Origin of the sequence: Paenibacillus sp. FSL L8-0638, from assembly GCF_038593075.1 — a bacterium.
GTDB classification, from domain to species: Bacteria; Bacillota; Bacilli; order Paenibacillales; family Paenibacillaceae; genus Paenibacillus; species Paenibacillus polymyxa_D.
On record NZ_CP151960.1, the window covers coordinates 4,153,707 to 4,269,049 of the forward strand.

Here is a 115,343-nt window from a genome sequence, read left to right on the forward strand (position 1 = left end):
GTGAAGGGTCGACATGCTGGAGAGACTGCTCATAAGCAAAGTATCTTTCCTCGATTTTGTCCTTCGCAGCACCTGCATAGGCAATTCTTGTTCTGCCGATTTTAAGCAAATGCTCCATCACGAGTCTTCCCTCTTGCCGGGCCAGACTGACGATATCCGCTTTGACATCTTCGCCCAGCTTCTTGCCATAGTTAATAATGGACACGGGAACGCTAGCTTTGTTAATCAGATCTACCAACATTTTCGGATACGCCAGCGGCATAATGATGAGCCCGTCGACATGCAGCTTCTTGACCTCACGAACTGTTTCAAGCTCCATTCTGGCATTCCCGGCGGTATTGATTTGCACGACACGGTAACCATGCTGCTTGGCGGCCTGCTCTACGGACCAAGCGATTTCCGGAATAATCGCGTTGCGAATGTCCGGCACGGCCAGCGCGATTTGTCGTGTCTGACGCACTTTCAAGCTTTGAGCCGAGGTGTTGGGCGTAAACCCCATCTCTTCAATCACTTGCAAAATCAAGGCTTTCGTTCTCGGGCTGATGCCCTCACTATCATTAATAGCTCTGGAGACAGTCGCAATACCGACTCCTGCCCGCTTGGCTACATCCTCTATAGTTACTTTCTTTTGATCTGTCACGCCCAAAATCCTTTCAAGAACGGAATCGTTTTCTGACTTTCTAAAATAAAGTCTTAATACTGATATTATACCACAGAATGAGTGTCTAAAAATTGAAGTCGTTTTCTTCTTGTCTTTGCTTCACCTGAAAAATCCACAAAATCTCTTTGTATAAAAGAAACGAGCCGAATATAGCACTGTAGTCACAAGTGATTATATTCACAAAAAAATCAAGTGCTTTTTGTATGAATTTGGTTTGACAATGTGTAAAATTTGTGACATATTATTTTTCGGAAACGTTTCCTAATTCATTCACTTTTATAGAGGCAATGATCATATATTCTTCAAGGAGATGACAAACATGCAAGCATTGAGATGGCATGGAGTAAAAGACTTACGATTGGAAAACATTGAGCAGCCCGCCGCTCTGGCAGGAAAAGTAAAAATCAAAGTAGAATGGTGTGGCATTTGCGGAAGTGATCTTCACGAATATGTAGCAGGACCAATCTTTATTCCCCAAGATGCTCAGCATCCATTGACTGGCGAAAAAGCACCGATCGTAATGGGACATGAATTCTCTGGACAAGTCGTCGAAATCGGCGAAGGTGTAACCAAGATTCAGGTTGGCGACCGTGTCGTTGTAGAACCGGTTTTTGCATGTGGAGAATGTGATGCATGTAAACAAGGCAAATATAATCTTTGCGATAAAATGGGCTTCCTCGGTCTGGCAGGCGGCGGCGGTGGATTTTCTGAATATGTCGCAGCTGACGAGCACATGGTTCACAAAATTCCAGAAAGCGTATCTTTTGAGCAAGGCGCATTGGTAGAGCCTTCGGCCGTTGCTTTGTATGCTGTTCGTCAAAGCCAACTGAAAGTCGGCGATAAAGCTGTAGTATTTGGCGCTGGTCCTATCGGATTGCTGGTTATTGAAGCGTTGAAAGCTTCGGGCGCATCTGAGATTTATGCAGTAGAGCTTTCTGAGGAGCGTAAAGCTAAAGCTGAAGAGTTGGGTGCTATTGTGCTTGATCCTAAGACTTATGATGTGGTGCAAGAGCTGCACAAACGGACTAACGGTGGCGTAGATGTAGCCTATGAAGTCACTGGAGTACCTCCTGTGCTGACTCAAGCTATTGAATCCACTAAGATCAGCGGACAAATCATGATCGTCAGCATTTTTGAAAAAGAAGCTCCGATCAAGCCTAACAATATCGTTATGAAGGAACGCAATCTGACGGGTATTATCGGCTACCGTGATGTATTCCCGGCTGTTATCAGCCTGATGGAAAAAGGATATTTCCCAGCCGACAAGCTGGTTACCAAACGCATTAAGCTCGAAGAAGTGATTGAGCAAGGTTTTGAAGGTCTCCTGAAAGAGAAAAATCAGGTTAAAATCCTGGTATCTCCGCAAGCTTAATTTAGAAAATAAACCAGATGTCTGCTCTATGCAGACATCTTTTATTATAAAACCGGGTTGCACGGCAAGAGTCCATACGGAATTAAAAAGACAAAACAGCGCTCTCCTACTGTGGCCTCTGCCGTTAAGTGAGAATAGCGCTGTTTTATTATAATCTAGTTTATTAAGTTACATTACTTAATTACATTACTTAATTACATTACTTAATTACATTTTTCAGAACATCGTCAATCATTTGACTATTTGCAATTGTACCTGTATACAACCAGCTGGAATCCTTGCCAAAATCGTATACATGGCCTTCTTTAACGGCTGGAATTCCCGCCCATACAGGATCTTTTACAATATCTTCTTTACTTACGTTTTTGCTGTTCACGATAAAGACATAATCCGCATCCAGCTCGGCCAGCTTCTCCAGCGATAAATTACTCCAGTTCGCCTTAGCCGTTTTGGAAATCTCCTGTACGACTTGTGGAATCTTGAATCCCAAATCCTTATACAATACATCACCGCTGGATAGATTCTGGTTTACGACATACACGTTTTTATCCGTTACCCACAATGCCGCCGCAGTTTTTTGTCCCACTGTCTGACTCAGCTTGGCTTTAGCCTCTGCTGCTTTTTTGTCGTAGTTGCTCAATGCCTGCTTCGCTTCATTGCTCTTATTTAGCACCTCACCCACGGTCAGCAGCTCTTGACGCCAATCATTGTTCATATTACTGCCTACCACGTAGGTTGGAGCAATTTTAGAGTATTGATTATATTTGTCGCCTTCCACCATGCTCGCACTGTCCATAATGATCAAATCAGGCTTGAAGTTCAGAACCGCCTCAAACGGAAGATCAGAAGCGATGGTAGGAACGTCCTTCAGTTCTTTTTGCAGGTAAGCTTGAACTGAATTTTTACCTACCGACCATTGAGCTATGGGTTTAACACCTAGGGCAACCAGATGATCCTCCAGATAAGAAGCGATCACTCGCTGAGGCTGAGCCGGAATCTTCACCTCATGCCCAAGTGCATCCTTCAGCACCCTTTCCTGTGATGTTGGTTCCGTCGATGTATTATTAGTCCCTTGGGAAGCGCCATCGGTTGCCGTAGGACTGGATGCGCCTGAGCACGCGCTGAGCAGCAGGGTAAAACTAAGTAATAAAATAAATGCCATGGAATGCTTTGCGTTTCTATTCATTTGTAAAATCCCTTCATCATAATTTTGATAATGATTATTATCCTCAATAACAGTATGCAGGGCGCCACTTATCGAATCAATGGAAAATTCGGACATGCTTAATGGATTATCCAGACGAGTTTCTCTCACAAAAGCAGATGAATACAGGCTGTCCCGGTAATGCACCGGGGATACACCCGTATATTTTTTGAATGCCCGGCTAAAGAAATAGACATCCGGGTACCCCACACTGGTAGCGATATCCTGTAAAGTCGCATCCGTTTTCCGCAAAAGCTCCTTCGCCTTGTCCATTCGCAGTTGAATTAAGTACATAATCGGGCTACAATCCGTTTGTTTTTTAAATAACCGGGTCAAATGTCTCGGACTGCATTCCAACAATCCGGCCAAACGTTCCAGCGTTATGGACTCCGCGTAATGATCCTGCATAAATCGAATGGCCTGTGTCACGATATCCCGCGCAGAAGTTCGAGCCTTCGGTTCCTGCAATTGCCGTATACATTCATATGCAAAATCATAGAACCGACCCTGAGCCTGAATCTTGGATAGCGCCTCTTGATCCTGCCATGCGTACTCCAGTAGTTGCAGCTTTTGATACAGTATAACCGGATAAGGCGGTACAAAACCATGCGCTATCGAAGGATGATTATACACCGTATGTCCTGATAGAGAAGTCGCTTTATATAGTACAAGGATATATTCAATCCCACATTGCGAGGGTTTCATATTCAGTTCAAAGCCTTTGCTGCCATGCAGTACGTACCCTGAATGTGGCGTATCCTTCCAATCACCATCCAAACGCACGCTACCCTGCAATACAAATACAAAAGCCTGCGCTGGAAGACGATACGGTTGAAGCAACTCTTCTGCTTCCAGTCGAATATGCCGGACATCCATGACACGGATCGACGAATGGAGCCATAGGGATAGAAGTTTGTTTAACTCATCAGCTTCATATTCCTTGCTCATACCGATATAGGAACCTACCTGCTTTTGCCGATCCTGCTTCACGTATCAAATCCTCCACTTCATAAATATCATACTTTTTTCCCAAACCAACCTCATTATATATCATAAAGACAGAATGATATCGATAATAAAACAATCATCAACGATATCATTCTGCCTCTGTTTCTACATTTTGTCCTCTATCGATTTCAATCTCCCTACCAGATCCTATTTCTTTCATTTCCTAATTGGATATTTTCATGTAGTATAAGTCTAATTGAAGTAAGCCTGTTTGGGCCATGCTGAAGCTATACACTATATGAAGGAGGATTTCATATTGAAATCAAATGAAGCAACTTTGCACAAAAAGCTGCTCCCACGGCATATTACCTTTATGGCTATGGGTGGAGTCATCGGGACGGGTATTTTTAAAGGAAGCACCGAAACGATTAGCTTGGCGGGACCAGGTGTTATTCTATCCTATGCCTTCGCTGGACTCCTGCTCTTGGTCGTTATGGGCGCAATTGCCGAGATGGCTACCGTCTATCCCAACATGAATATGAAGGATTTTATTCGCAAAGCTTTTGGAGAACGACTGTCCTTTATTATCGGCTGGTTGTATTGCTTCATGTGGCTGGCCGTCTGTATCATTGAGGTCATTGCTGCGGGAAGTTTCCTGCAATATTGGTTGCCAGATGTCCCTCTATGGGTACTCAGTCTAGTGAGTGCGGCTTTCATTATTGTCGTCAACATGCTGAGTGTCGGCGGTTTAGGGGAGCTGGAATTTTGGCTTGCGGGTATTAAGATAGCCATGATTATTATCTTCATCGCCTTGGGTGGCTGTATACTGTTCGGGATTATTCACACTGAAACTCCACCTTATCTAAGCAACTATGTGCAGCACGGCGGATTTCTACCCAATGGCTGGTTGGCTATCTTTTCAGCGCTGCTGGTCGTTACCTTTTCATACGGAGGGTCCGAGCTGATTGGACTGACGTTGACGGAGACAGAAAACCCGGAAAAGGTGCTGCCTAAAGTGGTTAAAAGCTTCATTCTTCGCGTTGTTCTGTTCTACACGTTGCCCATTCTCATTATTTGTGGCTTGATTCCCTGGAACCAACTGGATGCGAATACCAGTCCGTTTGTACAGGTATTGTCTTCTGTAGGGCTTCAAGGCTCGGCTCATGTCATGAACTTTATTCTGATCACTGCTGTACTGTCTGCCGCCAATTCGGGGATTTACGGGGCTACACGTATGCTGCATTCGTTGGCGGTCAATGGAGAAGGTCCTAAATCACTCGCTCGCGTATCTTCTAATGGGGTTCCAGTGAATAGTCTCAAATTCTGCGCTGTAGTCCTGATTGTCGGTTCCATGGTTGCTTATATCGCTCAGGACGGGCTGTTCCGTATTTTGATGGCTGTACCTGGCTTTGTCGTGCTGCTCGTCTGGAGCTGCATTTGTCTGTCCCAATTGAAATTGCGCAAATCCTATCCAGTGGAGCCTACTTTCAAGATATGGGGATTCCCTTATGTAACGGCGCTTACAGTAGGATGTCTATGGGTCATTGCGTTCCTGTTCTTGCTTGACCCGCAAAATCGCATCAGCATTAGCGTGTGCGTGGCGTTCATGGCATTTCTGATCATCTGGTCGTTAGTGAAGTTCCGGAGAAAGCAGGCTTAAACAGGTCATGATTCAATCTTATCTGTTTCCAGTTTCATATGCTTTTCTGGCCTTCCCTGTTGCTGCGTTACTGTTTACACTACCATTCCTTATCGTGCAATATCGCAGACATGGCTATATTCACAAGGCTAGAGCGTGGTTGCTTTACTTGATGCTGTTATACTTGATGAACGCCTTCTTTCTGGTCATACTCCCGCTCCCGGCATCACGTCATAATGCAGCCTTGGCTGGGGGAGCGTTGCAGTTGATGCCCTTGCAATTCGTGCAAGACATTATAAGGGAAACATCCGTCTCACCTGCTCATCCCTCCAGTTATGTTCATTTGCTGAAGGAGCGTGCTTTTCTGCAAGTGGTTTTTAACGTGATGATGACCCTGCCTTTCGGTATGTTCTTACGTTATTATTTCCGTGCACGATGGGGATGGTGTCTGATTCTGTCCTTCATCCTGTCCCTCTTCTTTGAGGTGACACAGTTGACAGGACTGTATGGATTTTTTGACCATGCGTATCGCGTGTTCGATGTGGACGATCTGCTGGCTAATACATTGGGCGGTATGCTGGGCTTTCTGCTCGGCGAATGGTTCTCACGCTTCCTTCCCCGTTTGGAACATCTGGACAAGCACTTGGACATTACGACCAAACGGGTGTCCTATACGAGACGAGGAGTAGCCTATTTAGTGGATACTATCCTTTGGGCAGGGTTGCTCAGCATTATGGAGTCCATGCATGTATCTGCTGCTTTCTGGGTTTCCAGTGGAATTTACTTTATGGTGGTTCCTTACCTGACGAATGGACGAACTCCGGGGAAGTGGCTGGTACGCATTCATCTGACAGGGAGAGGAAAAAGAGTTTCCCTGTGGGAGCTCATTAAGCGCTACAGTCTCTTGTATTGGTTGTATTTTGGACTTAATTACGTACTAGGTGGATCTGTACTGGGATCTCATCTGTCTCCTTGGATAAATGTTATGATCAGCCTTGTGCTGTTGGTGATGAACGGATGGTTCTTTTTCCATCTAGTCATACGCCTATTCAAGAAAGCACCGTTATTTTATGAGGAGCTTAGCCATACTTCGCACCAGATTATATGGCCCAAGCGCTACCATCCTACTCAGAATGACCCCGCTGACCCAACACAGACGTCGGGAGCGAATATAGTACAAAAATAACCAGAGGATCGACACGTCATCAAGCCCCGGATCTTCATTGCATCCTGGCGAATAAAAAAACAGGCGAAGCAAAGGGATGTGCCCTTGCTCCGCCTGTTTTTATTTTGCGTATATTTTTATGTTGCATATAGATATAACTTAACTTATTTCCATTGTGCAATTTGATCAATCGGTAAACGTGTGGAAGGATGACCATCGTTGATTCCTTTACCCATGGAAATGAGCATAACAGGGACATAACGATCTTTGTCCAGACCAAAGGCTTCAGCAATTTGATCCTTTTCATAACCGCCAATAGCGTTAGTATCATAACCATGAGCGCGCGCTACCAGCATAAGCTGCATGGATACCAAACCACCGTCGATCAGGACCGTTTCTTTGTTCACAACGGGATCAAGCGCTGCAAAATGGGCTGCTACTTTTTCCTGTTGCATTTCTTTAATGTCTTTGGGCATATAGCCCAATTCTACAGCTTCTCCGAAAATTTGTTCGAAATTATCAAAGTTGTTCAAATCCCCGAACACAGCGATCACTGCCGAAGATGTTTCTACTTGACGTTGGTTGAAACGGGCCAATGGTGCCAGTGTAGCTTTACCTTCAGGGCTGTCAATGACGAGGAAACGCCAAGGTTGCAGGTTAATGGAAGATGGTGCGCGTGTAGCTTCTGTCAAAATCTCAGTCATTTCCTCGCGGCTGATCTTCACGGACGGATCGTATACTTTTACCGAACGGCGTCCCAGGGCGATTTCTTTAAAATCATTCGTTTTTACCGTACTGGATGTGTTCGTATTATTCATTCCAATCTCTCCTTATCCCTCTGTGGGTATAGTAATGTTAAAAAAATGTTGTCAGTCCATATCGGATATATGACTATTCATCACTTGCAGCATATCAGCTAGCTGGTGCCGCTGGGTCTCGTCGAAGCTCTGTAGCAGCTGAGCTACAAACTGTGAGCGCTCCTGCTTAAAGATGACAATGCGTGCACGTCCATAATCGGTCAGGCTTACCAAGGTAACCCTGTTGTCCTCTGGCTTCGTGCGTCGTGTGACCATTTCTGTTGCTTCCAGTTGTTTCAAATGGCGCGTTACGGCTGCAGCATCAATGCCAACCTCTTTTTGCAGCAGAGTTTGACTAATCTCCTGCACTTGATACAACTTGCACAATAGCTGCAATCTGGATGCGCTGACTCCTGCACAACGCTCAAACTTGGAGCTAATCTGCTTGTTCAGCAACAATAGCATGTCAAAAATATACTCAGGCTCGGATGGTGTCTGGGTGATATCAATCTCTCCTCCCTTAAGCATATCGCTGGGCTTCGTGATCCGACCATTGATCTATCAATTATTGATCTATCAAGTAATATACATCCTCATTAAAAATAAATCAAGTCCCTGAGAAAAATAAAGTGCTCTTTGCAAATAAAAGCTGAGCGACTCGCACAAGAGCCGCTCAGCTTCAATTCAACTTTATTATGTTCCGTTGTGCTAAATAATCCCGTGAGACAGCATTGCGTCAGCCACACGTACAAATCCTGCAATATTGGCTCCGACAACCAAATTGCCCGGCACGCCGTATTCCTCAGCCGCCTTCACGCTGTTAGCATAGATATTTTTCATAATATCATGCAGCTTGGCATCTACTTCCTCAAAGGTCCAAGATAGACGCATGCTGTTTTGTGACATTTCGAGCGCCGACACGGCTACTCCACCTGCATTGGCAGCTTTGGCTGGCCCAAACAGAACTCCATTGTCCAAAAACACTTCAATGGCCTGTAACGAGGATGGCATATTGGCACCTTCACCTATAGCTTTTACGCCATTGCTTACCAGTAACTGGGCTGCTTGCTCGTCAATTTCATTTTGTGTGGCGCATGGCAGTGCGATGTCGCATGGGATCGACCAGATCCCCGAACAGCCCTCTGTATAGATTGCGCCTGGACGCTCTTGAGTGTACTCGCTAATCCGCAGACGGTTTACTTCTTTCAGCTGCTTCACCAACTGCAGATCGATACCGTCTGGATCATAGATGTAGCCATTCGAGTCACTACATGCCACGACTGTAGCGCCAAGCTGCTGTGCTTTTTCAATCGCATAAATGGATACGTTACCCGATCCGGACACGACGACGCGTTTTCCTTCGAAAGACGATCCCTGAGCCTGCAACATCTCGTTTACAAAGTACACACAACCGTAGCCGGTCGCTTCTGTACGCGTGAGACTGCCTCCGTAATGAATCCCTTTGCCCGTCAGGACGCCGCCTTCATGTCCTCCGCGAATCCGCTTGTACTGCCCGAACATGTAACCGATCTCGCGACCACCTACACCAATATCCCCTGCCGGAACGTCGGCATCTGGGCCGATATATTTATACAACTCGGTCATGAAGCTTTGTGTAAAACGCATCACTTCGTTATCCGACTTCCCTTTGGGGTCAAAATCCGAGCCGCCTTTACCACCACCGATGGGAAGACCCGTCAATGCATTTTTGAAAATTTGCTCAAAACCCAAAAATTTGACGATACCGAGATATACAGACGGATGGAAGCGAAGTCCACCTTTATAAGGCCCTATCGCACTGTTAAACTGCACACGGAAGCCACGGTTGACCTGTACAACCCCCGCATCGTCCACCCAAGGTACACGGAAGGTAATGACTCGCTCCGGCTCCACTAGCCGTTCCAGAAGCCCCTGCTGCATATACTTAGGATGCTTAGCCAATACCGGAATTAGCGAATCCAATATTTCCTTGACGGCCTGATGGAATTCATTCTCATGAGGATTGCGCGCGATAACCTTCTCAAAAACGGACTGCACATATTCGGCTGCTGCTTGTTGACTCTGCTCTGGACGGATCATGGTCATGATTTAATACACCCCTTTTATAATTAGCCCCTCTGTTAAATGACGGAACGACTTATTCTGCACCTTCGAGAGTGGAACTTTATGTATTCATAAAATTTAGTTAACTATACATGATTTTTTATAATAATACAGCTAATTCGCCTATAAAAAATTTTTGTATCCTTCATTAAATAACTCTATGAACCTCTCATTGCCTGTTAGTTTATTAAAGCTAAATCCCTTGATTTACGGGCTTTTTTCAAGATTTCCAAGGCCCTAACACCTTACTCTATATGGCATTATAATGTGAACAAATTGAAACTAAAACATACAGCACATCTGGAAAATATGGAAATAAAAAAGAGGCTAGCGCGCAGAGCGTAGCCTCTTTTCCCATTCTTTTACACATAAAAGGCTTCAAGCTGACGCACAATTTCTGCTTCGTCATGCTCTACCACCTGCTGATGCTGCGGCTTGGAGAACAATTGTTCAATTGGCGCCGGGAACTCCTGCTTGATGTCCACCAAACGGATCGCTTCATCGAATTTGGCCGGATGTGCTGTTGCAAAGGTCACACATACTTCGTCTGCGCCATTATACGCCTCATACGCGGCAATACCACAAGCTGTATGCGGGTCGAGCAAATAATCGTACTCGGCTTTGTATTTTTTGATCAGCTCCAGACACTGCTCATTCGAAGCACCGAGCGCTTCAAAATCCTGCTGCACCCGTTTTAAATCCTCTGCACCGATCACAATCCGTTCCTCGGTTTTGAGGTTATCCATGTATTCAGATACCTTGGCTGCATCCTCACCGAGGAAGTAATACAGGTATCTTTCGAAGTTGCTCGCCACCTGAATGTCCATCGAAGGACTGTATGTGCTTTTAAAGTCGCCTGGCTTGTATTCGCCTGTCTTCACGAAGCGCTCCAAAATATTATTTTCATTGGTTGCAATGATTAGCTTATGGATCGGCAGACCCATTTTCTTCGCAAGAAAGCCCGAAAAGATATTACCAAAGTTGCCGGATGGCACGCTGATATTGATCTTCTTTGTACCCGCAGACTCCTGCGCCCGGAAATAAGCATAGAAGTAATATACCGTCTGCGCCAAAATACGCACAAAGTTAATCGAGTTAATTGCCCGCAAATGATGTTTACCTTTGAAATCCAGATCGGCAAACAGGTCCTTAATAACTTTTTGACAATCGTCAAAGTTCCCTTTTACAGATAGATTCAGCACGTTCTCATCGTCTACCGTCGTCATTTGCAGTTCTTGTACCTTGCTCACCTTTTGGTGTGGGTGCAAAATACAGATTTTAATGCCTTCCTTGCCACGCACGCCCTGAATCGCTGCCGCCCCGGTATCGCCCGAGGTTGCACCCAAAATGTGAATGATCTCATTCTGCTTTTTGGACACATAGGAATAAAACTCACCCATAAATTGCAGCGCCACATCCTTGAACGCGAACGTAGGCCCGTGGAACAGCTCCAAAATAGACAGGGAATCGTTGATCTTCTTCACTGGCGTAACTTCCGGATGACGGAAGCTCGCATAGCTGCGCTCCACCAGCTGCTCCAAATCCTCACGAGGAATCTCATCATTGATATACAGCGCAAAAACTTCCAGCAGCAGCTCTCTGTAGCTCAATGTAGCCCACTGCTCCAGCGTAGCTGCCGACACGGTCGGAATCTGCTCCGGTACCATTAGTCCTCCGTCGTCAGCTAACCCCATGAGCACGGTATCAATAAATCCCTTGGCTTCTACTCGACCTCTAGTGCTTATATATCTCATATACATCCCCCAATAAAAATTCAATTCGAACCTTTTTTCGAATATATTATTGTCTATAATACCCTGTCGCGGTGCTGTAACCAAGCCTTTTTTTCATATTTCAAAGACTTTCTCCTACTTTACCATACCCTGATGCATCAGGCATCTGTAATCACTAGGCAATCGGAACGTCAGGAACAGGCCGTAAGTGTGAAAAAAGAAGGCTGCTCCAGTGATTAGGAGCCTGAAATCGAGAGTGCAGCCAGCTTGAGCGAAGGGGATGTGCAGCTTCCCGTAAAACGCAAATCGTTGCCAACTTCCTCTACCTGCTGTAGTACGTCAAAGAAGTTGCCCGATACCGTGATCTGATTGACCGCTCTGACCACTTGCCCCTGCTCAATCCAGTAGCCCAGACAAGCCAGCGAAAAATTACCGGACGCCGTATTCGTACCCGCATGCAGCCCTTGCAATTCGACGATCATCACCCCGCGATCCGTCTTGCGAATCATGTCCTCCAACGTAGAGGTGCCTGGTTCCACATATAGATTATGATACGACACGCCAATTTTACCGTTATAGCTGCCTTTGGAAGCATGAGAGGTACTCTGTACCCCTGCCTTGCGGGCCGTCTTGCGGTTATGGAAATACGTCCGCAGTTCTCCATCCTTGATAATCTCGTTGCGGCGTGTCGCACTGCCTTCAGCATCAAACGTACTGCCTGCCGGAACATTCTCCATCAGCGGATCATCAATCAGTGTGATATGTTCGCTTGCCACCTTTTGTCCCAGTTTCCCAGCCAAGCGTGAAAAGCCTTTATCCACCGACTCCGCAGAAAATACCGACGTATACGCAGCCAGCAATTGCGCTGCTGCATCATGACGGAAAATGACTGGATAGTTATCCGATTGGATCGTGTGCGCACCCAGCTTGGAAACGGCCTCTTGTACGGCTTTATGCGCCACATCCGCAATATCGATCTCCTCCACGCTCCGCAGCGAATAATCATGCCAGCCCCCGGTAACGGTCTCGCCATGTTCTGCTGCAATCACATACACATAAGCGGTCGCCAGACTTTTGCGACGATGGCAGTGTAGTCCTTTGGTATTCATAATCAGTACCTCATTCTCACGAACGCTGGCCGAGCAATGTCGAGCCATCACAATCCGTGGGTCTGCGGCAAGCGCTGTACGCTCCATTTCTAGTGCCGCTTCGATCAGAATCTCAGGAGTTGTGTCAGCAAGCGTTGAGGCATAAGCAGGCTGCTCAGGGTAGCTCTCAGAGCCTGCAAACAGCTCATCCTGCTCCTCGCTCTCCAATATGTCCGCGTTACTGCGAGCTTCTTCCAATAAAAAGTCGATCACATCCGGTTCCAGCTTTTCTGTAGAGGCATAGCCCATTTTCCCGTTAATGACACCACGGAAGGAAAGTCCGCCATTCTCAACGATGGTATATTGATCAATTTCTCCCTTCAGTACCTTTACCGAGGTAGAACGTCCATTTACATAGTAGATTTCCATATCCGCATAGCCCATTTCCCGGCCTTTGGCGAACAACGCTTCCTGAAATTGCTGAATATTCATCGCCTATTCCCCCTTTCGTCCACCGACGGTCATCTCGGACACACGAATTGTCGGCTGTCCGCAATTAACCGGAAGACTTCCACTGACCGAGCCGCACATCCCCTGACCATGATCCAGATTGTTGCCGACCATATCAATATTTTGCAGGGTTTCAATCCCTTTGCCGATTAGCGTTGCGCCTTTGACCGGCTCGGCAATTTTGCCGTTGCGAATCATGTATGCCTCTTCGACTGCAAAATTAAACTCGCTCGTCGAGGTATTCACCGAACCACCGCCCAGCGATTTGGCATAGATCCCGTACTCTGTATTCGCAATGATCTCTTCACGGGTAGACTCGCCATTCGCAATAAACGTATTGTTCATACGGGATGCAGGCGCAAATTTATAGGACTGTCTTCGTCCCGATCCTGTCGCAGGTACATCCATCTGGCGCGAACCCATGCGGTCGATCAGATATCCTTTTAAAATGCCGTTCTCAATCAGTACGTTACGCTGTGTCGGCGCTCCCTCGTCATCGATATTGAGCGAGCCCCACGCGTTCTGAATCGTTCCATCATCTATAGCTGTGACCAGCGGTGAAGCCACCTGCTGCCCGATTTTATTGGCAAACACGGAGGTTCCATGCGCCACCGCCGTAGATTCCAGCCCGTGCCCACACGCCTCGTGGAAAAGAACGCCGCCGAAGCCATTTTCAATCACGACAGGCAGTCTGCCGCTAGGCGCATATCCCGCTTTCACCATCGTGGACGCAATCCGGGCGGCGTGTCTGGCATTTTCTTCGATATTCAGATTTTCCAGAAATTCAGTTCCTGCATACGCTCCCGGCCCACGGAATCCGGATTGTCTATGCTCCCCATCCGTCGCAATCGCGCTTATTCTCATGCGTGTATACGTACGGGTATCCTCCACCAGCAGCCCGTTGCTATTGGCGATTAAGACGTTCTGGATCGAATTGCTAATCCCAACAGAGGTTTGCGTGATGGAAGGATCGTATTGGCTTGCCGCCTCATGCGCCCGTCTCATCATGTCGATCTTGGATCGTTTCTGTGAACCGTCAGGAATGATCGCAATCGGATGTTGGTTAGGGATCGCATGAGGATGAAGTGTAATCGTGTGTGCACCTGGTGCTCCACCGCCGCGAATAGCCTTGGCAGCCGATTTGGCCAGTCGGATCAGGCTTTGTTCGCTCATATCACTGGTGTAGGCGTATACCGAAAAATGCTCCTTCATGATCCGAATACCAATCCCAAAATCCCGGCCTGACAGCGCCGTATCCACGACGCCCCCAGTCATGCCCAGTTGTCCATTGGTACGGTCCTCGACGAACACCTCTGCAAAATCCCCGCCCGTCTCCAGCGCGGCTTGCAGCATATCCTGAATCTGTGTTGGATGTATCATCACGTTCCTCCTCGTTTTTGCCATGTTTCATATTGTACGTCTAAGCGATCAAGAACATATGCGGGTTCATGTTTATTTCCCATAACTTTACTATACATGATGTGGGAGTGGGTGTAACTATCTGGGTGGCAGTGTTGGAGGGGCGAGAAGATATGTGCACGGGGATAGAGGGATTGAAATGAGAAAACCCGATCAGACCGTGAAGGGTCATGTCGGGTTAGCTTGAGTTGCTTGATTACTGGTTGGATTGAGCAAGTATGTGCATCTTAGGTCGCTACGTGGACGGATCATTCTTCCGATCGCTGTTGCCCCCAGATTTTTTTGATTATATTTTAACGGTAAAAATCCGGTGAAGGTTATACTTACGAAGCAGCTTTCCTACGGAAAGCTTTCAGCCGAACGCTCCGCTTCTTCAGAACGATTCCGTCCCCTTCGCTGCTACGCTTGGGTTTGCTTCATTTTGTTTGCCAATATACTTTTTTTCAAACGAACTTTAAACAGTTCTCTTCGTAAATCCAGTTCCATGATATGAAGATGATCGGCTGCTTCTTTGACGGTTTCCATGTGAAGTACACTTGCCTTTTGAGAAATAATAGCTAGCGCATCCCAAATAAGCTTTGTACATGTTTTAAGTCTCTCTATGTGTTCGTCTTCCTGCTGTACCAAACTTTCATATTCTTCAGCTGTATTTCCAGATGAGCTTGTATGTTCCACGCTCTTTAGTATCTTGGGTTGGGTGTCCAAGTTATCATCTCCTTTTTATTCAAAGTGTAGCAAAGGATGATGACGGATGTGGTACGTGGATACGTAATAATGGGAGAATAGTAGATAAGGTTATTATGACAACTTAGTGTGCAAGATAAAATAAGACTCTTTGACATTCCAAGATAAGGATTATATCAAACTTAGAAGCTATAAAAGTACAACTAAATGAATAGATATTATTTCAACACCTTAAACCTCATATTTTCAATTACATAAGTATCATTTTTATTAAAAAACATTAGTTCCGTGAGATAATATTATCTGATCTTTCTCGCCAAATGGCTGTACCTTAAAAAAATACCTTCTTCACAAAATAAGCTTCAATTGTAACAATTGAAAAAAGAGCTGCCGAAACAGCTCAAGGGATACATCATAATCACACGCATTATTTTACTTTTTCAAGATTGGTATCCATATTTCACTTTTGAAATTCGGTGAGGTTATATCCTTATTCTCATTCCACAAGATTTCCGGGCCTTCTATTTGTTCATAGTTTGAGGATGGAAACCATTCGGAATAAATACGTCCCCACACATCTTGTAGCGCATCAGGAAATGATCCGATTGCTTCGAATACTGCCCATGTTGAGGCAGCAACTTTAAGTTGTGTTAGGTTATCCGGACACTCCTTTGTTGTTGCAACGCCAATATAGTGATCAAGCTCCCCTTTTTCCTCCATTCTACCTTCAGAAAAGTTCGTGGATGCACTAAGCAACCCCATAGGCTCGATATTAGAAATTCTTTTAAGATTATTGATCGTTTCACCATCTAAACTTTCCCACATCGCAGCAATCTCTGGATTGACTCCGTTGAAAATAATGGGAACTCTTTTTTGGATACCAACGATGCGAAATGCCCCTTTTTCTTCAATTCGATAGTTCATTTCACTTCCCCCTTTAATTGATAACTGGAAAGCCATTCGTGGATATGCTTTAAGTGAACGGCCATTAATTCTGGCTTCAGACGGCGTTAAGCCATGTAAATTTTGAAAAGCTCTTGCAAAAGAATCTGGTGAATTGTACCCGTATTTAATCGCGATATCTATGACCTTTACGTTGCTATCTTTAAGCTCAAATGCTGCAAGAGTGAGGCGTCTGCGGCGGATGTATTCTGATAACGTAGCACCTGCAAGAAAAGAAAACATCCTTTTAAAATGAAATTCAGAGCAGTAAGCCAGCCTTGCTACCTCTTTAAAGTCAATTTCGTTAGTCAGGTTTTCTTCAATATACTTGATTGCTTCATTCATGCTCTTAAGCAAATCCACTATATGACCTCCTTCATCAATAGAATAACAGTAGTTGAATGTATCCATCCGATAATTCCTGCACGATTATGTAGGGTCTATTCTTATTCATAAATTTAGTGCGAAAACATATATAACAGAGCCTATTCACCATATGTATCAGTTTAACCCCCAAAATTTTCCTCGTAAAAAACTTGATATCCTCAATTACATTTGAATCAGCATGTAGCCGATGAAACCATTGAGCTTCACATTCTGGCGTTTGAGTTACTTATCAGTAATAGATGGCTGCAAGCCCTTTTCCAGCAAGCGTTTGGCTGTCACGGAATTTTAAATCTGAAGTATTTTAATTTGTTATGTAATGGTAATATATGTAAAATTAGGTTTCTGTTGTGAGTAAGAAATGTTAGGGCAATTTCATTAAGGGGAACCTGTATAGCTAGCCCTCTAAACTGTAATTATTGGAGTAAAATATCTAGTGCAGTATAAATGAATGGAGGGCAATGTTATATGAAATTATGTAAAAGTATTGTTTTATTTTCTTTGATGTCCTTATTATTGTTTTCGTTAAACATGGGCAACGTAGATGCAAAAGCAACTGTCATTAAGGCTCCGGTGATTCTTAAAATAAACCAATATTACATCTTGTACACATCACCTGACGCGCCATACATCGACGGACAACAACGTTTTATGATTCCATTACGTGCAGTAAGCGAGTTACTTGGGGCGACAGTAAATTACGATGCGCCTAAAAAAACAGCCACAATTTCTTGGGATCACAAGAATATAGAAGTTACAATTAACTCTAACAATGTAACGTATAATGGAAAAAACACAAAAATTGATACTGTACCTGTTTTTAAATAAAAACAAGTTTTTATTCGATTAAAGATAATAAATTCAAAAAAAGTAAAGTGATTCCTATTTAGAGGGCGGCTACGATCCAAATACAATCCCCTTAAGCACGGACATGGATACCAATAAAATTCGCCCACTATCTTATGAGCTAACCTTACCGGGAGCTGGTAGCAGTTCAAAAATGGCAACATTATCTATAACCGCTCGAAATATATCTGGTAAGGATTTGAAATTAGGTAACGAAGACCTTCGACCCACTTTCATTACAGATATAAGCTACCAATATGATAAACAGGATAGAGATCGACCTGCAGTGCAAGTAGGAGCAACTTTTACGCGTACCTGGAACAAAATAGATCTTTCGTCTACAAGTTCTTCCAACAATTTTCAATCCAACCCTCTTAAATATATTGTAGCTGTCGGGAATACTAAAGATTAAATTAGGGGATCTAGAAGACCCTAGACATGTTTAGAACTATAGGAACATCAATTTCCAATAACTTCTCAAGCAAGGCATGCTGATATATTAAAATAAACGATTTTAAATCTATATAAAGGATTATTTAAGCAAAAGCACCCATACTTTACTGGGCGCTACTTGTAGCCCTCTTTGCCTTTGAGAATTATTTTGCGTAATAGAGAAGAACCTAAAGTTTAAACATAATGATGAAATCAGTGAATCTCACAATATGACAACACTACAGAACATGAGATAAGGAATATACTTCAGCTTTTATCGAATATAGCAAGATCATTGAATGAGATAAAAGCTTTTTATGATGAAAAATCTTGAAATAAAATGCTACACTTTCTAAAAATATTCAGCATCTCGCAATTAAGAGGGGCACGCCGCCCCTCTTTACTGTTTTCCCAGACATCTTCCAAGTTATTTGTCATTGTGCAATGCAGTGACAACCCTAAAACAATTTTTTGAATGCAGGAATATTCAAATTACTTTTCAACCCTCGTGCATCAATACTTCCTATCTCGATATATCACTACCACGCACTCTACATGTGTCGAGACGATGGAAAGAATATACTCCCTCTTACCACCTATTATATGCTTTTTTCTACTCTACATTTCCCTCCCGCATCACCTGCTTCCAAAAATACACATAGTAAATACCACAACGAATGGGTCATTCTGTAAACTAAATCTCTCTTTTAACCGATAAATACATATGCTGGATTTAATGATAACATTATATGCTAGCTGGGAATTTCAAAATGAGATTTACCAAAAACAACTACAAGAAGGAGACACACATGGAAAACACCGTGACTTATGGTCATATTGAAGTAATGCCATATGAATTCGTTCGCCTTCACGAACTTAAAATCCTGAAGACATTTAATGATCATGCCCGCATGATTTGCACAGGTATCATTTCGGAAGATAAACGAGAAATGTATGTACGGGCTTCCGATGAAGAAACTCAGGTCAAAGCTTTTGTCACGGATAAAAATGGAAATCGACAACCCTTGTTTCGAGGTATTGCCTTAGATGTGGAGGAAAAAGTCGTTCACGGGGTTCATTACCTAACCGTCGAAGCCATATCTCATACCTACGAGTTAGATATTAAGCGGCATCAACGCTCTTTCCAGAACCCCAAGCTCACCTATACGGGTCTGATCGAAAGTATTGTGTCGGATTACTCCAAAGCCGAAGCTATGGATGTGGTATCCCATAAGAAGCCTATCGGCACCTTTATCATGCAATACGATGAAACCGATTGGCAATTTCTGAAAAGGATGGCTTCCCACTTCTACTCCCCACTCATTCCTGCGGTGGGCTATGGAGTGCCGAAGTTTTATTTTGGCCTGCCTATGGGACTCAGCAAAGGAGAAATACAATCTACCAATTATAAAGTCACTAAACGGGTAGCGGATTATCAAACGGCCTCGGAGAACCATATCCCCGGTGTGCGTGATGCGGATTTTATCCAGTATGAAGTTGAAACGAAAAAGTTGCTAGAGCCTGGCTATGAAGTGACTTTTAAAGGCCACCTTTTGCTGGTCGCTGAGGTGCTAACGGAGATGAAAGACGGAGTGCTGACCCATACCGCCAAGCTGTCACCACGAAGCGGCTTACGTCCTATTAAAGATTACAATCGCTCTATTATCGGCGCTTCCATTCAGGGAAAAGTGCTGAGCGTTCGTCGGGACAAAATCCGTGCCAAGCTCGATATGGATGACCAGCAGGACCCAAATACCGATTACTGGTTCCCCTACTCTACGATTTATGCATCTGCGGATAACACAGGCTGGTATTGTATGCCTGAAGACGGAGACAGCATTCGTATTTATTTTCCAAGCTATAAAGAGGAAGAAGGGTATGCGATCAGCTCGGTTAAAAGAGAACCGCCACATTCGGCAGGGAAATCATCTGGAGCTGCGTCAGCAACCTCAGCGCATTCGACTGTATCTTCTTCGGCTCTGTCCGCAGCAACCCCTGCACCAGATCGAATGGCTGACCCTGCTATTAAGACGTTGCGGACGAAATATGGCAAAGAAATCATGCTAGCCCCGGATCAAATCGTCATCTCAGGTAATGGGATGTCCATTGTAATTAACGATAAAACCGGCATTGATATCGTAAGCGGAAAAAATGTAAACATCAGCGCAGGCTCTGATATCGTACTGGCATCTAGCAGTATCCAGCTTTCCGCTGGAAAAATCGAGTTATCCGGTAAAGGCAACACCATCACGCTGGAGGATACCACTACCTTATCCGGCACGGAAATCAAAATGAATTAATGAAAGGAGGGAATCAGGGAAGTGGATAAACAAGCGGCGCTAAAACAGATTTATGAACATGATTTTGTACCTCTTTTGGAAGAGAACTTACAGGCTCTTGAGTCTGAATTTCAACAAAATAAAACCATCCTCACAGCAGACCTAGTGTCCGCGTTTCGTGAAATGTGTCAGCTCATTAAGAACATGCAGGATAGAAATGAAAAAGCGCCACTCGGTTATATTCATTTCTCTATGTTGCGTACATCTATTTTAGATCAGATGTATCTCTATGTTATCGAAGCTTATTCGGACGAATGGTATTTCGATCAAGTCAACTGCACAGTAACATACGATGCCTCATGGGCCTTCCGTTCTCTAGTTTCCATCATCGATGTACTTGACCAGAAACGAAAACCCTATATCGGTCTACTGAATCGCTCGGATGTAGAACGAATGGTATTGAGCGCATCTCACTATTTTCATCAGTTTGTTGCCACTCTCTTGCGCTTAGCCGTTCACCAGATGATTGAAATGCCAGAGTATCAGTCCATCCAAAAGGCGAAGTGCTTATTCATCAGAACCGGTGAATTCAAGGATCAAAGTGAGCAGGTTTACGTCGAAGACCTCACACCGATACATGAGAATGACCTCAGACAACGATTACTGGACGAAGGCCAGACAGAGCACCCTTTTGAAAATGTAAAAGGCGTTACACTTCGGGATCTGCGAGTTGTGGAGAAAGATCTGCGCTACAGCGATTTTAGTATGGGAGATTTTTCAGGCAGCCAGTTTGTGAACTGCGTATTACTGGGGACATCGTGGAGAAGCACCAAGTTCAGGGGAGCCGACTTTAGTGGATCAATCCTGAGCGATGCAGACTTTTCGGGCAGTGACCTACAGCATGCACGGTTTGACGGAGCTAACGGTAACATTTTTCGGGAAGGCGGCTATCGAACGGGACTATTAGGGGTTCGCTTTACGAACGCCAATCTAGATGGCGCCAACTTGGCAGGAGTTGATTTCGGGGCTCAAGTCAACTTTGAGGGAGCCTCTATGCAAGGAACGATACTTTCTAAAGCAGATCAAGAACATTTCAGACTCAGCCCGTTGCAATTACAGACGGTTCAGTGGGTCGACTAACCCAGGAGGAGACATATTTGCAACGCTATTATGTACTGCTGGAGGATACCCGAATTCTTCATAAAATACAACCTTCCTCCTTACCCAGAAACACGTCCTTTGAAGAATTTCCTCCGGTACAAGTATTAGACATGACCATTCCTGTACATGGGGAGTTTTCGGATTGGTTGTCTGTATCTACAACTTTATTGTCCAACCCAATGAAACGTATCCTGGAGAAATATAATGTGCAAGCCCGCTTCAAACGAGTCTATTTGATCAACCGAAAAGACAACCAATCGGCACTATATTGGATGCCTCATGCCCCGGCCATGGATGTACTTTCCTCTTACGCTGAGTTCGACATACAGGGGCAATATATCAAGCGGCTCGTGTTAGACCATGAGAAAGTTAAAGGAAACCATTTTTTTACGGTGCAAGGCATCAGGGAACCCTTCTTTATCATCAGTATCGAGGTAGCTGAAAGTCTGCTTCGCCGTAATTTGAGTGGATTTAGGCTCCAACCCGTGGAGCTTGCTTAGGAGGAATATGGATGACAACAACGTATTGGGACGAAATCTTTCTAGATCAATTTAACGAACGCAAGTTACAAGAACAGTTACAGGCTGCGGGAGAAGAAGATTGGATGCTGTTATCGGTAGACGAATGCATCAAGGGAATATCTCAGGGAAGCTTGGTGCTACATAACGATCAAAAGATACCAATACAGGCCAGAGCAGCTTTTGCCGATCAAATGACGTTTCCCCTCCCCTACTCTTTCACAGAAACAACAGGATTCGACAAACAAGGAGGTCGGAATCCTCATCGGGTCATCTACCGAGACCAGGCACAAGGAGTTAGTTTGGGCTTACATTGGCGGGAAGAGCCGCTTCATCAGGAGCAAGTGTTATGGATGCAGCAACAACTGGCCCATAGAGCCAAAAAGCTTCAGCCAGACATGCAACTGATTGAAGAAAACCTGTTAGAACTGGAACAGGGACTTATCGCCTGTTATGAAGCTTTATTTATCGTCGATCCTCATCCCTACTATCAAATCGTATTTGTTCGTTCATGGCAAGGACGTGCATTCACAGGAAGTATTCAATTCAAGCTGGAGGACGCTCCGTTATGGCATCCCCTATCATATGCGATCATCCGCTTGATACATTTTGTAGAGCATAATCATGAAATGAGTTAGATAAGGAGGAAAGTCTATGTTTCTGCCGATCATTCTCCAAGCGCTAGTCTCTGGTATGTTAAGTGGCGAATATTCCTTTGTTACACGGGGTGCAACGCTGAAATGCACTCAAGGAACCGATCCTGGTGTCCTCAACATGATGATCGACCATGGCATATACAGTCAAAATGAACCGTTATTGAATGTTGCCGATGCCGTCTGTGGTGCCAATATCAGTAAAGAAGGAGCCTTTGGCTTTTGTAAAGTGACAGGAGACGTTTGTAAACCAACGATTCCGTTTGGTTCCAAATGGAGTGATGGCAAGGAAGATGTCCTCATCGAAGGAGAGCATGCACTGTTAAGTAAATCTACGCTGGTATGCTCTTGTGGGGGCATGATTTCCATTGAGCAAGACGGCCAGGAAGGATAGCTATTTTGTCGTAGAAAGGAATCATTTATGGGAGAAATATCAACAGGTTTACTCACCTATCAGGATATTCGATTCAGTTGGCCTTACGGTTCTGTACGCCTGAAACAAGTGAAGGTAAACCAGCAATTGGGTGATCACGCCAGACTCATCGTGACGGGGCAAATGAACCCCGAGCAGGAAGACACCATCATCCAAAAAAGCAGCAGTGACGATCCCGTTGAATTGTTATTTAAAGATGAAAACGGAAAAAAGCAACCCTTATTCAGAGGACAACTATATCATGTGGAAGTTCAACACGTACATCAAGACATGTATGTCACGATTGAAGCCATATCCCATACCTTTACTTTAGATACACAATTGAAGAATCGCTCCTTTCAGCAAGTCAATCGCAACTATACAGATATCGCACAAGAGGTGCTTTCTGATTATCAAGGTTCGGATATGCTGGATGAAGCTTTTGGCAAGAAGCCAACGGGGCAATTCATCATGCAGTATCAGGAGACGGATTGGACTTTTTTGAAACGTCTGGCTTCTCATGCTGGGGCTGTACTTGTCCCGAATATAACCGCTCATCGCATTCAAGTTTGGATCGGTATTCCTCAAGGACGTCGACAGATTGTTTTAAGAGATGTACCTTTTCGCATGCGACGACAGATTGCCCCGTATTTAAACAATGCCGCGAACGGAAGAGCAAATACTTCCGCAGAAGACTATACCAGCTATACCTTCGAATGGCCTGAAATGCTTCAACTGGGCGATGAAGTCAAGCGTTCTGGTCTTACCTATGTGGTTACCAAGAGAACAGGCATCATGACAAACGGCTTAATGACCTGGTCCTACGAATGTGTCTTGCCACAGGGTATAACCATCGCCAAAACGTATAATGAAACTATTATCGGCGCAGCGATTGAAGGAAAAATTCTAGATGTCAGCCGGAATCAAGTTCGCCTTCATTTGGATATGGATAAGCACCAGAATCCCAAAGATGCCCAGTGGTTTCCCTATTCCGCAGAAGGCAATCAGGTCTGGTATCTGATGCCGGAAAAAGACGCTCAGGTAAAACTGTATTTCCCAAGCGCAAATGAAGACGATGCTATGGTAGTACAGTCCGTACGACTTGACCCTCCATCCGCTCACTCGGCATCTGTTGCTTCTCCCAAAGGAGTAGATTCAGGCTCCATGCAACAGCACCATGAACAGACTATGGCAGATCCGGGAGTCAAATCCTTCCGTAACCCCCAAGGCAAATCTTTTACGCTGGGGGATTCCGAGCTGAATATGAGTGCCAAGGAAGGCATGCTGTATATCTCCATGAATGCTTCCCATGGCGTAAGTCTAAGCAGCACGCAGAGTGTACAGATTCAGGCCAGCGGCCATCTAGGATTAAATGCACAATCCATTACGTTAAAGGGGACAAAAGGATTATATGTAAACACATCATCGGATGCGATTGAGTTAAAGGAGAATGTCAATGCACTCAGCTCCAAAATTGAATTAAAAGCCTCTACACATAAGATGCATTCCCCACTGGCTTCAGCATTTGAAGCACAGGTAGCCGAACACGGATTGGAGCAAGTGAAGCAGAACAGAATGGACGCAAATAGTGATTCTCGCTGGAAGGGTGTAAGAGATGCAGTAACCTTATCCTTTATAGAATTGTTAATAGATGATGTTTTGGGAGAAGGCACTGCCGATAGATTTAAATATGGTGCCGATTACCCTGAAGAACAGAAACGACACCAAATTCAATATACAAAAGATCTTATCCAATTCAATAAATCTTGGGATACTGTTATAGATGATGCAAAGCAAGTTGGACAAAGTTATGTTGATCCTATGGTTAAAGGCGCAGAGACCCTTAGTATGGATAAGCTTACTACCTCAGCCGATGAAAATTATTATGCAGGTGTTTCTCAATATCATGGTGTTACACGCGTAGGGGAAACCATTATCCATATTGCAGAACTAGTTGAAGGAGTTAAAACACTCAAAAATATTGGAAATATAGTCAAGTCTAAAAAAATACCCATTACCGAATTTTCAAGTCAGTCTTCCAAACAATCGAGTATTTCCTCTGCCCCTATAAGTGCTGGGAAGTTTAAGACGAATTCGAGTATTGTCCCTAAACCGATTCAGCCCTTAGGGGGTTGGATAGCACAAATGGGCAAAAAAATGGACAGACAAGGTGCAAGAAAGAGTCCATTCAAGTTTGCACATGATGGTCCAGACCAAAGTCGACTTGATGTTCGTAAATCTACGAATGGACCACATGAGCCAGTAACACCTGAGAGACAAAAACAGATTGATGCGTTAAAATCAGGAGAGTACTCTGGTAAGAGTACTACGCTAGCAGGTGAAGTTAAAAGCTTCACTAAAGAGATACTTGCAACAAAACCTAAAAATTCGCGTGATCCAGCTAAGTGGCTAAAAAAAGGCGGAAAGATTACAATTGATAAGAATGGAACTTGGACCTATATAAATAAAAAAGGGCAAGCTGTAAGTTATCCTGGAGGTTATCCAGATTTCACACCTTATGCACATCCTAAAGTAGAACCTGTTAAGATTGAGATTGCATCACCAACAAATCGTCCAGCAGATTACAAGGCAGCAAACACCGAAGCCCGTTTGAGTAAAGATTCCGATCCGCCAATCTCAGCACAGAATAAGCCTCCTGAGGGTTACACATGGCATCATCATGAAGACGGAAAGACAATGATTCTAGTTGAGGAGAAAATACATGCAGAATTTACTCATAGTGGAGGAGTATCTAAAATAAACGGAAGAAATAGTAAATAAAAATTATAGGAGGATATAAACATGGCACAAATGGAAGGTTCACACCCCCCCCTCACATTAGAGGAAATTGAAAAATTTGAGATAGAGCATGATGTAAAATTTACTGAACAGTATAAGAAGTTCTTACAAGAGTCTAACGGAGGTTATCCCGTACCAAACATGTTTAAAATTTCAGATGAGCAAGGTGAAGATGTTTTAAATGTATTCTATGGTATAGGAGATATGTATAGTAACTTAGAGGATTATTTAGATATATATGAAGACAGACTACCACAAGGATTTATTCCAATTGGAAATGATCCTGGGGGAAATGTGATTTGTTTAGGAACAAATACAGAGTACTATGAGAAAATTTACTTTTGGGATCACGAAGAAGAGTCTGAAGATCCTGATGATATGAGTAATATGTATTTTCTTGCGAATACAATTTACGATTTTCTAGATTTAATGCACGAGGATTCTGAGCAATGATATGATAAGTCGTTTATTGTGGCCAACATAGCAAACACAAATTTATTTATAACATTTAAGAAACGCAAAGGCTTATTCCAACTTGATCTAATGAGTAGGAATAAGCCTTTACATGTTCAAAAACAGTAACTAAGTAACATAGCAAGCCACTTACTTTACAAAACAATGACTTGCCATCCCTCCCCATCAGAGTTAACATACACACACTTCAACCACGGGAGGGAAAACAAGCTATGTCAAATTGGCCAGAATGGTTTCTGGAAGCATTACGCCAGCGGTTTTATCAATTAGAACTCGCCAGTGAACAACAAGTTTCATGTTCATCAGAAGATGTGCATTTATTCACTCAAATGGATCAATTCAAAATGAATCAAAACGAGGATATCCAACGTCTACTATCTGAATGGGAAGAAGCTATAGGTTATCAACTAAGCCAGGATAAGCAATCCATCTACATGGAAGGAGTAAAAGACGGGATTCGATTGATCCTTCCCGTCATACAACCCACAGCTTTTGATCACTTTAGCCTATGATTCTGTTAGTCTAATATTTCATCTATGCTCATTCCACTTTTCAAGGTAAAAACAAAATGCGCTGGTGAGAGAATCGTGATCTTCTCCACCAACGCATTGAATAGGTTATCGTCAAATTGTTCCAGTATATCTTGCCGCGAGCTTAGTACCTGAATGATTTCATCGACTCGTTCCTTGATTTTTGCTTTCTGATCCTCTTCCTCCTCTAATATCAGCATCTGTTGTCGTAGCTTGTTTAGCTCGCTGGAAAGTCTGTTCGTCTCTTCATCATATACAATCTCATCAATCTGATTCCGCAGCTTGAGATTCACTAATTCCTTCAAGTCGGATTTCAATTGCTGCATCTGTCCTTCGATGTTCAATAGTGTTTCTTGCCCTACTTTTCTGGAAAGTACCGATTCAATATTGGCTTTCAGCGTTTTAATGAATCCTTTCTTATTCTTATACATCCGGTTGAACAATCGTACAAATGCAGAATGTAAAACTTGCTCATCAACCGATTTGGCATCACATGCTGCCCTACCTTCATTGACATACGTTTTGCATTGCCATACCACTTTTTTGGATGGATTATTGCTGTTCCAGGTTCGGCGTTTAAAAATGGCCCCACAGCATCCACAATATACTTTGCTACTGAGTGCATATTTACTGGAGTATCTTTTACTCTCCCCCATCACGCTCCCTTTCAGCTTGGCTCTCCGTTCCTTTTCCTTTTGTACCGCTTCAAATAGTTCCTTGGATACAATCGGTTCATGGTTGTCCTCTATAAAATATTGCTGCTCCTGTCCTTTATTTCTTATTCGTTTGTGGGTTAGAAAATCTACCGTTACCGTCTTTTGCTGAAGCAAAGCTCCGTAATATTTCTCATTGGTCAGAATTAAGGTAATGGAGGAATCCCACCAAGTATCCCCACCCGTGACTGTTTTAATGTGATCTCGCATCAATCCTCTAGCTATCGCCTGATAGCTTTTCCCATCCAAATATTCCTCGTATATACGCCGCACAATCTCGGCTTCCTTCTCATTAATGACCAGTTCACCATGTTCATCCTTATCATAGCCGAGGAAGCGGTTCGTGTTACAGAAGACTTTGCCGTTTTGGAATCCACGCAATATTCCCCAACGGCTGTTTTCCGAAATATTCCGACTCTCATCTTGTGCAAGGGAACTCAGGATGGTCAGTAATACTTCACCTGTTGTATCCAGTGTATTAATGTTCTCTCGTTCAAAGAATACAGCCACTCCGAGACTTTTAAGTTCCCGTACATATTTCAATAAATCCAGTGTATTCCTAGCAAATCTCGAAATCGACTTAACCAGAATCAGATCCAGTTTACCGTTTCGAGCATCCTGTATCATCCGATTAAAGTGCGTTCTATTTTTAGTGCTAGTTCCGGTGATCCCTTCATCTGCATAAATATCAGCCATTTCCCATTCCAAGTTGTTTTGAATGTACTTTGTATAATGATTGACTTGATTGGTATAGCTCTCCTTTTGCTCCTCGGAATCTGTACTGACCCGGCAATAGGCAGCGACTTTCTTCTTTTGAATCGATTGAATTCCCTCTACGATATCCAACGTTTTAATGGGAACGATCACGACTTTTTTGGCGGTTGCGGCTTGTGACATAGGTGTTTCTCCTTTCGATATCTTCTTTATACGGTCACATGGTATAATGCTTACGGCACATCATCAAGTCCATTTCTGCCCATGTTATAGCTATTTGAAAGACTTTTTATTCAGCTCATCAATCGCTATAAACTCTTCTTCTGTAATGACATGTTGTAATCTCAATTGCTTCAATAGGCTTAGACTCAGTAGATAATCAATAGATTTTCGTTGCATATGTATGTGCTCCTTTGAAATAAAAATGGCTCACCACGAAGGCAAGCCGATAGATACAAAGCTTAGAATAAACTCTTAAGACTAATGTTCTTTTCTGTGGTAATGCTAGGATCGCTTACTAAAGTGGCAGTCAGTACAAGGGCTTTATTGTCCGCTCCACTACTGCTTCCAGCTTTCACCGTCACACTATTTCCTGTACTCGCTGTTATGCTTCCCATGATCGGAGTTGAACCATCTTGATTCCGTAGGCTCCATTCTACCGACTGGTCGAACACTTCAGTACCATGGTCATAAATATGACTAACGTATGAGGAGCTTTGGCCTGTTTTGAGGATGGGAATACCAGTAATGGCTATCGAATAGATATGCGTTCCCGTTTCGACAACTCTCATTTCAATCGTACTCAGTATCGTAGGGTGATATGTTAATTTTACGGTGATACTTACTTGGCCCAAAGCGATGCCCATAACCCGACCTTGCTGATCTACACTAATCACATTCGGATCACTGGATATATAGGTAATCGCCGGATTGGCTATCTCATTTCCATTATCCGTAGCAGTCACATTCAACTGTATTGTTTCGTTTAGAGGTACATGAGCTATCGTTCCCTGGTGTATATGTAATGCGTATGTATGAGCAATTTCGTACTTCCATCGGTCTGCAATGTTATTTTCCACGTCATCATAAGCTGTATTTATGCTATCTAATGTGCAGCTTAACTGGATGATGCCATTCATCGTGCGATCCATTCCAACTATTTTAAACGGCTGATGAGTCATATAAAATCGTTGACTTAACCTAATACCCCTCGTATCTGCGTTGTCCTGTACAGTAACCATAATGTTTCCATCTGGCATGGAGATAACTTTACCTGTTTCCGTTGAAAACGTTCTGGCTTCTACCACAGCATCAAACCATTTCACTTGTCCATCACAGTTTAAAGCTAGCCGTTGATTACACTTTCTCATTCTGCCTCGACAAGACTGTTCATTTCGATCCACCTGACTAGTAATTAAATAACGTTCATAACGATAATCCACGATATCACCTGTATGTAATGGTGTTGCTGCACGAATAATTTTTTCATCAGTCATTTGAATGATATCCGTCGCATCCCGGATCAGAGCAAGCTGCTTTACACTGTTGATATGCACAAGTTTGCCTTTCTCTCGTAGGAAGAAATCAAGCATCGGCTCTAAGCTCCGTGTCATTTCTCTACCTCTAATGCAAAATCTGCCTTACAGCGATACAGGTACAACTCCACATAATCACTCCATTCCTTCTTATCCAAAATAATAAAGACATCCTTGCCAATTCGAACATAGCCGTTTAATTGCGATAAAGATTCTAATGGACAGAAAGCTCGATATGTCGTCTCTAGTATGTAACCATCTTCAAATGAAAAACTTTTGCGATAAGGTTGTACATCTGCCATCACTGACAGAACAGGGTTGAAATGAGTATCATCCAAAATTTCCAGCTTCGTATCATAGAACATTAATCTGTCCCGACCTTGATTTTAGGTGAAGGAAGAGCAAGCCGGATACTTGTCGGAATGCCTGTTTCATAGGTAGCTGAGCGTTCACCTTCCTGCTTATCTATTAGACCAACCGAATCCCTATTTTTAAATAGATATACAGCATAATCGACCATAACGTCATCATATTCCACTGGTAGTGTTACCACGTTACAATAACCCAGAATATTTCCTCTAGCTTTATTCAAATAGTGGATCAGGATATCATCCTTGGATATATCTATTAGCTCTATGCCCAAAAACCGTTTAAGTAAAATCAATGAATCATTCATGTGCTGTCTCCTGTTCCTCCTTTACCTGCTCCTTCCCGGTACGCTTCATGCTCTTGGTAGCTTGTACTTTCGTTTGGGCTGCTTCTTGCTTAGTCTCATTTGGTTGAGATTCCTCCACTTGCTCATAATGCCCACTAGCCTGTAACCGCAGCATTAACTCCTGATCTGTGACTTCCCATGTGCAGCCTGTCTCTTGATTCAAAAACCACATCTTATCACCCTCCAAAAATGAAATTAAGGGTATCCAAAACGGACACCCTAAACGTGTTTCTTCTATTATAATGTGTTCTCATATCATCCACTTGCAATTAAGATTTATTGGCTGTGAGTACAGTGAGAGCTTCCGGCTTGATACATTTAGCACCGAATACCTGCAAACCTTTCACCGCATCTGAAAATTGCTTCTCTGGTCTGAAGGCTTCCACTGAATCCACTTGACCCGCAAACGATATGGCGCTCTTATGACCCGCAATAATTTTATACTTGGCTCCTCCAGTATTCGGCACATTGTTGGATTTGTAAACCGTCATGCCATCGATATCTCCGACATAGCCTGTGCGAATAACATTCGGGTCTTTCGTGAAACGAGCATCCTTCAAAAGCAAGCCATAGTACCATGCAGGAACCACCACAAATCGTTCCGTTTCAGGCACATTGTTCTCATCCAATAGTACGCCTAAATCAATCAGTAAATCATAGGCTGTATCTTTCGTTGGAATTATAGGCGTTGTATCATTACCGATTGTATTCTCAGCTTTAACCTCCGTATAAAATCCAGCAAGATACTGATCCACCACATTGGCGAGTCCATAGGAGGCTTCCACGATTCCACCATCTAGTAGATTTACATTCGCTTGTGCAGCATCGACATCATCCACCTGAAAATTAAAATACTTCGCCTGGTCGATCACCAACGTTTTTTGCGTAGCATCTAGTTCCTGTGGATTTCCGATACCTGCCGCTTTATCATAATTGCCAATCGTTACCGCTCCAATCGAATTGATTTTCACTGTGGAACCTTGACCTTTAATCTCACCTTCATAATCAGTGTTGACCACATTACCGTACACCAGGTTCTTTTTCAAACTTTCATTTAAACGTGCGCTCCAAATCGTAGGAATAAAATTCTGTACTGACATATCTATTCACCCTATCCTTTTCGTTTATTATTGTTTGTTTTGTAATGCTTCTTTGACTTGATCCCAATGCTGATTAATCTCAGTTGGCGACATGCCTTTGATTGAATCCAATGTAAATGTTCTACCTGTTGAATTCGCAGGAGGTGTATAGCCATCTCCTTTAAGTCGTTGCTCGACTTGCTGTTGAATTGCACCTTCGAGTGATTGTTCCAACACAGCTAAATTTGCTGTCGTCGCTTCTTCATCTGCACCAATAAAAAAATCCACTAACGGGAGTGGAAGTTTCTTTTCGGATGCAATTTTAATCGCTTGGCTGGTTAACCGTTCACGCTGCTTCTCCAGCTTCATATTTTCGACTTCAGTACGTAGTTTTTCAACCTCGATATCTTTCTCATCCTTAGCCGGGAATCGCTTCTTGATCTCAGCATCCACTGCACTTTCCAAATGGTTGGCTTTCCACGTTTCAAGCGATTTAGCTGATCGTTTGTCCACTGTGCTATCGAACCAACTTTTTGCTTGCTGATTAGATTGGATGTATTGCTCTACCCCTTCCACGCTATACGGATTCAAACCCTGAAGATACGTTTGCCATTCCTCATTCGTTTGGTTTTCTTCAATCAACTGCTTCATTTGTTCTAAATTCATTTTCATTAATCTCCTTTATTGCCCATTCGACTCACAGAACCGAACACGCTTATGTATGTATTGAATTGAGCCGTTTAATGTCATGCTCAGGACAGGGATGTAACGCTTTAGAAATCACAAAAACGAGGAAAAGGTACAAACATACCAACTCCCCACTTTTACCTATTTTTCATCCTTTGTTTACATGGCTTTTTGACAGCCTAAAGCGTTACATCAAGCCTATTGTTTGCTTAAACTTCTGAAACGTATATGTATGCTGGAACCGTATAATATTGAATATCATGCTCAGTACAATAATGTAACGTATTAGAAAACGCAAAAGTGATGAAAAGGTACAAGCATGCCAACTTCTCATTTTTGCCTATTTTTAACCCTTTGTTTATAGGGATTTTTCCACCTCTAAAGCGTTACATCAAGCCGTCTTTTTGTCTGAACTTCCGAACACGTATCCTAGTACTTTCTTTTCTCGTTTTACCTCTGCATTTATCACAATATTTCTGACGATTCGAATTTGCCAAAAATGTTCCTCCACAACGTGTACAGCTCACTTTCAGCTTCGCTGTTTTAAATTCAGATTCTACATTCCGCTCAGACTCATATTCTTGCTCCAGCTTCTCATCTATTGGTAGCACTCCATGTTCAAAATAGGTACAACGGGACAAAGAATCATCTTGAGCGAAAAATACACATGGACCATCCTGTAAACAGCAATAGTTTTGAATACCGTGCTTTGCTCCAAGATAGCATGCACAATTATTCTTAACCAACCGCTTGATACTATTTTTATTCCGCATTCGATTTCTCCTTACTCACATCTGCTAATCGTTGCTGCTCCGAATGAAATTTATTGAATTCCAGCTTCGGATTCTCCACAAACGGTAACAGTGTCAGCAATGTTTCCTGTGAGACCACTTCTTTCAGCTTCACAATCATATCAGCCATCCCAACCAAATCTGTCGGCAAATTACGAGTAAACTTCACCGCAATGTCTCGGTAATCATATTGAACGCCTTCTTTAATTTTCAAAAAAGTGAAGAAATTTCGTAAACGTTGCTTGATCGCCTTTTCCATTAACGCTTCACGCATTGCTACTCGATTCTCCAAATTCAATAGCTTATTTCGCAGTGCCAAGGAAGAGGTATTACTGGCCCAGTTTTCATTAAAGTTGACCTGATCCATCATGTCGAAGATTTTGCGTTCAATGTTATCCAACTCATTCTTCACAAAAGAATCGTTTATCTCCTTCGTAAGCCAGCTTACCTTCCCTCCAGCCGGAACTTGAATAATGCCCATCTTCTTCATGTTTAATAGATCTTCAGCTTCCAGCTTTGCATTCTCAATCACAAGATAGGCGTTGCGATGATCTGCGATCTCATTGACCAAATCGGAATTCAGCGCATTATAGGCATCAAATAAAGAAATCACATCCTGGAACCCGCTTTTCCTCTCCGTATTAGCTGGACAGGAGATAAGTGGGACTCTTCCAAAGATATGATTATGTTTGCCGATATATTTTAATTCAGGTGCTTGGTTTTGCTTACTCTGATTGTTTTTATCATCACTGCCGATTGTATAGTGTAGAATTTCATGATCAGTATACACGTCCAAATACACTTGCTTATCAAAACGTTTCGTAAATTTATGTAGTCCTAGTAGTACATTTCGTTCTGCTGTTCCATCTTCCTGTACATAGGCATTCAAAGGGGATAATACGGTGGCTGAAAATTGACCATCGGAGTCGATATAGTTCAACTCAAAGCTCTCGCCAAAAATTTCGGATTGTTTCCGAAGTTGCAAATTATGCTCCTTGTCCCAATGGCTCATATGTACATCTATATTATGTATAGCTTCATCCTGATCCGACTTGGACACATAGTTTACTGGCTTACCGAGCAGATAGCCGACTTCGTTATCTACAAATTTACGTGGGAAATTGAAGATAAGCTTTTGATTGCTTCGACTTTCTTGCATCGCATAGTTCTTAAGAATAGCATGCTGACCATTGTAGTAGTCTGCATATTTCTGTTTGGCTAATGCAATCGAGTGAATTTCATTTAGACATTCTATAATGATTTGTTCGGTTATTTGCATTGTATAGTTCCCCTTAAGATTGGTATAAAAATAACCTCCAAAGGAGGCTATCAGTCTAATCTATATAACTGCATTTCATAATTTGGAGGATTATCTGTAATATACATACTTAAATGCGCTGGATTATATACTTTCTTACGTTTATCTATGAATTTCACGCTATACACTCTATCATCTGTAATTCCTGCGTTTCTAATTATTTGTTTTACTGCATTAATTCTATTTTGATACTGATTCTTAATCCCCCAGGCTATTATCAACCGATAGGCATTCTTTACTTCCTCAAAAATATATTGATCATTCTCCACGAGGTATGCGTTTTTTAAATTAATCTCCAACATTTGGGTATCTTTAGTTATTAAAGAAAATAAGTTGAGTATTACAACCTCGTTACATTCATCTCTAACACCAATATTAGATGCAAGTCGATTTGTCTTGTCAAATAATAACTCATCAGAATAAGTTGGATTTATCATAATAAACACTAATTTTCGTTTGCTTAATTTTGTTCGAGTGGTTGAATATTTTCTTCTTAATACAAATCTATGGAGCTCATCATCTGAAAAAATACTCTCAACTGAAATATTACCGTTATAAGTTTTCATACTAATTTCCTCCTCCAACTGCTAACTCCGGTTGAATATAAAACTTGTTTCTACTACCTTGGATCTCAATGTAATTTTCCCAAACGAATAGTTTCCAATGCTCTCCAATATTTGGCGTGTATACTATAAGATCGGGTGTCATTTTTTCTCTTAGATCTTTAAAATCGCAATAATAAACTTTTCTTCCTTCTAGTCTAACAGCCAAAACGGGTATATCTGCTTCGTCCAATAATTCAACTTGAGCCATCCTCAAATCAAACCATCCACTACCTTTAACATGGATTTTTGAACTTGGAGTGCATACAACAATTCGTTTTCCATTACTCATACCTTCAAACATAATCTGTTTCCTTGTAATATTAGTTAGTTTGCAGTTATATTTAATACTAAGAGTTTCTATAATATTATCTTTATCAGGAACCGTCATATTCAATCCCCCATATACCGTTTTTTTCATCATAACATAGAAACATGCAGACAAAACTTAACAAAAATTTATAACTTATAACTATCTTGAAATTAATCACGATCAAGTGTCGATTGCAGTCATTAAAACAACAAACTCCTATCATAAAATTTCAGACTCTTCACAGACTGAATTAATTGAACAGCCCCATATAAACTATCTGGCGCGTCATCATATGTACAATTTCGATTGTAGTCCTTCACCTGATGATTGTACCTGAGGTTATCTGTATTAAATAGAATATGACCCTTCTTCACTTCCGGCTCCAAGCTCATAATACGTTCATGCTTCTGCCCCTTGGAATGCACACTTTCTACGGGTGTATGTATCTTCGCCTTCCATAGCTCTTCTTCAAACTTTTGCTTCATATAGCTTTGCGCTTGATTGACTTCAAATCCCAGATTATCTACAGGATAAAGCTTCAATTTTTCAATAGCCACTTGGAACAAATCATCCGGCAACAGTTTATAGATATTCCCGTCAATCACATACATTTGCTTCGTCTTTCGGTGCTGACCAATAATTGAAATAGCCGAATAGTCATTTTTCTTCCCTGCTTTAATGGCTGGATCAATATACATCGCCATTTCCATGTCCTCAAACTCAGGCAACCTGTCCCAATACATGAGATTCTGAAATGTGTATTCGTCTGTTGAACGCGGATCGTTTTGTAACTCTTTAAAAAATGATTTTTCACCCATAGCTTGCTTCTTGCACATCAAATAATAATAGTCCAAATACTCGCTCCACAGGATTTTCGTACCCTCTAGCATTTCTTCTTCGTGGGCCATAAAGAAAGACAAAGCCGTATTGATTCTGTCCTCGTCTTGCAAGTTATTATATTGTCGTTCCCACTCTGACCACAGATCATCCCGTTCTGAAAATTGAAGCACGGCTGCTTTACGGACACTTCGCACACCAGGGATTTTACCTTTGAGCAGATCGGCCATAATATCTTCTTCGTTCAAAATCGTTCCACAGATTAGAATATTCGTATCCCTTGTGCCAATAGGCAGAATGACATCCGTAAACGTATTTTTAATTTGTTCTCGCTTGGCTTCGGATCGTGCGGTATCTTCCTTGAGCAAATCATCCATTAAAACTAGCGTAGGACGATGATGCTTATAGTGAATACCTCTTAAGCTACCATCTATGCCACGAATCATAATGCAGGAATCCAGTCCTCCTTTACTCTTTAGCCATATTTCATTGTTGTTCCAGCGGCTCCCTTTACGAATCCCAAAATCCTCAATCAGCATCTGATTGGTTTCCAGCTCATCTTTGATCATATCGAGGAATGGAAGAGCAATTTGTTCTGTCGCAGATATAATCAATGTAAACTGTGATTTATCATATAAAGTAGCATACAACGGAAATAAAAAAGAACTGATCGTTGACTTTCCATGCTCCCTTGGGAGTCCGAAAGCTGTGATCAGTCCTGTATTCGCAAGCATATGTCTTAATTCCGTGAATAGCTCTTTGTGAAACTTGCCAAATACTCGATCAAAATATTTAGGGAAATAGGCCAATGCAAAAAATTCAATGTCCATCTCACCGATAAGCTTTCTTAGTTCAGAGAAAGAGAACGTTTCGATCAGTTGTTTCATTTTGGGCGGCTTGAAATGCTTCTCCATATACTGCTTAAGCAATTCGGTTTGGCGTTGTTGTTCATGGTTTATCGTTTCAATGGTTGCGACTCCTTTTTATTGATTTGATGTATTCATTTCATTGTAAAACTTTAAAAATCACACTCATCTATCGTACTGGTCAACTCAGCCCATCTGGCCGATAGCAACTTCGCATAGTCCAAAGAAAACAATCCATAATGTCCTAAGGAATAACCGTCATTAACTTCTACTAATAATGTTTCTCCTTTATCTGTTAATCCAAAATCCACCGCATACCCTTTAGGAGCAGCTTGGAATTGTGAGACCACATTTTCAACTACCTTATAGTCAAAGTGTGCTCTCCAGTTTCCTTTATACCTTCGAATGTCTAATATCTTCCCATACCGAACAAAGCATCTCCACTCTGCCACAAAATTCACAATGTCTGCACATAATATTTCCGGATCTTCACCATATGTACTGCAGCCGATTAAATCCTTCGTGCTTCTAACGACAACGCCAGTAAACTTTTTATCCTCGACAGGCTTAATAAAAATATTCCAGTTCTCAGGGTTATTTGCTATGACACTTAGTTTAGACTTCCAAATCTTTCTGCCCAAGTAAGCTGTTAACTCTTTCGGATAATCAATTTCAGATGCAACAATGTCATGTATATGGAGTGCTGTTCGTACATCATCCACATAGCTAATTACGATATCTTCTTTGTTATGATCAGTTAGCTTATTTATATTTTCAAAATAACGTATTTCAAATCCCATCTGCTTAAATCCATCAAAAGCTGCATAAAAATTGTGATTTGCAATTTCATGATCAAAACCCTTTCTAATATATACCTTCATAAAGACCTCCTACGCATACATTTCCGATGTGAATCTCTTACTCTTATTCAAACAATACAGTCAGCCCTAAAATAATTTCACCACAAATTCATCGCAAAAACTTCTTCACTCTTTGCTGGCGGCTCCGTTTTCACCGTTGGAAGCCCCCCCCTGCTAAGCAACGATAAGAAGAGTGGCTCATTACCACTCAATATTCGACAAAGCCATTTCCATATCCTGCTGTGTTGTTAGGGTATAGATATTGGTCGTTGCTACATGATCATGTCCAAGGATTTGCTGGATGGTCGTCAATGGAGTCGTCTTTACCAGCTTATAGCCAAGCGTATGCCTCAGCATATGGGGTGTGACCTTCACATTGATCCGATTCCCATACTTGTTCAGAATCAAATTTATCGCATTTCGTTCTAATGCTCCACGCTGCCCCATACATAGATATTCTGATTCTACTTGTGGCCTGACTTCGAGATACCTGCTAATCGCTTTTCGCACATCTTTATTGATCGGTATGGTTCGGAAGGAGTTTCCCTTGCCAAGTACCTTCAATAATCCTTTGCGTTCACTTATTTCAATATTCTTCAGCTTGATACCAATCAATTCGCTTACCCGTATCCCTGTTCCCAGCAACAATTCAATCATACAGATATGCATCCGATTGCCCATACGGTGAATTTCATTCCGTAGCTTCCACAAATCCTTTTCTGCTAACCCTTTGTATTGCCGAACAACCTTGTTCCTGACCGCTTCGATATGTATCTCTTCCTTAATATAGCCTTGTTGGTTCATCCACTGGGCAAATACGTTGATACTGGCGATCTTACGATTGATGGTCAGTATAGCTTGATTGGTGCTTTGCAGATATTTTTTGTATTCCACGCCGTCCAATTCAATCCACTGATCCAGTCCATATTCCGTTTTCCTTTGATACCAGGTTATAAACAGCAATACGTCCCTAATATAACAGGAAACCGTATTTTCGCTTCGATCCTTGCTCCGTAAATGCGCTTCAAACCCTTGAATATACTCCATATTCGCCCCCACCCTTCGCTTTGTGTGTCACATCATACCGTTGATGTGGGGCAAAGTCCACTCCATACATAACTTATCTTATGCACTGAGTTTGGGCAATTTTGGGGCTGATTCAGGGCTGAAACTGGCGTTTATCTATACAAATACTGACGGCATAACGTTATGACTGTGAATCATCCGGTTCTACGTATCCGTCCTCAATCTCGACTGATTCCTCGATAGCTTCATAGTCTGCATCTACTACATCGGCTTCAATCATATCCAAAAATAGCTGCTTCCGTTCTTGTTCCAGTGCCTTCGTATTCACCACCAACTCACGGCGATCATTCCATTCGTTAGGTGCACGGTTCTTTAAGTAGAAGATCATCGCTGTCGGATTGGGAGGCTGATATCGTTTCACTTTCTCGATGCGTGTCTTCTTTTTTCCATTTTTGTCCTCTTCAATAATCGTTTTAATTTCTTCATATTCATATCCCGTAGCAGCTTTCAATAGTGAATTTTCCACGTGGGATATAGGGACAGATCTGCTCCATTTGACTAGTTCAGCCAGCATCGGATGCTTATCTATATACTCGTACCAAGTCGTTTTACCTATATCGAGTTTCTTGATAATGTCCTCCGCATTCACGCCTTCTTCGAACCATTGCTGAATCTCCGCTAATCTAGGATATACATGTGTTTCCCATTTAGTTGGACGCTCCAATGCTTCAGCAAATTTAGGGTGTTTCCTTCTATAATCGCCTAATGTCCAAATATGAATATTTAGCCGTTTCGCAATCTGCTCATCTGTGGCTCCTTCACGTACCCAAACGGGAATATCCTTCAATCTTGGCACAACAAATTGATCATACTTGGTCAGTATCTTTGGTTTATTTCTTTTGGGCTTGTCATTGTTTTTGCTCATTAACTCACCTCCATCACGAAAAAAGGGAACAAGCCATAATAGCCCATTCCCCATATGTATCAGCTTACCCTTCCAATTCAGCCTCGTAGAACAACTCGATATCCTCAATCACCTTCTGAATCAACTCATTGTCCTCCGTAGCTTCCTCAGTTCCCAGCACATTTACCTTTTCGGCTTGCATGCCCTTCAGGAATCGAACCACCATATTCACTTTTACCTTACCCAATTCAATCACCCTTTCGGTTTAGTCAGCACATGATACCTCTGACCTTACCGACTCAGCAACAACTTCTTGGTAGCTCACCTTCACTCCATCTCGAATCAAATATCCATCGCTATTATCGCCAACGTGGGCAATATATCGACTTACAATCACATCTACATATTTGGGATCAAGCTCACTCGTATAGCAAATCCGATCTGTTTCCTCACAAGCAATCAACGTTGAACCTGAACCACCAAATGGATCAAATACGATATCACCAAGTTTACTTGAGTTTTTAATCGGATAGCTAATCAAGGGAATCGGCTTCATCGTGGGATGATACTCATTGCGGAAAGGACGATCAAATTGCCATAATGTCGTCTGCTTACGATCACTATTCCAGTAGTGTCCACCTGTCGGCTTCCAACCATATAATACAGGTTCGTGCATCCAGTGATAATCGGCATGTCCCATTACCATTGCTTGCTTTGCCCATATACAACATTGAGACAGTTTGAATCCGGCTTCAATAAATGCCTTCCTAAAATTCAAACCTTCACTATCTGCGTGGAACACATAAATACTTGCTCCGTCATCAGCTATTTCATACATTCGAGTATAGGCGGCCAATAGGAAATTATAAAACTGGTGATTGTCCATTTTATCGTTCTCTATTTTCAATGCATCCTTGGTTTTACCTGTATAATCCACGTTATAAGGTGGATCAGTTACAATAAGCTGAGCCTTCTTACCATCCATCAATGTTGCGATATCCTGCGGATTAGTCGAGTCACCGCATATGAGCCTATGCTTACCAAGTAGCCAAATGTCACCTTTACGAGTGATCGGATGTTCAGGTAATGCTTCATCTAAATCAAAATCATCTTCCTCATCCACCATTTCTTCATGTAATGTATCCAGCAACTTCTCACACTCGCTCATATCAAATCCAGTTAGAGAAAGATCATAATCAGCTAGTTTTAACTCTTCCAGTTCCTGCGCTAACAATTCAAAATTCCAATCTGCATACTCAGCCGTTTTGTTATCGGCTATTCTGAAAGCTTTGACCTGTTCTGGTGTTAAGTCATCGACTAATATAGTTGGTACTTCCTTTAGTCCAAGCTTCTTAGCTGCTAACAAACGAGTATGACCTGCTATGATTTCATGATTACTGTCAATCAGAATGGGATTTTTAAAACCATAACTCTGAATACTCGTTGCTACATATTCTACAGCTTTCTCATTATTTCTAGCGTTTTTTATGTACGGATTTAACTTTTCTACGTTTACGAATTTGATTTCCAATCCACTTGATCCCCCTTTCTAAACTCGTTTTTAAAAAGACTGCAATCCACATCCAGGTGTAAACCACACCAACTACAGTAATAAATCGTAATATTTCTATGATTATTGCTTGTAACATTAATAGCATTCATATTTCTCCTCTCTAAATGAAAAAGGAACCCTAGCCAGTAGCCAGAGTTCCCGTGTAGCCTAAATTGTAAATCTGCTCAATGTGTCACGTGACACATTTTACTCTTTGTAAGTTCAAGTCCTCAATTCGTGTGGTTTAAAATTTTGAAAATATCAGCCTACATTCAGCAAGATTAATTTCTATATGTAAATCAAAAATTTTAAAACGATATTCCTAGCCAGTTAATAATATGACTTGATTATGTGTATGAATTCTGCTGAATGTATATATAATCTATTTGTGGGATAGGGGAAACTCTCCAAATATTTTCCTTCGTTTCGCTTGAGCTGCACTTCGGACAAATATTTGCTGCCGCTGTTTCCCCTCCCACACCCAACCCCATTGCGGCTTATTAAGTTCACTTTCGCAACTCCAATCATCCCTTTACTCTAAAATTCATGGCTGATGAACAAATATATTCAATCCCATCATAGCCTCCCTACGGGCTGACAAGCCCATGATATAAACCTCATTATTAGGCTGATGTTTCCTATTCTCCGTCAGTTTGTTTCCAACCTTATGACGATCAATTCCTATCTTCACTTCAATTTCTCCAATATAATAGCAGATTTTTAAAAGCTGTTTCCATGTTTCCAGTTTTGAGCACTCCTTATCATATATACACTCCTCACCAGCACATAATATTCGATCAAATATTATTATATGTATTCTCTCAAGAGTTAAAAAAACAGGAAACATGGAAACAAACTCATGATTCTCTATGTAAACAAACTATTTTTCCGTTTCCAATTGTATGCAAAACAGAAAACGAACAGGAAACAGATGCTGCAAACAGGAAACATTATATTTTGATACCAAACCAAAAGGGAACTGAGCTGCCACTTATTGTTTTGGCCTTCTTCCGGTAAATCTTATCCTTAAGTTTTGCATCGAGATGCTTATTAAATTTAGTCGTCGTTTCAAGTTTAAATCCACCTTGTTTACACCATGCAGCATACTTGGCATACAACCTTTTGCATTCAATTCGGCTTTCATCCTGTTTTGAAGCTTCACTTTCAATTTCACATTCTTCATCTATGAACAGCATAATGGTATCCGACTCCATTTGATACGTTTTAACTTGATCCTTAATCGTTTGTGAATACGAAAATCCACCTTGTTGTTCGAGTCGTCTTAAGCCCTCAAGTGCATAATTTAATAGTGTCGATAAAGCGGATGGAGTCGTCAGTTTATAAATTAGTTTCGTATCCTTTTGTTGATCTGTAAATTTACGAGTAAAAGGAAACACCGTCAGCCTTCTAAAAAATCCGTCACTGTTATCACTACTTTTCGGCAACTCATTGGCGCTGAACAACAATTTACAAAACGGCTCAAAGTTAAAGGGATCTTTCCCCTTTTTTTCTGCGTTTAATCCTTCACCACTGGCAAGCACCTTGAGGTTCCCTGTTGAGTTCAATGCATCCGCAGGGATATCTGTAAAGCAATTCAGCACTTTTCCATACAACTCGGCAATCTTAAACCGTGATCTGTCTCCTTCTAAATCCTGAATTTTAACTTTGGATATATTCGCCTTGCCTATCATTGCTTCAATCGTTTTAATCAATACCGATTTCCCGTTGCTTCCCGTACCTGTGAATAAAAATATTTTTTCATATTCCAAGGTGGGAATCAGGAAATAGCCAATCATTTCAAATAAAGTTGCATGCGTATCCTTTTCCAGTACAGATTCGATAAACTGAAGCATGACAGGGTCATTGGCCGTAGGATCATATAGGACAGGAAATTGAATAGTACTCCGTCTATCAGGCGTATGCTCCCTTAACTCTCCCGTTTTCCAATTCAACAAACCGTTTTTCACATTAATATAGTCGTCCAACAGATTCATTTGGGTTCCTGCAATATAACTTTGGGCCTCTATGTAATAACGTGCTTCCTTAATCCGACTATGGCGAAATTCATTATCCAGCAGGGTAACGGATAATTGCTCCAGGTGACGCTCACCATCATTGACATATACGCCCTGATCATATCGATACAAAAACGTACCATCAGAAAAACATTTCATATGCTGATCTAAAATATCTTTGGCATACCAAACAGGTTGAAATTTCTTATGCGTTCCGTGAATCTCAAAGTATTCCATATAATTATGCTCAATTGATTTGGGAGAATTCTCTCCTGCTGACTCATCATCGCGTTTGAACACATCTGGAAAATCCACATAAGATGTAAGCTTAGAATTGCTTTGACTCTGGTAATACTCTTCCTCATGAGCTAACCATTCTTCATATTGTTCGGCAAGCCACTCTTGATATTCAGGATCATTCGCTTTCCGTTCTTCCTCTGCAATCCGTTGTTCAAGTTCCCAATTCTCAAAAAACGCGATCTCCTTCTTGAAATACGCTCGTTCCGAATCGGTCATATATTTTTCGTCCGTGTATGTCCACCACGTTTTGCCACCATTATACGAAAACTCCAACTCATATGGAGAATAATCAAACTGTATCCGATACTGTTTATCGATATCTTCCTTGGTAATCGGCTTCCACATACCATCTATCCAAGCCTCTACTTGTTTGCTATTGCTATTTTTTCGTACAGCCACCCGTTTTCCATTAATGGTGAATTGGTCGGTATAATATTTGTGTTTATCATCGTGTTTTTGTAAAGCTATTGTCATATTGTTATGATCCCCCTTATTAATAGATGTTATCGACTACCTGTTTAAATTCGTTATATTGTTCCATGGCCTTCCTTAATGGAAGTGAATCCTTGAATATAAATACTTTCCGATTGGAATCCTTTAAATCTACTTTTTCATCCATTTTATGAAACCGATTAAACATCAACCATCCTGCCATTCGAGACTGGGTAATGACAATGGTATAGCTATCCATATTTGACCTCCTCACATAAATAAGTGTTTGGAATGTGAAAGGTAAATCTCTTCCACATCCCTCTCTACCGGCTGACAAGCCGCATGGTTATGCTCGAAAGTCTGCCTGGAAAATGATAGAAGCGTTCGTTGTCTTTATAATCTGTTTAATGGTTATCGACTTGTACATATAGCAATTGAGGATGGAATCTCCTGCTTTGCGAGCAATACTCAATCCTTCAGCTACGCCAAGCCAGCCACGGTCATCGAACAGGGTGTATGTCTGACCCACCATTTTCTCAGCTACTTCTTTGGGATTCCATGTCCTCTTTTCGCTGCTTACAAGGAAATTTTATAGTCGATGAGATCACCGAGCTTCGCATCCTGTCGTTTGAGGTACTTGTCAGGGATGCTCATATCCTTGCCTTCAGGCCATTGTAACGTGTAAGCTTCTCGTTTCATCACCGTGGCATAGTTATGGCCTAACCATTCAAAGGTATGTTCATCACTTTCTTTTGCCTGCTGGATATATACTTTATCTTTGTCCTCATAATGAAGCTGTACATTTTGCAGCATTCCTTCACTGGCGACCACCCAACAAAAGGAATAATTTTTATTCGATTTTTTCGCTTTGGAGTCCACGTAAGTCTTCCGCACAGCAGCCGTAGCAAGTAGAGAAGGACAATCGCATATGCTTTCTGCTGCTGCCTTCGTTTCCCGATATAGCTCCGCAAATTTGGCATCCACTTCTTTTCGCAATCGCTTCTGCTTCTCGTCTGATGCGAATGGATTCAGGCTTTGCTTCTCTTGCGTTAGCTCTCTATTTATTTGCAGGAACGTATCATAAGTTGTCTTTAACGCATTGATGGTTTGATCCACATACACTGTATCCAAGTCAGGATTTTGAAAATACTGATAGATATTCTCAAACTGATGTTTCCGAATTTTCCGATCCGTATCGTCTATCATGATTCGATTTATATATTTCTTAAATGAAAACATGGACTCGGCAAGCAGATCTAAAGCCGAGATGTACTGACGATCCTTGTTGTAGGTTTTTCCGTCTTTGAAAAATGTAAATTGTGGCTTCAACGTTCCAAACCGATATTGAATTACATCTGGAATGACAACTTGGTCGAACAGACCCGATTTGGAAGCATCTATACATAGGGCCTGCAAATGCTTCATGATCGCAATCGGAAACTTGTATTGCAATAGCCTACCCTTCGCGTTAGCGATATTTTCAATCGTCGTATTAATATCGGTAATTTCTCCCGTTTTATCTTCAGAGCGAATAATAAAATCAATAACATTTGCCTTGTTCCAATCCTGTGAAGGAGCGGTGGATTTATCTGCATCGTTGACTTGTACCAGTGAATCGATCACATAGTCTGCCACTGATACTTTAGCCTGAGCGGGAAAACGTTCCGCAAAATGCTGCTGAATATTCTCATTCAACAGGTCAATCCGATTTTTACCGTGGTGTTCACTTTTTTCGTTATTAACCTTAAAATTGTACTGCTGAAGGTATTCAATCTGAGTTTCGACCAAATTTAATTCTGTAGACAAAACCAGTAGTTCATCGCCGTCCCTGTCTGCGCCGCCAAGACGATCTGGCTCGGTTCCTAAAGGAAGCTGCACAATATTGTCGATATGACGAATAAACTCAGCATCCTCACCTTCATAACCCACGAATGTGGTTCGCGTGATTTCACTGAAGGACATGATCGGATTTCTCGCAAACAGATTCTGACCTAATATCGCACCGCCACAGTAACTCTGCTTGGCAGACAAAAACCCTGTATATTTCCAAGTATGATGATCCGCTGCCGCAGCGTAAGACAAGAACGCTAAAATATCTTGTGTCACATACAGATACTTGGCTTCAACATAAAACTTCCCCAAGCCCATTTCATCTATTTTATGATCGATTACTTCCTTGATCGTTTGCCTAACTTTACGGTCGAATGCCAATTTTTTATTAAGGTGTAGAGCATGAAGGGTATCACTACACTGTTTACCAATTCCATTATCTGAATTTTCCCGATACACCAAGTGCAAAAATGCTTGCAAGTAGCGGAGATCTCCCCAATCCAGCTTCTCTTTGCGATAGATACTTAATGCCTGATATATGAGATCACCCTGCACATGGGATAAGCAAACGATATCTCTGGCTTGAAAATCCAGTGCCAGCAATAACTGATACGATGATTTTCGGTATTGTTCATGCACTGGCTTGGCAATATTGGAGATGCCAATCGCATCATAGCCATACTCGATCAATTTAGACTGGTATGCGGATATTGAGGTAAATAACCAGGCTTTCTCCTCTGAACCGTCTGGCTTTTCTCCGATCACTTGCAGCTTCGCTTTAAAAGTAGACTCGGTAGTTAAAATATCGATCTTGTCTGTATCATGCCATGTTCCGAATATATCCTGAATTCGATTTACGTTATGCTTATGGAAATATCCATGAAAATCTACACAAGGAAAAAAACCTTTGATTGCTGGCAAGCGTAATTGATAACCTGTAATCGTATAGTCTACCTGTAGAAAACGCTCCATCTGCTGGCCTAACTCTTTTGAAACCAAACCCATACCATCAAACACATTTTCCATGACCATATGATTTTTTACTTCAGCTAATTGCAATCCCGTTGACCATGGTGTGATGGGGAATTCTTTTTTCTCATACGGCTCAGTCTGGTCGATAGTCCATACGGGAACCGAAACGCCATCTTTCTTTTCAACTTTCCATGCAGGTTTACTTAGGTGCTCTAAAGACACTCGTCTGCTATTCTCTTTTTCCCAGCGACCAGTCGTTTTGTATTTGTCTCTATCGTTAGGTGCGATAGGAAGTTCGATTTTATGCTCTTTGACCTTTTGGCTGATTTTTTTGCGCTGCTTTTCATAGTGCTTTTCTTCTTCCATATAGGCTTGGAGCTTAGTGTACATGTCCTCTTCTTCAGGTGTACGATGATATGGAAGAATCATCTCTACGCCTTCCGTTACGGGTACTTCTTTATCAGGGAGGATGCAGATGGTTAATTGCTTCATATCTACAGGATAAAGATACACGTCTGTTGTCATTAGGGCATTGCGCGTCAAGTTTTTTGATACGGTACACTTGGTCGGTTCGGTTCCAAGGGAAACATGTGCCTTCAATGCTTCAGCGTATTTCTCCAATACAAATAGCTGACGACATTCTTTGTTTTGAGCACCGGAAAGGACATTATCCAAAAATACATAGGTATGCCGAGCAATCTCTTGACCGTTTGTATTTGAATAGATGGCGGTGAAGCCCTTTTCCAGCAAACGTTTGAGTTTGTCATTGTCCTCATCGCTACGTCCACGTCCCGTTTCGATGGTCATGATAGGGAGAATATTCTTCATTTTTCTGATCGGCTCGCTGTTATTGGATTTTGGATCGGTAGTATTTTGATTGGTTATGTACCCTGGAGTAGCATCGAATTGCTTATTCATTATTTTCTCGTGCAAAATGTAATACATGAAATTTTCACTTGTTTGCTTGGCATCTGCTAAAGTGTAGGCCACCGAAAATTCGCCATTTTGCTCTGTTACATCACCAAGTTGATATTGCCATATGTAGTACTGTCTTTTTTTGATCATACGTTATCCTCCATAACCTTTTTAAAAAACAGAACAAACGTTCTCTTCCATTATATCGAGTATCCGCTCGCTTTAAAAGAGCTTACTTTGAAAAAAAAATCGTTCATGGAGCGAAAGGTAACTCATATTTTAAAAATAATATAATGGGCAAGACAAAAAGACCCAGCTATCAGTTGGCTGGGCCTTACCACTTATTTAGAATTATGACTATCAAGATAATTTATACAATTAAAACGATATCTCATCCATTTCATTTATTCTAAAATCAAAGCAAGGGTTCGATTACTGAACTCTTATATATTTTGTCTAAGGAAGAAAGGCTTGTTCCACAAGATATTTAAGTATCATGGACCCTCAGAAAGGTACCTCTTTAATCTCTAAATTTCAAACGCTGTTATATCTAATATCTTTTCAATTTCATTTATCTTAAATAATATTTTTTTGTGTACCTTTGTCGTATCTTCAGGCATAACACCCACACTATCAAAGGGGAGTAATCCCAGTAAAAATGATCGATATCCGGCTAGATAATTATGGAGCCAAAGCATATTTATTTTCTCTTTAGGATCCATCTTAAAATGTTTTCTTATCTCGTATAAAAAGTTATGGGTATTTTTTTCCTTTGAGTGCTGATAGCAATAAATAATTGAGGAAAGAAAAGCTGTTTTCTTTCTTGACAATCGTATATCAGTTCCAACTACAAATCCGTTTAAAGAAATTTCTTTTTTAGTTTTTATGTTTTTCTTATTATTTAAACGCAGTCCATAAGAATTTAGAATTTTTGTGATTCCATTAGTAAAAATTATCTTATGAACGAATAAATTATTTGAAGAAAAAAGCATATCATCAACATAGCGGCTATACTCAACCCCAAATTTTCTACAATATCTTGAAATTCTAATATCTAGAAATCTGAATAATATATTAGACAGAACAGGTGATGTTACAGCGCCTTGTGGGAGGCTACCACTTAGAGTAACTACTTTTAATATAAAATCAATAAGTGTTAGGTCATCACTAATTTTAATATCATCAATATAATATTCCAGAACTTCTCTTAGCTTATTTTCTTTAATAGATTCAAAGAAGCTCTTAATATCCAATCTTAGATAGAAACTATTATTTAAATGAGGTTTAAGATAATCATAATATGATTTCCCCTTCACATAGCCGTATGCATGGTTTGAAAGTGGAATAAAATCAAAAAAATTATTTTTCAAATGCTTTTGAATTTTAAATACAACATGTTTATTATCAATACATTGTAAAACTCGCTCGGAATCGTCTTTCTTTTTTATAGTTTTCGTGTAATAGGCACCTGATACTGAATCTACAGTTAAAGAGCCTATATAATCAGCTACGCTACCACGGAGTACTTTTTTTTCAAATTTGTCTAAACTCTCAATACGCATTTAATTTCTCCTAGAAGTGTAAGGGTAAGTACATCCTAGATCCTCGAATTAATAAGAGTAGGCCCAATTAGCGTAAATAGATGAGCGCGACAATTAGCAGGCCTAAAACCATGGATTTTCCCTATAACCGCTAATGAAACGTTACAAGAAATTTGGAGTTTCTTGAGATACAAGGGATAAAACAGCTTTTCTTCATGGCATCTATAGTTAAATAATAACTATTTCAGAATTTACTACTTACCCTTCACTTTACATTTATCTTACAGCATTCCATCTAAACAAACAATCACTCTTCCTAATTCCGGAAAACTTTCTTGAAACAAATTTCTATTTAGAAATATGTTTTCAGGTTTTTGTAAATCTAATTTTTTTTCAAAAAACCAATTGAGATATAAAGTTATCCAACCACTGGTCTTATCATCAAAGTCTAGATTAGATTTTTTCAAATCATTACGTATCTCTTTAATAATTTTAAATTTTTTTGCAAATTCTGAGATTTGATTAGCTTTTCTGTCTTCTTTCTCACCACTTAACCAATCTGTTTTACCGAAGAAAATCACCCTAAGTAAGCTGGTTTTCTGATTATCAGTTTGTAAGGAGGAATATAAGCTTTCAAACTTTGAATCCTCCCAATTATACTCTTTAATCCACTCGTAAAACAGTTGATAGTTTGCACTATTAATAATAGCCCCTTCAATAGTTGTTTCAAGTGGCATAAAGTTGTATTGAGCGTAATATTTTTTCATTAAATCAACCAGTTCAACTCTTTCCTCATTTTGTTTAATACAAAGTCCGGTTGAATCTATTTCGAATGTAGTTAATTTCAGCTTATCACTAATTCTGTTTCTAACTCTGAAAGTATCATTAAACTTTTTAGTATAATGATACTTTTCACGATTTACTAAACATTTGTTCTTAATTACATTTAAATAAGCGTTACCTGCTATACTGAATTTTTTTGCTTTTGGAGAGTAATTTAATATCTTATCCATGTCAATTAAAACAAGATATTTAATTTTGGATTTCCTATCATTAGGATTAACTAGTTTAAGCTTATCGTCTTTTCCATCAAAAGAGTATATATCAATCGTCAAAAGTTCGGGAAATAAAGTACACAAATACTCATTTTTAAAAATTTCCAATTCAGTTTCACCTTCTACAAATAAACAAGCTTCCGAGAAAAATAGCTTAGCTTCATTATCTGATAGAAGTTTGTATTTTTTTTGTTTAAAACCGTTAATTCTATTAATCTGAGTTCTATTAAAGATTGGAGTATTTGTGACATGAAATATTTCATATTTCTCGTTTTCAAGTATAATATTTTTTGCAAACGATGGTGAATGAGTAGCAAATATCCATTTTGTTGTTGTATACCTTTTGTATTGCTTTATCCCTCTTACAAATTCTTCTATCCTTTTTAAATGAAGATGTAATTCAGGTTCATCTAACATAATTAACGGATTAGAAAGATATTTATTTTCAAATAATTTTAATATTAAATTAATATACAAACTCATAAATGTGTAAGAATTCATACCATAGGAGCCAATTTTTAATTCGTGAGAATCATAATTAAAATGACTCCCCCCTATTTGAAGTTGTATTATCTGACTTATTTTTTCATAAATATTTGTTTTACGAACTTTTATATTTGATTTTTCAAACTCATTGAGAATGTCCTCAATAACAGTCTGATAGTTATCCTGCTCTGATTCTTCTAAATCAAAGATACCTTTGATGTTATCACTTATAGTAACTTTCTGTCTAAATGGCGCAATCGTCCCAATAACTTTCCATATCAAATCCCAATTGTAAAGATCTATATTTCTTGACTCCAGCAAAAATATAGGAAATCTAACTGAAATGAACGCCCTAAAATCATAATCTTTATTATTCCAAGTTATAGTATTATTATTTCTATTGTATTTTAAAGATAACGTAACTCTATTGTTTATTGAATATTTCTTTGTGTAGCTGCTTATTTTCTCAAATATCTCATTTGTTGGGTCTAAAAAACCAAAAGCAGTATTGACATTCATTTTATAAATTAATTCACTTAAATCATACTCAACAGTAATTTCGATTTCATCATTATATGGATTACTTGTACTAAACATTGACTCATCAAAAAACTCTTTTGTAAGGTTGATATAGAAAAAATTCAATATTCTCATTATATTAGATTTTCCAACATTATTAGTTCCAATAAAACAACTTATGTTTTCTTTTAAATTTAATTCCATAAACTCAATAGACTTACAATTTTTTATTGTCAATTTTGATATAGACATAGATAATCATCCTTTTTCCTCATCAAAAGAGGCATTGAGTTAAATTCGTATCTAAAATATTTTTCTCATTTTCTTCTTTTAAGATATCAACATAACTTACCCAACCTTGTACTTTTAATTTGTATTCGTTTTGTTTAAATATGCTTTCATCCATTGTTATACAAAGGAGCTTTTCAGGTCTTGTCATAGCAACATAAGCTATTTTCAAATGCTTTTCAATTCTCTTCCCTCTCTTTCGTTTAGAATTATTAACGAGGTAATCAATTATATTTTCTACTGTTTTTTCATAATACATTGTTTCAAGATAAAGAGTTGCAGTATGAGTTTGTCCTTTTACTCCATGGACCGTGTCTATTTGTATTTCAATTTCTTTGTTTTTATAAATATTATTTTTTAATGATTTAGCAGAATCTACCTGCTTATCAATACTTGTTTTCGAGTGAAATATTTCTTTTAAGTCCACATTGACACTATAATATCTTCGAATTATGATTAATATTAATTGAGAAAAATACTTTTTAATCTCTTTTTCTTTTTCAATCAGAGTTATAAATTTCACGAAAATACGATGCATTCTATCAAAGAATTGTTGATCTGTCTCTGAAACATGATTTAAGAATGCATTTTTGGAATAGTATCTTCCTTCATTTGTTTTTATGTTAGCGAACCTCATTACTTTTAAAATAACATTTAAAAATCTGTCGTAATAGGCTTTTATTCCATTTTTAGATAAAATTACATCATCTAGTTTTGAAAAATATGACTCTATATTTAAATAATCATTTTTATAATTACGGAAATCATTATTCTTGTCAAAACTCGGATAATAGTCTCTAATCCCAAGTTTATCTTTACCTTTAACCATACCAATAGCCTTGAAAACTGCATTTTTTTCATTCTGCAAACTGTACTTTTTTATTAACTCAGAAAAAATTTGAAGCACACTTTCTACATTATTATCTTTGTAGGTAATAATAATTGGAGGTATATTAGAAGCTTCTTTTCCACGCATACCATATGGGGCGATGGAAACCAAATCTGAAACAGTAGCAATATTATGACTAAATCTTTTGCTGTTTGTGATATAGTATGGCTTATTTGGAATCCAAGCTCCATTATTCTCAATTGAATTGTATATTGCCTGTTGTGGATCACCAAAACATTGAAAAATAGTCTGATCTCTATCAAAAATCCTGGTTAGAATTTGCATCTGTTTATCATTTGTATCCTGCATCTCATCAACAAAAGCATAGGCAAATCGTTCGGTGAAGAGAGTCCTCAATTCGTTCTCATATTGTTCTAAATATTTCAAAGCAAGTTCCATAGCAATTTCGTATCTTAAAATCCCTCTTTCAGTGATCAAAGTATTGAAGGCTCTTATTAATTTTGTTTCGTATTTTTTATCAACTTCTTTATCAAATAAAAAAAGCTTTTGACCTTTGTAAATCAGTTTATCTTCTAAAGAAAATCTCAGATCTGCTATACTCGTTTTATTTCTGTTGCAGAATGCCTCAAGCCCGTTTCTCATATTAATGAAATCAAACATTTTTTCAATCTGAATATTAAATTTATCAGTGTCAATAGTAACTGGCCTTCTTCCGTAAAACTTTATACTAGCAGGAACCGCCAGATATTTATCTATAAAGGATTGAATCGTACCGACAAAATTGGGATAGGACAATAAAGCACTTGCCTTGTCCCCTAACCTTTTTTTTATTTCATCAATTGCAACATTAGTGTGAGTAATAATACATATGCCTTTATTATTTTTTAAAGGTAACTGCCTTGCTAATATAATTAACTTAGCGAGTAAAACTGTAGTTTTTCCACTACCTGGACAAGCAACTATATCTCTACTTTCCATGCATTTAATAACATCAACTCTTTGTGCATCAAAACCACTCGCTATATTCAAAACTTCCGCTGCATGTTCAATGTCTTCATTTGTCACATTTAACTTATTCATTAAGCTAGACTCCTGTCACGTAATCTATAGCATCAACTAAATACTTTAGATAGATATCACTTCTAATAACTTGAATTTCCTCAGTTGTGAAACTACGTTCTTTCAAAATCTCAGAGAAACATTGAGCTACCGCTGCCTTTGAAACATTCTTCTTGAGCACTACATCTCTGACTATATTTGAGGCTAGCATAAAAGGCTCTTTAACATCCCATTCACTTATCTTTTCTTCAGCGTCTGTTAAATATTCGCTTATATCTTTAACTTTTTTTGCTTTTCTTTTCTCTGCTAGAGCCTTATCTTCTGCGATATAATCTATTGCCATCAGAATAGCAGCAAATAATTCTTTTTTTAAACAACTACAAGCTACATCAAATTCAAGAGTCCACTCTTGAGAAACGAAAGTCCTAACATTACCATCACTATATTTAAGTTCTTTATCATTTCTTGTTAATTCGGGCTTTCTATTCGAAAGCAGAATAATAGTATCGGACTCTTTATCGATCTTAGAGACCTTCTCATCACAATCAGTAATAATCGCGACAGGCAGTAACAATTTAGGTTCAGATTCTCTCACAAATATTTTTGAATATCTTATCATTGCGGTACTTCCTACATTAACTATTGAAACTCCATTTTTAGCGAAGGATTTCCCGAGTTTATCTGCGAATGTAGGCAGTAATAAATTTTCTGCGTCTCCCTCGACGATAATAATTCCCTTTGCAAAAAATAAATTTGCTTTAGTAGAGTCTAAGAATCTCTCTAAAAATCTATAGTCTCCACTATGTAATTTAGTATTACCTCTAGCTAAAGAGTAAGCTTGGCCTTCAGCAAAAATAATTAAATTATTCAGCTTTATACTTGAAGCTAATGTAACACTGTGTGTTGTTAGGAGTATCTGCATAGGAGACTTACTATCCTCGGTTAGTTCTTGCAAGTAATCAATGACCCTTATCTGCGCCTGAGGATGTAAATGTGCTTCTATTTCTTCAATCAGTGCAAGATTAATCCCTTCCGTTTTCTCGATTTGTAAAAGCAATAACTCTGCCGCTATATACAATTGATTAAGTGAACCTAAACCTGATTTCGTATTGACAAGTAGAAGATCAATTTTTTCTAGTATCATTTTAAGGTTAACTGCTGCTAACTCAATATTTGATTTTAACAAGTTTTTATTATCAGAAAATTTCAATAAATATGTGTTAATAGATTTCAATATTTTCTTTTCGTCACTAGTCATTTCGTCATAATCGAAGTACTCTTTTATTTTCTGATTAGCATCTTTAATAATCTCAACTAATCTATGTTCATCACCTACCGAGAATTCTGGATGTGCATGCAAAATTTGAGACAATCGTGAATTCCTTCTTGCAGCAAGTTCATTTTCCGCATCTCTTAGGGGCTTAAGATAAATAGTTCTGAGTAAGTCACGTGCCTTGCTATGTAAAATCTGCCCTTCACTATCATTTCCTGCACGTATATCATCAATTAGTACTTTCCCTCTAACATCTCTTTTAGCGCTTAAAAAAACGCGAAGTGTGTATTCTTTATCAATATCAATTGCAATCCATTCCAAAAAATCCTTTGCCTGGTTTATAGTAAAACCTTTAAAAATACATTCAATTTTCAGTTCATTAGATGTACCATGGAAATCCTCTTTTTCTAATCTCGAGTACTCTCTACTTTGAGTTAATAAAACGAACTTGATTGCATCAATTACTGTAGTTTTACCAGCATCATTTTCACCAATGAAAACATTTAGACCTTTATTCAATTTTAGAACTAATCCAGGTTCCCCATTGATTCCTTGACCAAATTTTCTAAAGTTTGCAATTCTCACTTCTGAAAGAAACATATTAAGCTCTCCTCTGCAGTAGATTTATAAAATAATTACCAAAAAGATTCGATTATCTTCAGATATTTTTTCCGAACTACAAACTTGAGTCAATAAGCCTATTGAAATCTGACTAAATATTCTTTATATCTTAAATAATAGCATATTCAAGGAGATATATGGAACCTAAAAAAGGCCCTGCGTAATGCTAAGGGCCTAATTTTTCCTGAGTGTAGAGTTTCACTGAAGATATTATAATTTCGAGTTTTATAAAAGTAGTTTATTGACCTTACCTAACTTATCCTCCCATAGTATCAATTCCACTCACTTCTCTCGTACCTTATGTATGTAAATAAAATATATTCCTGCACTCAACCCTAAAGCAATTTTTTGAATGCAGGAACATATTCAATTTGCTCTTAATCCCTCGTGTATTAATGCTTTTCCTCTCGATATATTACTACCACGCACTCCACATGCCTTGAGTGTACAAAAATGATGACCCTAAGGTCTGGTCGCCCCTTGGCGGAAAATCTATCGTTTTTAGATTAGAGTCTTTATGTCTTTCTTTTTTTATTTTCTACTGAAAGTGTCCCTCCTGATCCATCTGCCCCAAGGCAGTCTTGGTTTTTCTGACTTTCTGACAATCCTGTCAAACATAAAACCAGTAAAATAATTATTGCTCAACTACCCCAAAATCATCCACATAAACATATGCTGTACCAGGATTCTTGTAAGCATACACTGTTGCCCTGGTAGCGCCTGCTCCGGTTGTAAAAGGAATGTTTACCATTGTCCAGGATGTACTGTCAGATGTTGCGGATGCATCCGTTCCTTCAAAGCCATTAACGCCAATCTGAATCCGCTCGCCTATGTCTGCCTTAACCCAGGCGGTACACATATAGCTGGTATTAGGACTTAGCCCCGTAAGTACCTGCTCGATACCATCTTCTCCGGGTCCCAATCTAACACTCTTAGAGCCGCTTCTTGGTACCGATACACTTGCAGCAGTATCTGAATATGTTGCTGCCCATGGTGAGATTATCCCTTTCTCGAAATCAGATTGCCTTACGTTATTAACATAAAGTAAGCTGACACTCTCAAAAACCGGGTCCGGAGGTGAAGAAAAATCATGCCCGGCAGTCCAGTCAGTTCCACCGAACTCATATGCTCCAATATCCGGTGCCGCACCAACATAATCATTCGTGATTCCAGATATTACAACCCCTGCATTAATAGCTGGAGAAGTAGACTGCAACCTGAAATCATATGCTGTGGGATTCACAAATAACGGATTGGTTTCTGAGGTAATATTATTTCCCTCTATATGAGTACCAGGCAGTGTAAAGGCTGTAGTAAAGATATTGTTGAAAATTCTGTCGCCGTACATATCTGACTGAAAATTACTTCCCCAATATCCTACATTTCCGTTACTGTAGGTGGTATTGTTATAAATCAGGTTAAAATTACTGGGTGTATTCAATCTTATCCCTGTGTAGTTTCCCCATACAACATTATGATGCACAGTATAGCCCTTGCTACCGTTATCCAGATAGATACCAGTGCCGGAATAATTCTTTGCCAGATTATCATGGATGTAATTATGATGAATTACCGTCCCTTGCCCATCCCAGGCAAATTCATAGAGTATTCCGCAGTCTTTTGTCAGCTTTCCTGCATTGTACAGATTATTATATTGTATCTGGCTGTTTTGGGTAGGCATAAATATCAGATGACGCCCAGCGTTATATACCGTATTATGACTGATTAGATGGTTTGCCCCCAATAGATAGATTGCCGGAATATCCGCTGCCGAATAATTTGCTTCATGAATAAGATTATTAATTACCTTATTTCCTGTTCCCTCTATACTCACCAGATTACCGGAACTGTAGGTCAAAGTACTGTCTCTAAGCTCATTATTGGTACCGGACATAAATATCCCTGTACTGTATTGTCTGGTAACATCCGAATCATGACTGACATATTCCGCAATCATATTAGAAACTTTACAGTAATTAGAATTAGACATTTTAATGCTGGAGGCAAAGATATTAATTCCGGTAATATTTATGTAAGAGCGGGAACTTAAATCAAATGCATAAGTCCGCTTCTTTGCTTCTACTGTCAAAGTATTCGGATCAACTCCACCAGGTGCCCATAAATAAAGTCTGCCAGTAGTGCTGTCATAATACCATTCTCCCGCACTGTCAAGATCTTTAAGGTTACCAGTAATATAATAGCTGTTACCGCCTGTCGCTGCAGTATCTATTTGATCAAAGGTAATGGAGCCGTCACTTGAGCTGGTAATGGTACTTTTATAAGATTTGTAGCCTGTTCCCGGAACACTCCAAACCGTTTTGCCAACCCAGTATCCAGGTGCCTGAGTTAAGTCTCCATCCTTGATGGTTGTAGTGGAACCGGAATCAACTGTTGCATATGTTAAATTTAAGGGATCAAGTGTTGGTGAATTGGGCCATCTGGCTTCAAATTGCATTTGCTTATTAACAAATATCTGATTTTTTGTTCCAAGGGAACCCTTCATTTCCGCATAATAGATGGATCCGGAGTAATTTTTCCAGCCAGTAACCGGATCGGCACCGGATACCGTTACGTTCTCTCCTGTATAAGCCTCAAAGTTTATGGGTTTTGCAGAAGTTCCGGAAGTATGAAGTGTTACTGTTTCTCGGTATGTACCACCTCGTATGATGCAGGTATCTCCGGCTTTCATGGTATCTGCTGCCTTTTGTATGGTTTTCCATGGATTTGATAGTGTACCGGTTCCAGTGATGTCATTCCCCGTTGTAGAAACATAATATACGGAATTTGCCTTTACAGTTTCCACACCCAGATTAAAAGTAAATACATAAATCATCATAATTACAACTAAAAATCTAAAGCCTGTTCTCTTATTCATAGCTTACCTCCTGGAATGAATTCTATTTTTAGATACGGCTTCTGCGCCTGGGCTTAAGTTCACTGCTAGGTATGTTCTAATATAGAAATTTGTGTATATATAAGCCCTTAATTATTTAATCGACTTATACCGACTTAAAGTTTATGATTCTTTCGGCGAAGCTTCTCCGATACTGAACCCATCCAGCCATTTCATTGACCATGCATGGTATTATTTTCTTTCCGAAATGGGTGCATGTGCATCCAGAGATTAAAGTACGCTATCAAAATGATTTCATCCCTCTGATGGAAGAATCGCGTGAAAAGTATGAGACTTATCCGAAGCATGTAGTTCCTGAATTCGCATATATTACTTTCATTGAAAATGCAGGTGTGAACAACGAGAAGTTGATTGCCCAAGCACCTTACGCGGGCATGACAGATGATATTCGTGCGGGTAAGTTGCAAGCATAGTCAATCAAACGAATTGAACTAAAAAGCCTGAGCCTGTGTCCCATAACGTAAGACAAATTAAAACACCTACCAATCTGGTCATACCCTGTCTACTTGACAGGGGTATGACCAGGTTGGTAGGTGCCCAGCATCTTTTTTAATATTCTCTATAACCATCTAATCTCCATTGGCTATTCTTCTTTCTCTTTTTTATCATGAAGCATCATCTCTAATACAACATATACAAACTGTGCTCCGTCCTTCATGCCCTGCCAGTACAAAGCTTCATTCTCCAATGCTTGCTTGTAATGATGCTTATCCTCCCATTCCGAGAATTCAGGTCTGTTCACAATATCCATCTCAGAAAGTCTCTTCGATTCCTCTGGGCAAGGCATCAGGATCAATATTTACGCTAATTCCCAGTCGGGTCAACAACCAGGTTCTGAATCGCACTTTTACCGCTTCCATTATTCCCCGCAAATACATACATCATTGGTATATGTTTATGCATGAGAACATCCGTATCCGCAACAGGAACAATGTCTCCATTGTTGTATTCTTTTATAATTTGGCCATCCGGCGTTTTATATACAATATAGGTATCGTTCGCTTTCGCATCCAACTTGGCGCGATCTCCTGTAAGTTTAATCAATTTCTCCAGATCTTTAAATTTATCCAAGGTGTTCACCTTCCCTGCATCCGTATTTATTTAAAGTTACCACAGCAAGTTGATTGCACGTCACAGAAGGGAATAACCTTATTGCTTGAGGAATTCTTACAGGTAGCGTACAAAGAAAAGAACACCAAACTAAGGACGCTCTCTTGAATACTCACATTTTCAGTTAAATACATCGGATGTGTCCAACCCCTTTAAATCCAAAAAAAATCGAAACATTTATTTTGTTGTGCCATACCTTATTTCTATAAACTTTTCCCCAGTCGTAAAGGACATAGGAAGCTACAATTAAGCACCTCTATATATCGACTCGACATAGCTTTACTACGGCCTCAACGTGTGTCGAGAGGATGGAACGGATTTACTTGAAATTAACTCGTTCCATTTTAAAAATAATAGTTCAATTTTCTTCTATTTCTTTTTCAGCTAAGCTAGCATGCTCTCTTTTTAGCAAAGAATAATGATATTGATCGCATATCGAACCATCACTAAACCAATAATGCTCTCGATAAGTTCCCTCCAGCTTAAAATGGAATTTTTCAATAATTTTATAGAAGCTTGATTACATGCTGCAACCGTTGCATAAATTTTGTTCAACTCCAAATCCTTACGTTCAAAAATGGTATCTATAAATAGCTCTAGCAATACATTCGCATATCCTTGTTTTCTATGTTTTAGAGGCACATAGTATCCGATCTCTGCACTTTTATTTCGAGAATTATAGTCAAAAAGCTGTATCTTTCCTATCCGCTTATTACTGTTACTTTTATCAACCAAGATATATATTAATTGCCCATTTGCAAGCCTTTTCAGTACATTCTCTTTATAATTGTTATATGGAGGAAGTTCGATTATGGGTCGGCAAGTATGTTGCTCTTTTTCGGTTTCAGTATGACTCCACTCATATAAGTCTGGTAAGTAATCTTCAATATTCCCACCAGTTAAAAGTACAAGTCCTCTTATCATTCTATCACTCCATTATTTTTAAATTTAGATCGTTTGGACAGGCTACCATTTAGGTTTTAGGTAACTGATTTGCCAACACGAAAATGCATCATAATGGCAAACCATGTGGCGTATCACTATATTTCCATATTAACTCATGTTACACTTCCCTCCCGTATCAACTGCTTCCAAAAATACACATAGCAAATCCCCCAACCGATGGGTCATTCTGTAAACTAAATCTCTCTTTTAACCTATAAATACATATGTTGGGTTGTTTATTAAATATCGCCTCTCGTCCCTTTTTAGCGTACAAACCTTGTTATACATATTTATATTGACTCACTGTTATACTCATCTGCGGCTTCTTTAATCAAAAGCAATTTCAAGAAGACGTGCTTTACTTAGAAATACCCATCGCATCTAGAAAGGAGACATGAACTCACTTGAGCGTATTATCAGATGGGATCGGATATGAAAGCCTACGCTTTTATGGTCCCTTTCAGCCATTACACATCGAACAACTTCAAATAACACGCGCCATTAATGATCATGCCTTTTTACATATCAGTGGGATGCTCTCCGAAGAACAGGGAGCGGCTTGTATTGATCAAAATATGGAGCAAGAGCCGATAGTGATTCGTCAGTTGAATGATCAGGGACAATCGCTGAGAAGGCTGTTCCATGGAATTGTTACACGTATGTCCGTACACTGTGTGCGAGGCGTGTATACATTTGAACTGGAGGCCGCTTCCCATTCATACCAGATGGATATTAAACGTAAAAGACGCTCCTATCAAGATATTCACCGCACCTATGATGATCTGGTCACTGCACTGGTTCCAAAATATCAATACGGAGATGCCATTGATACGGTAAGCAACTATGCCAAACTAGAGACATTTGTTTTACAATATGAGGAAACGGATTGGGCGTTTTTAAAACGCCTCGCTTCTCGCTTTGGTTCCGTACTCGTGCCAGAGGTAACCGCAGCCTCACCCAAGGTTTTCTTCGGGATGCCAGAAGGCAAGCAGCATAAGGTGGAGCGAGATGTATTTTATCGAGTACGAAAAACGTTTCATGAGCTGGATGGGAAAAAGCCAGGCGAACGGGCTGGCTCGTATGTCACCTATATGATTGAAAGTCTGCAATACTATGCGCTGGGCGACCTTATCACGTTACCTATCGGGCAAGGAAAAGAACTGGTCGTGGTTCGGGCAGTGACAACCTTAGCAGATGGCTTACTGCGTACCCGTTACGATCTTCAAGCCGAACAGGATATCCGCTATGCCCGGTATGAAAACAATCAGGCCACCGGAATTTCACTGACAGGAACAGTGCTCAAGGTACAGAAGGATTTTGTACAGCTTCAACTGGACATTGACCCGAAGCAAGATCCTGCTAAAGCGTGCTGGTTTCCCGTAGCCACTCGTTATGTCGCGGAAGAACATAGTGGCTGGTACGATATGCCTGAGATCGGGGAACTGGTGGAATTGTATCTGCCTACCCACCGCGAACAGGATGCCTATGTCACGGACTCGCTACGACAACAACGTACGCAAATGGACAGCCAAATGTGAAGGTATGGCAACATGTGCATGGTAGCGGCGTAGAAATGTCTGAGCATGATCTGACCCTATCCACTTCCGATGAATTTTCCATTACACTGCATGAAAGTAGCGGCATTACGATCGACAGTCCGGGGAATGTGCAGATTCAGGGTGGTCACGTGAAACTCGATGCTAGCGAGGAACTTTCACTGGAAGCTGGAACGGCGCTGTATCTAAAAGGCGGAGCCAGCAGCATGGTACTGGATGGTGAGACGGATACCAAAGCTCCAGTGATTTATCAGGAAGGTACGGTGAAAGCTCCTGTTTTCGTGGCTGACCTCCCTCCTGTGCCTGAGCCGCCACTCATGAGCATCAAAGCCTATGAAGCAGCCCAGTCAGCAGCCAAGGATTCATCTAGCAGCCAAGCCTCCACCCCTAAAGCAAAAGTCACCAGTCCAGCAGAGCTTCAACAGGCGAATGCCTTGATGGGTACGGTGTCCAAGCTATTAGGCTCCATTCCTGTGATGGGAAAAGTGGCTGGCGTTGTTGCGGGAGCTTTAGGTGGGCCTGTAACGGGTGTCATTCTGAAAGCAACCGCAATGATCCCCGTTCGGAGCAAGGGAACTCCTACAATTGGAGGCAGTAGCAAGGGGAGCGAAGTTCACCCAATAAAATACTTGGCTGGTTTGGCCATGCAAGGGTTGATTAGTATACACGAGCATGAGAAAGCTAAACAAGCCTATTATAACAAGTGGATTCTAGGAAAAGTGTATACGAGCGCACGTCATATAGCTCATTCCGGCAGCACATTGGAACTGGTACAGAACCTACTTAAAGAATCGAATGCCATGGTTCATGCGTATCAGCAGGTTCCGGAAGAAGTAAGAAAACGCTGGAGAGCCAATTACGACAGCCGCATGGCACAACAGCAGCCTAAACAACAAGTTGAGAAGCCTAAGTCTTGGTGGGATCGTTACCTGGGTTATACGGGTAGTAGTGCGATGATAAAAAGTCAAATAGCCATGGAGCAGGCACATGCATCTGAAAAAGCAGCAAACAGCCTAGTTGAATTATACAAAGGCATAGAGCAGGCTAATAACGAAAGGTATCAAAATGCAGGAAACTCCATTGGTGAATTTTTAGATTATTGGTCATTTGGTATACCTAAAGGATTGTATCAAGCCTACATGGAGCGCGCACGTAATCAAGGTAACTCTGGTAGTGACGCTATCAATTTTGCTACATTTGGAATAACAGAGGCTATACGTGGAGCTGTGACACCTGAAGATCCTTTGTCACCAGACCATTTGTCTAATATCATTAGTGTAGCAGGGTTCCTTGAGGGAGTCGGTTCATTTCTCAAGCCGAAAACTATACTAAATTCACCAGTCAAAGAACCTGTTCATCCAGGTCCTAAAATCATAAATGAAAAAACAGAGTCACCCCGCCCTTCAAATTCAAAACCTAATAAAGCTGAGAAGCCAGGCGAGGCTGCTCAGGGAACGGTAAACAGATTTCCAACTAGTCGAATCGATTCTGTAATGGATCAACATGTTATTGATGAGGTTGCGAAGGCCAGAGGTCGATTGTCCAACAAATACAAAGAAACAGGTAATTTCGCTTATGCAGAAGTGAAGGTATCAGGAGTTGAGAAGCAAGACTTTTATGCCCATAGTAAAATTCATAGCTCTGCTAAAAAGATACCTGGAACTGAAGAGTTCTCTTTCAAACCCGACAATCCAAAATTCAAGGCAACCGAAGCTCCAGATGCAGAAGGAAATATATATATGAGAGATGGGGATACAGAATATAAAATTTTAAATGATGTAGCAGATCAATTAGGTGATAATCACAATGCATCAGGAAATATCAAACTCTTCACTGAAAAAGATACATGTGGAAGCTGTAATGAAATCATCCAACAATTTGACAAAGAATATCCTAACGTTAGAATTGAGGTTATCCATAATGGTGGTGTGACTATTAACCCTAAATAATTGAATAAGGTGGTTCAAAAATGGCTTGGAGTTATGATGAGTTAATTGATAGTATCCTTGAGAATTACCAAGATTATAAAAATGAAGAAATGATGAGTAGTAAAGAAGCAATTGCAAGAACATTCTATGATTTTGAAGGATTGATGAATAGAAGTGAAACAGACAAAGCTTTAATTAATGTCGTTTACGGGGAAATATTATTAACTCTTCCAAGAGTTTTGTATACCGTTAAAAACAATTTAAGCAAAAGATTGTCTGAACTAGATTTTAATTTAATTGAGCAAGAACAAAAATTAACCTTTGAGCAATACAGTGACTTATTTAATCGTAAGAATTTTGTATTACACGAGTTGGAAAATAAGATATTAGACTATTATCCGAGAGTATGTTGGTATTACGATGAATTGACAAATGAAGTTAATGTTTTCTTTAAACAAGTTAACGAAGAAAATGTCTTGGCGGATGAAGTTATTTCTAGTGTATTTCAGCGATTTGAACGTGATTGTAAAAATACATTAAGTGAAAAAATAATTGTGTACACAACACTTGCTGAAAACATATTAGACCAAGGACTATCAAAGATCGATGGGCTACAGCTAATTAAACAAGAATTACAGCAGTTTAACATATCAGATATTTTTGAAGAACAATTGTTAGAAAAAGAAAGACTGGAATTAGAAAAGAGAATTAAAAACGTATTAAGACAATTTTCCTAATAATAGTTTTATAACTCTACTGTTAAGCTACTACAAAATTACCCATAAACTAAACGAAATTTTCCAAAGCTTATTCCAACTTGAAACTATAAGTAGGGATGAGCTTTTTCCTATACCAAAGCAAAGATTCACCCTCTCTATCAGAGTTAACATACACACTCAAACCACAGAGGGGAAATCAAATTGACCAGATTGGTTTAAGGAAGCACTACGCCAGCGAACAACAAGATTCATGTTCATCAATAGATGAGCATCTATTCACCAAAATGAATCTATTCAAACCTATTGATCGCATTATCCTAAAGATTGTTTAGGTTTACATTTTAAAAGCAAGATCGTATAGTTCAACAAGCTAGACACAAAATATCTTAACAAACACTTAAAGCGACTAAAGGAAGGTTTCAAAAATATATTACTACTGAACACAATAGAAGGCTTTAGTAGCGTAGTGTTAAATAGTGAGGAAGAGAATATGAATGAGAAAATTAATTTACTATATAAAATGCGTTTTATGGAAAACGAGGGGGACAATATAGAGGTATTTGAGAATATACTGAATGAAATGTCCCTTGAAGGAACGAATGATATAATTCTCGATCTTTGTACAATCTTCGAAGATGAAGTTGCTGAGCCGTCAGCTAATGATTATCTTATTGAAACTATATTTTATATTGCAAAACGTAATGATTTAGAAGAGGGCTTATACAAATTGGCTTTGGGCACTTCCAAAATGTTGCCCCATGCAGAATTTTGGGCAGAGAGAATCCATCGGACACTTTTAAATTCAAAAGAATTAGTAATTTCTTACGGTAAAGCTTTGGAGAAACTAGAAAATTCAACTAAACAGACAATTAAAGAAATTTTAATGGTGATTAAGAATGATGATCCAGATTTATATTTAGATAAGGTTAATTCTCTATTAGAAAAAATAAGTTGAAAATGGGGATCTAGCTGATTTTACACACGCAGTTAGCCCTATAATAGATTTTTCAAAATAATGTCGTGATCACGATCACGGTTTAGACTGTAAATTTAAGTTAAAATATAAATAATTTAAATTTTATTTCAGCTAAAACCAAAGATACCGTGATGGATCACAAAGAAAAAACAAGGAAGTGTACAAAGATGAAAAGAACTGATTTACCTCTTGTCTATTCTTGTTCTGGATGTTCCTCCGCAGCACAAACCGCTAACATGATCGCTATACAAATGGATCGAGAAAAAGTCGCCGAAATGTCCTGCATCGCTGGTGTTGGTGGTGATGTCAAACCACTTGTCAGAACAGCAAAATCGGGACGTGACATCATTGCAATTGACGGCTGTCCCTTGTCCTGTTGCAAGAGTTGCTTAGCAAGGCATGAAGTTCAACCCAAACACCATTTCCTGCTGTCTGACTTTGACGTACCCAAGATAATAGGAGAAGATCCTAACCCCGATCATTATAGGAATGCTTACACACAAATCTTAGAACAAATTGGACAATAATTCTTAATCAAAATAAAAGTGTGTATCGAATTTTTACTGGTGGCTCCTAACACATCTTTAAGGGCCACCAGTATTATTTTTGTACAAGAAAACATCTTTTTAATAAGGAAAATAATTATCGAATGTTTAAATGAATTTGTCTCACAATTTAAAATACCTGGTACACAAATTCTCAAACCGTCGTTCTAAAGGAGTGGATGTAAGGTATGAAATACTAAATAAAATACAAATAAATACTTGATATATCGCTAATAAACCATAAAGAGACACGAAATACGGTTTTAAATGGAAAGTAAGCCATGATACAGTAAAGTATAAGCGGAATCAGCAGCATTTTTACAAAATAAAAAACATTCAATTTCTTTCCTTATCATATGATAATTTGCTTCTTACCTCTTCCTGAAATGCAGTATCCGTTAATAATTTGTAAAAAAACAAATCCAGCTTCTGCTTGAGCCATATATGATCCACCCCAGAATCATCTTGAATAAACATGGCTAGTTGAATGTCATTTCCTTCCCGATCCGTACAATATAAAGCCTCTGTTAGAACAGAAATGGTAGATCCACCTTTGTTTCCAAACTCTATTAACTTGGAGTTATCTACTTGTCGCTGAATTAGCATTTTTAGATATGGATTTATAGTAGAAGGAACCAACTCCTCCTTGTGTATAAGCTTCATGAGGTAAGCATATTCTTTAGTCGTTGAACGAGGAAGCTTGCGCGATTCCAGCACTTGAAGCTTTCGTACATAATTCTGCCTGGTGTTCCATTTCTGAATACATTCTATTCCCTGATCACGATTTAAAATCTGATGAATTTCAATAGATTTTTTCATATATTCCTCGTAGCTCATCTCACTTATCTTTTGTATCGACTCTTTAAAGCCTATGTTTTCGGTCTCTTGGATATAAGGAGACATGAATCCCGCAGATGAAAAAGGAAAGATTTTATCATGGGAAGAAAGTGAGAGTTTGATAATATTCTCATTTATCTTATCCAAACCCATTTTCGCCATCAGAAATTCTGTATTGGCATTGGAACTATATGCTAACATACCGTGAGTAATATCCCATAACGTAATTTTCCCTTGAACCTCTTTATGGTTTGCGCGAATGGATTTGATCCAGTTATGATGAGCGTTACCATCGGAACCAGGGATATAAAATTTATTTAATTCCTCTAAAGGAACAAGTTCCTGCTCGTCTAATATTTTCGCCACAACTTGGCGAGCAAATTCGATAGCAATGATCACTTTGGCCGTGCTGGCAAGAGGCATTTTAACTTCTGAGTTATAGCTGATTTTCTCCACACCATTTTTGATCATATACAAAGATGCTTTACTCGGATTCTCCTTCAAAAAACTTAGAACATCCATTTCTGTTTTATTATTATTTTGGCGCTTCGCAATGAACAAAAACAGGATACCTATGAACACAAATATTAAAATTATAGCTACTATTAATAAAATTATTTTCATACTTTGCTCCTTAATGGACACGCTTAGACTGAAGTTCACATAAGTCGTCACAGTTCCCCACGGGAATCACTTTTCTTTTAGAAGCTATATAATCATACAAATAACCACCTATACCCATTTTTTGAAAATATTATAAAGGGAACCGCCCACCAAAGATACGGTATCCCTGTACAAATTTGTGCAATAGAGTCATTATCAACTAGAACCTCATTGAAGAACAAATTACCAATGCATTCTATCTTCAATCTTTCCTTAACATCATTTCAGCAGACCGTCACTCTTAATACTTTTAAAAAGTGATTGCCTTTATTCTTCACTAAAGCTTTTGGCCCATTCAGCAACCCTACGACTACTTTCTTCTTCTGACAAATCCTCGATCCTGGTCATAATAGACCATCTTACTCCACAAGGATCCAGTATACTTCCGAATCGATCACCTGATACAAAGTTTGCAACTGGTTCCCTTACTTTTGCTCCTCTTGCTATCGCATTTTCAATGACCTGATCAACATTTATAACGTAAATACCAAAAGAATAACACGCATTGTCTCCATCTGGCGGCAAGACCAATTGATATGTCGGATTCGCTACTCCCAATTGCAAAAAACCATTTCCAAAATCTAATTCAGCATGAACAATAATTTTATTGCCATTCTCATTAGGAAATTCAGTAATATCCTTAACTCTTGCATTGAAAACAGTTGTATAAAACTCTATTGCTTCCGAAGGATTCTTCACTGTAATAAAAGGGGTAATAGATGTAAAGCCGTTGGGTATCCCCTTCTTTGTATATTTACCTGACACTCCCGTATATTCTCTGCTTTCAGTCATTTTGACTCCTCCTTTAAATGATCGTAATAGTTCAGTTTTATGCTTATACCTTCATTGGATTGAATTCATCAACTCATAGTAATATTTGGATGCACGAGTCTTATTTAAACTATACCAGGCTTCTAATGTCTTAGAAGAAAACACACCCAGAGCTTTCAAGACGTGTACGGAGAATTCCAACGGAGCCGTTCCCGATGCAGTGATTAGTTTTCCATCGGTTACAGCAGACTCCATTTTGTAATACTTTTCGCCCGTGTAGGTGGGACAGATCATTTTGAGGTATTCCAGATCATTGCTTGTATGCCAACGTGAATTCAGCAATCCTGCCTGGGCAAGTCCCATGGTAGCACCACAAATCGCCGCAACCCATATCCCTTCCTCTAAACACCTCTCAGCGATTTTTAAAATCGGTTGATGAATGGTTTCTGTCCATGTATCTCCACCGGGTAAAATCAATGTATCTGTGCTTTCAATGCTGCACTCATCCAGTTTGATGTCAGGCAGGATTGTCAATCCGCCCATGGTAGTGACAGGAGTCTTTTCCATTCCCATGATAACTATTTTGGATGGGGCCAGCCCCTTTTTATAATATCTCCCCGAGTTCAGTTCGGCAGTTAAGTAACCAATCTCCCAGTCTGCCATAGTGTCAAACACATACAGATATACCGTACTATTCATTCACAGGTTCTCCTTATTTTATAATTTATCAAGTGATACCAACCCTCGGTAATCCGTGATTATCCTCATTATAAAAAAGCTTCACTGACATCTGCTGTCAGTGAAGCTTTTAACGCTGATAATATTCCATTAACTCCGACGCAACAGCGACAAGCTTTTTCTTCAAACTCTGTGGTTCGATGACTTGAATGGATTTCCCGTAGGTTAGGAGCAAATAAGGGACATATGTATGAAGTGATTTTTCCTCAAGCAAAAAGATGGCTTGATTGGATGTGCGCTCTTTCAGATGATGCCCCAAAAACCAATGCAGACATAAGTCTTCCAATGCCTCTGACCTGCCTTCGATCATTAAAGAAATTAAACCGTCTTTGCCTACTAAATCAGGCAACAGATTTTGCATAAAAAATTCACGAGCCGAAAAAGCCTCAGGACGCTTAAATAGGATTGGAGTACGCTTGATTTGTAGAATCCGATCTGCCCGAAAGCTACGGATCTCATTCCGTAGGTGACAAAAAGCAACAGTATACCATTTACTGTTCCAGTAAACCATTCCATAGGGGTCTATCACCCTATTCTTGGGTTGTTCTTCATGGCTTGTGCGATAATCCATTTCTACAGAAAATTCGTTGGCTACAGCCTGCTCCAATTCTGCCAATATCGGCTGAAGAGAAGGTTCTCCCATGCGATTTATCACTTCAAATCCGGCTAAATGACGGCTAAGTATACTTTCCTGCTCTTGATTCGAATACATTTTCAATTTTGACGTCGCACTGCTTAATGCCTCACTCAAAGGGTATCCAGCTTCTTTTGCAAAAACAGCAGCATGAAGGAGTGCCTTTTTCTCCTCCATATTAAATAGTAAAGGTGCTCTAATAAAATTATTCAGCAAGCTATACCCGCCATTATGGCCCGTGTCGGATATTATAGGCACTCCACTGGCACATAAAGCATCAATATACCGATAAACTGTCCTTATATTCATTTCTAACTTTTCGGATATTTGTTTTGCAGTCATTTTCACACCCGAATTCAGCATCCATAGAATGGCCAGCATATTATCGTTTTTTGGCATAACATGAACCCTCCTCTCTCATTAAAACTCAATCTTTATAAATAACTCTTTGTACTCTTCTTACCACCTATTATATGCTTTTTTCTACTCACAACTCCCCTCCGATATCTCCTGCTTCCAATAATACACATAGTAAATACCACAACGAATGGGGCATTCTGTAAACTAACTCTCTCTTTTAACCGATAAATACATATGCTGGATTTATCATTAACAACATATCTAGCTGAGAATCTCATAATAACATTTACCAAAAACAACTATAGAAGGAGACATCTATGGAAAACACCGTGACGTACGGTCATATCGAAATCATGCCTTACGAATTTGTACGCCTTCATGAACTTAAAATCCTAAAAACAGTCAATGATCATGCCCGAATGATCTGTACAGGTATCATCTCGGAGAAAAAGCGCGAGCTGTATGTGCGTGCTTCGGATGAGGAAACCCAGGTCAAAGCTTTTGTTACAGACAAAAATGGCAATCGACAGCCCCTTTTTCGAGGCATTGCCTTGGATGTGGAGGAAAAAGTCGTTCACGGGGTCCATTACCTAACCGTCGAAGCCATATCTCATACCTACGAGTTAGATATTAAGCGCCATCAGCGCTCTTTCCAGAATCCTAAACTTACCTATACGGGTCTAATCGAAAGTATTGTATCGGGCTATTCCAAAGCCGAAGCCATGGATGTTGTGTCCCATAAGAAGCCCATCGGTACCTTTATCATGCAATATGATGAAACCGATTGGCAATTTCTGAAACGAATGGCCTCCCACTTCTACTCTCCGCTCATTCCTGCGGTGGGCTATGGGGTTCCCAAGTTTTATTTTGGCCTGCCTATGGGACTCAGCAAAGGAGAAATACAATCTACCAATTATAAAGTCACCAAACGGGTTGCGGATTTTCAAACCGCCTCAGAGAACCATATCCCTGGCGTACGTGATGCTGATTTTATCCAATATGAGGTCGAGACGGAGAAATTACTGGAACCTGGCTACGAAGTGACCTTTCAAGGTCATAAGCTGATCGTAGCTGAGGTGCTAACAGAGATGAAAGACGGGGTGCTGACCCATACCGCCAAGCTGTCACCACGAAGCGGCTTACGTCCAATTAAAGACTACAATCGCTCCATTATCGGCGCTTCCATTCATGGCAAGGTACTGAGCGTTCGTCGGGACAAAGTACGCGCCCAGCTCGATATGGACGATCAGCAAGACCCGAACACGGATTACTGGTTTCCCTACTCTACCATTTATGCATCTGCGGATAACACGGGCTGGTATTGTATGCCTGAGGACGGGGATAGTATCCGTATCTATTTCCCTAGTTATAAGGAAGAAGAAGGGTACGCGATTAGCTCAGTTAAAAGAGAACCGCAGCCTTCCGCGGGAAAATCTTCTGCGACTTCTGGACATGCCACAGCTTCTGCTTTGTCTGCCGGATCAAAGTCTTCTTCAGCCTTGTCCGCAGCAGCTCCTGCCCCAGATCGAATGGCTGACCCTGCCATTAAGACGCTGCGAACCAAATACGGCAAAGAAATCATGCTCGCTCCGGATCAAATCGTTATTTCCGGGAATGGCATGTCTATTGTCATTAACGATAAAACAGGCATTGATATTGTAAGCGGAAAAAATGTGAGCATTAGTGCGGCTTCAGATATTGTTATGAGTTCCGGTAACATCCAGCTTTCCGCCGGAAAAATTGAGCTGTCTGGTAGAGGCAACACGATTACGCTGGATGACAAAACCACCTTCTCCGGCACGGAAATTAAGATGAACTAACGGAAGGTGAGAACTAGCAGATGGATAAACAAGCGGCGTTACACCATTTTAAAGAGCATCATTTTACACCTTTGCTGGACATTCAGTTGGATATGCTGGAAGCCAAGTTTCAGCGCTGCCAAGCTCAACTGATCTTCGACTTCAAAGAATCGTTCAGGGATTTGTGTATACACATTCTGAGCATGCAGCAACAAGGTCAAAAACAACCCATTGGATATATTCACTACTCGTTCTTGCGCACTCAGATGCTGGAGCAATCCTACCTGTATATGGTCGAGGCTTACTCTGCTGAATGGTACGAAGATGATTCCGATTGCAAGTTAACCTATGACGCATCATGGGCTTACGCAGCAATGAATACCATGTTGGAAACCTTGGAGCAGGAACGAAAAATATATATGGGGACGATCACTTCAGTGGACGTTGAACGACTGATGTTGGAATCCGCTCCTTTTTTTCACCAGTTTGTGAACTCCCTCCTGCGCTTAGGGATGGCAGAAGTGGTTCAAATGCCTGAGTATCTCGCCATTTATAAAGCTGATCGTTTAGCTATCCGAACGGGCGAGTACAAGGATATCAGCGAGAATCTATATGTCGAAGATCAGGAAGCACTTCTTGCAGATCATGTGAAAGAGCAATTGATACATTCCAGTGAAGAAGAACCCTATGTTTACGAAAACCTAAAGCGGCTTTCTCTTCCCCACCTTCACCTGATGCAAAAGGATTTGCGCTATAACGATTTTAGCCACAGTGACTTACGGGGAAGCCAGTTTCTCAGCTGCATATTGATCGGAAGCATCTGGCAACGAGCGAATCTGGAAGGAGGCAGCTTTGGGGGATGTCTACTGACCGATACGGATTTTAGATATAGCGATTTGAGAGGTGCTAACTTCAATAGTGCCAGCGGACAGCCGTATCGGGAACATGGAGTTCGGGTGCCAGGGCTATGTGGACTTCGTTTTGAACATGCCAACCTGGATGGGGCCGATTTTACGGATGTACATTCGTTTGAACATGCATATTTTGAGGGGGCTTCGATGCAAGGAACTCTTGTCCCACGAAAGTACCAACAGCATTGGAAACTAAGCGAAGCACAGCTTCAATCTATTGTGTGGACGGAATAAGGAGGAATGTGTATGCGCCATTATTATGTGCTGGTCGATGATCATCGTATTTCCCGAAACATTAAACCGATGAATTTAGACCTTTTTAAAACGCCATTTGTTGGCATGCCTCCGGCTCAGGTTTTAGATGTTCATGCGACAGAAGATGCCGAGTACACGGACTGGCTACCGTTTTCACCCTCACAACCGCTATTTTCCGATTCTATGAAACGGATTCTAGAACTATACAATACACAAGCTCGTTTTAAACAGGTGTATATCGTGAACCGGGAACCTAGCCGTCAAGAATTATATTGGATTTCATCCGTTCCCTCTGTGGATGGCATTTCAGAACAGACTGAATTTTATGCGCACGACCAAACCTTAAAACGACTTGTGCTGGATAGTCAAAAGGTGAATGGACACCATTTTTTTCGACTGTCTAACGTGAGGGAACCTTATTTCATTGTTAGCTTGGAGGCTGCTGAAAGCTTACTGCGGCGGAGTTTGAGTGGTTTTCGGCTACAAAAGTTAGAACTCTTATGAGGAGGTTCAACCTTGACGGAGCATTGGGATGAATTTTTTTTGAAACTGCATCACCAACAAATATTGAAAGAGCAATTAAGTACAGCGGAAAACGATGAAAGCTGGATGATGCTAACTATTGAAGAAGCGATGGAGGGAATTTCAAAAGGCTCGCTAACCCTATCGGATCAACAGGAAATCCGTTTTCAAACCCTTCCTGTCTTTGAAAATCAACTCACCATTTCCCTACCTGACTCTCTTATTCCAGAAGTTCGGGCGGGACAGACAGTAGATCCGTCAAAAAGCTTCGTCGTTCAGGACAAGCTGGACGGAATCCTGTTCGGTCTGCACCAAAGTGGGCAAGAACTGGACCCTTCGCAAATAGAAATCTATCAACAACAAATGATTGAGCAAACGAGTTGTGCTCAACCAAGTATGAAGCTCGTAGATAAAAAGGCCCTTTCTATTCAAGATACCATCATTGGCTGCTATGAAGCTATTTTTCTAGTTTCCCCCTTTCCCTATTATCAGATTGTCTTTGTTCGTTCCTGGCATGGCAAGGCTGTGATCGGAAGTTGCCAATTTAAGCTGGAGGATGCTCCCCTCTGGGTTCCGTTAACCTATGCCATGCTGCACACCGCAACATGGTCGGAGCTTTCTTGATTCTATACCTTTTATTCAAGGAGGTACTTATATGTTTTTACCTTTACTTATTAAAGCTCTGGCTCAAGGTGCACTCAGCGGAGAACATTCTTATGTGGTGAGAGGAGCCAAGTTACAGTGCAGTCAAGGTACAGATCCTGGTGTGCTCAATATGATGTACAGCCACGGTGTCTTCATTAAAGATAAGCCTGTTCTGAACGTAGACGATGCCATCTGTGGAGCCAATATTAGCAAAATCAATGCTTTTGGTCTGTGTAAATTGAAGCAAGGTCTTCCCTGTGAACCGGAGATTGCGTTTGGGTCCAAGTGGACAGGTGGGAAAGAAGACGTATTGGTTGAGGGGGCACCCGCCCTACTCAACAATTCGACCTTAATGTGTAGCTGCCAAGGTGTACAAGAGGCGATATCCTCCTTTTTTGGTGCAGACAGCACGGGATCGGGTGGTGGAGGCATTATCTCCATTACAGATGACGGACAAGATGGCTGATTTTAACAGGCAAGGAGATTAAGGATGAACATCGTAGCGAAAGACCGCTTTACCTATCAGCACTTACATGTCACTTGGCCCTATGGCAAGCTGCGTCTTAATAACGTTCATATGAGTCACGAGCTGGGAGAACATGCTAGACTGGTGATCACGGGTAGTCTAGAAGCCGATCAAGCACACACAATCATTACCAAAGCAAGCAGCGACGACAAAGTCGAACTTTGGTATTCCATTGCTAAAGACCAGAAGCATCCCTTATTCATGGGACAACTGTACTGCATAGATGTTCAACACTTGCATCAAGAGGTCGTGGTGACTCTCGACGTCATTTCTCATAGTTTCAAACTGGATACGCAGCTCAAAAACCGCTCCTTTCAACACATCAATCAAAAGTATGTGGAGATTGTAGATGCGGTGCTGGCCGATTACAAAGGCTCAGATAAGATTGATGAAGCTTTTGGGAAAAAAGCAACAGGTCAATTCATCATGCAGTATCAGGAGACAGATTGGACTTTTTTAAAACGGCTGGCTTCACATGTGGGAGCCCTTCTCGTCCCAAATATCGTTTCACACCATGCGCAAATTTGGATCGGTATTCCGCAAGCCAGACAGCATATTCAATTGAAAGAGGTTCCTTTTACGCTACAACGCAAGATTGCTCCCTATCTGGATCAGGAGGCAAACGGCTGGAGATCTGCCCATATTGCAGACTACACTCGGTATACCTTTGAGTGGGATCAAATGCTGCAACTGGGAGATGAAGTGGAGCGCAATCACGAAACCTACGTCATCACCAAACGTGAAGGACAGTTGATTCGCGGTTTAATGACCTGGTCGTATGAATGCGCATTGTCACAAGGCTTGAAGGTCCCTAAAATCTATAATCGTACCATCATTGGCGCGGCTATTGAAGGAAAAATACTAGATGTCAGCCGGAATCAGGTTCGGCTGCATTTGGATATAGACGATCAGCAGAATCCCAAGGATGCTCAATGGTTCCCCTATTCTGCTGAAGGGAATCAGGTGTGGTATCTAATGCCGGAAAAAGGTGCGCAGGTGAAGCTGTATTTTCCAAGTGCAGACGAAGACGATGCGATGGTCATACAATCGGTTCGAACAAAACCATCCAGCGTTGCTGTCCCTTCATCTCACACAGCTCAAGGCGCCATGGTCGAATCGCCTGCAGAACGCCACCAGCGTAAAACAGCCGATCCAGGGGTCAAATCCTTTGCGAATCCACAGGGAAAAGAAATTTCCTTAGGGAACTCTGAACTGTCGATGAGTGCGCAGGAAGGGTCACTGTACATTTCCATGAATACCCATAACGGTGTCAGCCTGAACAGCACCCAACGTATACAAATTCAAGCCACAGGCAGTCTTAGTCTTTCGGCAGGTAGCATCCTGCTGCAAGGAACCAACGGCTTACACTTGAATACAACAACCGATACACTGGATTTGGAGCAGGAAGTCAACAGCGTGAGTTCTGAGATTCAACTTCAAGCTTCCCTCCATCAATACTACCCAGAACCGATTTTGTCTGACTTTGAGAAGCAAGTCGCTGAAAAGGGAATCCAAGGCGTAATGGGAGCACGCGCCAAGGAAAACGTAGGCGCCACCCTCAAAGGAGAATGGGATGCGGGTTGGGAGTTTGCAAAAGGAATGTGGAATTCGTTTGTCGATATTGCGGATCTTGTAACAGTTCCTCTTGCTTTTCGTTTTATCTTGCCAGAAGGAATCTTGAGACGTAATGAAACCTTCGAAGGTATTCAGCATGGTATAGAATTGGGCGTTGAGAAAGGTACCAAGTATGTGGAAGTTATTAAAAATTCGTCCAGTGTAGGACAGGGATTTAAAGACGTTGGAAATGAAGTAAAAAAAGATGCTAACTTTGTATGGGACGGCATCACAGAACCTATCGTAAAAAAATTGGATAACTTCTTCCCCAACCCCTATACCGATACCAAACAGGAAAGTTACGATGCAGGATATGATAGTATAAAAGCTGCGGAACGTGCAGCAGACATTTATACAGTTCTTAAAGGCGGCACAAAGTTAGTTAAAAATCTTGGAAAGCTGGGTAAAGAAGAAGCCACCTTATCTAAAGGGGCCAAGGAAACCGGAGAAAAGAATGCTGGTAAAGGTGACGCGCCGGGATTATTCGGAGATACAGCAAAAGCCGAATCTGCCCTTGCCAAGGCTGGAGATGGAAAATTCAAAACGAATGCCATCCGTTTTCCTAATAATTTTGAATCATTAGGTAGTTACTTGCAAAGTGTAGCTAGAAAAATGAATATCCGTATAACTAAAAGATCACCGATCCTCGCAACAGATAGAGGTCATTATCGGTTTCATGATCCTGGTCCTGACGTCCCACATTCTAAAGGTTCCGGTGCAAAGATTTCGCCTGAGAGACAAAAACAAATTGATGCGTTAGAATCAGGGGAGTATACGGGTAAGAGTACTAAGGGGCCGGGGAAAGGAGCTGATATTCCGCCTGCCTTCAAACAAACTGAATTCTCCAGTTCTTATGAAGCAAGAATTAGCCAAACCCCTGCGCCAGATAATCCAAAAATCGGTTTCGAAGGAGCACGGGGGGAATCTCAATGCACGTTAAAGCCACCACCAGATCCTCAAATAAAAAAGATATTAGATGAAGCTGGTATTGATGGTATACAATATAAAAATGCTGTTCCCGATCTTTCACCAGTGGCAAAAGCACAAGTAGAAATCGACTATATGCTTGGTGGAAAGAAGACTTATGGAGGGAAAGCTAGACGAGCCAACTTTATTCAATCAGACCAAAAACTAGCTGAACAATTAAATAATTCTCCTGAATCAGCACGCCAATTTGGGATGGAATCTGGTAAGATCAGTGCAAAAGATATAAAGACTTACCGAGAAAAAAACAAATTAACATGGCACGAATTAAATGACGTCAAAACAATGCAACTTGTACCAACAAAAATAAATAGTGCATTTGGGCACCTTGGCGGTGTAGGGGAGATTAACGCAGGAGCATTTGAACCTGGACAATTTGCCACTAAACAAAAGGAGATTTTAAAATGACAGTAAACGATCCAATCTTTGGTGAACTCGAATATAACTATAGTTGGGCTAAGGATACCAGTATTCATTTTTTTGGAAAAGAAACTGAGATTGCATTGATGATAGATGGTGAAGAAGATGGCGAGTTTGATGAAGCTCAATATACGGCATATCAATCTTTAATGCAAAACTGGGAGCAATTGCAGCAAAGCTTCTTGCAACCAATTTTAGACTATTACCAACAAAAGCGACATGAACTTGGTTATGATACTGAACTTAATGAGAATTATCCCTTAGTTGATACAACCGACCAACTTCTTAAAATGATTACTTTGGATGGAATTGTTGTTCCATATGCAGGTATTTATGAAGGTCGAGATATCGGAATACTTTTTGATTGTACATGGGATGTAGAGAATGGATTGGGAATTCGTTTATTAAATGAAAAAGTAACTGAAGTAGGTTACCAGGATGTTGCGATTTGAATAATTGGAGAGGGGCCAACTGGTGCCGAATTAAACACTTAATCATACCATCATTTTCAATGTAACCTTTGTTTTATCTGAGGAAGTTTCGTGAATTGAGAGTTGAACTGTACACACGAAAGTGCTAAAAAAGAATATCCTATTTAACAATACACTGAACAGGTCATTATGGTTAGATACTACCATAATTGGCTTGTTTTTTGTTATTGTCTTAGCACTAGTCCCGTTAGATATTCATAACATCACCAAGCATAATGGGGAAGAACAAAAGGAAACTGGGCAGACGATCCGCGACATTAATTTGAGAGGTGAAATATTTTGAAAATACAGAATGAAAGTATAATTTCCCCTCTTCCAGATAGCAATTTAATTATGCGTGTGGAAGAGAATTTCGAAATTAAGTTTCCTAAAGATTTCAAAGAATTTATATCAAAAAAGAATGGTGCTATTCCAATAACTAGATGCTTTGAGTATAAATCTAATAGTTATGTAGTTGATCGTTTTCTTTGTTTATTGGACAATCCAGGCGAGCATGACAAAGGGATGTATGACATCAGGGTTATTTTCAGTCAGTTAGATGAAAGGATACTTTCCGATGGAGACATAGCATCATAAAACACAACTCTCTTGTAGTTTGATTCATCAACCCAGACCCGCACACAAAAATACACCCCCTAGCATTTGGTCAAGACCCCATTTTATAGACACTGAAAAAAGACCCTAGGCTATAAGCTGCTTCCGATACTCTTTCGGAGGCAGCTTATTTAACTTTCGTTGTGGTCGACATTGGTTGTAAAATCGAATATATTCTTCTATTCTCCTTTGTGCCTCGTCCATATTTCGGATATCATATGGGTAGAGCCCTTCCGTTTTGAGATGCGAGAAGAAGCTCTCCATCGAGGCATTATCATAACAATTGCCTCGGCGAGACATGCTGATCCGGGCGCCAACCTTTGGTAGCATGTCATGGTACGCATGGGACGTGTACTGGAATCCCTGGTCGCTGTGAACGATGAGGCCAGTCACGTCTTTTTGCTGTTTAAAGGCTTGTCGAAACGTCTGTAAAACCAGTTCGTTATCATTTCTATGGCTCATCTGGTACGCGATAATTTCGTTATTGAACAAGTCTTTAATCGCAGACAGATATAGCCAGCAATCCCCCACACGATATTGCGTGATATCTGTGACCCATTTTTGATTAGGCTTGTCCGCCTTGAAATCCTGTTTTAGCAGATTTTTCGCCACACGACCTTTCGTAGAGGAAGCATAGTTGCAGCGATGTTTCTGGCGAATTTGTGAGCGGATTCCCAAGACCTGCATGAGCCGGAGTACCTTTTTATGGTTCATCCAGACTCCATGATCGTGCTGCAAAAATAGTTGAATTTGGCGATAGCCGTAGACCCCGTTATACTGCTCATACACTTTCTTCACAAGTGCTTTCGCGTCCCGATCTCGATCTGCTCCTCTACGCTTTAAGAAGGCGTAATATCCACTTCTGGAGACTTTGAAAAGCGTACACAGTTTGCTAATAGGATAGTCTTTCGCAGCTTTCTCAATGGTTATATATTTGTGTGCTTCATCTCCTGTATCCAGATTTCCAAACACTTTTTTAGCATGTCATTTTCCCGTCTCAGCTTCTGTACATACCTATCCTGGTCGATATACTCCTTACGCCGTCCTCGCTGGTCCATGAGCCCGAATTCACCGAGTTGCTTGTATTTGCGCATCCATTCTTTTAATCGATGTCGATCTGCGATCCCAAACTTCTCCATGAGTCTACGATACGTCCAACCTTCTTCAATATGGAGTCGTATGGCCTCTACCTTGGTTTCAAACGTATACTCGTTAAACTTTGTTCCCTTTTTCGCCGGCATAAAAAATGCACCCCTTAGATTTCATCGGATAAACCAGGGGTTTATTCCAATGTCTATTCTAATGGGTGCACTTCAATTCACCGGACAAACCAAAAGGTTTGTTCCAATGTCTACACTAGGGGGTACTCTTCTAACCTGGGGAATTTGTTTTACCCCTTAACCGACCCGGCTGCGATCCCTTCCACAATCCGGTCACTCATGATGAGGAACACGAGCAAAATGGGCAAAATGCTGATCATCAACGTAGCCCCAATAGCTCCCCAGTCGGTCGTATATTGTCCGATAAAGTTCTGAACGCCAACGGTCAGTGTTTTGTTTTCGTCTGAGCTGATGAACGTATTGACGAAAATAAACTCATTCCAGTTATAGATCATATTAATAATAGATGTCGTTGCCATGACGGGGGTTGTCATGGGCAGTACGATCCGGAAGAACATCCGGTTGACGGAACATCCGTCCATAACGGCCGCTTCTTCCACTTCACGGGGCAAGGCGTAATAGAATCCCAGCAAGATCATCATCGTTGTCGGCAGATTAAAAGCGACATACGACAGAATGATAGAGAGTGAAGTGTCTGTTAAATGCAGTTTGAGAAACATACTGAACAACGGAATCAAGGTGGAATGGACTGGAATCATCAGTCCGACCATAAATAGCCCGAGAACCAGCTGACTTCCTTTCCACCGCATACGCGTAATGGCAAACGTTACAAAGCTGGCTAGCAGCACAGTCACCGCCACAGATATGACCGTAATCCACACACTATTGAAGAAATACCGCCCGATATTGCCGCTGGTCCACACATTCATATAGTTCTCCCAATGTGGCTGGGACGGGAGTGCAAACGGCGGAAGGTTAAACACTTCCTGATTATTTTTAAGTGAGAAAAGCATCAGCCACACCAGTGGTAAAAGCTGCGTCACCGCCAAGATGATTAAAATGATATACAAAGCGGCATAACCGACCCGAGTTAACATTTTGCCGCGGGTAGCGACTCCAAGCGGATAGTTGGCGGCTGCCTGGGTTTTCATATCCGTTCCTCCCTCTTCCTGTCCTTTGTTACCCTCATCTATTTGCATGACCGTATTATGAATACTGGATGGTGTCACTAGTAGCCGTAACCTTGCGGATCAGCCACGTAGCGATCAGACAGATGAGCAGCAGGGCAAAGGCTGTAGCGCTGCCGTATCCAAAATCAAAGCTGCGGAATGCCTGGTGGTACATGTACGAAGCCATCACTTCACTGGCTCCATTCGGCCCACCATCCGTCATGACGTAGATGAGGTCAAAATATTTGAGCGAGCCGACAATCGACAATATGATCGTAACGTTAATCACCTCGCGCAGCAGGGGCAATTTGATACGAGTCGCAATCTGCCAGGCACTGGCCCCGTCGATCCGGGCAGCCTCCATCAGCGTTTCGGGAATGTTTTTCAGCCCGGCATAATAGATCAAGATATAAAAGCCTGCATATTGCCAAATAATCGGAATGAACAAAGCAAACAGCACCAAGGACGGATTAGCTAACCATTCAGGCGGATTGTGGACTCCGACCGACGCCAGTATGGAATTGAACACTCCGTTCGTTGGATGATACATTTTAAGCCACAGCTGTGCGATCGCTACAGATGACAACAGCATGGGTATCAGATAAATTTTCCGCAGCAGATTCGCTCCCTTGATTTTTCCTGACAAAATCATCGCAATGACCAGATAACCGATCAGACTGATGCCTGAAAACAAGGCCAACAGTAGCGAATGCCAGGCACTTTGCCAGAATGCACTGTCTGTGAGCAAATGTTGATAATTGTCCAGCCCCACAAAAGTCATAGAGCCGATTCCATTCCACTGATTCAGGCCGTAATAGCCGGTCAGTACGATGGGCACATAGATCACGGCGAATAACAGCAGTAGAGAAGGCAATACATAGAGAGCAATGACAAGCTTATTGGACATGACCTTTTCCACGGTTGGACCTCCTTAGGTGGTCAATTTCAATTTCCTTTCTCGATGGCAGCCTTATGCTGGTCGGCAAATTGTTGCGGTGTCACCGCTTTACCAAACAACGCCTGAATCATATTCAAATGTACCTGTGCTGCATTCGGCTTCATCTGTACATCGGCGAACAAGGTAATGCTGCTGGCTTGATTCAGTCCGTTCAGCAAATCGACATACAGCTTGGGCAATTTTTCTTTGGAGGTGTCCACTTTCGTCGCCGGAATAACGCCCGCCTGTGTGACCGATTGTTCTCCCCATTTGACTACAAAGTATTCAACGAACGCTTTGGCCTCTTCTTTCACCTTGGAATTCTCAGAAACAAACAAACCTACTCCCGGACCTCCTACCCAACTGTTCTCGTTGCCCTTGCCGCCTGCAACCATCGGGAATTTAAAGAAGCCAATTTGATCTTTAAATGCTTGCGGGATTGCGGGATTGGTCGTAAAATTCGGCAATTCCCAAGTAGCCATCAAATACATAGCTGCCTTGTTGTTCATAAATTCGGATTTTCCCTCATCATTGGACAAGCCGTTAAATCCTTTGTTAAAGGCATTCATATCCACAAGCGTCTGAACTTCGGAGGCCGCCTGAATTAAACCAGGGTCATCGAACGATCCTGAGCCGTCAATCGCTTTTTTCAGCGTTTCGTTACCTGCTATACGGTCCGCCAGATACATGTACCAGAGCGAGCCGGTCCAGCGGTCCTTATTGCCCAATGCAATCGGTGCTACTCCATGATCCGTAAGTGTTTTCACAACCTGCTTAAACTCGTCAAATGTCGTAGGTACCTTCAAGTTGTATTTTTGGAATATGGCTTTGTTGTAATAAATGGGTGTAATATTCAATTCAATCGGAAGCGCATACGTTTTGCCATTCAGCGCATAAGCTTCGGTCGTTCCCGGTACGAATTTGTCCTTCAGCTTGGAACCTTGCAGCAGGTCATCCATCGGCGTAAATAATCCACCTTTAACGTAAGGCTCCATAAAGCCCGCTGCCCAGGTGATACCGATATCCGGCAATTCATTGGAAGCTGACAGCACTTTGAGTTTATTTTTGTATTGTTCATTTTCCAGCACTTCCTGCTGAATGACGACATTCGGATGATCCTTTTGGTATTGATCTATAATCTGAGTCACTAGCTTGCTCTGCTGTGCCGAACTTCCCTCGGGCCACAGGTGCATCATTTTGAGTGTAACCTTTCCCCCGTCTCCACTGGAACCGCCTTGACCATCTTTACCAACACCGCAACCGGATAACACCAGCATGAATGACAGCAGCAGGGTCAACCCAGCAAACCATTTTTGATGTGAGCGCTTACGCAAATCATTTTCGTTGGACATCGTTAGACCTCCGTTTGTTGTATTTATATTTTTGTAACCGTTATCATTTGTAAGTTTAGCACTCTATTCCTGCTTTCAACAGGGTACGCTCATTGGGTATAATTCCACTTTTATTGGGTTTGATCTGCCTACTGTCAGTCGATATTCTCCGGCCCTGTACGCATCTGCTGCCTGTAGCGGCTGGGACTTATCCCCTCGGTCGCTTTGAATACTTTAATAAAATATTTATCTGTTCGGTAGCCTGATCGTTCGCCGATTTGGGCAATCGTCAATTGGGTATGCAGCAGCAGCTCCTTGGCCCGTTGAATCCGCAGCCGATGCAGATATTCGCTGAAGGACAAACCACTTTGCTCCTTGAATAAAACACTAAAATAGCTCGCATTCAGGTGTGAATGCGCGGCAGTCTGCGCCATCGTAATGGATTCGTGAAGATGCTCCGCCATATAGGTGAAGGCACGTCGTACCGGATCACTAAGGGTAGCCGCCTGGAGATCAAGCTCTAGCAGAACAGGGTCAGCCAGCTTGTCCAGCTTCTCGTACCGCTGCCGCTCCTCTTCCAGCCGAAGCGCTTCATTTACTGCATTCAGCAGCTCCTGCTTATCAATCGGTTTGAGCAAATAATTGACGGCTCCCAGACGAAGAGCCTGCTGGACATAATCAAACTCCGCATAGCCTGAGATGACAATGGTCGCTGGTCGTCGTGAATCCCGTTCCAGAGAGCGGATTAAATCCAGCCCACTGAATTCCGGCAACCGGACATCCGTAATCAACAGATGAACCGTCTCTGCACGCAGTATATTTAGTGCTTCCAAACCATTACCGAATGTCACAATCCGGTATTTCCCGGCTGCCCATTGCTCCAGTGTCTGGTGTATCCCCTGACGTGTTCGCTGTTCATCGTCTACAATGACAATGGTTTTGGATGAAACACTCATTCCTACCGCCCTCCATATTCATCAGGAATTTCAAAAGCGACCACCGTTCCTTCCTGCTCAGCACTATGTATCAGCACACCGTCCGTTGGATAAGATGCGCTGTCATAATAGAGAGCGAGCCTGCGCTGCACATTAACCAGTCCCATACCGGTTCCCTTGCTCTCGCAGGCTGCTCCCCCCATCAACGCTGTACGCACAGCTGCAAGTTCTTCCAGTGTCATTCCAGGTCCGTTATCTATGACCGCGATCTTGGTCCACCCCGGTCTGGTCGAAGGAGTGACACTGATTTCAACACGGCCGTTGCCGATGCGATTTTCCACACCATGCAAAATAGCATTCTCTAGAATAGGCTGGATCAGCAGTTTAGGAAGCGGAATTCTGGCTGCCTCTGAAGGCATATGAATTTGCCAGCTCAGACGCTCCCCCAGACGCATCTCCATCAGTTCCAGATAACGACGGATTTGCGCCATTTCTTCCCCGAGGGTCACCCAAGAGTCATGGTGAGCCGGTTCGATAACATAACGAAACAGCCGCGACATGGACACCATCAGCCCGGCAAGCTCCTCCTCTCCCTTCTCCTGCAGCGACCAGTTGAAAGCATCCAGCGTATTAAAAAGAAAATGCGGATTGATCTGCGCCTGCAGAGCTTTAAGCTCGGTCTGGCTTTGTAAAACCTCCTTCTCGCAAATAACTCGGATCAATTCATTGATATCGACAATCATCGTATTGTACTCTGCGTTCAATTCTCGCAGCTCGACGGCTGCTGCCGGTTCTGGATTCAGGGCCAATGCCCCTTCTCGTGAACGACGCATCGCCTGAATCAAGTGACCTATCGGTCTTGTAATCAACGTAGACAACATAAAGGACATGAACAGAAATAGCACGGCACCAAGGCACGCGGAAATGATAAGCGTAGTCCGTAAAACCGTAATTCCGTCTGTGACGACGCTAACCGGAATCAGGATCAGCAGCGACCAGCCCGTCCGCTCCGACTGCTGAACCGCCTTCACATATTCCCGTTCCCCAATATGAACCGTCTGTGTTTTGCTGTGCAGTACACCTGACAAATCCGCCTGGTTCATTGGTTCACCCGACAGCAGCTGGCCTTGACGATCTACAAGCAGCATGGTTTCATCCGCTTCTTCATTGACCGCTGACCTACCATTCAGTCCAAAATAACTTCGCTCCATACGGGTAATCAGGTACCCTCCGCGTGAGAACCAGCGATCCACCAGGCTCACCTGCCGAATTGCCAGCAGTGACCGGGAATCTTCGGGATCAATCCCGATCCAGACCAGTCTTCCTTTCATCTGATTCGCCTCACGGATGTCTGCCTGTCCGATACGTTCCTCCAGACTGCCCTCTCTAATCGGAAACAACATCTTCCCTTCAGCAGTATACAGTTCCAGTGAGCCGACACTCGGCATATATGCCTGATAGCTATGCATCACTTGCAGTAGGGATTGACGCTGTCCAAAATTCACCTTGCCCCCGTTGCGCTCCTCCAGCAAAATATGCTGAACAGACGGGTGATTCGCGACCTGCTCCGTCAAACTGTCCATCTGGCCGATTAATGCATCCAGCCTACCGCTTGCTTGTACCGCAGTTTGACCAATATGTCGCTCGGCACTGTCTTTTAACAGGTGAGACACATTGAGATAAATGAACGCCCCCGCTACACTCATCATAATAAGCATCACCAGTATAAATCCGATAAAAATCTGATTACGTAATGTGTTTAATGGTTGAAACCTTGACCTTGAACGCATGCCTTTCCCCCCTGAACCATCGCAGAAAAGTTGATAATGATAACGCTTTCTATTTTTCCATTCTAGCGCATCGTTCCTCTTTGTTGGCATATTTTTAATTGAGATTAATTAAAATGGGCAGGAATGCTATGAAAATTAAAAGGTCGTAGGGTAAACGAAAAAAATGACTCCCGACAAATGCAGGAGCCATCTACTGACCAGTTAAACTCGAAGCTTCTTTCAAATCACCCAAACTAAGGTACCGTCCAGGCTCCGAAGCTTGTATATAAAATAGGTATCCTATTGGAGCGCAGCCAAAATGCGGTCGCACAGCTCCATCGTTTTCACGTTGTCTCGTCCACTTGAATCAGGCGTCCGTCCTTCTTGGCAGCAGTTCATGAAATGAGCAATTTCACCGACAAAACCGCGCAAGTACAAATCACGGTATCCGCCCGACATCGCGGAAGCTGATGGTGTCAGAACCGTATCATTTTCCGCAAGGGATTTCCAAGGAAGCTCTCTATGACTCTCCGACTTGTGAATGATCAGTGTATTCACCTCATCCGCGTTCGCAAAACCGTGGTCAAAGGTTACCGTAATCCCTTCACTCTCTCGTGTCCATGCTGTCATACCTGCGAAGTATAGGCTGCCCACTACACCATTTTCAAATTTCAAGGCAATGGTATGGGAAATACACTCACCTTTATCGTTCGCAAATCCGGTAACCTGCACCACTTCCCCGAACAAATATCGTACCAGGTCGACCATATGAACCGCCGCCAGCTTCATGAAGTCTTCGCCAGTTTTACAAAACTGGGTACTGTCCACGAGAAATTTTGCCTGAAATGAGCGTGCGGCTCCAAGCGAGCCACCCTCAATCCATTCTTTTAACTTTATGTATACAGGTGCGTAGCGCTTCATGAAACCGACCATCAGGACAACGCCTGCTGCTTCTGCCGCATCTGCAATTTGGGCCGCTTCCTCCGCATTCCAACCCAGTGGCTTGTCTACAAAGACATGTTTTCCAGCCTTAATGCAGTCTAGTACGAGCGAAGGATGATCTGCCGCTTGTGCAATCACGACAACTCCATCACAGTCTTCCTGCTCCAGCATAGCCTTGTAATTGTCATAAGGTGTGCCACTACTTCCAAACCGCTGAAGTGCTGTCTTCGATCTGCTTAAATCTCTAGTCGCAATCGCCTGAATTTCAGCACCTGCCTCAATAACAGCAGGATATATGTTCGTTGAAGCGTGAAAGCCAGCCCCGATAAAACACAGCTTCGCCTTGCTCATGTTAGTCCCTCCCATGTACACACTAAAATAATCCGATCCCATCGTACCCTATTGCCGAAGTATATATACAAAAAAACCTTAACAAAGATAATCCCTTATCCTTGTTAAGGCTCTATCTGTATCACCAGCAACCATCCTTAAAATACATACAATTACAGGGTTCAGAAATTACCTTGTGGATAATGAAGCCCATTTTTGCTCCAGCCACTGGTCAAATTCAGCACCCTTGTCGCCTTCATAGATGTCATAAATATCGACTCTCATCTTGTGCAGCTTCTCGCGAAAATCGTTGTAGGTATGGTCGGCTGGCAAGCTTTTTTTAATCCGCACCAGAATCTTCGTCAGGCCCTTAACAAGCTCACCCTCTTTGCGCACAGGCGGCTGTACATTCTCGCCCCATTCCTGAAGTCTGTGGTAAGCGGCTTCCTGAACGGCATATACCGTATCATGATTCAAACGATGTGTCAGCAAGTCAATCGTCTGCTGGTTCTTCCATGCACCCAGATCATTTACCGCAGCTAGGCGTGTTTTCCAATCGGAGGTTCGGTTTGCAGCTACTTTAAGCTGCTCATATACTTCTGCAAATTCCTGCTGAGTTTCGTTGTTTTCCAAAATTGTCTCATCCTTTTCTAAAAATCACTATATTACTGTTCATCACGATTGCCGTTTGTTAAATATAACATACTTGCCGGTCTTCTTCTAAAAAAAGATAAAAATGAAATGATCGGACGTTACAGGAAATCTGCACGTGCTGGTGTAAATGCATCTAGCAGAATGCCGCCATCCTCCAGTGGGATACAGCCATGAAGAGTATCGGATGGAAAATGGATGCTGTCTCCTTCTTTGACGGTCTGGACTTCCTTTGTTTCGCCATCATCAATCATGAACTTAAAACTTCCCTTTATTACATAAGTGACTTGTTCATGGACATGCTTATGCAACAGGATTTCCCCTGTTTGGGCTTTGGCAAACATCACTTTGACATACATAAGCTGGTCGCTGTGGGCCAGCACTTTCCGGGTGGTATTACTGTCAACGATGTCAATTTGAATATCTTGGTCGTTAAAAAACATGGATCATTCCTCCTCTTTTTAAGCACAAATGATTTAGATGAGTTATTTTGAAAAAATTCATAAATCGGTTTAGTTTAAAACCAGCGAAAAATAAGCCAAAGTACTCCGGAAAGGGTCGTAAAGTCGGGATCGGCGAACGTTACCCCTTCGGCACCCAAAAAAGAAAAGAGCGGCAAGGTGAGAGCTGGCAGCAGACAGAGCAAGAATCCATTAAGACAACTGGAAATAACAGCTCCTCTAAAACCACCGCTGGAATTGCCGAATATCGCGGCTGCACCACCAGCGAGGAAACAGGCCATGATTCCTGGCACAATGACAGGCAATCCGACAAACGGGAAAAGAAAGACGCAGGCAACGCCTGTGAAGAAGCTGACCAAGAAGCCTACCAACGCGGAATTGGGTGATTTATCGAACAGTACCAGAACATCCACACCAGGGATTGCTCCAGGTGCGAACACTTGGGAGAAGCCTTTGAAAGCGGGTACAATTTCAGTTGTGAACAGCTTAACACCCGCTTTTGCGATATACAAGCCGGCAGCAAAAATAGCTGACTGTTCGAGGATAAAGACGATATATTCTTTGCCATCCGATAATTTGCTGACATAATCAGAACCAGCAACCAGTCCAGATACCAGTAAAAGCACAAGCATCGTCAAGGTCGTTGCAACATTGGGGTCGCGCAAAAAACTGATGCGGTCATTAATTTTTACATTTTCGGTGTCATTTTCACGGTTGCCGAACACTTTCCCTAAATAGGTGCCCAGAATGTAAGAGGTCATGGAAGCATGAGCAATCGTATAATCATCCGATTTAATAATGTTTTTGCTAGCATTCCGGAGTAGGTAAGGAAACACCGCCATATAGCTCCCAATGACCAATGAACCGACGATGATCGTAGTCAGCGAACTGAGACCTAGACCTTTCATAACGGCTGTAGCGGCAAAGCTCATAAACAAAATCAAGTGAAGAGACAAATAAATGTACTTGAACTTGGTCAGACGTGCAAGCACGATGTTAAGGATCATGGAAAAGAGCAGAATGAGCGCAGCATCCGCCCCGATCTGATCAATGGTCAGTGCCATAATGGCTTCATTGCTGGGTACGACACCTTTAAGGTTGAACGCATAAGAAAAAATTTGGCTGAAGTTAGTAAGAACGCCTCCTAAAATGCCGCCGCCGACCTTGATCATGGTGAAGCCCATAAAAGAAAGGGTAGTTCCCGTAATGATTTCTGATACTTTCTTCCTCTGGAATATAAGGCCGAGTAATGTCACAATCGCGATAATGATGGATGGCTCCCTGATAATGCTCATAAACATTTCCATAGTGATCTCCGACTTTCTTTTATTATTTTCCATTCTTACTAAATCGATTTAGTAATACTCGAAAAAAATTTCCCTTCCGGGAATGTAAAAAGAAGCAGAATCATTTTTTGTGAATTAAATCACAACTTACTCCATACATTATTCGTTTGAGCTCTATTCCTCCCCTCTCTTCAATCACCATCATCACTAAATTCAGGACAACCATAAATGAAAGGGCATTCATGACTCGAATCATAAGATCATTATAGCTCTTTATTTTCTTTTTACAATAGAATTCATAAAAACGTTTTCAAAAAAAAGAAAAGGACTTATTCAAACATTCAGTTCAGCTTTAGGACCGATTCTCTGTGGTTGATGACCGGATTCATACGGATGATTTCTGACAGCTCCTCATGATCCTGTTCTTTTTGATCAATTTTCTCCAGCAGTAGCCTGGCACTCCTTTTCCCCATTTCAAAACTCGGCTGGGAAACGGTTGTGATCGGCGGATTATAAAAAGACGCAAAGGATACATCATCTATGCCAATCAAGGAAAAGTCATTAGGTATGGTCAGATGATTATTTTTGGCAAAGATCAGCACCTGCTCCAAAATCATGTCATTCGTAGCAATGATTGCGGTGGGCGGGTTCTCCATGTGGAATAGTTGTCCAATCAGATTAGGCATTTCATCCAACCTGCCGCTTTTGATATAGTTTTCATTCACTGGGATGTCATGTTTGCCCAGCGTATTTCGATAACCTGACAGCCGCTCACTTCGTGTGGTGATCGCTTTGTTGCCTAAGGGAAACGTGATAATCCCAATGTTGTTATGACCATGCTCAATAAGTGCTTCAACCGCAAGCTCGCTGGCCTTTTCATTATTAAGCAGTACCGTATCTACGCTGAGTTCATCGATTTTTCGGTCCACAAACACAAAAGGATAGCCATTCTTGACAAGGGAAACATACAATTTCTTGTTCTCTTCCGTCGGGAAAATGATAAGTCCATCCACTTGCCGAGCAATCATCGACTGGACATACTTTTTCTCTTTGAGCGAATCATCATCGGTATTGCAGACAATGACCTGGACATTTTCCAGTTGGCATTCATCTTCAATGGCACGCACGACTTCTGTTGTAAATCTCGATAAAATGGTTGAAGAAATAACCCCCACAATGAAGGTCTTCTTCTGCTTGAGACTACGTGCCACCTCATTGGGTATATAACTGAGATCCTCAATCGCTTGCTCGATCTTCTTCTTGGTGTTTTCACTCATATAGTTGTATCTCTTTTGTAGAAACTGCGAAACTGTACTCTTCGACACCCCGGCACGTTCTGCCACTTCCTTCATCGTTGTTACCATAATTACCCTCCTTTCTTTTTTGCATGTCATGCGTGCTAATTTTCAAATATATATTCTGCAACCTGTATGTAAAGTGAATTTCACTTTATTATATACCTTCTTTTACAGCAGGAAAATATAATAAATAAAGAGTTAGAGCGTGCCTCTACTCATATACAAGCGCGGCCAAAAATACGGGGTGGAAACTCCTTCACGAATCTTTTACAAGAGGAACTTTCCTACTTAGCTTGATAATCCGTTGTTATAAACTATTGATTTCGAACGAAATCTTAGAAATATACGAATTTTATGAACTTGTTTGATGGAAGATTTGAACATAAAATGAAAATGTAATCGGTTACAAATTCTTTTAAATAAAGGAGGAAGCAGAATTATGAAGAAAAAAGGATTAAAAAAAACATTTTTCGTCATTGCCTCCCTCGTAATGGGCTTCACACTGTATGGCTATACACCCGCTTCTGCAGATGCAGCCAGTGTGAAAGGATATTATCACACCCAAGGAAACAAGATTGTAGACGAATCTGGGAAAGAAGCGGCATTTAACGGCCTGAACTGGTTCGGTCTGGAAACTCCTAATTACACCTTGCATGGACTGTGGAGCCGCTCAATGGACGACATGCTGGATCAGGTGAAGAAAGAAGGCTACAATCTGATTCGTCTGCCTTACAGCAATCAGTTATTCGATTCCAGTTCCCGTCCAGACAGTATTGATTATCACAAAAACCCTGATCTGGTCGGTTTAACTCCGATTCAAATTATGGACAAGTTGATCGAAAAAGCTGGACAACGCGGTATTCAGATTATCCTTGACCGTCACCGTCCAAGCTCAGGTGGGCAATCCGAGCTGTGGTACACATCCCAGTACCCTGAGTCTCGCTGGATTAGTGACTGGAAAATGTTAGCTGAACGTTATAAAAACACCCCCACCGTCATTGGTGCGGATTTGCACAACGAGCCACACGGTCAAGCAAGCTGGGGTACAGGCAATGCCTCCACAGACTGGCGTCTGGCGGCACAACGCGCAGGGAATGCGATTCTGTCCGTGAATCCGAATTGGCTGATTCTCGTAGAAGGTGTAGACCACAATGTACAAGGCAACAATAGCCAATACTGGTGGGGTGGCAACCTGACCGGTGTAGCCAACTATCCTGTCGTTCTGGACGTACCGAACCGTGTCGTATATTCTCCACATGATTACGGCCCCGGTGTGTCTTCGCAGCCATGGTTCAACGACCCGGCCTTCCCGTCCAACCTGCCAGCGATCTGGGATCAAACCTGGGGCTACATCAGCAAGCAAAACATAGCTCCGGTACTGGTCGGTGAATTCGGCGGTCGTAATGTTGATTTGTCTACTCCTGAGGGGAAATGGCAAAATGCACTCGTAGACTATATTGGTGCCAACAACCTGTACTTTACGTACTGGTCCCTGAATCCAAATAGCGGCGACACAGGCGGTCTGCTGCTGGATGACTGGACTACCTGGAATCGTCCGAAGCAAGATATGCTGGGTCGAATTATGAAGCCTGTTGTTTCCGTAGCCCAGCAAGCGGAAGCAGCAGCCGAATAGGCACAGGGCTTCAACTTCACTTAATTAAAAAAGCCGATTTTCCTCCTTCAGGCCAGATTATGCTGGGCTATGAAGATGGGGAGAAACGGCTTTTTTTGTTCTTCCAGTTTTACACATTGTAAATTCCCCATTGAATGGGTCATTTTGTAAACTAAATCTCTCTTTCAACCGATAAATACATATGTTGGATTTTAATTTAGAAAGGAAGTATTCATGTGATTATTTGGAAGGGTTTTGGTATTTTAAATATTATTATTCCAGGGATTTTATTTGTTATTGTCGGTAGTTTAGTATCCGCTCTAGGGCTTGACTCCATAGATTCCCGGCTGCCAATGGCTTTTGTGTTCATTGTGTCGGGAGTTATTATCTGGTATTTGGGGAAAGCACTCAACTCCGACTCGGACAAAGTGCTAGTTGATATGGAAACGGGACAACGCTATCGAATGGGAACCCAGCACAGTCTGTTTTTTATCCCTATGCATTATTGGGGCCCTGCCGGTCTAGCGATCGGATTTATTTTAATCGTTGCATCGATATTTATTTAACGTTGATTGTAAACATAAGCTATTCCGAACACCGCAATGCGAGCTAGTTGCTCCCATTGCGGTCTTTTTCCTTCTCGCAGGTCGATTATGCTCAGATACCGCTATGGTTTACCTGTAGGCCAATGGGTTTGGGTCAGGGGAACACCTAGCTCATGCTTCGACCTAGCTGCTCCACCTTGCTCAGCCAATCGTTGCGCTGCTGATCCGATAACTTATTCATAAGATCAATGGTCGTAGAACGCACTGGTTTGACACCACATAGATGCAGCGTGGAATCCTTCATCATCCGATGCCCAGGCTGTCCCTGGAAAAATCGGTAGTACCAGTGCGGACCGTCCATCGTTGTAATGAGGCGAGCTGTTCTTCCTTTTAGAAGCTTGTCAGGCAAGGATTTTCCTTTTTGATACTTAAACGCAAACCCCGGCATAATGGTACGGTCAATGAAGCCTTTCATTAATGCAGGCAAGCTGCCCCACCAGATTGGAAAGACAAAAACAAGATGTTCTGCCCATTTAATCGACTCCTGTGCTTGGATCAAATCAGGTTTCAGCGGCAATTTATTACGATATCCACCTAATAGATTTGGATTAAAATCAAGCTCGGATAACTGCAACAAACGAACCTCTGCTCCTGCAGCCTTCGCTCCTTTTACATAGGATTGAGCCAACGCTTCTCCATAACTGCCAGCGACTGGATTCCCTTGAATCACCAATATTTTTTTAGACATATAAGCCACTTCCTATCTTCACATTATGATTTTAGTTAGAAAACACTAACTTTATATTTAAAAAGAAAAGGTCACTACTGACCTTTACTTAATAAAGCAGTTAAACGTTGTTTGACCTCTACTGCAAATGGAACCAGCTGCTGTGGAAGTTCACCTTCCAGGCTGGACACGGACAAGCGTGTAATGGCTCCAATGATGAGCACACCGGATAGCAGAGCATCCTGCTTCGGCAGTTCACCTTGTTGAATCCCCTGTTCGATGAATTCAGTCAACGCCTCCAGCGGCTGACGCACATTCTGGCTCTGGCTTGCTTCAACATACAGCTCATGATGCTGGGATAGTAGAAGCAAACCATACTGGTCCTCATCATGCATATTCAGCACTTCATCCACCAGTTGATGGAAACGACTAACGAAGTTCCCACTCTGCTTGCGATAGAAGTCAATTAAGGTGGTGTAGCTATTGCAGTACTGCCCAAATACTTCCAAGGCCATCGCATCTTTACTCTTAAAATGCTTATAAATCGCGGCATCCGTCACACCGGCAGCTTCTCCAATTTCTTTGACTGAAATCCCGTCAATTCCTTTGGTTGCAAATAAGCACATCGCTGCCTGCAGAATATCTTTCTTTTTGCTGTCTATATGTGTTTTCTTGTTCATAAAATTATAGTAAGTGATAACTAACTAAAATGCAAATTATATTTTTATGCAGGCTCATTCTGTCTTCATACTTTCATTTGAAATATATTGTATTAAACCTAAATACCATGTTTTTATAAGTGAATGATCATAAATACAATTAATGATACGTGTATCGCCACATTTTATTCATATAAAATAGATATGTAACCGAATAAAACGGGCGCTCGGGCAGGTGGGACTCATTATGCTTAAGGTGCATGCAGTCACCCAGCAGGGAAAAGACTCAGACAGTCTTGGCATATGAGCGACGAGCACATTTCCCCGCTGCAAAAAGTCGTGCACGCCATCCATGACCAAGGCTCCAAGGTCGGTCTTCAGCTTTGGCATGTCGGACGCAAAGGCTCGTTGCCCCAAGAAACAGCTATATCTACCTCTGGGTTGCCTCACCGCGAACAGTATCATCCACTGGCTCGCACACTAAATTGAACAATTTCCACAATAATAGGTGTGCCGGAGGAAATTGCCTCCCCTTCGTTAAGGCGAATCGTCAGCGATTCAGGTGTCAGTCTATACAATGTGCTTTCTTGTATCATTCCATTAATGTATAGATTGGCATAACTGTTGCTTCCGACATTAAACCGCTGAAAGGGCTCCTGTACACCATCTACAGAAAATTGATCCGCCATAATCGTGATTGAAGACTCAATTGTAGCAGGTGCAAAATAAAAATATCGCTCGGCTATGGGTATAATTTCAATATTTGAAATGTCAGCTGCCGGACCGGTTGGGCCTGTTATTCCTTGGGCTCCGGTAGGGCCCGCTATGCCCTGTGCTCCAGTAGGGCCGGGTGCACCTGTTGCACCTGAACTACCTTGGACTCCAGCCGGACCTGGCACTCCTGGCGCTCCCCGTGTTCCTGCTGGACCCTGTATCCCTGGTATTCCTTGGGCTCCCGGTGTTCCCGCAGTTCCCGGTATGCCTTGCGCTCCTGCTAAACCTGGAATACCTTGTATTCCTGTCAACCCACCTTCGCCTTGTACCCCTGTCAAACCGGGAATACCTTGTGCTCCTGCCGAACCCGGTGCTGCTCGCTTTCCCGTCTGGCTCATGCTCCTCCTCCGCTTGGTAGGAGTATTTCTACACCGTCGGTGCATGATTAGCTTTGGATGCTTTTTGACATGGAACCCCGTTTTTGTTCTACCTTTGAATGGATAACTTGTTTTACACTTTTTACGTTTGTTGGTCTTGCAATGTACAGTTCTCTTTCCTTGCCTTCTTAGTGATGAATCGCGTCTCCTCATACCAGCCGTATACACCTCCTTCTCACATGCTGATTTATATATTGTATGCACATCCCCCTTTAGGGTTTTAGGCATTTGTAACCTCCAGATTCCAAGTGTTCGCTTCCATCTATATTTGTAGCAAAATAGGGCCTTCTCCATTTACCCTATTATTTATAGAAAGGTTAATATGCCGTTTCCGAATAGGTTGAAAAATCATTTATTGATTAAGAGCCAACGAATGGCTCATACCAGTAAAGAAAGGAGATGAAAACTATGCCCATCATAAAACCTGTGTACACAGCAGTAGCTACTGCTCCCGTAGCAACTGGTGGTGCCATAAGCACGACTGTAACCCCAGCCGTGACTCGTTTTTTTGCAACAATTACAGCCGGGATGATCGGAGCAACAACAACAACTATTCCTGCTGCAAGCTTCGTAGATGACGCCGACGCTCCAGTAGTTGCTTTACCAACATTAACGGCTACTGATTCTGCTAATTATTATATTAATGGAGTTATTCAGCAGAGCTCCTTATTCACCCTGACCACGGCAAGTCTGGTCATTGCCTCTGTAGATATTACACCAGGTGTCCCCGCTGTCATAGAAATATCTGATTTTAGCGGCACGACCTCCACCATATCAACTCAGCCCACCATCTCTGCCCCTACCGTAACAATTATCACTTAAGACGTTTCATCCTTTTGATTCAAGATGGACTGAACGGTCATTCACGCTGTACATTACCCCATATAAGCTAGAAAAGACCGATTCAGATGTCGATATCTGAATCGGTCTTTTAGTTCAAGATGATTATATAATCGTTTTTAAATGACTGGGTACTGTATGGTTAAGGCAAAATAGCAAAGGAGCGTACCGGAAATCCGGGAGAATCCTGAATGCTCGGAACGATATTATATATGACCGCGCCCGTCGGAGGTACCTTGTCCAAGTTCGTCAGCACCTCAACTTGATACCGATCCTGCTCCAATATGTAATATTCCCCTACCAGCTTGCCAGCTTTGCGATAAGCTACAGAGGAATCGGTATCTAGTGTTTCATGTCCAATGGCAGCCACATTCCGTTCCTCTACCAAGAAGCGTAGCGCTTCCAGCGACCAGCCCGGGCAGTGTGCATCTCCGGCGTCATCATTGTTCGAGAAGGCGTCTGAATCAGGCCAACGCTTGCTCCAATCACTGCGAAAGGCAACAAAGGACTGATCTGCAATGCGTCCATGCTCTTTCTCAAAGTCCAAAATATCCGCAACCGTTAGTTCATAGTCGGAATTGGTTGCAACGGCTGCTGAACGGTCAATAACAACTAGCGGCAAAACCAGCTCCTTCAACGAAAGCTCATGCAAGTAACGTTTGCCCTTCACAAAATGAACGGGTGCGTCAATATGAGTCCCATACTGACCTGGAAAGCAGTATTGTTTTACAAAGAAGCCATCATCGTGGGTAAAAATGGTATCCACCTGAACATTATCGAATACGGGAAAATGAGGGATTTCAGGATAAAAAGCGTGGGACAAATCTACCCACTCTTTTTGCTTCAACAACTTCAAGATATCTGCTAAATGCTCTGCCATGATGCCCATTCCTCCTCAGCTTTATTACAAGCCATTTTACCTGAGGATTCTTCAAAAATCTATAAATCGATCTGCTAAACTAATATAGATTGCAATCGTTAACATTCTGCTAAAAACACAAAAACAATTCCATATATTCATATATACATTTCCTATTCCGTGTGATTGTTAACGTTTTCATTATTACATATACGTATTGATTGGAAAAAGAAGGGGACTATTGAATTATATAAAAAATTCGACAAAAATTTTAGTATGTAACTTTTATTATATTAACAAATACTGGAATGCGAAGTATGATAGAAAATGTAGAAACCACAGGAGCACCCGGGACTCCCTTCGTTCATCTACTCCATTCATCCAATATACGGAGGTATTTTATGAAAAAGAGATTTTCACTCGGAATCGCAGCAGCTCTACTGTTCAGTACTCTGGCTCCTATAGGTGCACCTGCTCATGCAGCCAGCGATATTGGCAAGGAGACGCTCGGCAGCAAAAACGGATGGGCAGCCTTTTCTACAGGCACAACAGGTGGAGCTGCGGCGACTACCTCCAATATTTTCACCGTAACGAATCGCAAACAACTTGTCGATGCCTTAGGCAAAAGCAGCAACACAGCGCCTAAAATCATTTATGTCAAAGGCACGATCAATGCCAACGTCGATGACAATAATAAACCGTTAGGATTGGACGACTACAAGGACCCTAAATATAATTTTGACGCCTACCTCAAAGCGTATGACCCATCCACATGGGGGAAAAAGGCTCCGTCCGGCACATTGGAAAAGGCACGCGAAGCTTCACAAAAAAATCAAGCCAGTCGTGTCGTCATTGATATTCCGTCCAATACAACCATTGTCGGGCTGGGTAGCGACGCCGTCATTAACGGCGCAAACCTCCAGCTAAAAAAAGGGACAGACAACGTCATTATCCGTAATATTGAGTTCCAGGATGCCTATGATTATTTTCCTCAGTGGGACCCAACGGACGGCAGCACAGGCAACTGGAATTCGGAATATGACAGCATTACAATTAACGGCGCCACACATGTATGGGTAGACCACAATACCTTCAATGATGGATCTCACCCCGATAGCCAAAACGGTACGTTTTACGGTCAAGAATACCAGCATCATGATGGACTTCTTGATGTGATTAACCAAGGCGATCTGGTTACGGCTTCTTACAATCACTTTTACGATCATGATAAATCGTCGATTATTGGCAACAGCGACAGCAAAACAGCAGATGAAGGAGCTTTACGTGTAACCTTGCATCACAACTATTATGAAAACACGGTACAACGCACACCACGCGTGCGGTATGGACAAGTCCATCTGTACAACAATTACTATACAGGTGATGTAAAACGCTCCGAATATCCTTCACTATATATATGGGGCGCAGGTAAATCCTCCAAAATCTTCGCCGAAAACAATGTTATTGACGTTGCCGGTTTATCTGCAGCTAAAATCGTGACTGTCTTTGGTGGAACTGCCCTGTCAGATACGGGCACAATCCTGAATGGACAAGCTGTTAATGCAGGCTCCAGTGCGGGTCTTAGCTCCTCTGTAGGCTGGAAACCATCGCTGAACGATAAAATTTCCCCATCCGCCAGTGTGAAGGCAGAAGTCACTTCCCAAGCTGGCTCTGGTAAGCTGTAAACACTGCCCGTTAACACAAATAACCGCAGACGCATACAACCTGCGATTTTACACCAAAAAGGCTGTTTCCTCCGTAGAATGATTCCACACGGAGAGAACAGCCCTTTTTTTTATTTTTCATTTGTTAATTACAAATTATAACGCGCATTAACTGCCGTATTGTTCTACCAAAACCGGCTTTTCAAATGCGTTATCCAGCTTGCGAAGCTTAGCCTTTACCGCATCTGGTGGCTCAACCGCTGGCGCATCTGGATGCAGCAACCATGATTTCACAAAGTGCGTATCGGATAATTGAAAGAGTGGAGGCTCTTTCTCAAAGTCAATTTTCATAGCATAAGAACTGCGAGCTGCAAAAGCATCCCCTACAGGTGGGTGAAGCAGATCCGGAGGTGTTCCCGGGATAGCTGCCAGCTTCTGACCATGGCTGTCCAAACTTGGCATAGAGGCGAGAAGGCCCCATGTATATGGATGTTTCGGGTTGTAGAAAATTTCATTAACCGTACCTGTTTCCACGATTTGTCCTGCGTACATAACAGCAACGCGATCAGCCATCTTCGCCACAACACCGAGGTCATGAGTAATAAAGATGATGGAAGTATCGATCTTTTTCTGAAGATCCTTCATCAGCTCCAAAATTTGAGCTTGAATCGTTACGTCCAACGCAGTCGTCGGCTCATCGGCAATCAGAAGTTTCGGATTAGCAGCCAATGCCATCGCAATGACGACACGTTGACGCATACCACCACTAAATTCATGCGGATATTGGTTAAAACGCTGTTCAGGATGTGGAATACCTACTAGATTCAGCAACTCAATACCCCGCTTGCGAGCAGCATCCTTGGATATTTTTTCATGCTTGAAAAGCACTTCCGTGATCTGCTTGCCCACTTTCATCGTTGGGTTAAGCGAAGTCATTGGGTCCTGAGAAATCAGGCCAATTTCCTTACCACGAATTTTTTGCATCTGCTTTTCCGTTTTATTAATCAGCTCTTGTCCGTCAAACATAATTTGACCCTTTTGATAAATGCCCGGAGGGGTCGGAATCAACTTCATAACAGCTTGTGAGGTTACGCTTTTACCTGAGCCAGATTCGCCCACAATCGCCAGCGTCTCTCCTTTATTGACATGAAAGTTTACGCCACGAATGGCCTGCACTAGTCCCTGGCGGGTCTTGAAAGATATCGTTAAGTCCTTCACTTCCAAAAGGCGGTTCATCTCATCACTCTTTCATTTATTATTCATCACTATTATTGACCACTATCTAAAAAAACGACGTCCATAAGTCAAGGTATATACGATTAATTTTACTCAGTTTAGTACCTACCAGTCAAGCTATATCTCAAATATCACCGAAAAACTCCCATTAGATGTTAGATAAATGAAATGTTTCTCCGAAAAAACGATCATTTTTAACCATTTTTGTACTCATTTATAACATGCGCTGGATATAGCTGAAGCGTGCTCCACCCAATGGCGAACGTGTGCAGAGTAGTTCTCCATTCAACCGGGTAGCAATTTGACGACAAATAGCCAATCCAAGACCTGTGACACCATTCGAGCCCGCATAGAATCTTCCGAACACCTCGGTTGCCTCTTGTTCGGTCAGCCCTTCCCCATCATCATCCACATGCATAACCCATACAACCTCCGGTGTTGTCCCTGTCTCCAAATGAATGACAACCTCCGTAGAGGTATGCCGAACTGCATTTTGCAGCAAATTCAATATCATGCGGAACAATTGCTCGGCCGGAACGGCCACATGCAGACCCTCTCCCTCCACTCGGAGCGAGATAGAACGTTCAGCAGCCACCGGCATCAATAGATGAACAGCATCCTCGGCCATGCTTCTAAGATCAACCAGAGAGACAGGCCATTCTTCATTCAGCGCCTCCAGCCTCGATAGCTGCAGCAGCTTTTCCACCATGTCAATTAACCGCTGGGACTGCACTTTGATGATACTCAGTCCCTCGTCCTGGGATACCACTTGATCCTGTATGGCATATACATAGCCTTGAATCGACATTAACGGTGTCCTTAGCTCGTGAGATACATTTTGTAGAAATTCAATTTGACCGTGATGGTGCTGCTGAATACGGGCGGACATGGAATGAAAGGTGCCGATCAGCTCGCCAATCTCACTTTTATCCGCCTGTGGAAAATCACTATCCTGCGGCTGATTCGGCTCATAGTTGCCAACCGCCTCTTTCAATCGTTTGAGCGGACGCACCAGACGCGAGACCACCATCAGACCAATGACGAGAATCACTAAAAAACCCGCGATGATAGACAGTAATGTGGTTCTCATTAACGGTACATACAGTGCTCTCAAAGAAGATAAGGGTGAGTATACAAAAATACGAAAAGGTTGTCCGGGCAATTCTTCATTCGTAAACAGTACCTTTTTACCTTGAAGCACAGCCACCCCTTCATGTGTAGCGGTCAGATCCTGGGCAGACGGATGAACCGATGCAAAAAATCCCTGGCGGATCAAAAGCAAATGTTCGATCTTTTTGCCTTCCATTCCAGAGACGCTTGAGTCGATGATGTGGTTATCCGTGCTTAAAATAAAGTAATCGGTAGATAAAAGCACGCCCTTGATAACATAGTTAAATTCAGCATTATCCAGTCGATCAAAGCCTCCATCACTCATAATATGGACGGCTTTGCGTGCCTGCTCATGAAGTTTGGATTTGGCTTGATTCACCAGAATGTCGTCGATAAGTCTGATGAATAAGACCACTGTAATACAGACGGTAATAAGCATGGCGATGGACAGGGAAAGCAGTATTTTAGCTCTCATCGTACGCATGATTACAACTCCTGAACCGTTGCTTTATATCCGAAACCCCATACGGTGTTAATGACGAGCGTAGAGTGATATTCAGCTAACTTTTTACGAATCCGTTTGACCAGATCATCCACGACTCTCACATCACCTATAAAATCATAGCTCCACACCTGCTGAATCAGATGTTCCCTGCCAAAAGGTCTTTCCAGATGATTCGCAAGAAACAGCAACAGATCGAATTCACGTGAGGTTAAATTCAGCTCTTGTCCGTCCACTGTGACTTTACGAAAGTCAGCAAAAATACACAGATTGCCCGCATGGCATAGATCTGCGTTTTCTGCCGCTTGCCTATCGTCCGATGCAGACATTCCGGCCTTGCTCAGTCTCAGCATCGCTTTGACCCTTCCTACCAACTCCCTTGGATTAAAGGGCTTGGTCAAAAAATCGCTGCAGCCCAGCTCCAGCCCGTGAATACGGTCGTTTTCTTCTCCACGGGCAGAGATCATTATGATCGGCATTTCCGTAAACTCACGAAGCTGAGTCAGTAGAGAAAGCCCATCAATGCCAGGCATCATAATATCAAGAACGAGACAATCCGGACGGTTCGTACGGATATGCTCTACCAGTGTTTTACCGCTGGAAAAGGAAGTCACCTCGTAGGATTCTTTTTTCAAATATTCAGATATTAATTGCAGAATGAACACATCGTCATCCACTACTACTATTTTTGTCATGACCTTAACCCCTTGCCGTTGTTCTGGATGCTTCCATCCTCTCTTTAAGCTTAACAGAAGCCTAGCAGAATAGACAAAAGACGGGTATACCGTTCCCGGTCCCGTCTTTCTTATCATGAATCGCTGCTGTATATGCCAGGCGAGCTGAGTGCTAACTACGCATCAAACTTATTTCTTGGTTTTTACTACTTTGGCTGCTGCTTTTGGAGCTGTTTTTGCTGGGACTGCTTTTTTTACTGGAGTTTTGTGGGTCACTTTTTTAGCTACGACATGATGTGTACGAGTTTTATGAGATGTTGCTTTGTGTTTAACAACATTATGTTTTTTGGCATGATGTTTAACTGTACGGTGCTGCCCCTTCACTGCTTTTGTTTTGTGGCTTGCCACTTTTTTCGCAACGGATTTTTTGGCAGGGGCTTTCTTCGCTTTGGTTGTTGTTTTATGAGCTGTTACAGCTTTTTTAACCGGTGTTTTTACCACAGGTGTTTTCGTCACAGGTGCTTTTGCCGGTGTTTTGGTAGCCGGTGTCATAACCGCAGGAGCTTTGGTTACTGGTGCAGTGCTCGCTGGAGTCGTTGTTGCTGTAGCGGCGAATGCGCTGCTTGCTCCTCCCAGTACACTTACTACGGTCAATACGGCTGCTGCATTTTTAGTCCATTTTTTCATGATTGAATCACCTCTCCTTTAAAGTATCTTTAGCTTATCAGGAGAATTCGGCATAATTGTGGAGCAAATGTGTGAAAAGTATATGAAAAAGCGTGCAGCTCTGTATTTAGAAAATACATGAGTCTGCACGCTATGAGTTTTACAATAACCGTCTTCACTAGCCAATGGCGATCCAGGAAATAATACCGTAGTTATGCGCGGTTTCGTTCCACTTGGTTACGACGATCACTGCTCCATTCGGCGTCTGAGATTTCAGCGTTGCATGAAAGAGAGGGTGGTTCGTCATCGCTACTAATGTGTAGTCCGGGTTTACAAAAGACTCCCCGAATACAATGGTCACTTCCGTCTCTCCTTCACTACCTTTCAAAAGAAACGGCGCTCTGCCGAACTGCTGCAATGCGGGCTGATTCGCACACGTACGAACCGGAGTGATGCTCAAATGCTCCGGCTTCACTGCGTTCAGCTCCAGCTCACGTGAGCCTACAGTGCCTTCCACCAGATGATGGCCTTCAATACTCTGCTCTGCCACATGATGGCTTTGTACCGCAGCGGCCTGCAGATGCTCTGCTCCCACAGCTCCCGGGCTCAGCACCTCGCTGTCGACGGCCTGAGCTTGCAGATGGTTTCGAGATATACTGTTTGCCTGAAGTCTGTCGCCACTGATACCTTCCTCTGGCAAAAGTCCCGAGAGATGAATATCTGTGGACAGCTGAGCCCGTGTCACTGAGCCCGGTTTTAGGTGATGCGAATCAATAACTTCCTCTCCAATGTGGTGGCTCTCAATAGCCTCCTCAGCCACATGACGGGACTGTACCGTTCCATCTGCCAGCTTGCTGGATGTTACCGCTCCTTCTTGTATAGCATCCTCAACCACCGCCTGCCAGCCTACATGCTGTGGTTGAATAGCCCCTGCTTGCAGATGCTCCGACTGGACTGAATCCAGCGCGATATGCCTGGACTGCACCACGCCTTCTGCCAGTGCGGACCCTTGGATCGCCCCCTCGGCCAAATGCTGAGCGTGTACGGCATGCTCCGTTAAATGCACGGAGTTTATGCTGGCTTCTGCCAAATTCGAAGCACGCACCGCCCGAAGTGCAAGCTTCTCAGCGTTCACGCTGCCTGCCTGGAGCGCGTGAACCGATATACTCCCCGGCGCAATATGCCGAGTCATCACTGCCGAAGCCTGCAAATGATCAGAGGTGACGGATTCAGGAGCCAGGTGGCTCGACTGGACGGCCTCTTCTGCCAAATGATTGGCTTGCACCGCTTCGTCTGTAATGTGCCACGGCTGGACCGAATGAGGAGATATTTTAGCGGCAGTTACGCCATCATCCGCTAGTTTGTCGGACGTAACGGACTCATTCTGCAAAGCATCGGTCGATATTGCTTGTGAGGCGATATGCACACCTTGAATAGTTCCAAGGTGCAGATGGTGCGGTTGAATAGACTCCGGTGCGATATGCACGGACTTCACCGCCCCCTCTGCCAGCGCTCTGTCCTGTACAACACCGGGTGCCAAATGCCGAGGGTGTACGGCATGCTCAGACAGCTGTGAAGGACCAACACTTCCTTCCGCGAGATTCGTCGCGTGCACCGAGCGTGCCGCCAGTTTTTCCGAGGTGATGCTTTCTGCTTGAAGCGCACGACCTGACACACTGTCCTGGGCCAGATGTCTCGCAAATACCGAGGAAGCCTGCAAATGATCAGAGGTGACGGATTCAGGAGCCAGATGGCTCGACTGGATGGTCTCTTCTGCCAAATGATTGGCTTGCACTGCTTCGTCCGCAATGTGCCACGGTTGTACCGAGTGAGCCGACAGTTTGGCAGCAGTCACACCCTCATTCGCTAATTTATCAGACGTAACGGACTCATCCTGTAATGCATCGGTCGATATCGACAGGGATGCCAGATGCTCGCTCTGAATAGTTCCAGGATGCAGGTGATGCGGCTGGATGGATTCCGGGGCAATGTGTACTGACTTCACTGCCCCCTCGGCTAGCGCTGTATCCTGCACAGCGCCGACTGCCAAATGCTGAGTGTGTACCGACTGTGCAGATAAATGCGAAGGACCGACGCTGTCTTCCGCAAGATTCGTCCCTTGCACCGAGCGTGCTGCCAGCTTTTCCGAAGTGACGCTTTCCGCTTGTAGCGCAAGACCGGATACACTATCCGGCGCCAAATGACTCGCAAGTATCACCGAAGACTGTAAGTGGGCTGAGGTGACAGATTCCGGCGCCAGATGACTCGATTGAACGGCCTCTTCTGCCAAATGATTAGCTTGCACTGCTTCATCTGTAATGTGCCACGGCTGTACCGAGTGAGCCGACAACTTAGTGGCAGTCACACACTCATCGGCCAATTTATCAGATGTCACAGACTCATCCTGTAAAACATCAGTCGATATCGACTGAGATGCCAGATGCTCGCCCTGAATGGTTCCAGGGTGCAAATGGTGTGATTGGATTGATTCTGGAGCGATATGCACGGATTTCACTGCTCCCTCTGCCAACGCTCTATCCTGTACCGCTCCGGCTACCAGATGCCGGCTGTGTACGGAATGTGCAGACAGATGTGACGGTCCGATGCTGCCTTCCGCAAGATTCGTCCCTTGTACCGAGCGCGCTGCCAGCTTTTCCGAGGTGACGCTTTCCGACTGTAGTGCACGACCGGATACACTATCTGGCGCCAGATGACTCGTAAGCACTGAGGAAGCCTGCAAATGGCGAGAGGTAACGGATTCGGAAGCCAGATGGCTTGACTGGATGGATTCTGCTGCCAAATGATTTCCTTGCACTGCTTCGTCTGTAATGTGCCACGGCTGTACCGAGTTGACCGCCAGCTTGGCGGAAGTCACACCCTCATCCACCAATTTATCGGAGGTAACAGACGCATCCTGCAAAGCATCGGTCGATATGGCCTGAGATGCGATATGCTCGCCCTGAATGCTTCCTGTGTGCAGGTGATGTGGCTGGATTGACCCCGCGGTAATGTGTACCGACTTCACTGCTCCCTTTGCCAGCGTTGTATCCTGTACTGCGCCAGTTGCCAAATGCCGGGCGTGCACCGACTGTGCAGACAAATGTGACGGGCCGACGCTGTCTTCCGCAAGATTCGTTCCTTGCACCGAGTGGGCTGCCAGCTTTTCCGAGGTGACGCTTTCCGCTTGTAGCGCACGGCCGGACACACTATCCGGGGCCAGATGGCTCGTGAGCACTGACGAAGACTGCAAGTGGGCTGAAGTGACACTTTCCGGTGCCAGATGGTTCGACTGGATGGATTCTGCTGCCAAATGATTTCCTTGCACTGCTTCGTCTGTAATGTGCCACGACTGTACGGAGTGGGCCGACAGCTTGGCGGCAGTCACGCCCTCATCTGCCAGTTTGTCAGATGTCACAGACTCATCTTGTAAAGCATCGGTCGAAATGGCCTGGGATGCAATATGCTCGCCCTGAATGATTTCAGTATGCAGATGGTGTGGTTGGATCGATTCCGGGGCAATGTGCACGGACTTCACCGCTCCCTCTGCCAGCACTCTATCCTGTACCGCTCCAGCTGCCAAATGCCGCGTGTGTACGGACTGCACAGATAGATGTGAAGGGCCGATACTGCCTTCTGCAAGGTTCATTCCTTGTACCGAGCGGGCTGCCAGCTTTTCCGAGGTTACACTTTCCGCTTGAAGTGCACGACCGGACACACTATCCGGAGCCAAATGTCTCGTTAGCACCGAGGAGGCCTGTAGGTGCACCGAGGTGACCGCTCCAGATGCCAGATGGGTCGAGTCCACAACCGCCACGGCCAAATGGTTGCTTTGTACAGCTTCATCCATAATATGCCCGGACTGCACTGCATGGGCTGACAACTTGGTAGAGGTTACACTTTCCTCTGATAGTTTGGCAGAGGTAACCGCTTCATCCTGTATGGCTTGAGTCGCTATAGCCTGCAATGCAATATGCTCGCCCTGAATGATCCCGCTTTGCAAATGCTCGGATTGGATGGATTCTGCTGCAAGATGCTCAGACTTCACAGCATTCTGGGCTAATATCGTGTCCTCTACTGATCCTGCGGCCAAATGTCTGGTTTGTACGGCCTGTGCAGCCAAATGCCCGGGTCCCACGCTGTTTTCCGCCAGGTTGGAAGCCTGCACAGCCCGAGCCGCTAACTTCTCGGAAGTGACGCTTTCCGACTGAAGGGCATGGCCGGACACACTATCTGGGGCGAGATGTTTGGTTTGGACCGAAGCAGACTGCAAATGGTTGGAGGTGACGGATTCCGGCGCGAGATGATTCGCCTCCACTGCTTCAACAGCCAGATGGTTGCTCAGTACTGCTTTATCCGTAATATGCCATGGCTGCACCGAACGAGCAGACAGCTTGGAGGAAGTGACACTGCCCTCGGCTAGCTTAGGCGCAGTAATCGCCAAATCATTAATTTTATCCGTAGCCACACTTTCCGGCGATAGTTTCAACGAAGTAACGGCATGATCCTGTAAATGGTGGGAGTATACCGCACCACTGGCCAAATGCGCGGTTTGAACAGCGCCTTCGCCTAGTATGTCTGCGGTAACGGACTGTTCTTGCAACGCCGCGGTTCCGACACTGTCTTCCCCAAGATGCTTGCTCTGTACAGAGCTCTTGGCCAAATGGGTTGAATCCACCGATTGAGCCTGTAACGCCTTTCCGCCCACACTGTTGTCGGCAAGGTGGTTTTCACGGATTACTCCCGTTGCAATGTGTACGTGGGTAATGGCTTGAGACGCAACTTTATTTCCGGTTACCGCCCCTGTGCCAATTTTAGTTTCTATAACCGCCTCGTCAGCGATTTTGTCAGACTTAATAGCGCTCGAAGCGATGTGATTTTCCTTGATAGCCTGATTCGCCACATGGTAATCCAGAACTGCACCCTTCCCTATTTTCTCGCTTGTCACAGCCCCGGAATGCAAATGTTGCTCCGTAACCGCCTCTGGTGCAATATGATCTTTCCGAATAATTTCGGATTGAAGATGCACGGAAGAAACTGCCTCTGGAGAAATCTGAGGTCCTTGTATGGCTGCTGTTGCAATATGTCTGGTAAGTACTGCCTCATCGGCAATTTTGTGTGGGAGAATGCTCTGATCCGATATTTTGGATGAAGTGACGGATTGATCAACAATCTGCAATGAGCCTACAGACTGATCTGCCAGTTTATTGGATTGAATACTCCGATCCGCGATATGCCGGGCTGTTACTTGGCCTGTTCCAAGCTGCTCTTCCCCGATGGAGCCAGGACTGAGATGCTTTCTTTCAATCGCTCCTGCCTGAATGTGCGTACTGGTAACTGCCTCAGACTCCAGATGACGCCCGCTGACAACACCTTCCTCCAATTGTTCCCTGCCCACAATTCCGTCGGATAGCTGCTTGCGATTAATCGAACCCGGAGCTAGATGCCGGGCATGAACGGCATGCTCGGTCAGGTGTGCGCTCTCAATGCTGCCTGCCTGGATTTTAGTTCCATCCACAGCCCCATCCCGCAATTTGGAGGTGGTCACAGACTGATCGCCCAGCTTGGAGCTATCAACAGCTTCATTCGCCAAATTGTTCGATTGAATCGTACCGCTGCGAATTTTATCGGAGGTGACCGACTGATCTTGAAGCATATCTGAAGACACGATCCATTGCTTGAAATGACGGCTTTCAATCGAGCCATTGGCAATATGATCGCCGCTGATAATTTTATCCGCCAGCTTTTCTGGAGTGATGCTGCCATCACGAAGTTTTTCACCACTAATAGAGCGATCCTGCAATTTACTGCCTGCCACTGATGCGTCCGACAGATGCTCGACCGTAATGGAGTCGGGAGCAATCTTCGAAGCAGTCACAGCACCGTCAGCTATTTTAATTGTATGAACAGCATAATCTGCTAGAAATTCCGTGTGGATACTCTCTTGTTTCAGCTTGCTGGAATCTATGGAAGCGGGAGCGATCTTTTCACCTGTCACAGCGAAATCACTCAAATCGTCTGTATAGATGAAAGCATTGTTTACATGCGGAGCCTTCTTATTGTTCAAAATTTCTTCCACATCAATTGGATCAGGTTCTGGTTCCGGTTCCGGCTCTGGATCTAGCTCTAGCTCTGGCAGTGGGGGTTCTTCCATCAAAGCTGGAGTCTCCTCTATATCTGCAACCTCAATTTCTTTCTCGTGCAGAGCCTCGACTTCAGGCTCGACAACAGTCTCTAGCTCCGACTCCTCTGTAGTTGGGGGAGGCGGAGAAGCAACTTGATGAAGTCTTGCTTCTGTCTCCCTCTCCGCAGGCAGTGGTTTTGAGCGTTGTATCATACTTAACTCATTCATATCCGGGTCAATTACACGATAGAGCGGCTTTTTGTTTCTGTTGGTTTTTCGGCTCTTGTTCTTCAAGCAGCTCTCTCCCTTCTCATGTTTATCGTTACAGCATCATATGCAGACCCTTAGGCACTTGCCACCCTGTACAGAGATTCACTTTTGGGTAAAAAGGATACTTACTAAAATCCACGTTTGAAAAAAAATAGTTAAAAGTTAAAATAGTAAGGGTGAAGATCGCTACAAGAAGAGAGGAATTACAATAACATGATTATCAAACCAAGAACACGTGGCTTTATCTGCACCACTGCTCATCCGGTGGGCTGTGCCCAACATGTTCAGGAGCAAATTGACTATGTACAGGCCCGTCCTGCTATCCAAGGCCCCCGTAATGTGCTTGTGATCGGGGCATCGGCCGGATATGGGTTGGCTTCTCGAATTACGGCCGCTTTCGGTGCGCGTGCCAATACAATTGGCGTGTACCGTCCTAGCAATGCTACGGCCACACGTACAGCATCAGCAGGCTGGTACAATTCCGCTGCATTTGAAAAAGCTGCTCAGGAAGCTGGGCTTAAATCCTTAAGCGTGACAGGAGATGCCTTCTCGGATGAGGTCAAAGCCAAAACGGTGGAAGCCATTCGCGAAGAACTGGGACAAGTCGATCTGGTGGTTTACAGTGTCGCTTCAGGTCGCCGCACAAATCCCCGCACAGGCGAAACGTTTAATTCCGTACTCAAACCTATTGGTAAGCCTTACACAAACAAGACCGTTAACTTCCACACCGGGGAAGTCAGCAGCGTGACGCTCGAACCCGCAACAGAAGAAGAAGTACAAGCAACTGTAGAGGTTATGGGTGGTGAGGACTGGAAATTGTGGATTGACGCCTTGCGTGAAGGCGGTGTATTGGCTGATACTGCAACGACCTTCTCTTTTTCGTACATCGGTTCAGATATTACACAAGCCATCTACAGAGAGGGCAGTATCGGAAGTGCAAAGGATCATCTGGAGGAGACAGCACATCAGCTGAACGATCAGCTGAAAGTTACAGGCGGACGCGCCTTCGTCGCAGTCACCAAAGGACTCGTTACCCAATCAAGCTCCGCTATCCCTGTCGTTCCTCTGTATATTTCTGCTTTATATAAGGTAATGAAGGAAAAAGGGCTGCATGAAGGGTGCGTAGAACAGAGCTACCGCCTGTTTGCTGAGCGTCTGTACGCACCAGAAACTCCTGTAGATGAAGAAGGACGTATTCGCATTGATGATTGGGAACTGCGCGAAGACGTGCAGGCAGAGGTTGAGAAGATATGGGAGGCGCTGACGACCAACAATATCTACGAATTGTCAGATCTTGAAGGATATCGTCGCGAATTTTTCCAACTGTTCGGCTTTGAGTTCGAAGGTGTGGACTATGATGCTGATATTGATCCCATCATAAATATTCCTAACGTGCGCTAAGTCTTTTAGTGCTGTCCCTATGTTAGAAAAACAAAAAAAGCTGTTCTCCAGCAGAGAAACATTTCGTTCTGCATGGAGGACAGCTTTTGTTTTTAATTAAAAGGGACACTTATGTCCGCTTTGAACTGCAAATGATGCTAACATTGCAATTTTAAATTTCATTTGATATTGTACAGGTAGGCATAGCAAAATCCCTCTTCCTAACAAGAGGGTAAACACAGTTGGACAAGTCCTACCTTGACTGACCGTGATACTATTTGCTCAGCCCATCACACCCATATAAGGAGGTGCACAACATGGCAAAAGACGTTCTGTGTGAAGTCAACTCTTGTACGTACTGGGCCCAAGAGAATAAATGTAGCGCTAGCTCCATTTACATCGTAAGCAACAGACCAGAAGACACTCACAAGTCTGAAGAAACAGACTGCAAAACCTTCGAAGCCAAGTAAATCTTTGATTTCAAGCCTAGCTTTATAATGAAGGAGCCCATGCCCGGGTTCCTTCTTTCTTATGATATTCTAACAAGAATGATAATTATTATCAAGTCCTTTTTCGGTACAGAAAAGCGCTTTTCGCTTGTATACAATCATTTCTCTGCTACTTTATAAATCCACGCTGAAAAGGACACTGCTGTTCTCTCTAAAGACAAAAAAAGAAGCGTCGCTCTGAACGATTCGCTTCTTGTGCTTGACCTTTTGTAATTGTTCCTGCTTGGTCGGCTTCATTCGTATGTGCTGTGAAATCTCGCCATAATGGTCATTCGTTTTGCGGCTCTGTGCCGCGCAATAGATTCCAGCGCGTTTTGCCTTGCTCAGCGCTTTTTGTGTTTGAGTACGTGCCATACGGCTTCACTCTCCTTCATTGGACTCCTTTTATCATAGCATCCAATAGTCAAATCGTGAATGGTTTGTCTGACTCAAGCATTCTTCAATTCATTAAATGTCTGAAAAAATATCCGGATCGCCACTGGAGGCCGCTACAACAAAAACAATAACTAAGATAATGATGATCAGTGTATAAATCAGTGTACCGATAATACTACATACCAATCCAGCAATGGCCATACCTCTGCCTTGCTCGCCATGACGATTAATTTCCTTCAAGGAAAGACTGGACAAAATAATACCCACAATTCCGATAATCAACCCAAGATAGGGAATGACAACAGATAAAATCCCGAGCACCATCGACGCAACAGCTTTACTATTTGTAGGTGGAACTACTGGGGGCTGGTTAAATGGGGCGTTATAATCGTTCGACTCCTGAAAAGGATCGGAAGATCGAGGCTCCTTGTACAAATCACTCATCTGTTAAATTCAACTCCAATACGAAAAATAGCAATTATATAAGTTCTAGGGTACCACAATCTTACAAATCAGGACAGTACTTATTTCGAATTTTTAAATTAGAACGTTAAAAAGAAGAAACATAGCGATATTAGCACTTTTTGAGGTAACTGGGCATACAGTATTTTACCTGTTACAGATCAATTGTGCTCCCTGAGAGCATCCTGCCAAGGAGGTCGGAGCTATGCTATATCGTGCAACATCCCACAGAAAGCGCTCGCCTCACAAACGTTTAAATGCAAACACACTTAGGATAATATCCACTGCCATGCTGCCATTTTACAAAGCTATAGCAACTCGCCGTGCGTTTGCAGTTCAATGGTCACGAGCTGTCGTTCAGGCGAATTTGGATCGGATGAAATCCCTCCTCTGCTCAGTAGCGCCATTTGCCGCCAAACAAGGCTTAGGCACGAATGGCATCGGCTACTTTATTTCCTTTTTAGCTCAGCCACCGATGCTCTATTATACGAATGGAACAACGATTCCACCGGGGACTGTGCAGTTTACATTTGAGCCGAGAGTTCATCGCGCCATCGCAAAAGCCGTTTTTCCGCTGTATCGCGAATTGGCACGTAATCCATGTTTTGCTTCTGCCTTAGCCAAAGCGATCAACAGACAAGACCAGCGTGCAGTTCATGTCATGATCCGTAGTTTGATTCCATCCTCTGCGCTGAAATCCGTACAAATTGAGGATGATGGCTTTGCATTGCTTTTTAAGTATTCCTTTAGTAAGTACCCCTATCGCAATCTGCTCTTTCGGGAGTTCACTTAAAAAGGTTGCTACTAGCGTGCTTGCTTGAGTTCTCCAATGAGCTCTTTTCCCAGTTGTATAGCCATATCTGTCAGCACTCGGATTTCGTCCTTGGATGCATGGTCCAAATGTGTCCCGCAGCAAATGGCAAAATTGCCCGCAAACTCTTTTCGTAAGCGAACTGCAATTTCTTCGGTAATATAAAACTCCTTGTGATTTTGCAATTGCACAGTTTGAATCGGCTCGAGTCTGGCCCCTGCTGTAATCGTTCCCAAATGGGGCTGATCACCGCCAGAAATGAGTACAACGATATCTTCCCCCATAAAATAGGCATCCAGTACAAGACGGATACGTCCGCTTTCTTTTTGCAAATGAATCATAGGATCCTCTCCTGCTAAAAAATATTATTGTGAAACGATTCACTTTATAGAGTTCTACTCATTGTATCGCTTCTTGAACAGTTCGACAATTTAAAAATGGCCCACAGCAGCCTATAAACCGTAGCTTGCTGTGGGCCTTCATTGTTATTCTAAAAGAAGCATTTCCTTTCCTGCTGGCTTTTAACGGATCGTGATCGTATGCACAGTCTTACCGCTTGCGCCATCATTATCCGTCACCGTTAGCTCCACGGTATACGTTCCAGCTGTGGTGAATTTATGCTTCACCTTGGAACCGACCGCCGTATCGCCATCGCCAAAATTCCAGCTGTAGCTGACGATTTCACCATCTACATCACGGGAAGCTTTGGCGTTAAATTGTACATTTTTGTTCTTCTTAGCTGATTCATTAGCCTGAATAATGGCTACTGGCTTCTCATTGGATGTAGGTGGATTCGGATCAGGGTTCTGTCCTCCACCATTGGTTACATACAATCTTCCCGGTGCCTCCGTCTCCACTTCATTTCCCGCTGCATCCCTTACCCGGATCACGATGACTCCGCCTTCCAGGTTCAGAGAAGATGAAGTGAAATAAGTACCTTCATAGTGGCCTGACGAAGTTTCATTTAATGGAATATCGTTGCGGCCCAAAGTGGACAGGTTGAAAGGCAGCTCCACATGGAAGGACGCTTCCAAACCGGATGCACTGTCAAAGGATACTCGTACCGACTGTCCTGGAGTAATACGCACATCCTCAGCAGGACTAATGTTTTCAAGCTTCGGCAGAGCTGTATCGACATACACCGAGCGCGTAACGGTTGTTTCGTTTTCGGCAAGATCCTTGGCCGTCACCGTAATTTGATTTTCACCTTCGTTGATAAGCAATCGCTTGTTAAAGGTACCGTCACTTCCAAATTCGGCTGGCTCGCCGTTAATCGTCAAATCGGTGAGGAATTCGTCATACACCGTACCGGTGACGCTCACGACACCCGCATTCGTACGGGCTCCTTCATCTGGCGAAGTCAGGATCAGACCCGGTTTAGTCTGGTCAAGTGTCACGACCACCGGTTCGGAACGATCCGTTATTTTGCCGTATACCGCTGCTTGAACACTTAGCGGATTAGCACCTGGTTGAAGATCAACCGACAAACTGAACTGGCGATCCTTCACCTTCGTTGTGCCAGCCAGCTCCTTACCGTTAAAGAGCTGAATATCGGCTCCTTCTGCCGGAGAAGTTCCTGTTACGGTAATCGTCTCTTCCTGCGTATAGGTAGCCTTCGTAGGAGTCGTAATCGTTGGAGCATTCACCGGATATCTGACGATAGCCCGGATCATGTAGTTACCCTCCTCCTCAGGTGATTGGCTCCATGTGCCGCTTACACCTTGCCAGCTTCGTAGCGCATTGGGACTGCTTTCATCTGTAGCAAGACCCGGCGACTGTGTGCCTACAGCAGACTGTGTATATACGATGTAGAAGTCACCTTGAACCGTCACCGGCTCTGGAAGCTGCACCGTCGTCCATTGTGTCTCATCCCGTACGGCAGTCCCGTCGAATGGACCAGCCAACAATCGTCCAGGTGCTCCTGCCACACCGGAGGCGTCATAGACAGAATATTGGAATGCCGTTCCTCCCGGATTCGGGAAGGCAGAGTTCCAGAACAAAAGCGATGCTCCTGTCACTTGAGTCACTTCTGACTCAGGTGTCATTCTGACTGCCCAAGAGT

General features: G+C 42.5%; 101 protein-coding genes and 3 pseudogenes (2 of these 104 cut by a window edge). 35 read left to right on the forward strand and 69 right to left on the reverse strand.

Annotated elements, in window-relative coordinates; translation table 11 throughout:
• A protein-coding gene (locus MKY35_RS18550) for a LacI family DNA-binding transcriptional regulator (RefSeq protein WP_039274347.1) crosses the window boundary here: on the reverse strand, positions 1-640 show its 5' portion. Its footprint begins 398 nt before the window's first position; only the first 640 of its 1,038 coding nucleotides appear in the window; it begins with the start codon at positions 638-640; its stop codon lies off the left edge, out of view.
• A 340-nt stretch (positions 641-980) separates the two neighbouring features.
• Here MKY35_RS18550 and MKY35_RS18555 point away from each other — a divergent pair, with 340 nt between their 5' ends.
• Entirely contained in the window at positions 981-2,033 is a 1,053-nt protein-coding gene (locus MKY35_RS18555; RefSeq protein ID WP_029515549.1) for a 2,3-butanediol dehydrogenase, read from the forward strand.
• A 199-nt stretch (positions 2,034-2,232) separates the two neighbouring features.
• Here MKY35_RS18555 and MKY35_RS18560 read toward each other — a convergent pair whose 3' ends face one another.
• Positions 2,233-4,227, reverse strand: coding sequence for an AraC family transcriptional regulator (locus MKY35_RS18560; protein ID WP_342444481.1), 1,995 nt, complete (start codon positions 4,225-4,227; stop codon positions 2,233-2,235).
• A gap of 274 nt (positions 4,228-4,501) precedes the next feature.
• Here MKY35_RS18560 and MKY35_RS18565 point away from each other — a divergent pair, with 274 nt between their 5' ends.
• Complete coding sequence (locus tag MKY35_RS18565; RefSeq protein WP_342444482.1) at positions 4,502-5,845, forward strand: amino acid permease; 1,344 nt, start codon at positions 4,502-4,504, stop codon at positions 5,843-5,845.
• A gap of 7 nt (positions 5,846-5,852) precedes the next feature.
• On the forward strand, positions 5,853-7,010 hold the full coding sequence (locus tag MKY35_RS18570) for a VanZ family protein (RefSeq protein ID WP_342444483.1): 1,158 nt from the start codon (positions 5,853-5,855) through the stop codon (positions 7,008-7,010).
• A gap of 143 nt (positions 7,011-7,153) precedes the next feature.
• Here MKY35_RS18570 and MKY35_RS18575 read toward each other — a convergent pair whose 3' ends face one another.
• From MKY35_RS18575 to MKY35_RS18610, 8 genes are all read right to left on the reverse strand, one after another.
• Positions 7,154-7,807, reverse strand: coding sequence for a nitroreductase family protein (locus MKY35_RS18575; protein WP_069010473.1), 654 nt, complete (start codon positions 7,805-7,807; stop codon positions 7,154-7,156).
• Between the two features lie 51 nt (positions 7,808-7,858).
• The gene (locus tag MKY35_RS18580) at positions 7,859-8,251 is read right to left on the reverse strand and encodes a MarR family transcriptional regulator (protein ID WP_013311380.1); all 393 of its coding nucleotides are present in this window, start codon (positions 8,249-8,251) and stop codon (positions 7,859-7,861) included.
• Positions 8,252-8,494: 243 nt separating this feature from the next.
• Positions 8,495-9,871 carry an NADP-specific glutamate dehydrogenase gene (gene gdhA, locus MKY35_RS18585; RefSeq protein WP_165149692.1) on the reverse strand — a complete coding sequence of 459 codons (1,377 nt, stop codon included), beginning with the start codon at positions 9,869-9,871 and terminating at the stop codon, positions 8,495-8,497.
• 380 nt (positions 9,872-10,251) lie between these two features.
• Positions 10,252-11,643: a threonine synthase gene (thrC, locus tag MKY35_RS18590; RefSeq protein WP_342444484.1), complete on the reverse strand. Its 1,392-nt coding sequence runs from the start codon at positions 11,641-11,643 to the stop codon at positions 10,252-10,254.
• 215 nt (positions 11,644-11,858) lie between these two features.
• Positions 11,859-13,202 carry a TldD/PmbA family protein gene (locus MKY35_RS18595; RefSeq protein WP_342444485.1) on the reverse strand — a complete coding sequence of 448 codons (1,344 nt, stop codon included), beginning with the start codon at positions 13,200-13,202 and terminating at the stop codon, positions 11,859-11,861.
• A gap of 3 nt (positions 13,203-13,205) precedes the next feature.
• Positions 13,206-14,600: a TldD/PmbA family protein gene (locus MKY35_RS18600; protein ID WP_342444486.1), complete on the reverse strand. Its 1,395-nt coding sequence runs from the start codon at positions 14,598-14,600 to the stop codon at positions 13,206-13,208.
• 438 nt (positions 14,601-15,038) lie between these two features.
• The gene (locus MKY35_RS18605; RefSeq protein WP_051718051.1) at positions 15,039-15,344 is read right to left on the reverse strand and encodes a hypothetical protein; all 306 of its coding nucleotides are present in this window, start codon (positions 15,342-15,344) and stop codon (positions 15,039-15,041) included.
• Between the two features lie 411 nt (positions 15,345-15,755).
• Entirely contained in the window at positions 15,756-16,628 is an 873-nt protein-coding gene (locus MKY35_RS18610; RefSeq protein ID WP_039274329.1) for an AraC family transcriptional regulator, read from the reverse strand.
• A gap of 489 nt (positions 16,629-17,117) precedes the next feature.
• On the opposite strand from MKY35_RS18610, the gene MKY35_RS18615 reads away from it, so the two are divergent.
• The 10 genes from MKY35_RS18615 to MKY35_RS18660 all read left to right on the forward strand — a co-directional run bounded on the left by MKY35_RS18615 (position 17,118) and on the right by MKY35_RS18660 (position 26,735).
• Complete coding sequence (locus tag MKY35_RS18615) at positions 17,118-17,477, forward strand: stalk domain-containing protein (protein ID WP_322252154.1); 360 nt, start codon at positions 17,118-17,120, stop codon at positions 17,475-17,477.
• A 103-nt stretch (positions 17,478-17,580) separates the two neighbouring features.
• The gene (locus tag MKY35_RS18620; protein WP_342444487.1) at positions 17,581-17,907 is read left to right on the forward strand and encodes a hypothetical protein; all 327 of its coding nucleotides are present in this window, start codon (positions 17,581-17,583) and stop codon (positions 17,905-17,907) included.
• Positions 17,908-18,736: 829 nt separating this feature from the next.
• Positions 18,737-20,227 (forward strand): hypothetical protein, encoded by a 1,491-nt coding sequence (locus MKY35_RS18625; RefSeq protein WP_342444488.1) that lies wholly within the window; start codon positions 18,737-18,739, stop codon positions 20,225-20,227.
• Between the two features lie 21 nt (positions 20,228-20,248).
• Complete coding sequence (locus MKY35_RS18630; RefSeq protein WP_342444489.1) at positions 20,249-21,346, forward strand: pentapeptide repeat-containing protein; 1,098 nt, start codon at positions 20,249-20,251, stop codon at positions 21,344-21,346.
• A 17-nt stretch (positions 21,347-21,363) separates the two neighbouring features.
• Positions 21,364-21,867 (forward strand): DUF1629 domain-containing protein, encoded by a 504-nt coding sequence (locus MKY35_RS18635; RefSeq protein WP_342444490.1) that lies wholly within the window; start codon positions 21,364-21,366, stop codon positions 21,865-21,867.
• Positions 21,868-21,878: 11 nt separating this feature from the next.
• Entirely contained in the window at positions 21,879-22,523 is a 645-nt protein-coding gene (locus tag MKY35_RS18640; RefSeq protein WP_342444491.1) for a hypothetical protein, read from the forward strand.
• Between the two features lie 16 nt (positions 22,524-22,539).
• The gene (locus MKY35_RS18645; RefSeq protein WP_342444492.1) at positions 22,540-22,932 is read left to right on the forward strand and encodes a DUF4280 domain-containing protein; all 393 of its coding nucleotides are present in this window, start codon (positions 22,540-22,542) and stop codon (positions 22,930-22,932) included.
• 222 nt (positions 22,933-23,154) lie between these two features.
• Positions 23,155-25,731 carry an HNH endonuclease gene (locus MKY35_RS18650; RefSeq protein WP_342444493.1) on the forward strand — a complete coding sequence of 859 codons (2,577 nt, stop codon included), beginning with the start codon at positions 23,155-23,157 and terminating at the stop codon, positions 25,729-25,731.
• 21 nt (positions 25,732-25,752) lie between these two features.
• Positions 25,753-26,202, forward strand: a complete 450-nt coding sequence (locus tag MKY35_RS18655; RefSeq protein ID WP_342444494.1) for an SMI1/KNR4 family protein — start codon at positions 25,753-25,755, stop codon at positions 26,200-26,202.
• A gap of 233 nt (positions 26,203-26,435) precedes the next feature.
• On the forward strand, positions 26,436-26,735 hold the full coding sequence (locus tag MKY35_RS18660; protein ID WP_342444495.1) for a hypothetical protein: 300 nt from the start codon (positions 26,436-26,438) through the stop codon (positions 26,733-26,735).
• A 5-nt stretch (positions 26,736-26,740) separates the two neighbouring features.
• On the opposite strand, the gene MKY35_RS18665 is transcribed toward MKY35_RS18660, so the two are convergent.
• The 27 genes from MKY35_RS18665 to MKY35_RS18795 form a co-directional block, all read right to left on the reverse strand.
• Positions 26,741-28,363: a recombinase family protein gene (locus tag MKY35_RS18665; RefSeq protein ID WP_342444496.1), complete on the reverse strand. Its 1,623-nt coding sequence runs from the start codon at positions 28,361-28,363 to the stop codon at positions 26,741-26,743.
• 90 nt (positions 28,364-28,453) lie between these two features.
• A complete protein-coding gene (locus MKY35_RS18670; protein ID WP_268819817.1) occupies positions 28,454-28,579 on the reverse strand; it encodes an SHOCT domain-containing protein in 126 nt (41 codons plus the stop codon).
• Between the two features lie 62 nt (positions 28,580-28,641).
• Positions 28,642-29,793 carry a hypothetical protein gene (locus MKY35_RS18675; RefSeq protein ID WP_342444497.1) on the reverse strand — a complete coding sequence of 384 codons (1,152 nt, stop codon included), beginning with the start codon at positions 29,791-29,793 and terminating at the stop codon, positions 28,642-28,644.
• Entirely contained in the window at positions 29,790-30,080 is a 291-nt protein-coding gene (locus MKY35_RS18680) for a hypothetical protein (RefSeq protein WP_342444498.1), read from the reverse strand. Before MKY35_RS18680 ends, MKY35_RS18675 begins: the two co-directional genes overlap by 4 nt.
• Complete coding sequence (locus MKY35_RS18685) at positions 30,080-30,391, reverse strand: phage head-tail connector protein (RefSeq protein ID WP_342444499.1); 312 nt, start codon at positions 30,389-30,391, stop codon at positions 30,080-30,082. Before MKY35_RS18685 ends, MKY35_RS18680 begins: the two co-directional genes overlap by 1 nt.
• Entirely contained in the window at positions 30,384-30,602 is a 219-nt protein-coding gene (locus MKY35_RS18690; protein ID WP_342444500.1) for a hypothetical protein, read from the reverse strand. The genes MKY35_RS18685 and MKY35_RS18690 overlap by 8 nt, the downstream gene beginning before the upstream one ends.
• Positions 30,603-30,699: 97 nt before the next feature.
• Complete coding sequence (locus MKY35_RS18695) at positions 30,700-31,530, reverse strand: P22 coat protein - protein 5 domain protein (RefSeq protein ID WP_342444501.1); 831 nt, start codon at positions 31,528-31,530, stop codon at positions 30,700-30,702.
• A gap of 27 nt (positions 31,531-31,557) precedes the next feature.
• Positions 31,558-32,175, reverse strand: a complete 618-nt coding sequence (locus MKY35_RS18700) for a DUF4355 domain-containing protein (protein WP_342444502.1) — start codon at positions 32,173-32,175, stop codon at positions 31,558-31,560.
• A 407-nt stretch (positions 32,176-32,582) separates the two neighbouring features.
• Positions 32,583-32,969: a hypothetical protein gene (locus MKY35_RS18705; RefSeq protein ID WP_342444503.1), complete on the reverse strand. Its 387-nt coding sequence runs from the start codon at positions 32,967-32,969 to the stop codon at positions 32,583-32,585.
• On the reverse strand, positions 32,959-34,266 hold the full coding sequence (locus MKY35_RS18710) for a phage portal protein (protein WP_342444504.1): 1,308 nt from the start codon (positions 34,264-34,266) through the stop codon (positions 32,959-32,961). The genes MKY35_RS18705 and MKY35_RS18710 overlap by 11 nt, the downstream gene beginning before the upstream one ends.
• A gap of 50 nt (positions 34,267-34,316) precedes the next feature.
• Entirely contained in the window at positions 34,317-34,871 is a 555-nt protein-coding gene (locus MKY35_RS18715; RefSeq protein ID WP_342444505.1) for a DUF1643 domain-containing protein, read from the reverse strand.
• Between the two features lies 1 nt (position 34,872).
• Positions 34,873-35,298, reverse strand: coding sequence for a hypothetical protein (locus MKY35_RS18720; RefSeq protein WP_342444506.1), 426 nt, complete (start codon positions 35,296-35,298; stop codon positions 34,873-34,875).
• 122 nt (positions 35,299-35,420) lie between these two features.
• Positions 35,421-36,986 carry a phage terminase large subunit gene (gene terL / locus MKY35_RS18725; RefSeq protein WP_342444507.1) on the reverse strand — a complete coding sequence of 522 codons (1,566 nt, stop codon included), beginning with the start codon at positions 36,984-36,986 and terminating at the stop codon, positions 35,421-35,423.
• A gap of 89 nt (positions 36,987-37,075) precedes the next feature.
• Positions 37,076-37,804 carry an ATP-grasp domain-containing protein gene (locus MKY35_RS18730; protein WP_342444508.1) on the reverse strand — a complete coding sequence of 243 codons (729 nt, stop codon included), beginning with the start codon at positions 37,802-37,804 and terminating at the stop codon, positions 37,076-37,078.
• Between the two features lie 180 nt (positions 37,805-37,984).
• A complete protein-coding gene (locus MKY35_RS18735) occupies positions 37,985-38,830 on the reverse strand; it encodes a tyrosine-type recombinase/integrase (RefSeq protein WP_342444509.1) in 846 nt (281 codons plus the stop codon).
• Positions 38,831-38,990: 160 nt separating this feature from the next.
• On the reverse strand, positions 38,991-39,734 hold the full coding sequence (locus MKY35_RS18740; protein ID WP_342444510.1) for a transposase: 744 nt from the start codon (positions 39,732-39,734) through the stop codon (positions 38,991-38,993).
• Positions 39,735-39,798: 64 nt separating this feature from the next.
• Positions 39,799-39,960 (reverse strand): hypothetical protein, encoded by a 162-nt coding sequence (locus MKY35_RS18745; protein WP_342444511.1) that lies wholly within the window; start codon positions 39,958-39,960, stop codon positions 39,799-39,801.
• An 18-nt stretch (positions 39,961-39,978) separates the two neighbouring features.
• Positions 39,979-41,244, reverse strand: coding sequence for a DNA modification methylase (locus tag MKY35_RS18750; RefSeq protein WP_342444512.1), 1,266 nt, complete (start codon positions 41,242-41,244; stop codon positions 39,979-39,981).
• 971 nt (positions 41,245-42,215) lie between these two features.
• Positions 42,216-44,054, reverse strand: coding sequence for a phage/plasmid primase, P4 family (locus MKY35_RS18755; RefSeq protein WP_342444513.1), 1,839 nt, complete (start codon positions 44,052-44,054; stop codon positions 42,216-42,218).
• A gap of 19 nt (positions 44,055-44,073) precedes the next feature.
• A complete protein-coding gene (locus MKY35_RS18760; RefSeq protein ID WP_152380514.1) occupies positions 44,074-44,271 on the reverse strand; it encodes a hypothetical protein in 198 nt (65 codons plus the stop codon).
• Positions 44,272-44,358: 87 nt separating this feature from the next.
• Positions 44,359-44,544: a hypothetical protein gene (locus MKY35_RS18765; protein ID WP_342444514.1), complete on the reverse strand. Its 186-nt coding sequence runs from the start codon at positions 44,542-44,544 to the stop codon at positions 44,359-44,361.
• A 44-nt stretch (positions 44,545-44,588) separates the two neighbouring features.
• Entirely contained in the window at positions 44,589-47,879 is a 3,291-nt protein-coding gene (locus MKY35_RS18770) for a hypothetical protein (protein ID WP_342444515.1), read from the reverse strand.
• A 377-nt stretch (positions 47,880-48,256) separates the two neighbouring features.
• Positions 48,257-49,291: a reverse transcriptase family protein gene (locus MKY35_RS18775; protein WP_342444516.1), complete on the reverse strand. Its 1,035-nt coding sequence runs from the start codon at positions 49,289-49,291 to the stop codon at positions 48,257-48,259.
• A 260-nt stretch (positions 49,292-49,551) separates the two neighbouring features.
• Entirely contained in the window at positions 49,552-51,582 is a 2,031-nt protein-coding gene (locus MKY35_RS18780; RefSeq protein ID WP_342444517.1) for a retron Eco8 family effector endonuclease, read from the reverse strand.
• A gap of 22 nt (positions 51,583-51,604) precedes the next feature.
• On the reverse strand, positions 51,605-53,548 hold the full coding sequence (locus MKY35_RS18785) for a UvrD-helicase domain-containing protein (RefSeq protein WP_342444518.1): 1,944 nt from the start codon (positions 53,546-53,548) through the stop codon (positions 51,605-51,607).
• Positions 53,549-53,552: 4 nt separating this feature from the next.
• Positions 53,553-55,400 carry an AAA family ATPase gene (locus MKY35_RS18790; RefSeq protein WP_342444519.1) on the reverse strand — a complete coding sequence of 616 codons (1,848 nt, stop codon included), beginning with the start codon at positions 55,398-55,400 and terminating at the stop codon, positions 53,553-53,555.
• A 655-nt stretch (positions 55,401-56,055) separates the two neighbouring features.
• Positions 56,056-58,296 carry a right-handed parallel beta-helix repeat-containing protein gene (locus MKY35_RS18795; protein WP_342444520.1) on the reverse strand — a complete coding sequence of 747 codons (2,241 nt, stop codon included), beginning with the start codon at positions 58,294-58,296 and terminating at the stop codon, positions 56,056-56,058.
• Positions 58,297-58,496: 200 nt separating this feature from the next.
• Here MKY35_RS18795 and MKY35_RS18800 point away from each other — a divergent pair.
• A pseudogene (locus tag MKY35_RS18800) lies at positions 58,497-58,748 on the forward strand (phenolic acid decarboxylase); the annotation flags it as partial.
• Positions 58,749-58,918: 170 nt separating this feature from the next.
• On the opposite strand, the gene MKY35_RS18805 reads toward MKY35_RS18800, so the two are convergent.
• From MKY35_RS18805 to MKY35_RS18815, 3 genes are all read right to left on the reverse strand, one after another.
• Positions 58,919-59,086 carry a hypothetical protein gene (locus MKY35_RS18805; protein WP_342444521.1) on the reverse strand — a complete coding sequence of 56 codons (168 nt, stop codon included), beginning with the start codon at positions 59,084-59,086 and terminating at the stop codon, positions 58,919-58,921.
• Between the two features lie 53 nt (positions 59,087-59,139).
• Positions 59,140-59,406 carry a hypothetical protein gene (locus MKY35_RS18810; protein ID WP_039275222.1) on the reverse strand — a complete coding sequence of 89 codons (267 nt, stop codon included), beginning with the start codon at positions 59,404-59,406 and terminating at the stop codon, positions 59,140-59,142.
• A 444-nt stretch (positions 59,407-59,850) separates the two neighbouring features.
• On the reverse strand, positions 59,851-60,369 hold the full coding sequence (locus MKY35_RS18815; protein WP_342444522.1) for a GNAT family protein: 519 nt from the start codon (positions 60,367-60,369) through the stop codon (positions 59,851-59,853).
• 425 nt (positions 60,370-60,794) lie between these two features.
• Between MKY35_RS18815 and MKY35_RS18820 the strand changes: the two are divergent.
• The 4 genes and pseudogenes from MKY35_RS18820 (at position 60,795) to MKY35_RS18835 (ending at position 66,096) form a co-directional block, all read left to right on the forward strand.
• Positions 60,795-63,895, forward strand: a pseudogene (locus MKY35_RS18820) (deaminase domain-containing protein).
• 20 nt (positions 63,896-63,915) lie between these two features.
• Complete coding sequence (locus MKY35_RS18825; RefSeq protein ID WP_342444523.1) at positions 63,916-64,611, forward strand: Imm3 family immunity protein; 696 nt, start codon at positions 63,916-63,918, stop codon at positions 64,609-64,611.
• Positions 64,612-65,083: 472 nt separating this feature from the next.
• Positions 65,084-65,548 carry an Imm30 family immunity protein gene (locus tag MKY35_RS18830; protein ID WP_342444524.1) on the forward strand — a complete coding sequence of 155 codons (465 nt, stop codon included), beginning with the start codon at positions 65,084-65,086 and terminating at the stop codon, positions 65,546-65,548.
• 188 nt (positions 65,549-65,736) lie between these two features.
• Positions 65,737-66,096, forward strand: coding sequence for a putative zinc-binding protein (locus tag MKY35_RS18835; protein WP_013311396.1), 360 nt, complete (start codon positions 65,737-65,739; stop codon positions 66,094-66,096).
• 354 nt (positions 66,097-66,450) lie between these two features.
• On the opposite strand, the gene MKY35_RS18840 is transcribed toward MKY35_RS18835, so the two are convergent.
• The 4 genes from MKY35_RS18840 to MKY35_RS18855 all read right to left on the reverse strand — a co-directional run bounded on the left by MKY35_RS18840 (position 66,451) and on the right by MKY35_RS18855 (position 70,156).
• Positions 66,451-67,575, reverse strand: a complete 1,125-nt coding sequence (locus MKY35_RS18840) for a serine hydrolase (RefSeq protein ID WP_342444525.1) — start codon at positions 67,573-67,575, stop codon at positions 66,451-66,453.
• Positions 67,576-67,881: 306 nt separating this feature from the next.
• Positions 67,882-68,406, reverse strand: coding sequence for a VOC family protein (locus MKY35_RS18845; RefSeq protein WP_342444526.1), 525 nt, complete (start codon positions 68,404-68,406; stop codon positions 67,882-67,884).
• A gap of 51 nt (positions 68,407-68,457) precedes the next feature.
• Positions 68,458-69,084 carry a type 1 glutamine amidotransferase family protein gene (locus MKY35_RS18850; RefSeq protein WP_342444527.1) on the reverse strand — a complete coding sequence of 209 codons (627 nt, stop codon included), beginning with the start codon at positions 69,082-69,084 and terminating at the stop codon, positions 68,458-68,460.
• 109 nt (positions 69,085-69,193) lie between these two features.
• Positions 69,194-70,156 carry a YafY family protein gene (locus tag MKY35_RS18855; protein ID WP_342444528.1) on the reverse strand — a complete coding sequence of 321 codons (963 nt, stop codon included), beginning with the start codon at positions 70,154-70,156 and terminating at the stop codon, positions 69,194-69,196.
• Positions 70,157-70,434: 278 nt separating this feature from the next.
• Here MKY35_RS18855 and MKY35_RS18860 point away from each other — a divergent pair, with 278 nt between their 5' ends.
• From MKY35_RS18860 to MKY35_RS18900, 9 genes and pseudogenes are all read left to right on the forward strand, one after another.
• Positions 70,435-71,937, forward strand: a complete 1,503-nt coding sequence (locus MKY35_RS18860; RefSeq protein WP_342444529.1) for a hypothetical protein — start codon at positions 70,435-70,437, stop codon at positions 71,935-71,937.
• A 20-nt stretch (positions 71,938-71,957) separates the two neighbouring features.
• Complete coding sequence (locus MKY35_RS18865) at positions 71,958-73,061, forward strand: pentapeptide repeat-containing protein (RefSeq protein WP_342444530.1); 1,104 nt, start codon at positions 71,958-71,960, stop codon at positions 73,059-73,061.
• Between the two features lie 12 nt (positions 73,062-73,073).
• Positions 73,074-73,586 (forward strand): DUF1629 domain-containing protein, encoded by a 513-nt coding sequence (locus MKY35_RS18870; RefSeq protein ID WP_029515572.1) that lies wholly within the window; start codon positions 73,074-73,076, stop codon positions 73,584-73,586.
• Positions 73,587-73,598: 12 nt separating this feature from the next.
• Complete coding sequence (locus MKY35_RS18875; RefSeq protein WP_342444531.1) at positions 73,599-74,228, forward strand: hypothetical protein; 630 nt, start codon at positions 73,599-73,601, stop codon at positions 74,226-74,228.
• Between the two features lie 31 nt (positions 74,229-74,259).
• Positions 74,260-74,715: a DUF4280 domain-containing protein gene (locus MKY35_RS18880; RefSeq protein ID WP_069012524.1), complete on the forward strand. Its 456-nt coding sequence runs from the start codon at positions 74,260-74,262 to the stop codon at positions 74,713-74,715.
• A 261-nt stretch (positions 74,716-74,976) separates the two neighbouring features.
• A pseudogene (locus MKY35_RS18885) lies at positions 74,977-75,252 on the forward strand (contractile injection system protein, VgrG/Pvc8 family); the annotation flags it as partial.
• A gap of 1,884 nt (positions 75,253-77,136) precedes the next feature.
• Positions 77,137-77,781, forward strand: a complete 645-nt coding sequence (locus tag MKY35_RS18890; protein WP_342446670.1) for an HNH endonuclease — start codon at positions 77,137-77,139, stop codon at positions 77,779-77,781.
• Positions 77,778-78,245, forward strand: a complete 468-nt coding sequence (locus MKY35_RS18895) for a DUF2004 domain-containing protein (protein WP_342444532.1) — start codon at positions 77,778-77,780, stop codon at positions 78,243-78,245. The genes MKY35_RS18890 and MKY35_RS18895 overlap by 4 nt, the downstream gene beginning before the upstream one ends.
• Before the next feature lie 318 nt (positions 78,246-78,563).
• Positions 78,564-78,860 (forward strand): SMI1/KNR4 family protein, encoded by a 297-nt coding sequence (locus MKY35_RS18900; protein ID WP_342444533.1) that lies wholly within the window; start codon positions 78,564-78,566, stop codon positions 78,858-78,860.
• A 105-nt stretch (positions 78,861-78,965) separates the two neighbouring features.
• Here the strand turns inward: MKY35_RS18900 and MKY35_RS18905 are convergent, their stop codons facing one another.
• The 12 genes from MKY35_RS18905 to MKY35_RS18960 all read right to left on the reverse strand — a co-directional run bounded on the left by MKY35_RS18905 (position 78,966) and on the right by MKY35_RS18960 (position 91,174).
• Positions 78,966-79,850 carry an IS3 family transposase gene (locus MKY35_RS18905; RefSeq protein ID WP_342444534.1) on the reverse strand — a complete coding sequence of 295 codons (885 nt, stop codon included), beginning with the start codon at positions 79,848-79,850 and terminating at the stop codon, positions 78,966-78,968.
• Positions 79,805-80,119, reverse strand: a complete 315-nt coding sequence (locus MKY35_RS18910; protein WP_025722639.1) for a helix-turn-helix domain-containing protein — start codon at positions 80,117-80,119, stop codon at positions 79,805-79,807. Before MKY35_RS18910 ends, MKY35_RS18905 begins: the two co-directional genes overlap by 46 nt.
• A gap of 149 nt (positions 80,120-80,268) precedes the next feature.
• Positions 80,269-81,150, reverse strand: coding sequence for a carbohydrate ABC transporter permease (locus MKY35_RS18915; RefSeq protein ID WP_039273008.1), 882 nt, complete (start codon positions 81,148-81,150; stop codon positions 80,269-80,271).
• A gap of 55 nt (positions 81,151-81,205) precedes the next feature.
• Positions 81,206-82,087 carry a sugar ABC transporter permease gene (locus tag MKY35_RS18920; RefSeq protein ID WP_039273005.1) on the reverse strand — a complete coding sequence of 294 codons (882 nt, stop codon included), beginning with the start codon at positions 82,085-82,087 and terminating at the stop codon, positions 81,206-81,208.
• Positions 82,088-82,113: 26 nt separating this feature from the next.
• Entirely contained in the window at positions 82,114-83,457 is a 1,344-nt protein-coding gene (locus MKY35_RS18925) for an extracellular solute-binding protein (RefSeq protein WP_342444535.1), read from the reverse strand.
• A 134-nt stretch (positions 83,458-83,591) separates the two neighbouring features.
• On the reverse strand, positions 83,592-84,392 hold the full coding sequence (locus MKY35_RS18930) for a response regulator (protein ID WP_307347586.1): 801 nt from the start codon (positions 84,390-84,392) through the stop codon (positions 83,592-83,594).
• Between the two features lie 2 nt (positions 84,393-84,394).
• On the reverse strand, positions 84,395-86,161 hold the full coding sequence (locus tag MKY35_RS18935; RefSeq protein WP_342444536.1) for a sensor histidine kinase: 1,767 nt from the start codon (positions 86,159-86,161) through the stop codon (positions 84,395-84,397).
• Between the two features lie 279 nt (positions 86,162-86,440).
• Positions 86,441-87,433, reverse strand: a complete 993-nt coding sequence (locus tag MKY35_RS18940) for a Gfo/Idh/MocA family oxidoreductase (protein ID WP_322252150.1) — start codon at positions 87,431-87,433, stop codon at positions 86,441-86,443.
• 168 nt (positions 87,434-87,601) lie between these two features.
• Positions 87,602-88,045 carry a HEAT repeat domain-containing protein gene (locus tag MKY35_RS18945; RefSeq protein WP_342444537.1) on the reverse strand — a complete coding sequence of 148 codons (444 nt, stop codon included), beginning with the start codon at positions 88,043-88,045 and terminating at the stop codon, positions 87,602-87,604.
• 119 nt (positions 88,046-88,164) lie between these two features.
• Positions 88,165-88,506 (reverse strand): cupin domain-containing protein, encoded by a 342-nt coding sequence (locus MKY35_RS18950; RefSeq protein WP_029515624.1) that lies wholly within the window; start codon positions 88,504-88,506, stop codon positions 88,165-88,167.
• Positions 88,507-88,580: 74 nt separating this feature from the next.
• Positions 88,581-89,825 carry a PTS ascorbate transporter subunit IIC gene (locus tag MKY35_RS18955; RefSeq protein ID WP_238437885.1) on the reverse strand — a complete coding sequence of 415 codons (1,245 nt, stop codon included), beginning with the start codon at positions 89,823-89,825 and terminating at the stop codon, positions 88,581-88,583.
• Positions 89,826-90,151: 326 nt separating this feature from the next.
• On the reverse strand, positions 90,152-91,174 hold the full coding sequence (locus MKY35_RS18960) for a substrate-binding domain-containing protein (RefSeq protein WP_342444538.1): 1,023 nt from the start codon (positions 91,172-91,174) through the stop codon (positions 90,152-90,154).
• A 373-nt stretch (positions 91,175-91,547) separates the two neighbouring features.
• Here MKY35_RS18960 and MKY35_RS18965 point away from each other — a divergent pair, with 373 nt between their 5' ends.
• Both MKY35_RS18965 and MKY35_RS18970 read left to right on the forward strand, forming a co-directional pair.
• Positions 91,548-92,741 carry a glycoside hydrolase family 5 protein gene (locus MKY35_RS18965; protein WP_342444539.1) on the forward strand — a complete coding sequence of 398 codons (1,194 nt, stop codon included), beginning with the start codon at positions 91,548-91,550 and terminating at the stop codon, positions 92,739-92,741.
• Between the two features lie 215 nt (positions 92,742-92,956).
• Positions 92,957-93,286, forward strand: coding sequence for a hypothetical protein (locus MKY35_RS18970; RefSeq protein ID WP_029515629.1), 330 nt, complete (start codon positions 92,957-92,959; stop codon positions 93,284-93,286).
• A 145-nt stretch (positions 93,287-93,431) separates the two neighbouring features.
• Here the strand turns inward: MKY35_RS18970 and MKY35_RS18975 are convergent, their stop codons facing one another.
• Entirely contained in the window at positions 93,432-94,013 is a 582-nt protein-coding gene (locus MKY35_RS18975) for an NAD(P)H-dependent oxidoreductase (RefSeq protein WP_342444540.1), read from the reverse strand.
• A 74-nt stretch (positions 94,014-94,087) separates the two neighbouring features.
• Positions 94,088-94,672, reverse strand: a complete 585-nt coding sequence (locus MKY35_RS18980; RefSeq protein ID WP_342444541.1) for a TetR/AcrR family transcriptional regulator — start codon at positions 94,670-94,672, stop codon at positions 94,088-94,090.
• Positions 94,673-94,954: 282 nt separating this feature from the next.
• Between MKY35_RS18980 and MKY35_RS18985 the strand changes: the two genes are divergently transcribed.
• On the forward strand, positions 94,955-95,140 hold the full coding sequence (locus MKY35_RS18985) for a hypothetical protein (protein WP_342444542.1): 186 nt from the start codon (positions 94,955-94,957) through the stop codon (positions 95,138-95,140).
• On the opposite strand, the gene MKY35_RS18990 is transcribed toward MKY35_RS18985, so the two are convergent.
• The gene (locus MKY35_RS18990; RefSeq protein WP_342444543.1) at positions 95,113-95,763 is read right to left on the reverse strand and encodes a DUF4183 domain-containing protein; all 651 of its coding nucleotides are present in this window, start codon (positions 95,761-95,763) and stop codon (positions 95,113-95,115) included. The two genes, MKY35_RS18985 and MKY35_RS18990, sit on opposite strands and share 28 nt — an antisense overlap.
• Before the next feature lie 447 nt (positions 95,764-96,210).
• Between MKY35_RS18990 and MKY35_RS18995 the strand changes: the two genes are divergently transcribed.
• On the forward strand, positions 96,211-96,624 hold the full coding sequence (locus tag MKY35_RS18995) for a DUF4183 domain-containing protein (protein WP_013311418.1): 414 nt from the start codon (positions 96,211-96,213) through the stop codon (positions 96,622-96,624).
• A 160-nt stretch (positions 96,625-96,784) separates the two neighbouring features.
• On the opposite strand, the gene MKY35_RS19000 is transcribed toward MKY35_RS18995, so the two are convergent.
• Entirely contained in the window at positions 96,785-97,522 is a 738-nt protein-coding gene (locus MKY35_RS19000; protein WP_328800554.1) for a cyclase family protein, read from the reverse strand.
• A gap of 380 nt (positions 97,523-97,902) precedes the next feature.
• On the opposite strand from MKY35_RS19000, the gene MKY35_RS19005 reads away from it, so the two are divergent.
• On the forward strand, positions 97,903-99,186 hold the full coding sequence (locus tag MKY35_RS19005; RefSeq protein WP_342444544.1) for a pectate lyase: 1,284 nt from the start codon (positions 97,903-97,905) through the stop codon (positions 99,184-99,186).
• A gap of 147 nt (positions 99,187-99,333) precedes the next feature.
• Here the strand turns inward: MKY35_RS19005 and MKY35_RS19010 are convergent, their stop codons facing one another.
• The 5 genes from MKY35_RS19010 to MKY35_RS19030 all read right to left on the reverse strand — a co-directional run bounded on the left by MKY35_RS19010 (position 99,334) and on the right by MKY35_RS19030 (position 109,768).
• On the reverse strand, positions 99,334-100,401 hold the full coding sequence (locus MKY35_RS19010) for an ABC transporter ATP-binding protein (protein ID WP_029515635.1): 1,068 nt from the start codon (positions 100,399-100,401) through the stop codon (positions 99,334-99,336).
• A 214-nt stretch (positions 100,402-100,615) separates the two neighbouring features.
• Positions 100,616-101,995: a HAMP domain-containing sensor histidine kinase gene (locus MKY35_RS19015; protein ID WP_342444545.1), complete on the reverse strand. Its 1,380-nt coding sequence runs from the start codon at positions 101,993-101,995 to the stop codon at positions 100,616-100,618.
• Positions 101,996-101,997: 2 nt separating this feature from the next.
• Positions 101,998-102,708: a response regulator transcription factor gene (locus MKY35_RS19020; RefSeq protein ID WP_209949782.1), complete on the reverse strand. Its 711-nt coding sequence runs from the start codon at positions 102,706-102,708 to the stop codon at positions 101,998-102,000.
• 168 nt (positions 102,709-102,876) lie between these two features.
• On the reverse strand, positions 102,877-103,374 hold the full coding sequence (locus tag MKY35_RS19025) for a hypothetical protein (RefSeq protein WP_342444546.1): 498 nt from the start codon (positions 103,372-103,374) through the stop codon (positions 102,877-102,879).
• Positions 103,375-103,531: 157 nt separating this feature from the next.
• Positions 103,532-109,768: a WIAG-tail domain gene (locus MKY35_RS19030; protein WP_342444547.1), complete on the reverse strand. Its 6,237-nt coding sequence runs from the start codon at positions 109,766-109,768 to the stop codon at positions 103,532-103,534.
• Positions 109,769-109,957: 189 nt separating this feature from the next.
• Between MKY35_RS19030 and fabV the strand changes: the two genes are divergently transcribed.
• Complete coding sequence (gene fabV / locus MKY35_RS19035) at positions 109,958-111,145, forward strand: enoyl-ACP reductase FabV (RefSeq protein WP_342444548.1); 1,188 nt, start codon at positions 109,958-109,960, stop codon at positions 111,143-111,145.
• Between the two features lie 296 nt (positions 111,146-111,441).
• Positions 111,442-111,594 (forward strand): DUF1540 domain-containing protein, encoded by a 153-nt coding sequence (locus tag MKY35_RS19040; RefSeq protein WP_013311427.1) that lies wholly within the window; start codon positions 111,442-111,444, stop codon positions 111,592-111,594.
• 153 nt (positions 111,595-111,747) lie between these two features.
• Here MKY35_RS19040 and MKY35_RS19045 read toward each other — a convergent pair whose 3' ends face one another.
• Positions 111,748-111,987 carry a hypothetical protein gene (locus MKY35_RS19045; RefSeq protein WP_340886161.1) on the reverse strand — a complete coding sequence of 80 codons (240 nt, stop codon included), beginning with the start codon at positions 111,985-111,987 and terminating at the stop codon, positions 111,748-111,750.
• A gap of 93 nt (positions 111,988-112,080) precedes the next feature.
• A complete protein-coding gene (locus MKY35_RS19050) occupies positions 112,081-112,452 on the reverse strand; it encodes a DUF4190 domain-containing protein (protein WP_342444549.1) in 372 nt (123 codons plus the stop codon).
• 223 nt (positions 112,453-112,675) lie between these two features.
• Between MKY35_RS19050 and MKY35_RS19055 the strand changes: the two genes are divergently transcribed.
• Positions 112,676-113,263 (forward strand): hypothetical protein, encoded by a 588-nt coding sequence (locus MKY35_RS19055; RefSeq protein WP_029515643.1) that lies wholly within the window; start codon positions 112,676-112,678, stop codon positions 113,261-113,263.
• A gap of 11 nt (positions 113,264-113,274) precedes the next feature.
• On the opposite strand, the gene MKY35_RS19060 is transcribed toward MKY35_RS19055, so the two are convergent.
• Positions 113,275-113,622: a hypothetical protein gene (locus tag MKY35_RS19060; RefSeq protein ID WP_029515644.1), complete on the reverse strand. Its 348-nt coding sequence runs from the start codon at positions 113,620-113,622 to the stop codon at positions 113,275-113,277.
• 180 nt (positions 113,623-113,802) lie between these two features.
• Positions 113,803-115,343 carry the end of a S8 family serine peptidase gene (locus MKY35_RS19065; protein ID WP_342444550.1) on the reverse strand. 3,973 nt of this gene lie beyond the right edge of the window, so only the last 1,541 of its 5,514 coding nucleotides appear in the window; its start codon lies beyond the right edge, outside the window; the stop codon is at positions 113,803-113,805.

Bases quoted from the DNA above. Each gene is read 5' to 3' on its own strand.
- MKY35_RS18730 (WP_342444508.1), bottom strand. From the start codon at position 37,804: ATGAAGGTATATATTAGAAAGGGTTTTGATCATGAAATTGCAAATCAC.
- MKY35_RS19055 (WP_029515643.1), top strand. From the start codon at position 112,676: ATGCTATATCGTGCAACATCCCACAGAAAGCGCTCGCCTCACAAACGT.
- MKY35_RS18825 (WP_342444523.1), top strand. From the start codon at position 63,916: ATGGCTTGGAGTTATGATGAGTTAATTGATAGTATCCTTGAGAATTAC.
- MKY35_RS18855 (WP_342444528.1), bottom strand. From the start codon at position 70,156: ATGCCAAAAAACGATAATATGCTGGCCATTCTATGGATGCTGAATTCG.
- MKY35_RS18740 (WP_342444510.1), bottom strand. From the start codon at position 39,734: ATGAGCAAAAACAATGACAAGCCCAAAAGAAATAAACCAAAGATACTG.
- MKY35_RS18570 (WP_342444483.1), top strand. From the start codon at position 5,853: ATGATTCAATCTTATCTGTTTCCAGTTTCATATGCTTTTCTGGCCTTC.
- MKY35_RS18795 (WP_342444520.1), bottom strand. From the start codon at position 58,296: ATGAATAAGAGAACAGGCTTTAGATTTTTAGTTGTAATTATGATGATT.
- MKY35_RS18950 (WP_029515624.1), bottom strand. From the start codon at position 88,506: ATGTTTTTTAACGACCAAGATATTCAAATTGACATCGTTGACAGTAAT.
- MKY35_RS18965 (WP_342444539.1), top strand. From the start codon at position 91,548: ATGAAGAAAAAAGGATTAAAAAAAACATTTTTCGTCATTGCCTCCCTC.
- MKY35_RS18720 (WP_342444506.1), bottom strand. From the start codon at position 35,298: ATGACGGTTCCTGATAAAGATAATATTATAGAAACTCTTAGTATTAAA.
- MKY35_RS18990 (WP_342444543.1), bottom strand. From the start codon at position 95,763: ATGAGCCAGACGGGAAAGCGAGCAGCACCGGGTTCGGCAGGAGCACAA.
- MKY35_RS18760 (WP_152380514.1), bottom strand. From the start codon at position 44,271: ATGGATAGCTATACCATTGTCATTACCCAGTCTCGAATGGCAGGATGG.
- MKY35_RS18685 (WP_342444499.1), bottom strand. From the start codon at position 30,391: ATGAATGATTCATTGATTTTACTTAAACGGTTTTTGGGCATAGAGCTA.
- MKY35_RS18770 (WP_342444515.1), bottom strand. From the start codon at position 47,879: ATGATCAAAAAAAGACAGTACTACATATGGCAATATCAACTTGGTGAT.
- MKY35_RS18665 (WP_342444496.1), bottom strand. From the start codon at position 28,363: ATGTCACAAGCCGCAACCGCCAAAAAAGTCGTGATCGTTCCCATTAAA.
- MKY35_RS18840 (WP_342444525.1), bottom strand. From the start codon at position 67,575: ATGAAAATAATTTTATTAATAGTAGCTATAATTTTAATATTTGTGTTC.
- MKY35_RS18845 (WP_342444526.1), bottom strand. From the start codon at position 68,406: ATGACTGAAAGCAGAGAATATACGGGAGTGTCAGGTAAATATACAAAG.
- MKY35_RS18600 (WP_342444486.1), bottom strand. From the start codon at position 14,600: ATGATACATCCAACACAGATTCAGGATATGCTGCAAGCCGCGCTGGAG.
- MKY35_RS18850 (WP_342444527.1), bottom strand. From the start codon at position 69,084: ATGAATAGTACGGTATATCTGTATGTGTTTGACACTATGGCAGACTGG.
- thrC (WP_342444484.1), bottom strand. From the start codon at position 11,643: ATGAGATATATAAGCACTAGAGGTCGAGTAGAAGCCAAGGGATTTATT.
- MKY35_RS18675 (WP_342444497.1), bottom strand. From the start codon at position 29,793: ATGACACGGAGCTTAGAGCCGATGCTTGATTTCTTCCTACGAGAGAAA.
- MKY35_RS18985 (WP_342444542.1), top strand. From the start codon at position 94,955: ATGAGCGACGAGCACATTTCCCCGCTGCAAAAAGTCGTGCACGCCATC.
- MKY35_RS18595 (WP_342444485.1), bottom strand. From the start codon at position 13,202: ATGAATATTCAGCAATTTCAGGAAGCGTTGTTCGCCAAAGGCCGGGAA.
- MKY35_RS18910 (WP_025722639.1), bottom strand. From the start codon at position 80,119: ATGCCGGCGAAAAAGGGAACAAAGTTTAACGAGTATACGTTTGAAACC.
- MKY35_RS18580 (WP_013311380.1), bottom strand. From the start codon at position 8,251: ATGCTATTGTTGCTGAACAAGCAGATTAGCTCCAAGTTTGAGCGTTGT.
- MKY35_RS18645 (WP_342444492.1), top strand. From the start codon at position 22,540: ATGTTTCTGCCGATCATTCTCCAAGCGCTAGTCTCTGGTATGTTAAGT.
- MKY35_RS18575 (WP_069010473.1), bottom strand. From the start codon at position 7,807: ATGAATAATACGAACACATCCAGTACGGTAAAAACGAATGATTTTAAA.
- MKY35_RS18700 (WP_342444502.1), bottom strand. From the start codon at position 32,175: ATGAATTTAGAACAAATGAAGCAGTTGATTGAAGAAAACCAAACGAAT.
- MKY35_RS18815 (WP_342444522.1), bottom strand. From the start codon at position 60,369: ATGATAAGAGGACTTGTACTTTTAACTGGTGGGAATATTGAAGATTAC.
- MKY35_RS19050 (WP_342444549.1), bottom strand. From the start codon at position 112,452: ATGAGTGATTTGTACAAGGAGCCTCGATCTTCCGATCCTTTTCAGGAG.
- MKY35_RS18555 (WP_029515549.1), top strand. From the start codon at position 981: ATGCAAGCATTGAGATGGCATGGAGTAAAAGACTTACGATTGGAAAAC.
- MKY35_RS18940 (WP_322252150.1), bottom strand. From the start codon at position 87,433: ATGAGCAAGGCGAAGCTGTGTTTTATCGGGGCTGGCTTTCACGCTTCA.
- MKY35_RS18960 (WP_342444538.1), bottom strand. From the start codon at position 91,174: ATGGTAACAACGATGAAGGAAGTGGCAGAACGTGCCGGGGTGTCGAAG.
- MKY35_RS18780 (WP_342444517.1), bottom strand. From the start codon at position 51,582: ATGTCTATATCAAAATTGACAATAAAAAATTGTAAGTCTATTGAGTTT.
- MKY35_RS19015 (WP_342444545.1), bottom strand. From the start codon at position 101,995: ATGCGTACGATGAGAGCTAAAATACTGCTTTCCCTGTCCATCGCCATG.
- MKY35_RS19005 (WP_342444544.1), top strand. From the start codon at position 97,903: ATGAAAAAGAGATTTTCACTCGGAATCGCAGCAGCTCTACTGTTCAGT.
- MKY35_RS18625 (WP_342444488.1), top strand. From the start codon at position 18,737: ATGGAAAACACCGTGACTTATGGTCATATTGAAGTAATGCCATATGAA.
- MKY35_RS18655 (WP_342444494.1), top strand. From the start codon at position 25,753: ATGGCACAAATGGAAGGTTCACACCCCCCCCTCACATTAGAGGAAATT.
- MKY35_RS18995 (WP_013311418.1), top strand. From the start codon at position 96,211: ATGCCCATCATAAAACCTGTGTACACAGCAGTAGCTACTGCTCCCGTA.
- MKY35_RS18660 (WP_342444495.1), top strand. From the start codon at position 26,436: ATGTCAAATTGGCCAGAATGGTTTCTGGAAGCATTACGCCAGCGGTTT.
- MKY35_RS18765 (WP_342444514.1), bottom strand. From the start codon at position 44,544: ATGGTGGGTCAGACATACACCCTGTTCGATGACCGTGGCTGGCTTGGC.
- MKY35_RS19010 (WP_029515635.1), bottom strand. From the start codon at position 100,401: ATGAACCGCCTTTTGGAAGTGAAGGACTTAACGATATCTTTCAAGACC.
- MKY35_RS18620 (WP_342444487.1), top strand. From the start codon at position 17,581: ATGGATACCAATAAAATTCGCCCACTATCTTATGAGCTAACCTTACCG.
- MKY35_RS18705 (WP_342444503.1), bottom strand. From the start codon at position 32,969: ATGCGGAATAAAAATAGTATCAAGCGGTTGGTTAAGAATAATTGTGCA.
- MKY35_RS18935 (WP_342444536.1), bottom strand. From the start codon at position 86,161: ATGCGTTCAAGGTCAAGGTTTCAACCATTAAACACATTACGTAATCAG.
- MKY35_RS18860 (WP_342444529.1), top strand. From the start codon at position 70,435: ATGGAAAACACCGTGACGTACGGTCATATCGAAATCATGCCTTACGAA.
- MKY35_RS18915 (WP_039273008.1), bottom strand. From the start codon at position 81,150: ATGAAAACCCAGGCAGCCGCCAACTATCCGCTTGGAGTCGCTACCCGC.
- MKY35_RS18710 (WP_342444504.1), bottom strand. From the start codon at position 34,266: ATGCAAATAACCGAACAAATCATTATAGAATGTCTAAATGAAATTCAC.
- MKY35_RS19060 (WP_029515644.1), bottom strand. From the start codon at position 113,622: ATGATTCATTTGCAAAAAGAAAGCGGACGTATCCGTCTTGTACTGGAT.
- MKY35_RS18735 (WP_342444509.1), bottom strand. From the start codon at position 38,830: ATGGAGTATATTCAAGGGTTTGAAGCGCATTTACGGAGCAAGGATCGA.
- MKY35_RS18835 (WP_013311396.1), top strand. From the start codon at position 65,737: ATGAAAAGAACTGATTTACCTCTTGTCTATTCTTGTTCTGGATGTTCC.
- MKY35_RS18975 (WP_342444540.1), bottom strand. From the start codon at position 94,013: ATGTCTAAAAAAATATTGGTGATTCAAGGGAATCCAGTCGCTGGCAGT.
- MKY35_RS18865 (WP_342444530.1), top strand. From the start codon at position 71,958: ATGGATAAACAAGCGGCGTTACACCATTTTAAAGAGCATCATTTTACA.
- MKY35_RS18640 (WP_342444491.1), top strand. From the start codon at position 21,879: ATGACAACAACGTATTGGGACGAAATCTTTCTAGATCAATTTAACGAA.
- MKY35_RS18775 (WP_342444516.1), bottom strand. From the start codon at position 49,291: ATGCGTATTGAGAGTTTAGACAAATTTGAAAAAAAAGTACTCCGTGGT.
- MKY35_RS18680 (WP_342444498.1), bottom strand. From the start codon at position 30,080: ATGTTCTATGATACGAAGCTGGAAATTTTGGATGATACTCATTTCAAC.
- MKY35_RS19040 (WP_013311427.1), top strand. From the start codon at position 111,442: ATGGCAAAAGACGTTCTGTGTGAAGTCAACTCTTGTACGTACTGGGCC.
- MKY35_RS18895 (WP_342444532.1), top strand. From the start codon at position 77,778: ATGACAGTAAACGATCCAATCTTTGGTGAACTCGAATATAACTATAGT.
- MKY35_RS19025 (WP_342444546.1), bottom strand. From the start codon at position 103,374: ATGAAAAAATGGACTAAAAATGCAGCAGCCGTATTGACCGTAGTAAGT.
- MKY35_RS18980 (WP_342444541.1), bottom strand. From the start codon at position 94,672: ATGAACAAGAAAACACATATAGACAGCAAAAAGAAAGATATTCTGCAG.
- MKY35_RS18830 (WP_342444524.1), top strand. From the start codon at position 65,084: ATGAATGAGAAAATTAATTTACTATATAAAATGCGTTTTATGGAAAAC.
- MKY35_RS18690 (WP_342444500.1), bottom strand. From the start codon at position 30,602: ATGTGGTTTTTGAATCAAGAGACAGGCTGCACATGGGAAGTCACAGAT.
- MKY35_RS18870 (WP_029515572.1), top strand. From the start codon at position 73,074: ATGCGCCATTATTATGTGCTGGTCGATGATCATCGTATTTCCCGAAAC.
- MKY35_RS18695 (WP_342444501.1), bottom strand. From the start codon at position 31,530: ATGTCAGTACAGAATTTTATTCCTACGATTTGGAGCGCACGTTTAAAT.
- MKY35_RS19000 (WP_328800554.1), bottom strand. From the start codon at position 97,522: ATGGCAGAGCATTTAGCAGATATCTTGAAGTTGTTGAAGCAAAAAGAG.
- fabV (WP_342444548.1), top strand. From the start codon at position 109,958: ATGATTATCAAACCAAGAACACGTGGCTTTATCTGCACCACTGCTCAT.
- gdhA (WP_165149692.1), bottom strand. From the start codon at position 9,871: ATGACCATGATCCGTCCAGAGCAGAGTCAACAAGCAGCAGCCGAATAT.
- MKY35_RS18925 (WP_342444535.1), bottom strand. From the start codon at position 83,457: ATGTCCAACGAAAATGATTTGCGTAAGCGCTCACATCAAAAATGGTTT.
- MKY35_RS18715 (WP_342444505.1), bottom strand. From the start codon at position 34,871: ATGAAAACTTATAACGGTAATATTTCAGTTGAGAGTATTTTTTCAGAT.
- MKY35_RS18880 (WP_069012524.1), top strand. From the start codon at position 74,260: ATGTTTTTACCTTTACTTATTAAAGCTCTGGCTCAAGGTGCACTCAGC.
- MKY35_RS18805 (WP_342444521.1), bottom strand. From the start codon at position 59,086: ATGGATATTGTGAACAGACCTGAATTCTCGGAATGGGAGGATAAGCAT.
- MKY35_RS18930 (WP_307347586.1), bottom strand. From the start codon at position 84,392: ATGAGTGTTTCATCCAAAACCATTGTCATTGTAGACGATGAACAGCGA.
- MKY35_RS18955 (WP_238437885.1), bottom strand. From the start codon at position 89,825: ATGTTTATGAGCATTATCAGGGAGCCATCCATCATTATCGCGATTGTG.
- MKY35_RS19045 (WP_340886161.1), bottom strand. From the start codon at position 111,987: ATGGCACGTACTCAAACACAAAAAGCGCTGAGCAAGGCAAAACGCGCT.
- MKY35_RS19020 (WP_209949782.1), bottom strand. From the start codon at position 102,708: ATGACAAAAATAGTAGTAGTGGATGACGATGTGTTCATTCTGCAATTA.
- MKY35_RS18790 (WP_342444519.1), bottom strand. From the start codon at position 55,400: ATGTTTCTTTCAGAAGTGAGAATTGCAAACTTTAGAAAATTTGGTCAA.
- MKY35_RS18670 (WP_268819817.1), bottom strand. From the start codon at position 28,579: ATGCAACGAAAATCTATTGATTATCTACTGAGTCTAAGCCTATTGAAG.
- MKY35_RS18615 (WP_322252154.1), top strand. From the start codon at position 17,118: ATGAAATTATGTAAAAGTATTGTTTTATTTTCTTTGATGTCCTTATTA.
- MKY35_RS18785 (WP_342444518.1), bottom strand. From the start codon at position 53,548: ATGAATAAGTTAAATGTGACAAATGAAGACATTGAACATGCAGCGGAA.
- MKY35_RS18755 (WP_342444513.1), bottom strand. From the start codon at position 44,054: ATGACAATAGCTTTACAAAAACACGATGATAAACACAAATATTATACC.